The 111815-nt window shown below is 70.1% G+C and carries 102 protein-coding genes, 1 pseudogene and 2 riboswitches (1 of these 105 running past the window's edge); of the genes and pseudogenes, 42 read left to right on the top strand and 61 right to left on the bottom strand.

All coding sequences use genetic code 11. The features are described 5' to 3' along the window. Nucleotides 1-38 carry the final stretch of an SDR family oxidoreductase gene (locus G537_RS36450; protein WP_211230291.1) on the top strand. It extends 874 nt beyond the left edge of the window, so 38 of the gene's 912 nt are visible here — the last part of the coding sequence; its start codon lies beyond the left edge, outside the window; its stop codon occupies nt 36-38. A gap of 85 nt (nt 39-123) precedes the next feature. On the opposite strand, the gene G537_RS0104455 is transcribed toward G537_RS36450, so the two are convergent. Both G537_RS0104455 and G537_RS0104450 read right to left on the bottom strand, forming a co-directional pair. Continuing rightward, nucleotides 124-831: a 2-phosphosulfolactate phosphatase gene (locus tag G537_RS0104455; RefSeq protein ID WP_026869068.1), complete on the bottom strand. Its 708-nt coding sequence runs from the start codon at nt 829-831 to the stop codon at nt 124-126. 39 nt (nt 832-870) lie between these two features. Continuing rightward, nucleotides 871-1491 carry a TetR/AcrR family transcriptional regulator C-terminal domain-containing protein gene (locus G537_RS0104450; protein ID WP_026869067.1) on the bottom strand — a complete coding sequence of 207 codons (621 nt, stop codon included), beginning with the start codon at nt 1489-1491 and terminating at the stop codon, nt 871-873. A 229-nt stretch (nt 1492-1720) separates the two neighbouring features. On the opposite strand from G537_RS0104450, the gene G537_RS0104445 reads away from it, so the two are divergent. Continuing rightward, a complete protein-coding gene (locus G537_RS0104445; protein WP_051247883.1) occupies nt 1721-3136 on the top strand; it encodes a DHA2 family efflux MFS transporter permease subunit in 1416 nt (471 codons plus the stop codon). Here G537_RS0104445 and G537_RS0104440 read toward each other — a convergent pair. Then, entirely contained in the window at nt 3133-3861 is a 729-nt protein-coding gene (locus G537_RS0104440) for a tRNA-uridine aminocarboxypropyltransferase (RefSeq protein WP_026869065.1), read from the bottom strand. The two genes, G537_RS0104445 and G537_RS0104440, sit on opposite strands and share 4 nt — an antisense overlap. A 93-nt stretch (nt 3862-3954) precedes the next feature. On the opposite strand from G537_RS0104440, the gene G537_RS0104435 reads away from it, so the two are divergent. Then, nucleotides 3955-4593: an alpha/beta hydrolase gene (locus tag G537_RS0104435; protein ID WP_026869064.1), complete on the top strand. Its 639-nt coding sequence runs from the start codon at nt 3955-3957 to the stop codon at nt 4591-4593. On the opposite strand, the gene corA is transcribed toward G537_RS0104435, so the two are convergent. Next, nucleotides 4571-5542, bottom strand: a complete 972-nt coding sequence (corA, locus tag G537_RS0104430) for a magnesium/cobalt transporter CorA (protein ID WP_026869063.1) — start codon at nt 5540-5542, stop codon at nt 4571-4573. The genes G537_RS0104435 and corA overlap by 23 nt on opposite strands. A gap of 234 nt (nt 5543-5776) precedes the next feature. Here corA and G537_RS0104425 point away from each other — a divergent pair, with 234 nt between their 5' ends. Together G537_RS0104425 and G537_RS0104420 are read left to right on the top strand one after the other, a co-directional pair. Then, nucleotides 5777-6250 (top strand): hypothetical protein, encoded by a 474-nt coding sequence (locus tag G537_RS0104425; RefSeq protein ID WP_245578918.1) that lies wholly within the window; start codon nt 5777-5779, stop codon nt 6248-6250. Between the two features lie 20 nt (nt 6251-6270). Next, nucleotides 6271-6762 (top strand): hypothetical protein, encoded by a 492-nt coding sequence (locus G537_RS0104420; RefSeq protein ID WP_051247881.1) that lies wholly within the window; start codon nt 6271-6273, stop codon nt 6760-6762. A 13-nt stretch (nt 6763-6775) separates the two neighbouring features. Here the strand turns inward: G537_RS0104420 and G537_RS0104415 are convergent, their stop codons facing one another. Beyond that, nucleotides 6776-7165 (bottom strand): RidA family protein, encoded by a 390-nt coding sequence (locus G537_RS0104415; RefSeq protein ID WP_026869060.1) that lies wholly within the window; start codon nt 7163-7165, stop codon nt 6776-6778. A gap of 199 nt (nt 7166-7364) precedes the next feature. Here G537_RS0104415 and G537_RS0104410 point away from each other — a divergent pair, with 199 nt between their 5' ends. Then, nucleotides 7365-8711 carry an alpha/beta hydrolase family protein gene (locus G537_RS0104410; protein WP_155888498.1) on the top strand — a complete coding sequence of 449 codons (1347 nt, stop codon included), beginning with the start codon at nt 7365-7367 and terminating at the stop codon, nt 8709-8711. Between the two features lie 44 nt (nt 8712-8755). Here G537_RS0104410 and gcvPB read toward each other — a convergent pair whose 3' ends face one another. The 5 genes from gcvPB to G537_RS0104385 form a co-directional block, all read right to left on the bottom strand. Beyond that, nucleotides 8756-10282, bottom strand: coding sequence for an aminomethyl-transferring glycine dehydrogenase subunit GcvPB (gene gcvPB, locus G537_RS0104405; protein ID WP_051247877.1), 1527 nt, complete (start codon nt 10280-10282; stop codon nt 8756-8758). Beyond that, entirely contained in the window at nt 10282-11628 is a 1347-nt protein-coding gene (gene gcvPA / locus G537_RS0104400) for an aminomethyl-transferring glycine dehydrogenase subunit GcvPA (RefSeq protein WP_026869058.1), read from the bottom strand. Before gcvPA ends, gcvPB begins: the two co-directional genes overlap by 1 nt. Next, nucleotides 11628-12005 (bottom strand): glycine cleavage system protein GcvH, encoded by a 378-nt coding sequence (gene gcvH / locus G537_RS0104395; RefSeq protein ID WP_026869057.1) that lies wholly within the window; start codon nt 12003-12005, stop codon nt 11628-11630. Before gcvH ends, gcvPA begins: the two co-directional genes overlap by 1 nt. 21 nt (nt 12006-12026) lie before the next feature. Beyond that, on the bottom strand, nt 12027-13145 hold the full coding sequence (gcvT, locus tag G537_RS0104390) for a glycine cleavage system aminomethyltransferase GcvT (protein ID WP_026869056.1): 1119 nt from the start codon (nt 13143-13145) through the stop codon (nt 12027-12029). Nucleotides 13146-13200: 55 nt separating this feature from the next. Then, nucleotides 13201-13296: riboswitch (glycine riboswitch) on the bottom strand. 1 nt (nt 13297) lies between these two features. Next, a riboswitch (glycine riboswitch) is annotated at nt 13298-13397 on the bottom strand. Nucleotides 13398-13483: 86 nt separating this feature from the next. Next, on the bottom strand, nt 13484-14185 hold the full coding sequence (locus G537_RS0104385; protein WP_155888497.1) for a hypothetical protein: 702 nt from the start codon (nt 14183-14185) through the stop codon (nt 13484-13486). A 38-nt stretch (nt 14186-14223) separates the two neighbouring features. Between G537_RS0104385 and ispH the strand changes: the two genes are divergently transcribed. Together ispH and G537_RS0104375 are read left to right on the top strand one after the other, a co-directional pair. After that, the gene (gene ispH / locus G537_RS0104380) at nt 14224-15210 is read left to right on the top strand and encodes a 4-hydroxy-3-methylbut-2-enyl diphosphate reductase (protein WP_051247875.1); all 987 of its coding nucleotides are present in this window, start codon (nt 14224-14226) and stop codon (nt 15208-15210) included. Between the two features lie 4 nt (nt 15211-15214). Further along, nucleotides 15215-16279, top strand: a complete 1065-nt coding sequence (locus G537_RS0104375; protein ID WP_026869053.1) for a lysine-2,3-aminomutase-like protein — start codon at nt 15215-15217, stop codon at nt 16277-16279. A gap of 6 nt (nt 16280-16285) precedes the next feature. On the opposite strand, the gene G537_RS36445 is transcribed toward G537_RS0104375, so the two are convergent. Together G537_RS36445 and G537_RS0104365 are read right to left on the bottom strand one after the other, a co-directional pair. Continuing rightward, nucleotides 16286-19420 carry a multidrug efflux RND transporter permease subunit gene (locus G537_RS36445; protein WP_034850632.1) on the bottom strand — a complete coding sequence of 1045 codons (3135 nt, stop codon included), beginning with the start codon at nt 19418-19420 and terminating at the stop codon, nt 16286-16288. A 2-nt stretch (nt 19421-19422) separates the two neighbouring features. Next, nucleotides 19423-20583 (bottom strand): efflux RND transporter periplasmic adaptor subunit, encoded by a 1161-nt coding sequence (locus G537_RS0104365; RefSeq protein WP_026869052.1) that lies wholly within the window; start codon nt 20581-20583, stop codon nt 19423-19425. Between the two features lie 488 nt (nt 20584-21071). On the opposite strand from G537_RS0104365, the gene G537_RS0104360 reads away from it, so the two are divergent. The 4 genes from G537_RS0104360 (at nt 21072) to G537_RS0104345 (ending at nt 24085) form a co-directional block, all read left to right on the top strand. After that, the gene (locus G537_RS0104360) at nt 21072-21398 is read left to right on the top strand and encodes a hypothetical protein (protein ID WP_026869051.1); all 327 of its coding nucleotides are present in this window, start codon (nt 21072-21074) and stop codon (nt 21396-21398) included. 130 nt (nt 21399-21528) lie between these two features. Then, a complete protein-coding gene (locus G537_RS0104355; protein ID WP_026869050.1) occupies nt 21529-22494 on the top strand; it encodes a homoserine kinase in 966 nt (321 codons plus the stop codon). A gap of 35 nt (nt 22495-22529) precedes the next feature. Continuing rightward, nucleotides 22530-22994 (top strand): ribonuclease HI, encoded by a 465-nt coding sequence (rnhA, locus tag G537_RS0104350; protein ID WP_211230312.1) that lies wholly within the window; start codon nt 22530-22532, stop codon nt 22992-22994. Nucleotides 22995-23086: 92 nt separating this feature from the next. Continuing rightward, nucleotides 23087-24085: a saccharopine dehydrogenase NADP-binding domain-containing protein gene (locus G537_RS0104345; RefSeq protein ID WP_026869048.1), complete on the top strand. Its 999-nt coding sequence runs from the start codon at nt 23087-23089 to the stop codon at nt 24083-24085. 123 nt (nt 24086-24208) lie between these two features. Here G537_RS0104345 and G537_RS0104340 read toward each other — a convergent pair whose 3' ends face one another. Both G537_RS0104340 and G537_RS0104335 read right to left on the bottom strand, forming a co-directional pair. Then, nucleotides 24209-24691, bottom strand: a complete 483-nt coding sequence (locus tag G537_RS0104340) for a peroxiredoxin (protein WP_026869047.1) — start codon at nt 24689-24691, stop codon at nt 24209-24211. Between the two features lie 50 nt (nt 24692-24741). Next, complete coding sequence (locus G537_RS0104335; protein WP_026869046.1) at nt 24742-26862, bottom strand: protein-disulfide reductase DsbD family protein; 2121 nt, start codon at nt 26860-26862, stop codon at nt 24742-24744. A 115-nt stretch (nt 26863-26977) separates the two neighbouring features. Between G537_RS0104335 and G537_RS0104330 the strand changes: the two genes are divergently transcribed. Further along, nucleotides 26978-27574 carry a YqgE/AlgH family protein gene (locus G537_RS0104330; protein ID WP_051247874.1) on the top strand — a complete coding sequence of 199 codons (597 nt, stop codon included), beginning with the start codon at nt 26978-26980 and terminating at the stop codon, nt 27572-27574. Between the two features lie 32 nt (nt 27575-27606). Here G537_RS0104330 and G537_RS0104325 read toward each other — a convergent pair whose 3' ends face one another. Both G537_RS0104325 and leuC read right to left on the bottom strand, forming a co-directional pair. Continuing rightward, the gene (locus G537_RS0104325; protein ID WP_026869044.1) at nt 27607-28317 is read right to left on the bottom strand and encodes an SAM-dependent methyltransferase; all 711 of its coding nucleotides are present in this window, start codon (nt 28315-28317) and stop codon (nt 27607-27609) included. Nucleotides 28318-28443: 126 nt separating this feature from the next. After that, the gene (gene leuC / locus G537_RS0104320; protein ID WP_026869043.1) at nt 28444-29850 is read right to left on the bottom strand and encodes a 3-isopropylmalate dehydratase large subunit; all 1407 of its coding nucleotides are present in this window, start codon (nt 29848-29850) and stop codon (nt 28444-28446) included. 201 nt (nt 29851-30051) lie between these two features. On the opposite strand from leuC, the gene G537_RS0104315 reads away from it, so the two are divergent. Beyond that, nucleotides 30052-30501 (top strand): DUF2147 domain-containing protein, encoded by a 450-nt coding sequence (locus tag G537_RS0104315; RefSeq protein ID WP_026869042.1) that lies wholly within the window; start codon nt 30052-30054, stop codon nt 30499-30501. A 4-nt stretch (nt 30502-30505) separates the two neighbouring features. Here G537_RS0104315 and G537_RS0104310 read toward each other — a convergent pair whose 3' ends face one another. Then, nucleotides 30506-31189 (bottom strand): pyrimidine 5'-nucleotidase, encoded by a 684-nt coding sequence (locus G537_RS0104310; RefSeq protein WP_026869041.1) that lies wholly within the window; start codon nt 31187-31189, stop codon nt 30506-30508. A gap of 3 nt (nt 31190-31192) precedes the next feature. Beyond that, on the bottom strand, nt 31193-31792 hold the full coding sequence (locus G537_RS36440) for a septation protein A (protein ID WP_034850631.1): 600 nt from the start codon (nt 31790-31792) through the stop codon (nt 31193-31195). A 189-nt stretch (nt 31793-31981) separates the two neighbouring features. Between G537_RS36440 and G537_RS0104300 the strand changes: the two genes are divergently transcribed. Next, nucleotides 31982-33472, top strand: coding sequence for an MDR family MFS transporter (locus G537_RS0104300; protein ID WP_026869040.1), 1491 nt, complete (start codon nt 31982-31984; stop codon nt 33470-33472). A gap of 151 nt (nt 33473-33623) precedes the next feature. Here the strand turns inward: G537_RS0104300 and G537_RS0104295 are convergent, their stop codons facing one another. From G537_RS0104295 to G537_RS36435, 4 genes are all read right to left on the bottom strand, one after another. Next, the gene (locus G537_RS0104295) at nt 33624-34463 is read right to left on the bottom strand and encodes a carbohydrate ABC transporter permease (protein ID WP_026869039.1); all 840 of its coding nucleotides are present in this window, start codon (nt 34461-34463) and stop codon (nt 33624-33626) included. Nucleotides 34464-34472: 9 nt separating this feature from the next. Further along, the gene (locus G537_RS0104290) at nt 34473-35579 is read right to left on the bottom strand and encodes a carbohydrate ABC transporter permease (RefSeq protein ID WP_026869038.1); all 1107 of its coding nucleotides are present in this window, start codon (nt 35577-35579) and stop codon (nt 34473-34475) included. 66 nt (nt 35580-35645) lie between these two features. Further along, the gene (locus tag G537_RS0104285) at nt 35646-36923 is read right to left on the bottom strand and encodes an ABC transporter substrate-binding protein (RefSeq protein ID WP_026869037.1); all 1278 of its coding nucleotides are present in this window, start codon (nt 36921-36923) and stop codon (nt 35646-35648) included. Between the two features lie 125 nt (nt 36924-37048). After that, nucleotides 37049-38689, bottom strand: a complete 1641-nt coding sequence (locus tag G537_RS36435) for an alpha-glucosidase family protein (RefSeq protein ID WP_051247872.1) — start codon at nt 38687-38689, stop codon at nt 37049-37051. Between the two features lie 131 nt (nt 38690-38820). On the opposite strand from G537_RS36435, the gene G537_RS0104275 reads away from it, so the two are divergent. Continuing rightward, nucleotides 38821-39906: a LacI family DNA-binding transcriptional regulator gene (locus G537_RS0104275; RefSeq protein WP_026869036.1), complete on the top strand. Its 1086-nt coding sequence runs from the start codon at nt 38821-38823 to the stop codon at nt 39904-39906. Between the two features lie 25 nt (nt 39907-39931). Here G537_RS0104275 and G537_RS0104270 read toward each other — a convergent pair whose 3' ends face one another. Beyond that, the gene (locus G537_RS0104270) at nt 39932-41002 is read right to left on the bottom strand and encodes a glycosyltransferase family 4 protein (protein ID WP_026869035.1); all 1071 of its coding nucleotides are present in this window, start codon (nt 41000-41002) and stop codon (nt 39932-39934) included. 295 nt (nt 41003-41297) lie between these two features. On the opposite strand from G537_RS0104270, the gene G537_RS0104265 reads away from it, so the two are divergent. From G537_RS0104265 to G537_RS0104250, 4 genes are all read left to right on the top strand, one after another. Continuing rightward, complete coding sequence (locus G537_RS0104265) at nt 41298-43088, top strand: ABC transporter ATP-binding protein (RefSeq protein ID WP_245578917.1); 1791 nt, start codon at nt 41298-41300, stop codon at nt 43086-43088. Between the two features lie 79 nt (nt 43089-43167). Next, nucleotides 43168-44181, top strand: coding sequence for a D-cysteine desulfhydrase family protein (locus tag G537_RS0104260; protein WP_034850629.1), 1014 nt, complete (start codon nt 43168-43170; stop codon nt 44179-44181). After that, on the top strand, nt 44178-44762 hold the full coding sequence (locus G537_RS0104255; RefSeq protein ID WP_026869032.1) for a DNA-3-methyladenine glycosylase I: 585 nt from the start codon (nt 44178-44180) through the stop codon (nt 44760-44762). Before G537_RS0104260 ends, G537_RS0104255 begins: the two co-directional genes overlap by 4 nt. A gap of 191 nt (nt 44763-44953) precedes the next feature. Further along, the gene (locus tag G537_RS0104250; protein WP_051247869.1) at nt 44954-45841 is read left to right on the top strand and encodes a fatty acid desaturase; all 888 of its coding nucleotides are present in this window, start codon (nt 44954-44956) and stop codon (nt 45839-45841) included. Between the two features lie 110 nt (nt 45842-45951). Here the strand turns inward: G537_RS0104250 and G537_RS0104245 are convergent, their stop codons facing one another. After that, nucleotides 45952-46848 carry a LysR family transcriptional regulator gene (locus G537_RS0104245; protein WP_026869030.1) on the bottom strand — a complete coding sequence of 299 codons (897 nt, stop codon included), beginning with the start codon at nt 46846-46848 and terminating at the stop codon, nt 45952-45954. Nucleotides 46849-46952: 104 nt separating this feature from the next. Here G537_RS0104245 and G537_RS0104240 point away from each other — a divergent pair, with 104 nt between their 5' ends. Together G537_RS0104240 and G537_RS0104235 are read left to right on the top strand one after the other, a co-directional pair. After that, nucleotides 46953-47963: an aldo/keto reductase gene (locus G537_RS0104240; protein ID WP_026869029.1), complete on the top strand. Its 1011-nt coding sequence runs from the start codon at nt 46953-46955 to the stop codon at nt 47961-47963. Nucleotides 47964-48154: 191 nt separating this feature from the next. Further along, nucleotides 48155-48577, top strand: coding sequence for a group III truncated hemoglobin (locus tag G537_RS0104235; protein WP_026869028.1), 423 nt, complete (start codon nt 48155-48157; stop codon nt 48575-48577). A 142-nt stretch (nt 48578-48719) separates the two neighbouring features. On the opposite strand, the gene G537_RS0104230 is transcribed toward G537_RS0104235, so the two are convergent. The 6 genes from G537_RS0104230 to G537_RS0104205 form a co-directional block, all read right to left on the bottom strand. After that, entirely contained in the window at nt 48720-48965 is a 246-nt protein-coding gene (locus tag G537_RS0104230) for a hypothetical protein (RefSeq protein ID WP_026869027.1), read from the bottom strand. 98 nt (nt 48966-49063) lie between these two features. Beyond that, nucleotides 49064-49633: a hypothetical protein gene (locus G537_RS0104225; RefSeq protein WP_026869026.1), complete on the bottom strand. Its 570-nt coding sequence runs from the start codon at nt 49631-49633 to the stop codon at nt 49064-49066. Continuing rightward, nucleotides 49624-50259, bottom strand: a complete 636-nt coding sequence (locus G537_RS36430) for a lysophospholipid acyltransferase family protein (protein WP_034850628.1) — start codon at nt 50257-50259, stop codon at nt 49624-49626. Before G537_RS36430 ends, G537_RS0104225 begins: the two co-directional genes overlap by 10 nt. Before the next feature lie 166 nt (nt 50260-50425). Continuing rightward, nucleotides 50426-51373, bottom strand: coding sequence for a phosphatidate cytidylyltransferase (locus G537_RS0104215; protein WP_051247865.1), 948 nt, complete (start codon nt 51371-51373; stop codon nt 50426-50428). Then, entirely contained in the window at nt 51370-51978 is a 609-nt protein-coding gene (locus G537_RS0104210; RefSeq protein WP_026869024.1) for a CDP-alcohol phosphatidyltransferase family protein, read from the bottom strand. The genes G537_RS0104215 and G537_RS0104210 overlap by 4 nt, the downstream gene beginning before the upstream one ends. Before the next feature lie 64 nt (nt 51979-52042). After that, nucleotides 52043-52372: a YnfA family protein gene (locus G537_RS0104205; protein ID WP_026869023.1), complete on the bottom strand. Its 330-nt coding sequence runs from the start codon at nt 52370-52372 to the stop codon at nt 52043-52045. Nucleotides 52373-52472: 100 nt separating this feature from the next. Between G537_RS0104205 and G537_RS0104200 the strand changes: the two genes are divergently transcribed. Together G537_RS0104200 and G537_RS0104195 are read left to right on the top strand one after the other, a co-directional pair. Next, on the top strand, nt 52473-53159 hold the full coding sequence (locus G537_RS0104200) for a fumarylacetoacetate hydrolase family protein (protein ID WP_026869022.1): 687 nt from the start codon (nt 52473-52475) through the stop codon (nt 53157-53159). After that, complete coding sequence (locus G537_RS0104195) at nt 53159-53737, top strand: pyridoxamine 5'-phosphate oxidase family protein (protein WP_034850627.1); 579 nt, start codon at nt 53159-53161, stop codon at nt 53735-53737. Before G537_RS0104200 ends, G537_RS0104195 begins: the two co-directional genes overlap by 1 nt. Before the next feature lie 35 nt (nt 53738-53772). Here G537_RS0104195 and G537_RS36425 read toward each other — a convergent pair whose 3' ends face one another. Next, the gene (locus tag G537_RS36425) at nt 53773-54123 is read right to left on the bottom strand and encodes a DUF4112 domain-containing protein (RefSeq protein ID WP_245578916.1); all 351 of its coding nucleotides are present in this window, start codon (nt 54121-54123) and stop codon (nt 53773-53775) included. 109 nt (nt 54124-54232) lie between these two features. On the opposite strand from G537_RS36425, the gene G537_RS0104185 reads away from it, so the two are divergent. The 4 genes from G537_RS0104185 (at nt 54233) to G537_RS0104170 (ending at nt 56401) form a co-directional block, all read left to right on the top strand. Beyond that, nucleotides 54233-54919 (top strand): winged helix-turn-helix transcriptional regulator, encoded by a 687-nt coding sequence (locus G537_RS0104185; RefSeq protein WP_026869021.1) that lies wholly within the window; start codon nt 54233-54235, stop codon nt 54917-54919. Then, nucleotides 54916-55302 (top strand): DUF488 domain-containing protein, encoded by a 387-nt coding sequence (locus G537_RS0104180; RefSeq protein ID WP_026869020.1) that lies wholly within the window; start codon nt 54916-54918, stop codon nt 55300-55302. The genes G537_RS0104185 and G537_RS0104180 overlap by 4 nt, the downstream gene beginning before the upstream one ends. 80 nt (nt 55303-55382) lie before the next feature. Further along, nucleotides 55383-55979 (top strand): LysE family translocator, encoded by a 597-nt coding sequence (locus tag G537_RS0104175; protein ID WP_026869019.1) that lies wholly within the window; start codon nt 55383-55385, stop codon nt 55977-55979. Nucleotides 55980-56071: 92 nt separating this feature from the next. Further along, nucleotides 56072-56401: an NIPSNAP family protein gene (locus G537_RS0104170; RefSeq protein ID WP_026869018.1), complete on the top strand. Its 330-nt coding sequence runs from the start codon at nt 56072-56074 to the stop codon at nt 56399-56401. 12 nt (nt 56402-56413) lie between these two features. Here G537_RS0104170 and G537_RS41890 read toward each other — a convergent pair whose 3' ends face one another. Further along, nucleotides 56414-56920, bottom strand: a complete 507-nt coding sequence (locus G537_RS41890; RefSeq protein WP_051247864.1) for a hypothetical protein — start codon at nt 56918-56920, stop codon at nt 56414-56416. Between the two features lie 133 nt (nt 56921-57053). Further along, nucleotides 57054-58685: a PBSX family phage terminase large subunit gene (locus G537_RS36415; protein ID WP_051247862.1), complete on the bottom strand. Its 1632-nt coding sequence runs from the start codon at nt 58683-58685 to the stop codon at nt 57054-57056. Between the two features lie 178 nt (nt 58686-58863). Here G537_RS36415 and G537_RS0104155 point away from each other — a divergent pair, with 178 nt between their 5' ends. Together G537_RS0104155 and G537_RS43495 are read left to right on the top strand one after the other, a co-directional pair. Next, nucleotides 58864-59274: a hypothetical protein gene (locus G537_RS0104155; RefSeq protein WP_026869017.1), complete on the top strand. Its 411-nt coding sequence runs from the start codon at nt 58864-58866 to the stop codon at nt 59272-59274. Between the two features lie 717 nt (nt 59275-59991). Further along, a complete protein-coding gene (locus tag G537_RS43495; protein ID WP_051247860.1) occupies nt 59992-60978 on the top strand; it encodes a calcium-binding protein in 987 nt (328 codons plus the stop codon). A gap of 210 nt (nt 60979-61188) precedes the next feature. On the opposite strand, the gene G537_RS0104140 is transcribed toward G537_RS43495, so the two are convergent. The 4 genes from G537_RS0104140 to G537_RS36400 all read right to left on the bottom strand — a co-directional run bounded on the left by G537_RS0104140 (nt 61189) and on the right by G537_RS36400 (nt 63841). Continuing rightward, complete coding sequence (locus G537_RS0104140; protein ID WP_026869015.1) at nt 61189-62169, bottom strand: Tim44 domain-containing protein; 981 nt, start codon at nt 62167-62169, stop codon at nt 61189-61191. 187 nt (nt 62170-62356) lie between these two features. Next, nucleotides 62357-62587: a hypothetical protein gene (locus G537_RS36405; protein ID WP_034850623.1), complete on the bottom strand. Its 231-nt coding sequence runs from the start codon at nt 62585-62587 to the stop codon at nt 62357-62359. Between the two features lie 167 nt (nt 62588-62754). Further along, nucleotides 62755-63144: a VOC family protein gene (locus tag G537_RS0104130; RefSeq protein ID WP_026869014.1), complete on the bottom strand. Its 390-nt coding sequence runs from the start codon at nt 63142-63144 to the stop codon at nt 62755-62757. A gap of 217 nt (nt 63145-63361) precedes the next feature. Then, the gene (locus tag G537_RS36400; protein ID WP_211230290.1) at nt 63362-63841 is read right to left on the bottom strand and encodes a potassium channel family protein; all 480 of its coding nucleotides are present in this window, start codon (nt 63839-63841) and stop codon (nt 63362-63364) included. A 213-nt stretch (nt 63842-64054) separates the two neighbouring features. Here G537_RS36400 and G537_RS0104120 point away from each other — a divergent pair, with 213 nt between their 5' ends. The 3 genes from G537_RS0104120 to G537_RS43485 all read left to right on the top strand — a co-directional run bounded on the left by G537_RS0104120 (nt 64055) and on the right by G537_RS43485 (nt 68049). Further along, a complete protein-coding gene (locus G537_RS0104120) occupies nt 64055-65104 on the top strand; it encodes a helix-turn-helix domain-containing protein (RefSeq protein WP_081688585.1) in 1050 nt (349 codons plus the stop codon). Between the two features lie 122 nt (nt 65105-65226). Next, entirely contained in the window at nt 65227-67122 is a 1896-nt protein-coding gene (locus tag G537_RS43490; protein ID WP_155888496.1) for a hypothetical protein, read from the top strand. Nucleotides 67123-67131: 9 nt separating this feature from the next. After that, a complete protein-coding gene (locus tag G537_RS43485) occupies nt 67132-68049 on the top strand; it encodes a hypothetical protein (protein WP_155888495.1) in 918 nt (305 codons plus the stop codon). 450 nt (nt 68050-68499) lie between these two features. Here the strand turns inward: G537_RS43485 and G537_RS36395 are convergent. The 10 genes and pseudogenes from G537_RS36395 to G537_RS0104060 form a co-directional block, all read right to left on the bottom strand. Further along, a pseudogene (locus G537_RS36395) lies at nt 68500-68969 on the bottom strand (oligopeptide/dipeptide ABC transporter ATP-binding protein); the annotation flags it as partial. Further along, nucleotides 68963-69472 (bottom strand): hypothetical protein, encoded by a 510-nt coding sequence (locus G537_RS36390; protein WP_034850619.1) that lies wholly within the window; start codon nt 69470-69472, stop codon nt 68963-68965. The pseudogene G537_RS36395 and the gene G537_RS36390, both read right to left, overlap by 7 nt. A gap of 6 nt (nt 69473-69478) precedes the next feature. Then, complete coding sequence (locus tag G537_RS0104095; RefSeq protein WP_026869011.1) at nt 69479-70312, bottom strand: hypothetical protein; 834 nt, start codon at nt 70310-70312, stop codon at nt 69479-69481. 156 nt (nt 70313-70468) lie between these two features. After that, nucleotides 70469-71437, bottom strand: coding sequence for a peptide ABC transporter ATP-binding protein (locus tag G537_RS0104090; RefSeq protein WP_026869010.1), 969 nt, complete (start codon nt 71435-71437; stop codon nt 70469-70471). Continuing rightward, a complete protein-coding gene (locus G537_RS0104085) occupies nt 71434-72414 on the bottom strand; it encodes an ABC transporter ATP-binding protein (protein WP_026869009.1) in 981 nt (326 codons plus the stop codon). The genes G537_RS0104090 and G537_RS0104085 overlap by 4 nt, the downstream gene beginning before the upstream one ends. A 1-nt stretch (nt 72415) precedes the next feature. Continuing rightward, nucleotides 72416-73315: an ABC transporter permease subunit gene (locus G537_RS0104080; RefSeq protein WP_026869008.1), complete on the bottom strand. Its 900-nt coding sequence runs from the start codon at nt 73313-73315 to the stop codon at nt 72416-72418. 315 nt (nt 73316-73630) lie between these two features. Further along, entirely contained in the window at nt 73631-74641 is a 1011-nt protein-coding gene (locus G537_RS0104075; RefSeq protein ID WP_026869007.1) for an ABC transporter permease subunit, read from the bottom strand. Nucleotides 74642-74732: 91 nt separating this feature from the next. Further along, the gene (locus tag G537_RS0104070) at nt 74733-76331 is read right to left on the bottom strand and encodes an ABC transporter substrate-binding protein (RefSeq protein ID WP_026869006.1); all 1599 of its coding nucleotides are present in this window, start codon (nt 76329-76331) and stop codon (nt 74733-74735) included. Nucleotides 76332-76576: 245 nt separating this feature from the next. Next, nucleotides 76577-78175: an ABC transporter substrate-binding protein gene (locus tag G537_RS0104065; protein ID WP_026869005.1), complete on the bottom strand. Its 1599-nt coding sequence runs from the start codon at nt 78173-78175 to the stop codon at nt 76577-76579. 35 nt (nt 78176-78210) lie between these two features. Further along, entirely contained in the window at nt 78211-79806 is a 1596-nt protein-coding gene (locus tag G537_RS0104060) for an ABC transporter substrate-binding protein (protein WP_026869004.1), read from the bottom strand. 150 nt (nt 79807-79956) lie between these two features. Here G537_RS0104060 and G537_RS0104055 point away from each other — a divergent pair, with 150 nt between their 5' ends. Continuing rightward, the gene (locus G537_RS0104055; RefSeq protein ID WP_034850617.1) at nt 79957-80631 is read left to right on the top strand and encodes a TetR/AcrR family transcriptional regulator; all 675 of its coding nucleotides are present in this window, start codon (nt 79957-79959) and stop codon (nt 80629-80631) included. Here the strand turns inward: G537_RS0104055 and G537_RS0104050 are convergent. The 4 genes from G537_RS0104050 to mtnK all read right to left on the bottom strand — a co-directional run bounded on the left by G537_RS0104050 (nt 80609) and on the right by mtnK (nt 86109). Continuing rightward, the gene (locus G537_RS0104050; protein WP_211230289.1) at nt 80609-82210 is read right to left on the bottom strand and encodes a DHA2 family efflux MFS transporter permease subunit; all 1602 of its coding nucleotides are present in this window, start codon (nt 82208-82210) and stop codon (nt 80609-80611) included. The genes G537_RS0104055 and G537_RS0104050 overlap by 23 nt on opposite strands. Then, entirely contained in the window at nt 82207-83322 is a 1116-nt protein-coding gene (locus G537_RS36385; RefSeq protein WP_081688584.1) for an HlyD family secretion protein, read from the bottom strand. The genes G537_RS0104050 and G537_RS36385 overlap by 4 nt, the downstream gene beginning before the upstream one ends. 393 nt (nt 83323-83715) lie before the next feature. Then, entirely contained in the window at nt 83716-84813 is a 1098-nt protein-coding gene (gene mtnA / locus G537_RS0104040) for an S-methyl-5-thioribose-1-phosphate isomerase (protein WP_026869001.1), read from the bottom strand. Between the two features lie 3 nt (nt 84814-84816). Next, nucleotides 84817-86109 carry an S-methyl-5-thioribose kinase gene (gene mtnK, locus G537_RS0104035; protein WP_034850615.1) on the bottom strand — a complete coding sequence of 431 codons (1293 nt, stop codon included), beginning with the start codon at nt 86107-86109 and terminating at the stop codon, nt 84817-84819. 135 nt (nt 86110-86244) lie between these two features. Between mtnK and G537_RS0104030 the strand changes: the two genes are divergently transcribed. After that, nucleotides 86245-86631, top strand: coding sequence for a RidA family protein (locus tag G537_RS0104030; protein WP_026868999.1), 387 nt, complete (start codon nt 86245-86247; stop codon nt 86629-86631). A 2-nt stretch (nt 86632-86633) separates the two neighbouring features. On the opposite strand, the gene G537_RS36380 is transcribed toward G537_RS0104030, so the two are convergent. Then, nucleotides 86634-88001 carry an MFS transporter gene (locus G537_RS36380; RefSeq protein ID WP_034850613.1) on the bottom strand — a complete coding sequence of 456 codons (1368 nt, stop codon included), beginning with the start codon at nt 87999-88001 and terminating at the stop codon, nt 86634-86636. A gap of 81 nt (nt 88002-88082) precedes the next feature. Then, nucleotides 88083-88958, bottom strand: coding sequence for a phytanoyl-CoA dioxygenase family protein (locus G537_RS0104020; protein ID WP_026868998.1), 876 nt, complete (start codon nt 88956-88958; stop codon nt 88083-88085). 122 nt (nt 88959-89080) lie between these two features. Between G537_RS0104020 and G537_RS0104015 the strand changes: the two genes are divergently transcribed. Next, nucleotides 89081-90097, top strand: coding sequence for a LacI family DNA-binding transcriptional regulator (locus G537_RS0104015; protein ID WP_026868997.1), 1017 nt, complete (start codon nt 89081-89083; stop codon nt 90095-90097). 134 nt (nt 90098-90231) lie between these two features. On the opposite strand, the gene G537_RS0104010 is transcribed toward G537_RS0104015, so the two are convergent. Both G537_RS0104010 and G537_RS43480 read right to left on the bottom strand, forming a co-directional pair. Next, complete coding sequence (locus G537_RS0104010; RefSeq protein WP_026868996.1) at nt 90232-91254, bottom strand: Gfo/Idh/MocA family oxidoreductase; 1023 nt, start codon at nt 91252-91254, stop codon at nt 90232-90234. Then, the gene (locus G537_RS43480; RefSeq protein WP_211230288.1) at nt 91251-91391 is read right to left on the bottom strand and encodes a hypothetical protein; all 141 of its coding nucleotides are present in this window, start codon (nt 91389-91391) and stop codon (nt 91251-91253) included. Before G537_RS43480 ends, G537_RS0104010 begins: the two co-directional genes overlap by 4 nt. A 726-nt stretch (nt 91392-92117) precedes the next feature. Here G537_RS43480 and G537_RS36370 point away from each other — a divergent pair. After that, a complete protein-coding gene (locus tag G537_RS36370; RefSeq protein ID WP_051247853.1) occupies nt 92118-92624 on the top strand; it encodes a sigma-70 family RNA polymerase sigma factor in 507 nt (168 codons plus the stop codon). A 53-nt stretch (nt 92625-92677) separates the two neighbouring features. Here the strand turns inward: G537_RS36370 and G537_RS43475 are convergent, their stop codons facing one another. Together G537_RS43475 and G537_RS36365 are read right to left on the bottom strand one after the other, a co-directional pair. Then, nucleotides 92678-93199 (bottom strand): hypothetical protein, encoded by a 522-nt coding sequence (locus G537_RS43475; protein WP_155888494.1) that lies wholly within the window; start codon nt 93197-93199, stop codon nt 92678-92680. A 144-nt stretch (nt 93200-93343) separates the two neighbouring features. After that, nucleotides 93344-93877 (bottom strand): Ros/MucR family transcriptional regulator, encoded by a 534-nt coding sequence (locus G537_RS36365; RefSeq protein ID WP_051247851.1) that lies wholly within the window; start codon nt 93875-93877, stop codon nt 93344-93346. Between the two features lie 857 nt (nt 93878-94734). Between G537_RS36365 and G537_RS41885 the strand changes: the two genes are divergently transcribed. Beyond that, nucleotides 94735-95307 (top strand): MucR family transcriptional regulator, encoded by a 573-nt coding sequence (locus tag G537_RS41885; RefSeq protein ID WP_051247849.1) that lies wholly within the window; start codon nt 94735-94737, stop codon nt 95305-95307. A gap of 147 nt (nt 95308-95454) precedes the next feature. Here G537_RS41885 and G537_RS0103980 read toward each other — a convergent pair whose 3' ends face one another. Then, complete coding sequence (locus G537_RS0103980; RefSeq protein ID WP_026868994.1) at nt 95455-96612, bottom strand: hypothetical protein; 1158 nt, start codon at nt 96610-96612, stop codon at nt 95455-95457. A gap of 347 nt (nt 96613-96959) precedes the next feature. Here G537_RS0103980 and G537_RS0103975 point away from each other — a divergent pair, with 347 nt between their 5' ends. From G537_RS0103975 to G537_RS0103955, 4 genes are read left to right on the top strand one after another with little or no spacing between them, the layout of a single operon-like run. Continuing rightward, a complete protein-coding gene (locus G537_RS0103975; RefSeq protein ID WP_155888493.1) occupies nt 96960-98096 on the top strand; it encodes a polysaccharide pyruvyl transferase family protein in 1137 nt (378 codons plus the stop codon). A gap of 58 nt (nt 98097-98154) precedes the next feature. After that, on the top strand, nt 98155-100461 hold the full coding sequence (locus G537_RS36355) for a polysaccharide pyruvyl transferase family protein (protein ID WP_211230287.1): 2307 nt from the start codon (nt 98155-98157) through the stop codon (nt 100459-100461). Between the two features lie 5 nt (nt 100462-100466). Continuing rightward, nucleotides 100467-101765: a capsule biosynthesis protein gene (locus G537_RS36350; RefSeq protein WP_155888492.1), complete on the top strand. Its 1299-nt coding sequence runs from the start codon at nt 100467-100469 to the stop codon at nt 101763-101765. Then, nucleotides 101762-102550, top strand: a complete 789-nt coding sequence (locus G537_RS0103955; RefSeq protein WP_026868992.1) for an SDR family NAD(P)-dependent oxidoreductase — start codon at nt 101762-101764, stop codon at nt 102548-102550. Before G537_RS36350 ends, G537_RS0103955 begins: the two co-directional genes overlap by 4 nt. Here the strand turns inward: G537_RS0103955 and G537_RS36345 are convergent. From G537_RS36345 to G537_RS36335, 3 genes are all read right to left on the bottom strand, one after another. Continuing rightward, nucleotides 102504-103904, bottom strand: coding sequence for an aminotransferase class I/II-fold pyridoxal phosphate-dependent enzyme (locus G537_RS36345; protein ID WP_051247847.1), 1401 nt, complete (start codon nt 103902-103904; stop codon nt 102504-102506). The two genes, G537_RS0103955 and G537_RS36345, sit on opposite strands and share 47 nt — an antisense overlap. A gap of 6 nt (nt 103905-103910) precedes the next feature. Then, the gene (locus tag G537_RS45365) at nt 103911-111317 is read right to left on the bottom strand and encodes a type I polyketide synthase (RefSeq protein ID WP_064742072.1); all 7407 of its coding nucleotides are present in this window, start codon (nt 111315-111317) and stop codon (nt 103911-103913) included. A 162-nt stretch (nt 111318-111479) separates the two neighbouring features. After that, nucleotides 111480-111815: cupin domain-containing protein (locus tag G537_RS36335; RefSeq protein ID WP_034850608.1), on the bottom strand; the 336-nt coding region annotated here is incomplete at its 5' end.

Below are 111815 nucleotides of genomic sequence, written 5' to 3'. Positions count from 1 at the left end.
TCTTCCGCGACCTGCGCCGCCGCCGGATCATTCCGTGACAAGGCGCTTGCCGCCGCCTCGACGCCTCCCGGCTCGATGGTCAGGCGGGGTCGTGCGGCCGCCGTCCTTGAAGCTCTGCTCCTGTCAGCTGGCCTGGTACGCGCCACCGATCAGGAGAGGGGCGCACGAGCTCGCTTCCTGCTCGAGAGCAATGTCCACATCCTCGGAGAAGCCTGCATCCTCCAGCTCTCGACCGGAGACCGAAGTCCGGATCAGGCGCGGCAGATCGTCGGCGGCCGATCGGTACGCGTCCCGCGCCACTCGGGCCTCGGGCGAACAGGGCAGCGCCAGCGCATCGATGATGGCGCCGGCGCCGATCAGATCTTCGATCGCCGGCCGAAGGCTCCCGTCCGGCCATCGCTCGCCGGCGGGGATCACGCCGACGGCACCACCGCCGGCGAGGCTGCGCGCCGCCCGGGCGACGGCGGATGCGTTCCTCAGGCAACCCGCCAGGACCGGTGTGCCGCCGCCGGCCAGGGACAGCCGCGAGCCGTTGGGGGACGGCAGCATCAGCCTGGTCCCCCGGGGAATGGTCCGGAGGCTCGCCGGCGAGAGGCTGAACTGGCCGGCGGCCGCTCGCCTCGGCTGCGCCAGGATTGCGCCGGCCTGCTCGGCCGCCTGCTCCGCCGCGGCCCTGTCGCCGAGGGGGAACGGATGAATCGTCGCTCCCCTCGACACCGCCACGTCCACGGCGGTGGAAAACGACAGCACGTCGACGATGACCAGCACCGCAGCCTCGCTCCGCAGGGCTCCGATGCCGGCCAATCCCCATTCCGCAAGAACCTGCGGCATCTCTCGATCCTTCCCACCCACCACCCGGATCACCGGGTGCTACCGTGCCAGCTTCGCGGCGATGCCGTCGAGCAGCAGGCCGAGGCCGTGGTCGAACTCCGCATCCGGGTCGGCGTCGCGCACCGCCGCCATGCCTTCGGCGAGCAGCGGATAGCCGGCCAGCTCCGTGGCGGTCATCCGCTCGTCCTCGCGTTCGCCGGCGTCGGCGGCATCGGCCTGCTCCTCCAGCACCCAGCCCACCACATAGCGGCCGATCGCGATCTGGGCGCGCAGCGCCTCGGCCGGGCTGAGGCCCAGCGCGCACAGGGCGGCGGTCTCGGATTCGACCGCGGCGTACTCCGCCGGCTCCGGCCGGGTGCCGGCGTGCAGCCGGGCGCCGTCGCGCCGCGACAGCAGCGCCCGGCGGAACCGGCGCGCATCCTCCGCCACCCACTCCCGCCAGTCGGCGCCGGGCTCGACCGTCCGGCGCATCCCGGCCTCTTCCATCATCGCCGCGGCCATGGCGTCCAAGAGGGCGCGCTTGTTCTTGAAGTGCCAGTAGAGGGCCGGGGACTGCACGCCCAGCCGTTCGGCCAGGCGGCGGGTGCTCAAGCCGTCGATGCCGACCTCGTCCAGCAGGTCCAGCGCCGTCCGGATCACCGCGTCCCGCTGCAGCTTCATCGTCTGTTCCCCGGCCAGCCCGCTCTCCCCGCGTCACTGCGAGGAGCGGAGCGACGAAGCAATCCAGGGGCCGGAGCGAGCGGCCCTGGATTGCTTCGCTGCGCTCGCAATGACGGTGGGGGCATCTCGATTCCTATTCTCGTCGCGTCGGCACGTCGGCCGGTCCTTGACAGGCTAGCCGCGATCAGTTCCTTATCAGTGATAAATTTATCACCGATAAGGACTCGCCATGGCCTCCATCGCCCCGGCCACGGCCGCACCGCTGGAACGGATCCCGGCCGCGCTGTGGCGCCAGGCGGCGATCCTGGTGGTCGGCGGCTTCCTGTCGCGCCTCACCACCTCGATCGTGAACATCGGCCTGGTGCCGATGGGCGAGGGCTTCGGCGTGCCGCTCGACACCATGCAATGGGTGGCGACCGGCTATCTGCTGGCCCTGGCCGCCTCGATCCCGGTCAGCGCCTGGGCGGCGCGGCGGGTCGGTCCGACCCGGCTGTGGCTCGCCAGCCTCACCCTGTTCACCCTGGCCTCGACCGCCTGCGCCCTGGCAGCCACGGCCGGGCAGCTGATCGCGGCGCGGGTGCTGCTCGGCCTCTGCGGCGGCCTCCTGGTGCCGGTCGGGCAGATGCTGCTCGGCATGGCCGCGGGACCGGGACGGATGGGCCGGCTGATGGCCACGATGGGCGTCGTCGTGGTCCTGGCCCCGGCGATCGGGTCGACCGTCGGCAGCGCGCTGCTGGCCTGGCGCGGCTGGCCCTGGCTGTTCTGGATCAACGTGCCGCTCGGCCTCGCCGCCCTCCTGGCCGGCTGGCGCTGGCTGCCGCGGGTCGATGCGGGCGCCGCCGGCCGGCTGGACATCCCGGGCCTGGTGCTGCTGTCCCTGGGGCTGCCGCTGATGACCTGGGGCGTCTCCGCCATCGCCCAGTCCGGCGGCTTCGGCCCGGCCGCGGGCGGGGCGCTGCTGCTGGGCGTCGCGCTCGTCGCCGGCTTCGCCCTGCGGGCGCGGCGCGCCGAGGCGCCGCTGATCCGCATCCGCCTGCTGGGCCAGCGGGTGTTCGGCCCGGCCGGAGCAATCCTGTTCTGCGCCGGCTTCACCGTGTACGGGGCGCAGATCGTGCTGCCGCTCTACTACCTCCTGGTGCGGCACGAGACGGTGTTCATGACCGGGCTCCTGATCCTGCCGCAGGATCTCGGCATCGCTCTGGCCATGCCGTTGAGCGGCAGGCTGGCCGACCGGTTCGGCGGCGGCCGGCTGGTGGTGGCGGGCATCGCCCTGACCATGCTCGGCACCGTGCCGCTGGCCTTCCTCGCGGCGGACACCGGCTATGTCTGGCTGTCGCTCGTGCTGGCGGTCCGCGGCTTCGGCATGGTGCTGGCGGCGATGCCGGCGATGACCGTGGCCCTGGCCTCGCTGCCGCGCGAGCGGGTGCCGGACGGGGTGCCGCTGCTCAACATCCTCGACCGCACCGGCGCCTCGATCGGAACGGCGCTGGCGGTGGCGCTGTTCGGCCTGTTCCTGCCGGCCGGCCCGGCCGATGCCGTCGGCGCGCTGACCGCCTTCGGCGCCACCCATGCGGTGCTGGCGCTGGTCGCGGCGGCGCCGCTGCTGCCGGCGCTCGCCCTGCTGCGGGCGGAGCGGCGGGCCTAGCCGGACCGGGGCCGGCCGCGGCGCTGCTGCGGTCGGCGACGATCCGGCCGGGGCCGCGCCGGCTGGGTGGCGCGGTAGCGGTCGAGCATCCGGGCGAAGCTGGCGAGAAGGGCGGTCTCGATCTCCGGCCGCCCCTCCAGCCGGCTCAAGAGGAAGGCCGCGGATTCCAGCGTCGACAGCGCCTCACGCCGGGGCTCGCGCCGCAGCTTGCCGTAGAGAGACGGGCGCTGCGGCTTCAGCGCGATGCGCCGTCCCTTGAGCATCCAGGGGTTGCGCCACCACAGCGTCTTGGCCTGGCTCCAGGTGCCGTCCAGCACCACCACGCCCTCGATCTCGGCCAGCGCCGCCTCCTGCTCGGGCAGGGGGACGCCCTTCCGGTCCAGCACCACCAGCTCGCGCCCCGGCGGGAAGTCCTGCGGCCGCATCGAGCCGAGATACAGCACCGCCCAGCGCTTCGGGTCGGCCGGCCGGCCCAGCGCCGCGGCCAGGCTGGGCCAGGACAGACCAATCTTGAAGACGGCGTCGGTCAGGTGCAGGGCGGTCAGCCGGGCCGTGCCCAGCTCCTTCGCCTGCTCCTGCGGATGCTGCAGGATCAGGAGGCCGATCCGGTTCTCGATCGGCTCCACCGCGTCGCAGACGCACAGTGCCGCCGGCTTCAGACAGCGCGGGCACTCGGCGTCCGATGCCGCGGGCTCGATGTCGTCCGTGTCGAAGGGATCGGTCATGGGCGTGTTGAACCGCAGTCCCGGCTCGGTGGCAAGCCGGGATCGGTCGCGCGCCGGCCTCCGGCATGGCACACTGCCGGCAGGGGAGGAGCGATGACGACCGGTGCGACGCCGTTCCAGCACCTGTTCCGCCGCGGCGCCGCGGAGACGCCGCCGCTCCTGCTGCTGCACGGCAGCGGCCTGGACGAGCGGGTGATGACCGGCTTCGCCGCTGCGGTCGCCCCCGACGCGACCTGGATCGCGCCGCGCGGCCAGGTGTCGGTCGGCGAGGGCTGGGCCTTCTTCCGCCGCCACCCGGACCGCACGCTCGACACCGAGGATCTGGCGCTGCGGGCGGACCAGCTCTGCGGCTTCATCGCGGAGCTGGTGATGCGCCACGGGCTGGGGCGGCCGCCGGTCCTGGCCGGCTTCTCCAACGGCGCGATCATGGCGGCGGCGCTGCTGACGCTGCGGCCGGGCCTCGCCGCCGGAGCCATCCTGATGCGACCGAAGCCGCCCTGGCCGGAGCGCGCGTTCCCGCGCCTCGACGGGCTGCCGGTGCTGATCCTGGCGGGCGAGCGCGACAAGCGCCGCGACCGGGAGGATGCGCCGGTCCTGGCGCGGCAGCTGTCCGAGGCCGGCGCCGCCGTCACCGCCTGCCTCTTGCCGGCCGGGCACGGCGAGACCGAGGCGGACCGGATCTTCGCGGCGGACTGGCTGGCGCGGCTGGCTACAGCCAGCCCCAGCGCTTGAACCGCCAGTACAGGAAGCTGCAGAGGCCGACGATTGCACCGAGCACTACGAAATAGCCGTAGGGCAGGCGCAGCTCCGGCATGTTGTCGAAGTTCATGCCGTAGATGCCGGCGATGGCGGTCGGCACCGCCAGGATCGCGGCCCAGGCGGCGAATTTCCGCTGCACCTGGTTCTGGCGTGAGGATTCCAGCAGCAGGCCGGCCTCGAAGGTATGGGTGACGATCTCGCGCAGTGCATCGACATGGTCGCTCACCCGCTTCACATGGTCGGCGACATCGCGGAAATAGGGATGCATCGCCTCGTCGATGCAACCGACTTCGGTGTGCTCGAGCTGCTTGCACACCTCCGCCGTTGGGGTGACGGTGCGGCGGATCACCATCAGCTCGCGGCGCAGCGCGTGGATGCGCTCGATGTCGGCGGCGGTCAGCGGCACCTTCAGCACGTGCTGCTCCAGCGCCGTCACCTCGGTCTCGATCGCCTCCACCACCGGCGTGTAGTTGTCGACCACGAAATCGAGGATGGAATACAGCACGAAATCCTCGCCGTGCTTCAGCAGCGAGGGGGTGGCCTCCGCCCGCTCCCGCACCTTCGCGTAGGAGGAGGAGGGGCCGTGCCGCACCGAGATGACGTAGCCGGGGCCGACGAAGATGTGCGTCTCGCCGAACTCGGTCTCTTCCTTCACCCGATGCGCGGTGCGCAGCACCACGAACAGGGCGTCGCCATAGGTCTCCAGCTTCGGCCGCTGATGTGCCTTCAGCGCGTCCTCGATCGCCAGGGGGTGCAGTCCGAACTGCTGCGCCAGGTCCCGCAGTTCCACTTCCTCCGGCTCGCGGATGCCGATCCAGACGAAATGGCCGGGCTTCTCCGCCCAGCGCCGGCCCTCCGACAGGGCGATCTCGGCGACACGCTGTCCATTCGCATAGGCGGCGGCCGCAACCAGATGACCCAAGCTTCCCTCCGTCCATCGACGCGGCCGCACGATAGCACGGTGCCGGACCACCGCCAGCCAAGCCGCGATGCGCGATGCTACCGAAGTTGAATGTAATTGAGGTTCTGCCTTCATCGACATTTGTAACAAGTTGATGTTACGGTGATTCGCAATTCGGGCCGCCCCCCGAAGACCGCGGCCCAAGACGGTGCGATGCCCACCAGAACGTGCAGATTCTCTATTGCTGCTCTCCTTATGGTTTCGGCCTCGACGCTCGCCGGCTGCAGCTCCCTGCTGCATGAGGGAACAGCGGATCTTGCCGGCGTCGGCGGCGCGGCCGCGGCCACGGCGGTCACCGACAACGCGCTGGTGGCGACCGGCATCGGTCTCGGCGTCCGCTCCGCCGCCAGCGCCGGGCTGCAGTACGGCGAGCGCAAGGTGCATCAGGCCGAGCAGGACCGGATCGCCGCCGTCGCCGGCCCGCTGGCCATCGGCCAAGTGGCGCGCTGGGACATCGCGCACGACGTGCCGATCGAGGCCGACGCCCAGGGCGAGGTCACGGTCAGCCGGCTGATCGGCGCGCCGCCGCTCGCCTGCAAGGAGATCGTGTTCTCGGTCGAGGGCGAGAAGGACCGCGCCTTCTACGTCGCCGTCATTTGCCAGAACGGCGAGACCTGGAAATGGGCCTCGGCCGAGCCGGCCACGGAGCGGTGGGGTTCGCTGCAGTGAGGGGGCGGCGGCGCCGTCTCTTGCGGCTCCTGCGCCTGCTGCCCGTGCTGATGCCGCTCGCCGGCTGCAGCATGGTCGCGGATGTCAGCGGCATCGCCACCGGCGGCACGGTCGGAGCCATCACGGCCAATCCGGTGGTCGGCTACAGCGTCGGCATGGGCACTCGGGCCGCGGTCGCGGCGGGGGTGAAATCCGTGATGCGGGATCTGCACAAGGACGAGCAGGACGTGATCGCCGGCGTCGCCGGCCGGATGCAGCCGGGCGAGACCCAGCTGTGGCGGGTCGAGCACGACCTGCCCTTCGGCTATGCCGACGAGAACGGCGCGGTGCAGGTCACCCGGCTGATCGAGACGCCGCTCGCCACCTGCAAGGAGATCCTGGTCACGGTCGAGGAGGGCGAGGGCGCCAAGGCAACCCGCGGGATCTACATCGGCACCATCTGCCGCCAGGGCGAGACCTGGAAGTGGTCCTCGGCCGAGCCGGCGGTGGAGCGCTGGGGATATCTGCAGTAGCGCCGGACGCCGGTCACTCCCGCGGCATCGCCGCGACCATCTCGATCTCGACCCGGGCGCCGAGCGGCAGGGCGGCGACGCCGATGGTCGAGCGGGCCGGGTAGGGTGGCCGGAAATGGCGCTCATAGACCGCGTTCATGGCCGCGAAGTCGTCCATGTCGGTCAGGAACACGTTGACCTTCACCACCGCGTCGAAGGTCAGGTCCGCCGCCTTGAGCACATGGCTCAGATTGGCCAGGCACCGCTCGGTCTGGGCGGTGATGTCGCCCTCGACCAGGCGGCCAGTTGCGGGGTCGATCGGGGTCTGGCCGGAGAGGAAGAGGAGATCGCTGCGCCCCACCACGCCATGCGAATAGGGGCCGATGGCCTGCGCCTGAGAACTCGTCACGGCCTTGCGTGCCATCGTACCCCCATCTCGCCCCCTCAGGCGTGTGTTGCACCAGCTGGTGCGAGGCGATGATGCCGCGACGGTATGGCGGTTGGAAGACCGTTTTACGCTGGCGGTAAGATTTCACGGCGACGCCGGCCAGAAGCCTTTTCCGGATCCTCCGGCTGCGGTCCCGCTTGCCGGCCGTTGGCCTCATCCATAAGACTTTCTCCTTGTGTCCTCGCCGTCGGCTGAAGCCGGCGGGCGGGGCATCGATGCGGAAATCGGGGGCAACAATCGACGGGGCGTCGACAGCCGGGGAGGAACCCCGCGCGGCGATCTCGATCGGAGCGGGGAGAGTCACATCATGCACGGATTGCCGGCCGTTCCGGCCGGGATGTTGCGCGCCCTGGCGTCGCGGCCCAAGTCATCGGGCAGGGTCGCTTGGCGCCGCGCGCTGATCGCCGCGGCTGGGTTGCTGCTGGCTGCCTGCCAGACCAGCAGCCCGCAGATGGTCGCGATCGGCGGCAGCAACCAGCAACTGCCGGGCCTAGTGCGGCAGCCATTGCCGCTCGAGGTGACGATGCCGGACGGGGATAGGGAGACGCTCGAGGCCTTCGTCACGCGGCCCAGCGCGCCCGGCCGCTATCCGGTCGCGCTGATCACGCACGGCACGTCGGAGGGGGCCTACAATCGCGGTCTCACGGCCAACCGCTATTCCGGCACAGCCATCGACTTCGCGCGCCGCGGCTATGCCGCCGTCATGGTGCTGCGGCGGGGCTACGGCAATTCGACCGGGCGGGACCTGATCACCGGCACATCCTGCGACAATCCCCAGCACCAGCGTGCGGGAGAGATCGCCCGCACGGACCTGCTGGCGGCGCTGGACGCGGTGCGCCGCCAGCCCTGGGCATCGCCGGACAAGGCGGTTCTGCTCGGCTCCTCGACCGGCGGCTGGGCCGTGCTCGCGGCGGCCGCGACGAACCCGCCGGGCGTGCAGGCCGTGCTCGACTTCGCCGGCGGTCGCGGCGCCTCGTGGGTGAATGTCTGTGGCAAGGAGAGTCTGCTGGAGGCCGCGAGCGGCTTCGGGCAGACGGCGCGGACGCCGGTGCTGTGGATCTATGCCGAGAACGACAAGGAGTTTTCGCCGGCGCTGGCCCGGGAGATGTTCTCCCGATATCAGGCCGCCGGAGGCGCCGGGGAGTTGTTCGTGACCCCCGCCTCAGGCGACAACGGCCACTTCATCATGGCGTCGGCACCGCCGACCCTGTGGTGGCCGCGCGTCAGCGAGTTCCTTGCCGCCCGCGGGCTTCCCTCGACCGAGCTGGTCAAGGCCGAGACCGTGAAGCTGCCGGCGCCGCCCTCCCTGTCCGAGGACGGCCAGAAGAGCTTCACCCGCTATCTCGCCAGCTCGAGCTACGAGAAGGCCTTTGCCACCGACGGCAGCAAGTCCTGGGCCTGGAACTCGGGCTACCGCACGCAGCAGGAAGCGGCCGCCGCCGTCCTGTCCTATTGCCGCCAGCGCGCGCCGGGCTGCTTTCTCTATGCCGTCGGCGACCGGATCGTCGTGCCGGAGCCCTGACCGGAGCCAGTGGCGCCCCTCCGCGAGGACGGGCGCCACTGGCACTACTCCGCCGCCTGGGCCAGCGGGGCGTCGGGCGTCCAGCGCAGCACCGGCTTGCGGGCCGCGGCGGTCTCGTCCAGACGCCGGCGCGGAGCGTGGTAGGGCGCGCCCTTGAACCACTCCGCCTGTCCTGCCTTGGCCTTCTCGACCAGCGACCGCATGGTGCCGATGAACTGGTCCAGCGTCGCCTTGCTCTCGGTCTCGGTCGGCTCGATCAGCATGGCGCCGTGCACGACCAGCGGGAAGTACATGGTCATCGGGTGGAAGCCCTCGTCGATCATCGCCTTGGCGATGTCGAGCGTGGTCACGCCCGTGTCCTTCAGCGCCCGGTCGTCGAACAGCGCCTCGTGCATGCAGTAGCCGTTGTCGAAGGCCGGGGTCAGCACATCCTTGAGACGGGCCTGCACGTAGTTGGCGTTCAGCACCGCGTCGCTCGCCACCTGCCACAGCCCGTCGGCGCCGTGGCTCATCATGTAGGCGAGCGCGCGAACGAACATGCCCATCTGACCGTGGAACGCCTTCAGCCGGCCGAAGCTGTGCTCCGGCGCGCCGTCGCGGCCTTTGTGCTCGGCCACGCGGAAGCCGTTGGCATCATGCACCACGGCCGAGATCGGGGCGTAGGGCGCGAGCGCGGCCGACAGCACCACCGGGCCGGAGCCCGGGCCGCCGCCGCCATGCGGGGTGGAGAAGGTCTTGTGCAGGTTGATGTGCATGGCGTCGACGCCGAGGTCGCCCGGGCGCACCCGGCCGACGATGGCGTTGAAGTTGGCGCCGTCGCAGTAGAAGAAGGCGCCGGCCTCGTGCACCACCCGCGCGATCTCGACGATGTCGCGCTCGAACAGGCCGCAGGTGTTCGGGTTGGTCAGCATGATCGCCGCCACGTCCGGCCCCAGCTTGGCCTTCAGCGCGGCGAGGTCGACATGCCCGTCCGCCGTCGCCGGGATGGCGTCGACGGCGTAGCCGATCGCCGCCGCCGTCGCCGGATTGGTGCCATGCGCCGATTCCGGCACCAGCACGCGGGTGCGGTGGCCCTCGCCGCGGGCCTCCTGGGCGGCGCGGATCGCCATCATGCCGCACAGCTCGCCATGCGCGCCCGCGGCCGGGGACAGGGCCACGGCCGGCATGTTGGTCAGGGTCTTCAGCCAATGCGCCAGCGTGTCGATCAGCTCCAGCGCGCCCTGCACGGTCGAAACCGGCTGCAGCGGGTGGATGTCGGCGAAGCCCGGCAGCCGCGCCATCCGCTCGTTCAGCCGCGGATTGTGCTTCATGGTGCAGGAGCCGAGCGGGTAGAGGGCGGTGTCGATCGCCATGTTCATCCGCGACAGGCGGGTGTAGTGGCGCATCACCGTCGGCTCGGCCAGGCCGGGCAGGCCGACCCGGGCGCGCGGCTTGACCGACCCCAGCCGCAGCGTGTCGGTCGCGGGCTCCGGCAGGTCGACGCCGGACTGGCCGGGCGTGTCCTGCTCGAAGATCAGCTTCTCCTCGATGTCGAGGCCGCGGTTGCCGGTGAAGGTGTCAACCTGGGTCATCACAGCACCTCCGACAGGCCGGCGCAGAGCGCGTCGATATCGGCCTCGGTGTTGGTCTCGGTCGCCGCCACCAGCAGCAGGTCGGCGAAGGCCGGGCGGTTGGCGTAGATCCGGCTGACCGGCACGCCGCCCAGGATCCCGCGCTTGGCCAGCACGTCGATCACCGGCTCCGCCGGCTTCGGCAGCTTCACCGTGATCTCGTTGAAGAAGCTCTGGTTCAGCACCGCGACGCCGGGCACCTTGGCCAGCTTCTCCGCCAGGGTCACGGCCTTGGCGTGGTTGATCCGCGCCAGCCTGGTGAATCCGGCCTCGCCCAGGAGGGACAGGTGGATGGTGAAGGCCAGGGCGCAGAGGCCGCTGTTGGTGCAGATGTTGCTGGTCGCCTTCTCGCGCCGGATGTGCTGCTCCCGGGTCGACAGCGTCAGCACATAGCCGCGCTTGCCCTCGGCGTCGACGGTCTGGCCGCACAGCCGGCCCGGCATCTGGCGGAGGAACTTCTCGCGCGTCGCGAACAGGCCGACATAGGGGCCGCCGAAGTTCAGCGCATTGCCCAGCGACTGGCCCTCGCAGACCACGATGTCGGCGCCCATCTCGCCCGGCGGGGTGAGGAGGCCGAGCGACACCACCTCGGTCACCGCCACGACCAGAAGGGCGCCCTTGGCGTGGCAGGCCTCGGCCAGGGCCGACAGGTCGTGCACATGGCCGAACACCGACGGGTTCTGGACCACGACGCAGGAGGTCGTGTCGTCGATCCGGCCGGCCAGGTCCTCGACCCCATCCGGGTTGGGCACCGCCTCGTCCAGGGTGAAGCCCGTGAAGTCGGCATGGGTGCGGCAGACGTCGCGGTACTGCGGGTGCAACCCGCCGGAGATCACCGCACGGCTGCGCCGGGTGACCCGGTTCGCCATCATGATCGCCTCGGCGCAGGCGGTGGAGCCGTCATACATCGAGGCGTTGGCGACCTCCATCCCGGTCAGCAGGGCGACCTGGGTCTGGAACTCGAACAGGTACTGCAGCGTGCCCTGGGTGACCTCGGGCTGGTACGGCGTGTAGCTGGTCAGGAACTCGCCGCGCTGGATCAGGTAGTCGACGGTGGCGGGGACGTGGTGGCGATAGGCGCCGGCGCCGCAGAAGAACGGCACCGAGCCGGCCGGCACGTTCTTCGCCGCCATGGCGCCCAGGGCGCGCTCGACCTCCAGCTCGCCCTGGTGCGGCGGCAGCTCCTTCAAGGGGCCCGGCAGCCGCGCGCTCTGCGGCACGTCGCGGAACAGATCGTCGACCGAGCCGGCGCCGATCGCAGCGACCATCTCGCGGCGGTCGGCCTCGGTCAGGGGCAGGTAACGCATCAGTGCAGGCCCTCGACATAGGCGTCATAGGCGGCCTGGTCGAGCAGCGCGTCGACCGCGGCGGCGTCGGCCAGCTTGATCTTCATGAACCAGCCCTCGCCGGTTGGGTCGCTGTTGACCAGGGCCGGGCTGTCGACCAGCGCCTGGTTGACCGCGACCACCTCGCCGGCCACCGGGGCGTAGACCTCGCTCGCCGCCTTGACCGACTCGACCACCGCGGCCTCGCCGCCGGCGGTCAGCTGCTTGCCGATCTCGGGCAGCTCGACGAAGACGACGTCGCCCAGCTGCTCCTGCGCATAGGCGGTGATGCCGACCGTGGCCGTGTCGCCTTCGACGCGGATCCACTCATGGTCCTTGGTGTAGCGAAGCGTGCTCATGCTGCTGGCGTCCCTGTTCGATCAGCGGTGGAAGTTCGGGGCGACGAAGGGCACTGCGGCCACCACGGCCGGATGCGCCTTGTCGCGGATGAGGAGGGAGACGGGCGTGCCGGCGGCGGCGAAGCCGGCCTCGACATAGCCCATGGCGACCGGGCCGCCGACCGTCGGGCCGAAGCCGCCCGAGGTGACGCGGCCGATCTCGCGCCCGTCGGAGGAGAGGATGGGCGTGCCTTCCCGCGCCGGGGCGCGGCCTTCGGGCTTCAAGCCGACCCGCTTGCGCGCCGGGCCCTCGGCCAGCTGCTTCAGGATGCGGTCGGCGCCGGGGAAGCCGCCCTCGGCGCGGCGGCGCTTGCCGATGGTCCAGGACAGACCGGCCTCGACCGGGGTGGTCGTCGTGTCGATGTCGTGGCCGTAGAGGCACAGGCCGGCCTCCAGCCGCAGCGAATCGCGGGCGCCGAGGCCGATCGGGGCCACCTCCGGCTCCGACAGCAGGAAGCGGGCGATGCGCTCGGCCTCCTCGGCCGGAGCGGAGATCTCGAACCCGTCCTCGCCGGTGTAGCCGGACCGGCTGATCAGGCATTCGACCCGGTCGAGGGCGAAGGAGCCGGATTCCATGAAGGCCAGGTCGTCGGCGCCGAAGGCGTGGCGGGCCAGCACCTCCGCCGCTTTCGGGCCCTGCAGCGCGATCAGGGCACGGTCGTCGAGCCGGACCAGGCGGGCTCGGCCGGCCAGCTTCGTCGCGATATGCGCGAAATCGGCGTCCTTGCAGGCGGCGTTGACCACGAGGAACAGCAGCGTCGGATCGGGGCTGCGCGTGATCATCAGATCGTCGAGGATGCCGCCCTCGTCGTTCAGCAGCAGCGAATAGCGGATCCGGCCCGGCGCCAGCCCGGCGATATCGCCCGGGACCAGCGTCTCGATCAGCGCGGCGACATCCTCGCCCGGCTCGGCCTCCAGCCAGGCCTGGCCCATATGGCTGACGTCGAACAGCCCGGCCTCGGCCCTGGTGTGCAGATGCTCCTTGAGGATGCCGGCCGGGTACTGCACCGGCATCTCGTAGCCAGCGAAGGGGACCAGCTTGGCGCCGAGCTCGACATGCAGGTCGAAGAGCGGGGTACGCTGCAGGGGGGTATCGGTCACGGGTCCGGTCCTCTCGACAAAAGGTGGGCGTGCGAGGCCATCCTCGCGCGCCACCCCCTCTGTCTGGGACCTGAGAGAATCGCCGGGAACTCTGTCCGGCTTACCCCATCGGTGAGGCTGCGGCGCGCGCCGCTGCCTGCTCTCCAGAGTGCCTTACCCTGACGGTCCTTTGGCCTGAGAGTTTCCGGGGCGTTTGCTCCTTCGGCGCCGGTCCCGCGGTCATGCGGTTCCGGTCTCTCCCGCCAGGGTCGTAGGCCGTATCAATGCGCAGGCGGACACTCGTCCGTCGCGCCGAAAAAGTCAATCCGCGACGACTACGGGCCTGCTTCCGTCACTCGTCATTGCGGCGGGCCGCTCGTGCTCGGGTCGCGCGGGTCGGGCACCACCGGGGCGATGGTGCGGCGGCCGGCGGCCTGGGCGGCGGCGCCGGGCGTCCGCGGGTCGTTGCGATGCTTGTTGAACTCGAGCTGCTGCGGCGTCAGCTGGAAGCCGATCATGACCTTGTACGAGCCGCCCTCCGCCGGGCTGGAGACGGGGATCACCTGCTCCAGCGGCTCCTGGATGGTCTCGCGCGGGGTGACCTGCAGCCGCGGCACGGGGATCTTCACGTCGAAGTTGGCCTTGTTCAGGATCCGGTCCTGGGCGTCGGTGACGGCGACGAAGTACTGGACCGGGACGTCCTTCTCCAGCCAGGCGGCCGGGCCGCGCCAGGCGGTGAACTCGACATTGACGTTCATGGTCACGGCGTTGTCGCCATAGGTGCAGTCGCCCCGGGTGTTGGTGATCCGGGCCTCGACCAGCACATCCTTCGGGTTGGTGCTGTTGTTGCGCACCAGGTCATAGACCGCGGCATCCTGCGGAATGACGATCTGCGGGCAGCGCAGCCCGGCCTGCTGCGCCGCATTGTCGCCACCGCAGGCTGCTAGGCCGAGCAGCAGGAGGACGGAGCCCCCGGACCGGAGTCGCCCTGAGACGCCGTACCGCGCTTTTTTTGAGAGAGCACCTATATTAGGGTCGCGGCGCAACAGTTCGGCGGGCATCGCCCTCTCCTTCAACAACGGGTTCAGGACCATAGGAAATGGCACAGGCTGGCACAAGCGCAGGCGCGGGCACGCGGGACGCGCGGCCGCCCTTGACGGTGATGCTGGCCTCGCCGCGCGGGTTCTGCGCCGGCGTCGACCGCGCGATCCAGATCGTCGAGCGCGCGATCGAGAAGTACGGCGCCCCCGTTTATGTCCGGCACGAGATCGTGCACAACCGCTTCGTGGTCGAGGCGTTGGAGGCCAAGGGCGCGATCTTCGTCGAGGAGCTGGACGAGGTGCCGGACGATGCACCGGTCGTGTTCTCCGCCCATGGCGTGCCGAAATCGGTGCCGGCGGAAGCGGAGCGGCGCAAGCTGCTGTATCTCGACGCCACCTGCCCGCTGGTCAGCAAGGTGCACCGCGAGGCCGAACGGCACCACCGCACCGGCCACACCGTGATTCTGATCGGCCATGCCGGCCACCCGGAGGTGATCGGCACCATGGGCCAGCTGCCGCCGGGCGCGGTGCGGCTGGTCGAGTCGGTGGAGGATGTGGCGGCGCTGGAGGTCGAAGACCCTGACAACCTCGCCTTCGCCACCCAGACGACGCTGTCGCTCGACGACACGGTCGAGATCGTCGACGCGTTGAAGGCGAAGTTCCCCACCATCTCGGCGCCGAACAAGCAGGACATCTGCTACGCCACCACCAACCGGCAGGAGGCGATCAAGCTGATCGCCCCGCATTGCGACGCGGTGCTGGTGATCGGCGCCCCGAACTCCTCGAATTCCGTGCGGCTGGTCGAGGTGGCGCGCCGCGCCGGCTGCGCCAAGGCGATGCTGGTGCAGCGCGCCGCGGAGCTCGACTGGTCCTGGTTCGACGGCATCTCCACCCTCGGCATCACCGCCGGCGCTTCGGCGCCCGAGGTGCTGGTCGAGGAGGTGATGAAGGCGCTGCACGAGCGCTACGCCGTCACCATCCAGTCGGAGCCGGTGACTGTCGAGACCATCACCTTCAAGCTGCCGCGCGAGCTGAACGCGGTCTGAGATCATGCCGAGAGACGGACACCTCAGTCCGCAGCGCCTGCGGACCCCCGAGGCATTGGTCGAGGCGGGCCTGGCAGGCCCCGAGCGGCTCGACGAGCTGCGCGCCGTCGCGTCGCGCTACGCCGTCGCGGTCACCCCGGCGATGGCGGATCTGGTCGATCCGGCCGATCCGGCCGACCCGATCGCGCGCCAGTTCGTGCCCGGCGCGGCGGAGCTGGAGACGCGGCCGGAGGAGCTGGTCGACCCGATCGGTGACGGCGCGCACAGCCCGATCCCGGGCCTTGTCCACCGCTATCCGGACCGGGTGCTGCTGAAGCTGCTGCACGCCTGCCCGGTCTATTGCCGCTTCTGCTTCCGGCGCGAGATGGTCGGGCCGGGGGGCGAGGCGATGGGCGAGGCCGATCTCGCGGCCGCGATCGACTACATCCGCGCCCGGCCGCAGGTGTGGGAGGCGATCCTGACCGGCGGCGACCCGCTGATGCTGGCGCCGCGCCGCCTGGCCGAGGTGGTGGCCCGACTCGACGCCGTCCCGCATCTCGGCGTGGTCCGGCTGCACAGCCGGGTGCCGGTGGTGGAGCCGGAGCGGGTGACGCCGGAGCTGGTGGCGGGCCTCAAGGCGCAGGACAGCGCCGTCTGGCTCGCCATCCACAGCAACCATCCGCGCGAGCTGACGCCCGCGGCGCGGGACGCGATCCGGCGCCTGGCCGATGCCGGCGTGGCGCTGGTGTCCCAGACCGTGCTGCTGCGCGGCGTCAACGACGATCCGGCGGTGCTGGAGCAGCTGTTCCGCGACTTCGTGCGGCTGCGGATCAAGCCTTACTACCTGCATCATGGCGACCTCGCCCCCGGCACGGCGCAGTTCCGCACCGGGATCGAGGACGGGCGGCGGATCATGAAGGCGCTGCGCGGCCGGCTCTCGGGCCTGGCCCAGCCGACTTATGTCCTCGACATCCCCGGCGGCCGCGGCAAGGTGCCGATCGGGCCCGACTACCTCGCCGGCTCCGACGCCGAAGGCTGGACCGTCGAGGACCCGAACGGCGCCCGTCACGCCTATCCGCCGAAAGGGTGACGCGGCTCACTCCCCCGCCGACGGCGCGGCCTCGGCGGCCAGGTGCGGCGGCATCGCGCCGTCCTGCTTGCGGCGGCTGGCCAGCCACACCCTGAGCTTGTCGAGATACAGGTAGACGACCGGCGTCGTGTACAGGGTCAGGGCCTGGCTCAGCAGCAGGCCGCCGACCATGGCGTAGCCCAGCGGCTGCCGCAGCTCCGACCCGGTGCCGGAGCCCAGCATCAGCGGCAGCCCACCCAGCAGCGCCGCCATCGTCGTCATCATGATCGGGCGGAAGCGCAGCAGGCAGGCCTGGCGGATCGCCTCGAACGGCGTCAGCCCCTGGTCGCGCTCCGCCTGGATGGCGAAGTCGACCATCATGATGCCGTTCTTCTTGACGATGCCGATCAAGAGGATGACGCCGATCAGCGCGATGACGCTGAAGTCGAAGCCGAACAGCATCAGCATGACGAGGGCGCCGGCGCCGGCCGAGGGCAGGGTCGACAGGATCGTCAGCGGGTGGATGTAGCTCTCATACAGCACGCCGAGGATGATGTAGATGACGATCAGCGCGGCCGCGACCAGATAGGGCTCGCTGGCCAGCGAGGACTGGAAGGCCTGGGCGTTGCCCTGGAAGGTGCCGGTCAGCGAAGCCGGCACCCCCATCTCCCGCTCGGCCTGCTGGATCGCCGTCACCGTGTCGCCCAGCGCCACGCCCGGCGCCAGGTTGAAGCTCAGCGTCACCGCCGGGAACTGGCCCTGGTGGTTGATCGACAGGAAGGCGGTCGGCCGGGTGGTCCAGTGCGCCAGGGCGCTGATCGGCACCTGCTCCCCGGTCAGCGGCGACTTGATGTAGATCCGCTCGATCGCCGAGGGCTTGTCCTGCAGCTGGGGCAGCACCTCCATCACCACATGGTAGCTGTTCACCTGGGTGAAGTACTGCGCCACCTGGCGCTGGCCGAAGGCGTCGTAGAGGGTGTCGTCGATCAGCTGCGGCTGGATGCCGTAACGGGCGGCGGCGTCGCGGTCGATGTCCAGCGTCAGGGTGGTGCCGCCGGTCTGCTCGTCGGTGGCGACGTCGCGCAGCTGCGGCAGCGTCCGCAGCTTGTCGTAGACCTTGGGCGCCCACTGGTTCAGCTCGTCGATATTCGCGTCCTGCAGCGTGTACTGGTACAGCGTCCGGGTCGGCCGGCCGCCGATGTTGATGTCCTGGGCCGGCTGCAGGAACAGCGCCGCGCCTTCGACCTTGGCCAGAAGCGGCCGCAGCCGGTCGATGATTTCGCTGGCCGAGGCCTGGCGTTCGTCGCGCGGCTTCAGGGTGATGAACAGGCGGCCGTTGTTCAGCGTCTGCCCGCCGCCGGCGCCCAGCGCCATGGCGACGGTGGCGACATCCGGGTCGGCGGCGACGATCCTGCCCAGCTCCTCCTGCTTGCGGCTCATCTCGGCGAAGGAGATGTCCTGCGCCGCCTCCGAGGTGCCGAGGATCAGGCCGGTGTCCTGCTGCGGGAAGAAGCCCTTCGGGATGATGACGAAGAGGTAGGCGGTGACGGCGATGGTCGCGAGGAAGACCGCCAGCGTGACGCGGCGGTGCTTCAGCGCGACGTCGAGCGACCGGCGGTAGCCCGCCAGCAGCAGGTCGAAGCCCCGCTCCGACAGCCGGTAGAGGCGCCCGTGCCTGCCGGTGTCATGCTTCATGAACTTCGAGCACATCACCGGGGTCAGGGTCAGCGAGACGATCGCCGAGACCAGGATGGTCATCGTCACCGTGATGGCGAATTCGCGGAACACCCGGCCGACGATGCCGCCCATCAGCAGCAGCGGGATGAACACGGCGACCAGCGACAGGCTGATGGAGAAGATGGTGAAGCCGATCTCGCCGGCGCCTTTCAGCGCCGCCTGCACCGGCGACAGCCCCTCCTCGATGTGGCGGTGGATGTTCTCCAGCATGACGATGGCGTCGTCGACGACGAAACCGACCGCGATGCTGAGGCCCATCAGCGACAGGTTGTCCAGGCTGTAGCCGAACGCGTACATCAGCGCGAAGGTGCCGACCAGCGCCAGCGGCACGGTCACGCTCGGGATCGCCGTGGCCCAGAAGTTGCGCAGGAACACGAAGATCACCATCACCACCAGGGCGATGGTCAGCGCCAGCGTGAACTGCACGTCGGCGACCGAGGCGCGGATCGTGGTGGTGCGGTCGCTCAGGATGTCGACCTTGACCGCCGGCGGGATCGCCGCCTGCAGCTGCGGCAGCAGCGATTTGACATGGTCGACCACGTCGATGACGTTGGCGCCGGGCTGCTTGAACACGATCAGCAGCACGGCACGCCGGCCGCCGGCCCAGGCGGCCAGCTTGGTGTTCTCCGGCCCTTCCACCGCCTGGCCGATGTCGCGGACGCGCACCGGCGCGCCGTTCTTGTAGGCGATGATGACGTCGTTCCAGGGCTCCGCCTTCAGCTCCTGGTCGTTGTCGTAGATGGTGAAAGTCCGCGTCGCGCCGTCGATGCTGCCCTTTGGGCTGTCGGCGGTGGCGTCGGCGATGACGCCGCGCACATCCTCCAGCCCGATGCCCAGCGCCGCCAGCTTCTGCGGATCGACCTGCACCCGCACCGCCGGCTTCTGCTGGCCGCCGATGGTGACCTGGGCGACGCCCGGCACCTGACTGATGTTCTGGCTCAGCACGTTCTCGGCATAGTCGTCGACCGTGGTCAGCGGCAGCGTGTCGGAATGGGCCGCGATCACCAGGATCGGGGCGTCGGCCGGGTTGACCTTGCGGTAGGTCGGCGGCGACGGCAGGTCCTTCGGCAGCTGGCCGCCCGCGGCGTTGATCGCGGTCTGCACGTCCCCGGCCGCCGCGTCGATGTTGCGGTCGAGGTCGAACTGCAGGGTGATCGAGCTGTTGCCGAGCGTGCTGCTGGAGGTCATCTGCGACACGCCTGGGATCTCGGCGAACTGCCGTTCCAGCGGCGCCGTCACCGACGAGGCCATGGTGGTGGGGTCGGCGCCGGGCAGCTGGACCGAGACCTGGATGGTCGGGAAGTCGACCTGCGGCAGCGGCGCCACCGGCAGCAGCGGATAGGCGACGAGGCCGACCAGCAGCACCCCGGCCATGAGCAGCGAGGTGGCGATCGGCTTGCGGATGAAGGGGGCCGAGATGCTCATGGTCAGGCGCCCGGCTGGCTGGGGGTGGCGGCCTCGCGGGTCTGCACCCGGGTGCCCGGCTGCAGCCGGTACTGGCCGGCGGTGACGACGCTGGTGCCGGCGTCGAGGCCGGTCTCGACCACGGCGGTGCCGTCGGTGATCTGGCCGATGCCGACCGGCCGCAGCTCGACCGTGGCGTCCGGCTTCACCGCGTAGACATAGAGGCCGTCGGGCCCGCGCTGGATCGCGGTGGTGGGCACGGTGACCACATTCTGCTCGGTCCGCAGCAGCAGCCGGACGTCGACGAACTGGCCGGGCCACAGCTGGTTGCCCTTGTTCGGGAAGGTCGCCTTCAGCCGGATCGTGCCGGTGGCCTGGTCGATCTGGTTGTCGACCAGCTGCAGCATGCCCTGGTCCAGCGGCTTGTCGTCGCCGCGGGTGTCGGCGAAGACCGTGAGCGGGCCCTTGGCCATCGCTGCCTGGATGTCCGGCAGGTCCTCCTCCGGCAGGGTGAAGATCACCGAGATCGGATGCAGCTGGGTGATCACCACCAGGCCGCCGGTGTCGGTGGCGTGGATGATGTTGCCCTGGTCGACCAGGCGGATGCCGGTGCGGCCGTTCAGCGGCGAGGTGATGGTGGTGTAGCTCAGCTGCGTCGCGGCATTGTCGATCGCGGCCTGGTCGCCCTCGATCTGGGCCTGCAGCTGCGCGATCAGCGCCTTCTGCGTGTCGACGCTCTGCGCCGTCGCGTACTGGTGCAGGTTCTCGAAGCGCTGCAGGTCGAGCTGGGCGTTGGCCAGCTGCGCCTCGTCCTTGGCCTTGGTCGCCTTGGCCTGGTCCAGCGCCGCCTGGAACGGCCGCGGGTCGATCTGCGCCAGCGTCTGGCCGGCGGTGACATGCTGGCCTTCCTGGAAGGAGACCGTCTGCAGCTGACCGTCGACCCGGCTCTTCACCGTCACCGTGTTCAGCGCCTGGACGGTGCCGAGGCCGGTCAGATAGACGGGCACGTCGCTGCGCCGGGCCGCCGCGGCCTCGACCGGCACGGCGGGAGGCGGCGCGGCCGGGGGCGCGGCCGAGGCGGCAGCGCCGCGCAGCTCGCGGCCTGCCAGCACGGCGGCGCAGACCATCACGAGAGCGATCGGGGTGCCGATCCGCAGCACCGTCCGGCGGGCGACAAGGGGCATCTGTGTCTCTCCAGCGGGCAAACAAGAGAGGCTCGGGCGCCGCAGCCTGGATGACTGCGACGCCCGCGGATGGACGTTTCCTCCCGATTGCTCGGGCCGATCCGATGTGTGTCCCGAGGGGAAGGCGGGGCTGATCGTGGATCGGTGCCGGCGCGCCGATTGAATTCTTGCGCGTATGTCTCAGGATGTCTTTGCGGATTTTGAGTGGTCAATACTGGATTCGTATTGGGAGACAGGATGTCGCAGTATTGTGAAGTACAGAATTGGATGATTATTTTTTGAAGATGTTCCGCTGATTAAATCGCCGTAAGCGGAGTTCCGCCGGCGCCATTCCTGACCATGTGTTGCAGTGCGGAATCGCACGGTGCCACCGCGATCGCGGCGGACCTCAAATCGCCGACATTCCGCAGGACTCTCACGAAGACCACGCAATGTGATCCGGCATGTCGCGCTGAGGCGACGCCGGATACGGTCGAAGAGGAACAGTCATGGTTCTGCTCAGGCATCCCCGCCCCGCGGGGTTCGTGGCTCTGCTCATGCTCGGAACGGTTGCCGCCGGGCCGGCCTTCGCCCGCACGGGACTGCAGTCCGAGCACACTCCGCTCCCGCCGCAGATGGCGCAGGCGGATGCGTCCGATACTCAGGACTCGTCGGCGCCGTCCTTCGATCACGGCGAGAACGGCGCCGACCGCAACACGCATCCGGGCGAGATCGGGCCCGACCATGGAGAGCGTGGCCACGACCGCGGCGGAGGGTTCGGTGGCGGCCGTGGAGGCGACCACGGCGGCGGCCATGGCAGCGGGCGGGGGCGGTAGGCGGAAGCGGCCGACCTGATCGCCGGGACGCGGTCGCACCGGGGTGCCGGGCGCGGCCGCGTCTCTCCCTTCGACAAGCCGGCCCTTCCCGCTCTATGAAAGCGGGCGCTGCCGCTTCCACCGGGTGTCCATGGCCGTCTACACCGAAGTCACCGACGAGGATGTCGCCGCCTTCGTGGCGCAGTACGACATCGGCTCCGTCCTGTCGCTCAAGGGCATCGCCGAAGGGGTCGAGAACTCGAACTACCTGCTGGTGACCACGGCCGGGCCGCATATCCTCACCCTCTACGAGAAGCGGGTGGCCGAGGCCGACCTGCCCTTCTTCCTCGGGCTGATGCAGCATCTGGCGGCGCGCGGCATCGAATGCCCGCAGCCGGTCCCCGCCCGCGACGGGCAGGCGCTGCGCCGCCTCGCCGGCCGGCCGGCGGTGATCGTCACCTTCCTCGACGGGCTGTGGCCGAAGCGGATCCAGCCCTGGCATTGCCAGGCCCTCGGCCCGGCGCTGGCCCGGATGCACGAGGCCGGGGCCGATTTCCCGATGACGCGGCCGAACAACCTGTCGCTCGATGGCTGGCGCCGGCTGGTGGCGGATTGCGCCGACCGGGCCGACACCGTCGCGCCGGGCCTGGCCGAAGGCATCACCCGCGAGCTTGCTTTCCTCGAGGCGCATTGGCCGACCGACCTGCCGGTCGGGCTGATCCATGCCGACCTGTTCCCGGACAACGTGTTCTTCCGCGACGGCCGCCTGTCCGGGCTGATCGACTTCTACTTCGCCTGCACCGACATGCTGGCCTACGACCTGTCGATCTGCCTCAACGCCTGGTGCTTCGAGCCGGACGGCGCCTTCAACGTCACCAAGGCGCGGGCGCTCCTGTCCGGCTACCGGGCCGAGCGGCCGCTGTCACCGGCCGAGGTCGCGGCGCTGCCGATCCTGGCCCGCGGCAACGCACTGCGCTTCCTGCTGACCCGTCTGTACGACTGGCTGAACCACCCGCCGGGCGCCTTCGTCCGGCCGAAGGACCCGCTCGAATACTGGCGCAAGCTGCGCTTCCACCAGCAGGTCACGAGCGTGGCCGCCTATGGGATCGACCCGTGACCGACACCCCCGCGAAGAAGGTGGCGAAACCCGCCATGAAGCTGCCGAAGGTCGAGATCTTCACCGACGGCGCCTGCAGCGGCAATCCCGGCCCCGGCGGCTGGGGCGTGCTGCTGCGCATGGGCGAGATCGAGCGCGAGCTCTATGGCGGCGAGACGCTGACCACCAACAACCGGATGGAGCTGATGGCGGCGATCCAGGCGCTGGAGGCGATGAAGCGCCCGGTCGAGGCGGTGCTGACCACCGACAGCCAGTATGTCCGCAACGGCATCACCCAGTGGATCAGGAACTGGAAGTCCCGCGGCTGGGTCACCGCCGACCGCAAGCCGGTGAAGAATGTCGATCTGTGGCAGCGGCTCGACGCCGCCATGGCGCCGCACAAAGTGCGCTGGGAATGGACCCGCGGCCATGCCGGCCATGCCGAGAACGAGCGAGTCGACGAACTGGCCCGCCGCGGCCTCCGCGAATTCGGCCGCGGCCTGGCGCCAGCGGAGGCTTGACCCGGACCATCCTCTCTCCATATTACGAGTGGTAACTTACCATTCGTAACAACGCCGCCATGCCCTGCTGGCGGCTTGGGGAAGGGAAGGTCATGGTCCAGCGAGTCCTGATCGCCGGCGGTTACGGCGCGGTCGGCGGCACGGTCGCCCGGTATCTGCGCCGGCTGGGGCCGGATCTCGACATCATCCTGGCGGGGCGAACGCCGGAGTCCGGTGCGGCCCTGGCGAGCGAGATCGGGGCGAGGACGCTGCGGCTCGACGTCGCCGACCCGGCGGCGGCCCTGGCCGGTCTCGGTCCGGTCGACCTGATCGTGGCGGCGCTGCAGGACCGTGGCGATGCGCTGATCCACGCGGCCATGGCGCAGGGCGCGGCCCATATCGGCATCACCAAGGTGGTGGAGGAGACCGGCCCGGCGGTGTTCGCGGCGCTGCACGCGCCGCCGCGGCGGCCGATCGTGCTGGCGGGCCACTGGGCGGCCGGGGTGCTGATCCTCGTGGCGCGGCAGGCGATCGAGGACTTCGCCCGGGTCGACGCCGTCGCCACGGCCGCCCTCTACGATGCGGCGGACGCGGTCGGGCCGATGAGCGCCGCCGACGCCGCCTCCTTCTCCGGCCGCGCCCTGCTGCGCCGCGGCGGGCAATGGGGCTGGGTCGATGCGGGCGACCACGGCCGCGCCCTGCGCCTGGCCGAAGGGCATCAGGCGACGGTGCAGCCCCTGGCCGCGCTCGACGTGCCCAGCCTGGCGGCGATCACCGGCGCCCCCGACATCCGCTTCGATTTCGGCGAGGGCGACTCGATCGGCACCCGGGCCGGCGGCCGCGCCTCGCATGACGGCGTGATCGAGATCGAAGGGGGGCTGCGGTCGGGGCGGGCAGCCCGGCGGCGGATCCTGGTGTCGGACCCGAAGGGGGTGGACCATATGACCGCCCTGGGCACGCTGGTCGCCGCCGAGCGCGTCCTCGGCTTGGACGGCCTGCCGTTGCCGGCCGGCGGGCTGGCTCTGCCCGAGACCCTGGTCGCGCCGGAGGCGGCGATCGCGCGGTTCGAGCAGTTCGGCGTGCGGATCACGACCGAGACGGAGGCGGCGTAGAGGTCTGCCGGTCTCCTTTCGTGGATGCCCGGCTTGACCCAGGCATCCAGGAATATCGATACCAGCTCTGGCTGGCCCCTGGATCGCCGGGTCAAGCCCGGCGATGACAGCAGGGGAAAGCGGCTAGAGCGCCGCCAGGATGGCCTCGCCGCTCGACACCTCGAAGGCGCCCGGCTTCTCGACCGCGAGATGGGTGACGACGCCGTCCTTGGCGATCAGGGCGAAGCGCTGCGACCGGGTGCCCAGGCCGTAGCCCGACCCGTCCATCTCCAGCCCCAGCGCCTTGGTCAGGGTGGCGTTGCCGTCCGGCAGCATGAAGACGGTCTCGCCGACCTCGTTCCTGTCGGCCCAGGCCTTCATCACGAAGGGATCGTTCACCGCCAGGCAGACGATCTGGTCGACGCCCTTGGCCTTCAGCGCCTCGGCGTTGCCGGTGAAGCTCGGCAGGTGCTTGGCCGAGCAGGTCGGGGTGAAGGCGCCCGGCACCGCGAACAGGGCCACGGTCTTGCCCTTGAACAGGTCGTCGGTCTTGATCTCGGCCATGCCCTCCTTGCCGAGGTACTTCAGCGTGACCGACGGGATGCGGTCGCCAACCTTGATCGTCATGGGGTCCTCTCCGCCAGATTGTGTGAGGCCGGCCCGCAGCGGCCGGACGGTTACGAACTCGCGCCGCGCGCTTTGGCAAGGGCGTCCAGAACCGTCTCGGTGCTCAGCAGCTCCGGCAGCAGGATCCCGTCCGGCGCCCCCGGCCCGTACACGGCGTTGAACGGTATGCCGTAGCGGCCATGCGCCGCAAGGTAATCGGCGATGGCCTGGTCCGGATTGGTCCAGTCGGCCAGCATCGGCACCACTCCGGCCTCGCCCAGCACGGCCGCCACCGGGTCTCGGTCGATCACCAGCAGCTTGTTGACCTTGCAGGTCAGGCACCAGTCGGCGGTGACGTCGACGAACACCACCTTGCCCTCGCGCACCAGGCCGGGGATCGCGGCCCGCTCGAATCGGGTCCAGGGAATGGCCGAGGCGGCCTGCGGCGTCGCCGCGTCGGAGCGGTCGAAGCGCAGCGGCAGCAGCACCGCGGCCAGGGCCAGGCCGACGGCGGCCGCGGCGCCGATCCGGCGGACCGCCGTCCCGCCGCGCCGCCGCAGCCACAGGACCAGGCCGATCGCCACCAGGACGACCGCCACCGCCGCGGCCGCGGCCGGCGGCACCTGCACGGCGAGGATCGAGAGCAGCCACGCGGCCGTGCCGAACAGGGCGATGCCGAGCAGGGCCTTCAGCCAGACCATCCAGCGGCCGGGGCGCGGCAGCAGCCGGGCCAGGCCCGGCACCGCGGCGATCAACAGATAGGGCAGGGCCATGCCGAGGCCGAGCGCGGCGAAGATGGCGCCGATCTCGGCCGGGCCGCGCGACAGGGCGAAGCCCAGCGCGGTGCCGACGAAGGGGGCGGAGCAGGGGGTGGCCAGCAGCGTGGCGAAGGCGCCGGTCAGGAACGGGCCGGCGAGGCCGCTCTTCTCCGGCCGGCCGGTGCCGCTGGCCCGGGCCGCGGCGTCCATGGCGCGGCCGGGCAGCGTCACCTCGAACAGCCCCAGCAGGTTGCAGCCGAACAGGGTGACGATGACGGCCATCGCCGCCAGGAACACCGGCTCCTGGAACTGGATGCCCCAGCCGACCGATGCGCCGGCCGCCTTCAGTCCGATCGCCCCGGCCGCCAGCGCCAGGAAGGACACGACGATGCCGGCGGCGGTGGCCAGCAGGCCCAACCGCTGCCGCCGCGGCATCCGCCCGCCGGCCTCGACGCCCCCCAGCTTGACGATCGACAGCAGCTTCAGCGACAGCACGGGCAGCACGCAGGGCATCAGGTTCAGGATCAGCCCGCCCAGCAGGGCCACGCCCAGGATGCCCAGCCAGGCGCCGGCATCCGGCGCCATGGCGACCGCCGGCCCGACCGTCGCCTTCGCCTCGACGCTGCGCGGCCCGTCGACCAGGGTCAGGGTGACCGGGCTGCCGGCCAGCGCGGACGGCGGGTCGGCGGCCTGGATCCGGTCGATCTCGGCGACCAGCCGGCGGCCGCCCTCGCTGGTGGCGATGCGCGGTGCGGCGAAGGCGTCGCCCGGCGCGCCCTCGACGAAGATGTCGGGCGCCTCGAAGGGTTCGCGCGCCGTCGCCTCGACCCGCAGCCCCTTTTCGGTCGCCGCGACCGGGCCGATGGCGAGGCCGGCGGCACTGCCGTCGCCCGGCACGGCGTTGGCGTAGCGGTTGATCAGATTGGCCGAGTCCGGGTCGGGCGTCGCCGCCCCGGCCGGCAGGTCGAGGGTGAAGGAGAAACTGGCCGGGATGCAGATGTCGCTGCACACCAGCACGGTCGCGGCCAGGGACAGGTGCTGCGGCTGGCCGGCCTGCGCCACCGGCAGGGTCAGCGGGAACACCACCTCGGTCTCGTAGCCATAGGTCTCGAGGCCGAACAGCTGGAACCGGTGCGGCGCCGGATAGGCCAGCGTCGGGGTGCCGAGATTGTTCGAACCGCTCCAGTCCAGCGCCGGCGGCAGCCCGGCATCGCCGGGGGAGCGCCAATAGGTCTTCCAGTGCGAGTCCAGCCGGATGTGCAGCCCGGCCGGGATCTCCGCCAGCCCTCCGGTGCCGTCGACCGCCGTGACCAGCCGCGCCGACGCGCCCTTGGCTTCCTGCCACGGCGTGGCCGCGGCCTCGGCCGCGCCGGACCGGGCCAGGGCGGCGAGGCCGAGCGCTGCGGCGATCAGAACTGCGAACCCCCGGGTCATCGAATCTCCGGCACCATGAAACCGCCCTTCTTTGGCCTATATAGTCGTTCGAAACCAGATCGCCGCGAGTTAGCCTAGTGTCGCGGCTGGAGCGGAAGACGGAGCAGTGGTCGGGATGAGTCGGGCGAAATCCTCCTCGGGCGAAGGCGTGTCGGCGGGCGGAAGCTACCTCGCGGGGCAGCTCCTGATCGCGATGCCGACCTTGGTCGCGCCGCCCTTCGCCCGGACGGTAATCTATCTCTGCGCCCATAACGAGCAGGGGGCGATGGGACTCGTGGTCAACAAGCCGCTGTCGACCATCGATTTCCCGACCCTGCTCGACCAGCTCGGCATCCCGCATGGCGAGCTGCTGGGCAGCACCCGGGTCCAGTTCGGCGGGCCGGTCGAATCGGGCCGCGGCTTCGTGCTGCATACCACCGACTACCGGGCGGAGAAGACGGTGGTGGTCGGCCAGGTCGCCGTGACCTCGACGCTCGAGGTGCTGCAGGCGATCGCCAATGGCGAGGGGCCCCGGCAGCATCTGCTGGCGCTCGGCTATGCCGGGTGGAGCGCGGGCCAGCTCGACGCCGAGATCCAGGCCAATGGTTGGCTCACCGTCCCCTGCGATCCGGACATCCTGTTCGGCGAGGATCTGTCGGTGAAGTGGGAGCGGGCGATCGCCAAGCTCGGCATCGACCCTATGATGCTGTCGAGCGAAGCCGGCCACGCTTAGAGGCCATCCGCAAGCACACGGTGCGGCGGCGATCATACCCGCCGGACCAGCCAGGCCGCCCAGAACAGGCTGGAGAAGAAGCCGGTCGGCGGCCCGAAGCCGGTCTCGGCCAGAAGCTCGGCCACGGCCTCCTCGGAGGCCGGCGGGTCGGCGCCCTGCAGGATCCTGCCCAGCTTGGCCTGCACCTCCTCCGGCCCGGCGCCGTGCATCCGCCAGCGTTCGCCCCAGGCCGTCAGCAGCAGCGGCCGGCTGGCATAGGCGAAGCGGTTGCCGGCCAGGATCAGCGGCGCCCCCGGCTTCAGCCGGGCCGCGATCGATCCCAGAATGGCGCGCTTGGCCTCGTCGCCGGGCAGGTGGTGCAGCACGCCGATCAGCGTCGCCGCATCGAAGCGCCGCTCCGCCGGCAGGTCGTCGACGGTGCCGAGGCGGATCTCCGTCCGTTCCAGCAGGCCGGCCTCGCCCAGCCGGGCGACGGCGAGGTCCAGCATCGGCTGCGACGGATCGACCGCGACGAAGCGCCAGCCCGGCTCCAGGGTCCCGGCGGTGACGATCTCCCGCGCCCCACCGCCGGCACCGGCGACCAGGATCTCGGCCGTGCCGCCGGAACCCAGCGCCGCCGCCAGCATGCAGGCCGACAGCTCGTGGCAGGCGTCGTAGCCGGCCAGGGCGATGCGGCTCTGCACCTCGTATTCACCGGCGCGGGCCGGGTCGAACTTGCGCGCGGCATCGGCCGGTGCGGACATGGCGGGGGCTCCGGGCGAGGGCGAGCGACGGCGTAGGTTGGGTTCGCGACGCGAACCCAACGCGCACAGCTGGATATTGATGAAGCAGATGTTGGGTTCGCCCAAGGGCGAACCCAACCTACGCGGTCAGTTCAGCTCGCGGACGTCGGTCAGGTGGCCGGCGATCGCCGCCGCTGCGGCCATGGCCGGGCTGACCAGATGGGTGCGGCCGCCACGGCCCTGACGGCCCTCGAAGTTGCGGTTCGAGGTCGAGGCGCAGCGCTCGCCCGGCGACAGCTTGTCGGCGTTCATGGCGAGGCACATCGAGCAGCCGGGCTCGCGCCAGTCGAAGCCGGCCTCCTTGAACACCCGGTCCAGCCCCTCGGCCTCGGCCTGCTCCTTCACCAGGCCGGAGCCCGGGACGATCATGGCGTAGACCTTGTCGGCCACGCGCCGGCCGCGGGCGACGGCGGCGGCGGCGCGCAGGTCCTCGATCCGGCCATTGGTGCAGGAGCCGATGAAGACCTTGTCGACCGGCACCTCGCTCAGCCGCTGGCCGGGCTTCAGCCCCATATAGTCCAGGCTGCGGCGCCAGGCGCTGGCCTTGTTGGCGTCCGGCGCGGCGTCCGGGTCCGGCACCACGCCGGTGATCGGCGCCACGTCCTCCGGGCTGGTGCCCCAGGTGACCATCGGCGCGATGTCCCTGGCCTTCAGCACGATCTCGCGATCGTAGCGGGCGCCCTCGTCCGATGGCAGGGTGCGCCAGTATTCTACCGCCTGGTCCCAGGCCTCGCCCTTCGGCGCCATCGGCCGGCCCTTGAGATAGGCGAAGGTGGTCTCGTCCGGCGCGATCAGCCCGGCACGCGCACCGGCCTCGATCGACATGTTGCAGACCGTCATCCGGCCTTCCATCGACAAGGCGCGGATGGCGTCGCCGGCGTACTCGATGACATGGCCGGTGCCGCCGGCGGTGCCGATGGTGCCGATGATCGCCAGGATCATGTCCTTCGCGGTCACGCCGAGCGGCAGGTCGCCCTCGACCGTGATGCGCATGTTCTTGGCCGGCTTCTGCAGCAGCGTCTGGGTGGCCAGAACGTGCTCGACCTCGCTGGTGCCGATGCCGAAGGCCAGCGCGCCGAAGGCGCCATGGGTCGAGGTGTGGCTGTCGCCGCAGACGATGGTGGTGCCCGGCAGGGTGAAGCCCTGCTCCGGCCCGATGATGTGGACCACGCCCTGGCGGATATCGTTCATGGTGAAGATCGGCACGCCGAAATCGGCGGCGTTCTTCTCCAGCGTCTCGACCTGGATCCGGCTCTCCTCGTCGGCGATGCCCTTGCTGCGGTCCGAGGTCGGCACGTTGTGGTCCGGCACCGCCAGGGTGGCCTGCGGCTGGCGCACCTTGCGCCCGGCCATGCGCAGCCCCTCGAAGGCCTGCGGGCTCGTCACCTCGTGCACAAGGTGGCGGTCGATGTAGAGGATGCACGTCCCGTCATCCTGACGGTGGACGACATGGCTGTCCCAGATCTTGTCGAACAGTGTCCGCGGCGCGCTCATCTCTCACATCTCCTGGTCCGGCTCCGGTGCCGGCGGCTCCCTCTGGCCGATGCTGGACCATAGCGGAGGGCAAACCCAGGCAAAAGCTGGAATAATTTCAAAGTTGTCACCCTCGGCGCGGTGCAAATCGGGACGATGGACAGGAGTCCGGCCCGGCCGCATCCTCAAAGGAGAAGCAACAAGACCGAAACGGGAGTGCCCATGATCATCCGCAGCGCCGCCCTTCTCCTCGGCCTGGCCGTGGCTCTGGCCGCCCCGGCCGCCTCCGCCGCCGGCGGGATCAAGGGCTTCTGGCGCACCGGGGACGGCCGCTCGGTGATCGAGATCACTGACTGCACCAACGGCATCTGCGGCCTCATCGCCGGCCTGCCGCCGGACGCCCCGGCCACCGATATGAACAACCCGGACGAGAGCAAGCGCGGCCGGCCGCTGTGCAAGCTGGTCATGCTGTACAGCTTCACCCAGGTCTCCGACACGGAGTGGGAGGACGGCACGATCTACGACCCGAAGAGCGGCAACACCTACGACGCCGAGATGAGGCTGACCGGGCCGGCCACGCTGGACCTGCGCGGCTATGTCGGCATCAGCCTGCTCGGCCGCACCGACACCTGGACCCGCCAGCCGCCCGGCAGCTTCAAGCCCTGCGGGTAGGGCGTCAGACCGCCCGCCGGGCCGCCGCCACCGCGGCCAGCCATTCGGCGGCGTCGTCGACGGCAATGTCGATATGGCCGTCGCCGGGCTGCGGCTGGCCCCAGTCCGACGGCGTGCGCACCCAGACCGTGGTCATGCCGAGCTGATGGGCCGGCAGCAGGTTGCGGGCCATGTCCTCGACCATCACCGTCGCCTCCGGCGCCAGGCCGTAGCGGTCCAGCATCGTGCGGTAGGGGCCGGGGTCGGGCTTCGGTACGTAGCCGGCGGCGACGATGTCGAAGATGCCGTCGAACTGCGACGCCACGCCGAGCCGGGTCAGCACCCGCTCGGCATGGCGGACCGAGCCGTTGGTGAACACGATCTTGCGGCCCGGCAGGTCGGCCAGCGCCGCCGCCAGGGTCGGGCTGGGCCCGATCGCCGAGATGTCGATGTCGTGGACATATTCGAGGAACGGGCCGGGCTCGACCGCGCGCTCGTTCATCAGACCGCGCAGCGTGGTGCCGTATTCCCGGAACAGGCGCTTCTGCAGCGCCTTGGCCTCATCCTCCGGCAGGTCGTAATGCGACCGGATGTATTCGCCCATGCGCTGGTCGATCTGGGCGAACAGGTTGGTGCGGGCGGGGTACAGCGTGTTGTCGAGGTCGAACACCCAGTGCTCGACATGGTGCAGGGGATCGGCCGGCCGCATGGCTCAATCCACCGGCTTGACCTGGTGCCGCAGCAGCACCGGCATCTGCGCCATGGCGAAAGCCAGCGTCAGCGGCAGGATGCCGAACAGCTTGAAGCCGGCCCAGAACTCGGTCGAGAAGCTGCGCCAGACGATCTCGTTGATCACCGCCAGCACGACGAAGAACACCGCCCAGCGCCAGGTCAGGATGCGCCAGCCCTCGTCGGTCAGCTCGAACACCGTGCCCATCATCAGCTTCAGGAAGTTGCGGCCGGTGGCGAGGCCGGTGAACAGGATCGCCGCGAACAGCAGGTTCACCACCGTCGGCTTCAGCTTGATGAACAGGTCGTCCGCCAACCACAGCGTCAGCCCGCCGAAGATCAGCACGAAGACGCAGCCGACCATCGGCATGATCGGCCAGCGCCGCTCCAGCCGGATCGACAGCACCACCGCCACCACGGTCGCGACCATGAACACGGCCGTCGCAGGCATGATGCCGGCCGTCTGGTTGGCGATGAAGAACAGCAGCAGCGGCCCGGCCTCGAGCGCCAGGCGCAGGAACGGCGTCTTGTCGGCCCTGGTCTCGGCCGCCGCCTCGGCCCGGGTCTCGGTCTGGTCGATCATGGCCGCACCCTAGACCAAGTGCGGCGTCCGGGGAACGGGGATCGCCGGGATGGAATGCCGCGGCCCGCCCATGCCGGGCGACGATGGCAGCACTGCCGACAGCGCTCTTGTCCGGCGAGTCCCGCGGGCGAAGGTTAAGGATGCGGGGCGCTTCGCCGCCGCCGATCCTCGCATTCGGAACGTCGCACCATGTCCGTACCCAGTCAGGCGGCCGCCGCGCCGGCGCCGCTCGACCATGCCGCCGTCCGTTCGATCATCGTCGGGATCATGCTGGCGATGCTGCTGGCGGCGCTCGACCAGACCATCGTGGCGACGGCGCTGCCGACCATCGGGCAGGATCTCGGCGACGTCGAGCACCTGTCCTGGGTGGTCAGCGCCTATCTCCTGGCCGCCACCGCGGTGACCCCGCTCTACGGCAAGTTCAGCGACATCCACGGCCGGCGGGTCACGCTGCTGGTCAGCATCAGCGTCTTCATCATCGGCTCGGTCGCCTGCGCGCTGGCCCCGACCATGCTGGCGCTGATCCTGGCCCGGGCGCTGCAGGGCCTGGGCGGCGGCGGGCTGATCTCGCTGGCCCAGACCATCATCGCCGACGTGGTCTCGCCGAAGGAGCGCGGGCGCTACCAGGGCTACATCGCCAGCGTCTTCGTCACCTCCAGCGTCGTCGGGCCGGTGCTGGGCGGCATCTTCGCAGACCACCTGCACTGGTCGATGATCTTCTGGATCAACCTGCCGCTCGGCCTCGGCGCCTTCTGGATGGTCTGGGATGCGCTGCGCCGCCTGCCGCGGCACGAGCGCCGGCATAGGCTCGACGTGCTCGGCGCGGTGCTGATGGTCGGCGCCACCGTGGCGGCGATGCTGGCGCTGACCTGGGGCGGCGTCCGCTATCCCTGGGGTTCGGCCGAGGTGCTGGGGCTGTTCGGCGTCTCGGTGGTCCTCTGGGTGCTGTTCGCGATCCGGCTCCTGACCGCGGCCGAGCCGCTGATCCCGCTCGCGGTGATGGTCAACCCGGTGGTCGGCACCGGCACCGCCGCCGCCTTCTGCGTCATGGGCACCTTCATCGGTCTGTCGATCTACGTCCCGGTCTATCTCGAGGGCGTGGTCGGCCTCTCGGCCAGCAACTCTGGCCTGGCGCTGATGCCGCTGATGGCGGGCACCGTGACCGGCGCCAACATCGCCGGCCGCTTCATGGCGAAGATCCGCCACTACAAGCGCACGCCGCTGATCGGGCTGGTCCTCGCCGCGGCGGCGCTGGTGGGGCTCGCTTTGGACCCGTCCGGCCTGCCGTTGTGGCTGGTCGAGGTGCTGCTCGGCGTCGTCGGCCTCGGCCTCGGCACGGTGCTGCCGGTCACCACCATCTCGATCCAGAACGCGGTGGCGATGCACCAGCTCGGCACCGCGACGGGCTGCATGAACTTCTTCCGCTCGCTCGGCAGCGCCATCGTCGTCGCCGGCTTCGGCGCCATCGTGCTCGGTGCCATCGGCGGCGGCGGCCGGTCGCCGGAAAATCTCGGCGCGCTGACCCCGGCGATGCGCGACGGGCTGGTCGGGGCCTTCCACTGGCTGTTCCTGGCGGCCGCGATAGGCCTCGCCCTCGGCTTCCTCTGGCTGCTGCTGATGGAGGAACGGCCGCTGCGCGGCGGCGCCGCGGCCCATGCCAAGGAAGCTCTGGTGGAATGACCGGCGTCCCGCGCCGGATCGTCTCGGAGTTGAGGACGATTATCCTTTTATGAGGCAAGAGCGAAGCTTAGGATCCTAGCTTCCAAACCGACTTGCGTATCGCACCCCCGGCGCCGCCTCCTGGGCGCCGGGGCTTTTCTGTCCGGTCCTCTCAGCCCTTGACCGCGCCGGCGGTCAGGCCGGAGACGATGCGGCGCTGGAAGATCAGCACCAGCACGATCAGCGGCACGGTCACCACCACCGACGCCGCCATGATGTTGCCCCAGGGGATGTCGAACTGGGTGGCGCCGGAGATCAGGGCGATCGCCACCGGCACGGTCCGCACCTCGTTGGTCAGGGTGAAGGTCAGGGCGAACAGGAACTCGTTCCAGGCGGCGATGAAGGCCAGGAGGCCGGTGGTCACCAGCGCCGGGCCCAGCAGCGGCAGGAACACCCGCACCAGGATCTGCCAGGGCTTGGCGCCGTCGACGATCGCCGCCTCCTCCAGCTCGCGCGGCAGCTCGCGCATGAAGGTGGTCAGCACCCAGACCGAGAAGGGCAGGGTGAAGATCATGTAGCTGAGGATCAGCGAGCCGAGCTGGTTGTACAGCCCGGCCCAGCGCACCAGCTCGAACAGGCCGGTCAGCACCGCCACCTGCGGGAACATCGACACGGCGAGCGTCAGCATCAGGATGGTGCCGCGGCCGCGGAACCGCACCCGGCCCAGCGCATAGGCGGCGCTGACCGACAGGGCCAGGCAGATCAGCACCGTCGACCCGGCGACGATCAGCGAGTTGACGATGTTGGTCAGGAACGGCTGCTCGAGAAACACGCTGGCGTAGTTGTCGAGGGTCGGGGTGGGCGGCAGCAGCGCCGTGCCGAACAGCTGCTGGCCGCTCTTCAGCGACGACACGACCGCCCAGTAGAAGGGGAAGACCGTGTAGACGATGATCGCCACGACCAGGAGATAGAAGAAGGTGCGGCCGATGCTGCGTCGGGTGGCTCTGCTCATCGTCGCCTCCTACTTGTCGAAGCGCACGCGGCCCGCCACCATCCACAGGGCGGCGATCACGGCGATGATGACGAACAGCAGGGTCGAGGCGGCGGAGCCGAAGCCGACATTGCCGAAATCGATGCTCTGCTGGCGGGCGAAGACCGACATGCTCATGGTGTTGATGCTGTTGGAGGTCAGCACGTAGATCAGGTCGAAGACGCGCAGCGAATCCAGCGCCCGGAACAGGATCGCCACCATCAGCGCCGGCCAGATCAGCGGCAGGGTGATGCGGGTGAAGACCCGCCACGGCTTGACGCCGTCGACCTTCGCCGCCTCGTACACCTCGCTTGGCAGCATCTGCAGCGCGGCCAGGATCAGCAGGGTCATGAAAGGCGTGGTCTTCCACACGTCGACCGCGATCACCGAGGCCATGGAGAGGGCGGGGTCGGCGGTCCAGGCGATGCGGCTGGAGATCACGCCGAGCGACAGCAGCACCTCGTTGATGACGCCGTACTGGTCGTTCAGCATCCAGCCCCACATCTTGGCCGAAACGATGGTGGGGATGGCCCAGGGGATCAGCACCGCGGCCCGCAGCAGGCCGCGCCCCGGCAGATGGGCGTTCAGCGTCATCGCGATGACGAGGCCGAGGATGGTCTCGATCGAGACCGACACCACGGTGAACAGCACCGTGTTCCAGACCGACCGCCACCACACCGGGTCGACCAGCAGCCCCTGCCAGGAGAAGATGCCGCTGGTGTCGACGTCGTAGTCCACCGGCTTGTTCTGGTCGATGTCCCAGAACCGGCCCTCCTCCGGCTTCCACACCAGGTTGGCGCCGGTCGGGTCGTAGAAGACGTAGTAGCCGCCCAGGGACTCGTCCCAGTCGGCGCGGTTCGGGCCGTAGAACAGGTAGTTGTCGAAACCGACCAGATGGGTCGGCCGGTCGGCCTTCAGCGTCGCGTTGGTGAAGCTGAGGGCGACGGTCCGCACCAGCGGCCAGCCGGCGACCAGCGCCAGCACCAGCAGCATCGGGACCAGGAACATCCAGGCGGCGCGGATGCGCTGCCGGCTGAGCGCCGAGGCGTTGGACGCGGCACGGGCGGCGTGGACGGTGGTCGAGGTGGCGACGGTCATGGGGTCCTCCCCGGTTTCATCGACGTGCGGGAGGGACCGGCGGGCGGCACCCGCCGGCCCGCGCCGTCACCAGCGGCCGCCGCGGCTCAGCCGGTTCAGGTCCTTCTGCAGCTGCGCCAGGTTGGCGGCGCCGTCGCCCTGCTTCGACAGGGTGTTGTGGACCGCGTTCCAGAACAGGGTCGAGACCTCGTTGTAGCGCTCTCCGGTGATCGCCGAGGGGCGCGCGACCGCGCTCTCGAAGGCGCCCTTCAGCTGGGCGAAGAAGGGCTGGGCCTTCAGCACGTCCGGGTCCTCGTACAGCGCCGGGATCGTGGTCTGGAAGGTGGCGTCGATGGCGCGGCGCTTCTGCTCCTCCTTGCCGGTCAGGTAGAGGACGAGGTCGGCGGCCTCCTTCGGATGGGCCGAGTATTTCGACACGGCCAGGTTCCAGCCGCCGAGCGTCGCCGCGTGGCGGGCGCCCTCGCCGTCGCCCTTCGGCAGCGGGGCGGTGGCGATCTTGCCCTTGACCGGGCTGTCGGCGGAGTTGACCAGCGAATAGGCGTAGGGCCAGTTGCGCATGAAGGCGGCGTTGCCGGACTGGAACACGCCGCGGGCGTCCTCCTCCATGTAGTTCAGCACGCCGTCGGGGGCGATGGTGCCGATCCAGGAGGCCGCGGTGTCCAGCGCCTTGGCCGCCTGGGGATTGTTGACGGTGATCTTGCCGTCCTGGCCGACGATGGTGCCGCCGCCGAAGCCGACGATCCATTCCAGCGCGTTGCAGGTCAGGCCCTCATAGGCGCGGCCCTGGAAGACGAGGCCGAAGAAGCGGTCGTTGCCGGCCTGGCGCTCGCCCTCCTGAATGGTCTTGGCGGCTTCGGTCAGCTCGGCCCAGGTCTCGGGCACCTTGAGCTTGTATTTGTCCAGCAGGTCCTGGCGGTAGTACAGCAGGCCGGCATCGGTGAACCAGGGCATGGCCAGCAGCTGGCCGTTGCGGGTCAGCCCCTGGATGATGCTGGGGAAGTGCTGGTCGATCGTGGCCTGGTCGACATAGGGCTTCAGATCGATGAAGTGGCTGCCGATGATGGCGGGCCAGATGATGTCGATCTGGAAGACGTCGATGTCGCCGGACTGGGCGTTGAGGATCTGCTGATAGAGGGCGAGCTGGTCGGAGGTCGATTGCGGGGCGGCGACGACCTCGACCGTGTTGCCGGTCTTCTCCGCCCAGGCCTTGGCGCCCTGCTGGCACTGAGGCTGTTCGGCGCCGGCCGAGCCGCAGGAGATGGTGACCTTGACCCCCGCCGCCTGGGCGGCGCCGCCGGCCAGGGCCAGGGCGAAGGCGAGGGGAAGGATGGCGCTCCTCGACATGTCTCCTCCTTCTGCTTGTGGCAGCGGGAAGACCGGCGGTCCCCCGCGCTCGTCTTGGGGCAAAGGGTGACTCGCCAGGCCGGCCCTGGCGAGTCGAAACGAAATTATTCTTGAACCGAACGCGGTCAGGCCGCGCTTCGTTCCGGCTGCGCCGCCTCGGCCGCCAGGGCGCCGAAGAAGGCGGCATAGGGCGGCAGCGCCACCCGGCCGTTGTCCAGCCTGGCGCCCAGCCCCGGCGCGTCGGTCGGCGCGATCTCGGCCGGCGGCGCTGTCCAGATCCGGGTCTCGCCGGTCAGGTTGAACACGCAGAGGATGCGCTCGTCCTCCAGCCTCCGCTCGAAGGCCAGCACGCCGTCGGCGGTGTCGAGGAAGCGCAGCGACCCGGTGGCGAAGGCCGGGCGGGTGCGGCGCCAGCGCAGGAACTGGCGGGTGAAGGCCAGGGTGGAGTCGGGGTCGTGCGCCTGCGCGCTCACGGCCAGGCGGCGATGCGCGTCCGGGATCGGCAGCCAGGGCTCGGCGGAGGAGAAGCCGGCCTGCGGCGTCTCGGCCTCCCAGGGCATCGGGGTGCGGCAGCCGTCGCGGCCCTTGAACTCCGGCCAGAAGGTGATGCCGTAGGGGTCCTGCAGCCTCTCATAGGGCACCTCCGCCTCGGGCAGACCCAGCTCCTCGCCCTGATACAGGAAGGCGGTGCCGCGCAGCGAGGTCAGGAGTGCGATCAGCAGGCGCGCCAGCCGCGGGTCGGCCTCGGGCCCGCCCCAGCGCGACAGCACGCGCCGGACGTCGTGGTTGGAGAAGGCCCAGGACGGCCAGCCGTCCGTCGTCGCCTGCTCGAAGGCGGTCAGCGACGCCGCGATGTGGGCCGCGCTGAAATTGTCGTTCAGCAGGCTGAAATTATAGGCGGTGTGCAGGAGGTCGGCCTGGACGTATTCCGCGGTCCGGCCGATCGGGTCGTCGTCGCCGATCTCGGCCACCGCCATCTTGTCCGGATAGCGGTTCATCAGCGCGCGCATCCGGCGCAGGAACAGCATGTTCTCCGGCTGCGATTTGTCGTATTGGTGGAACTGCATGTAATAGGGGTTGTCCAGCCGCTCGTCCCCGGACAAGGTCCGGTCCGCCGGCTTGCCCGGATTGTCGCGCAGCAGCCGGTCGTGCATGTAGAAATTCGCGGTGTCCAGGCGGAAGCCGTCGGCGCCGCGCTGCAGCCAGAACTCCAGCACCGACAGCACGGCCTCCTGCACCTCGGGATTGTGCAGGTTCAGGTCGGGCTGCTGCACCAGGAAGTTGTGCATGTAGTACTGGCGCCGGCGGGTGTCCCACTGCCAGGCCGAGCCGCCGAAGATCGACAGCCAGTTGTTCGGCGGGTTGCCGTCCGGCTTCGGATTGGCCCAGATGAACCAGTCGGCCTTGGGGTTGTCGCGGCTGCTCCTGCTCTCGGCGAACCAGGGGTGCTGGTCGGAGGTGTGGCTGATCACTTGGTCGATGATGACCTTCAGGCCGAGGGCGTGCGCCTTCTCGACCAGCCGGTCGAAATCCTGGAGCGTGCCGAACATCGGGTCGACGTCGCGGTAATCCGACACGTCGTAGCCGAAATCCTTCATCGGCGACTTGAAGAAGGGCGAGATCCAGATCCCGTCGACGCCGAGATCGGCGATGTAGTCGAGCTTGGCGGTGATGCCGGCCAGATCGCCGATGCCGTCGCCATTGGTGTCCAGGAAGCTGCGCGGATAGATCTGGTACATCACCGCGCCGCGCCACCATTCGCGCATTCGTCCCCTCCGCATGTCCCCCTGCATCCCGAGCCGCGATTCGCCAGCCGCGCGATCGTCTGAATGCATTCAGTTGGTACGGTAGCGAGGCTTTCTTGATCGATCAAGAGGGAGTCCGCTAGTCTGCGTCCATGAGCGACGGATCGGAGAAGCGGCGGGGCACGCTGCTGGACATCGCGGCGGCGGTCGGCGTTTCGCGCACCACCGTCTCGAACGCCTTCAACCGGCCGGACCAGCTGTCGGCCGAGCTGCGCGAGCGGATCATGGCGACCGCCCGGGCGATGGGGGTGCACGGCCCCAACCCGGCGGCGCGGATGCTGCGCACCGGCCGGGCGGAGGCGATCGGCCTCTTGTTCCACGAGACCCTGCCCTTCGCCTTCGACGACCCGGCGGCGGTCGGCATGCTGCGCGGCGTCGCCAGCGCCTGCGAGAAGGCCCGCTCGGGCCTCCTGATCCTGCCGGCGGTGAAGAGCCCGGCCAGCCGCAGCGCGATCTACCGGGCCGCGGTCGACGGCTTCCTGGTCTACGGCTTCCTGAACGGGGCGGAGGCCTGGACGCCGCTGCTGCGGCGCGGCCTGCCGGTGGTCGCGATCGACAACCAGGTGCCGGGCGGCGTGCCCTTCGTCGGCATCGACGACCGCGGCGCCGCCCTGCGGATGGCGCAGCACGTGCTGGGCCTCGGCCATCGCCGCTTCGCGATCATCTCGCTGGAATCCGCGGTCGACGGCTATGTCGGGCCGCTCGACGCCGCCCGCCGGGCGAAGATGACCTTCCGCACCAGCGCCGACCGGCTGGACGGCTATATCGAGGCGATCGCCGCCGCCGGCATCGACCCGGCCTCGGTGCCGGTCGAGGAGCGGCCGGCCTCCAGCGAGACGCATGGCCGCGACGCCGCGCTCACGCTGCTGCGGCGGGACCCGCGGCCGACCGTGATCCTGGCGATGAGCGATCGGCTGGCGATCGGCGCGATCGAGGCGGCGCGCTCACTGGGCCTGAGGGTGCCGGAGGATGTCTCGGTCGCCGGCTTCGACGACATTCCGCGCGCGGCGCTGGTGCGGCCGGCGCTGACCACGATCCGCCAGCCGCTGTTCGACAAGGGCGCCACCGCCGCGCGGCTGCTGCTCGACGCCGTGGCCGACGGCGCCGCGCCGCCGGCCGGGCGGCACCTGCTGCCGACGGAGCTGGTGATCCGCGGCTCGACCCGCCCGCCGGGGTGAGGGCGGGCCGGCCGGGCGTCGCCCGTCAGTTCGCGACGGCGCGCAGCACGGCCGGGTGGGGCGCCGCGGCGGGCTGCAGCAGCCCCTCGTAGATCGCGAGATAGTCCTGGGCCATGCGGCGCGCGGTGAAGCGCTGGTCGAAGACCTCGCGGATGCGGGCGTTCGACAGCTCCGGCAGGCGCTGCACCGCCGCCACCGCGCCGATCTCGTCCTCGACGATGAAGCCGGTGACGCCCTCGTCGACGACCTCGGGGACGGAGCCGCGGTTGTAGGCCACGACCGGCGTGCCGCAGGCCATCGCCTCGATCATCACCAGCCCGAACGGCTCCGGCCAGTCGATCGGCACCAGGAGGCCGATGGCGCCGCTCAGGAAGCCCGACTTCTGCGAATCGTCGATCTCGCCGATGAAGTCGACATGGGGGCTCCTGGCCAGCAGCGGCTTGATCTCGGCGTCGAAATACTCCTGGTCGGCCTTGTCGACCTTGGCCGCGATCTTCAGCGGCAGGCCGCTCCTCGCCGCGATCTCGATCGCCCGGTCGACCCGCTTCTCCGGCGCGATGCGGCCGAGGAAGGCGAGATAGCCGCGCTCGGCCGGCACCGGCGACAGCAACTGCGCCGGCAGGCCGTGATGGACCGTGGCGATCCAGCCGGCCTTCGGCATCGGCCGGCGCTGGGCGTCCGAGATCGACACGATCGGGACGTGCTGGAACGTTTCGTAGATCGGGTGGAGCTCCGGCAGGTCGAGCCGGCCATGGAGCGTCGTCACGAACGGGGTGTCGCCGCGGCTGAACAGCGAGAACGGGAAATAGTCGAAATGGCAGTGGACGACGTCGAACTCGTCCGACCGCCGATAGACCTGCTCCAGCATGTGCATGTGCGGCGCGATCCAGTCGCGCACCGAGGCGTCGAGCCGCATGGCGCGCGGCCAGGAGGCCTCGAGACGGGCGGAGGTCACCGAATCGCCGCTGGCGAACAGCGTGACGTCGTGACCGAGGGCGACGAGCTCTTCCGTCAGGAAGGACACGACGCGTTCGGTGCCGCCGTAGAGCTTCGGCGGAACCGCTTCGAACAGCGGGGCGACCTGCGCGATTCGCATTAAGATGGAACTCCCTCCGCAGCTAGGGGTTTGTCTGACATCAGCGGCGGTGCTGCGGCGCAGCATTGCCGTGCTGCTCTTCTGGAGCATCCGGGACAACGGGCACTCGATCTGCACAGACAATCGGGAAGGGAAAAGGTTCCGACTCCGATCCGATAATGTTCTGTCGGATGTCCACAATCGAGGTGCAGTGCAACAGCGCTGTCATCTTGCCACCTTGCTAGGGCAGGACTCGCGCGGAGGGGAGAATGCGCCCGCCGCTGCGGTCAGAGACAACGCAGAGGATCTGATGGACATGACGGCGTCCACGCAGACGCGCCATCTGGAAGGCTTCCGGAACCGGCCGATCGGCTTCATCCTGCACTATGTGCGGCAGGAAGCCGCGCCGCATGCGGTGGTGATCGCCTCGGTGGTCGCCGCCGTGGCCTGCGCGATCGGGTCGCAATACGCGATCAAGCACCTGGTCGACGTGCTGGCCCTCGGCAATTCCGGGATGATCTGGCTGGCCTATGGTCTGCTGGTCGGCCTGATCCTGGCCGACAACATGCTGTGGCGCGTCGGCGGCTGGGTGGCCAGCCGCGCCTTCGTCGCGGTCACCGGCGCCGTCCGGCGCGACCTGTTCCGGCACCTGACCGGCCACGCTCCGAGCTATTTCGCGGACCGGCTGCCGGGCATGGTGGCGGGCCGCGTCTCCGCCACCTCGAACGCCATCTTCACCACCGAGAGCATGTTCTCCTGGAACGTGCTGCCGCCCGCTCTCTCCCTGGTCGGCTCGATCTGCGTCCTGGCCACGGTCGACCCGGCCATGGCCGCGGTGCTGGTCGCGGCCTCGGTGGCGCTCTCGATCTTCATCTACCGCCTGGCCAAGCGCGGCGGCCCGATCCACCGCGACTACGCCACCGAGGCCGCGAAGGTCGACGGCGAGCTGGTCGATGTGATCGGCAATATGGGGCTGGTGCGCCTGTTCGGCGCCACGTTCCGGGAGCAGGCGCGGCTCGCCGACCGCATCGGGGTCGAGCTGGCCGCCCGCCAGCGCAGCCTGCGCTACATGGAGCGGCTGCGGCTGATCCATGCGGCGATCACCGCCGTCCTGACCGCTGCCCTGCTCGGCTGGGCGCTGCTGCTGTGGCAGTGGGGGCGGGCGACACCCGGCGACATCGTGCTGGTCTGCTCGCTCGGCTTCGCCATCCTGCACGGCACCCGCGATCTCGCGGTGGCGCTGGTCGACCTGACCCAGCACATCGCCCGGCTGGCCGAAGCGATCTCGACCCTCCTGGTGCCGCACGACCTGCCCGACGCGCCGCATGCCGAGCCGCTGCCGGCGCCGCAGCACGGGGGCGGCGTGCCGATCGCCTTCGAGGGCGTCCGCTTCGCCTATCCCAAGCGGCCGCCGATCCTCGACGGCTTCGACCTCAGGATCGAGCCCGGGCAGCGGGTCGGCCTGGTCGGGCTGTCCGGCGCCGGCAAGTCGACGGTGCTGACGCTGGTGCAGCGCTTCTACGACATCGGGGCGGGCCGCATCCTGGTCGCCGGGCGCGACATCCGCGACCTGACCCAGGAGAGCCTGCGCCAGATCATCGGCGTGGTGCCGCAGGACATTTCGCTGTTCCACCGCAGCGTGCGCGAGAACATCCGCTACGGCCGTCCGGACGCGACCGACGCCGAGGTGCTGGCCGCGGCCGAGGCCGCCCATTGCCGCGAGTTCATCGAGGCGCTGCCGGAAGGCTTCGACACCGTGGTCGGCGACCGCGGCGTCAAGCTCTCGGGCGGCCAGCGGCAGCGCATCGCCATCGCCCGCGCCTTCCTCAAGAACGCGCCGGTGCTGCTGCTGGACGAGGCGACCTCGGCCCTCGACAGCGAATCCGAGCGGGCGGTGCAGGAGGCGTTGGACGACCTGATGCGCGGCCGCACCGTGATCGCGATCGCCCACCGCCTGTCGACGCTGCAGCGCTTCGACCGGATCGTGGTGATGGAGGCGGGCCGCGTCATCGACCAGGGCACCCCGGCCGCCCTGGCCGCCCGCCCCGGCGTCTACCGCACCCTGCTGCAGCGCCAGCTCGGCCATGCGGAGGCGCACGCCGCCTGAGCCCGGTTCGCACCGGCCGCCCCGGCGTGATATGCAGCCGGGGCGGTCGCCATGGCCGCGCCTCGGGGACGGACTGCCGATGCCATCGCTCGACCAGTTGCCGCGCATCCGCCTGCAGCACGCGCCGACGCCCTTGGAGCCGCTGCCGCGGCTGACCGAGGCGCTGGGCGGCCCGCAGCTCTGGGTCAAGCGCGACGACTGCACCGGCCTGGCCCTCGGCGGCAACAAGGCGCGGAAGCTGGAATTCCTGCTCGGCGAGGCGCTGGCCCAGGGGGCGGACACCATCGTCACCGCCGGCGGGCCGCAATCGAACCACGCCCGCCAGACCGCGGCCGCCGCGGCCCGGCTCGGCCTCCACTGCATCCTGGTGCTGACCGATGCCGTGCCCGGGCGCGACCCGGCCTATCACGCCAACGGCAACCTGCTGCTCGACGGGCTGTTCGGCGCCCGGATCGAGCTGCTGCCCGGCACCGCCGACGCCGATGCCGAGATGGCGCGCGTGGCCGAGCGCTGCCGGGCGGAAGGGCGCAGGCCCTATGTCGTCCCGATCGGCGGCTCCAACGCGCTCGGTCTGATGGGCTATGTCGACGCGGCGCGCGAGCTGATCGGGCAGGCGCGGCAGCAGGGCGTGGCCTTCACCCATGTCGCGCTGGCCAGCGGCAGCGGCGGCACCCAGGCCGGGCTCGCGCTCGGCCTCGCCCTCGGCGGCAGCGCGGCGCCGGCGGTCGGCTATTGCATCAGCCGGACGTCCGGGGAGCAGCGGCCGAAGGTCGCCGGGCTGCTGCAGGCCGGGGCCGACCTCCTCGGCATCCCGGCGCCGCTGTCGCCGGAGGATCTGGTGCTGGAGGACGGCGTGGTCGGCGACGGCTACGGCCTGCCGACGCCGGGGATGATCGAGGCGGTGCGGCTGGTCGCGGCGCAGGAAGGGCTGCTGCTCGACCCGGTCTACACCGGCAAGGCGATGGCCGGGCTGATCGCCGGCATCCGCTCCGGCCGCTACCGGCCCGACGACGTGGTGGTGTTCCTGCACACCGGCGGCGCCCCCGGCCTGTTCGGCTACCCCGACAGTTTCCCGGTCCGTCCCGGCGCATGACCGACCCGACCCTGCCGCGCTGCGCCTGGGCCCATGGCGGACCGGCGATGCTGGCCTATCACGACGAGGACTGGGGCTCGCCCGAGCGCGACGACCGCGCCCTGTTTGAGAATCTCAGCCTGCAGGGCACCCAGGCCGGCCTGTCCTGGCGCCTGGTGCTGGAACGGCGGGGGAACTACCGCCGCGCCTTCCACGGCTTCGACATCGTCCGGGTGGCGGCGATGACGGATGCGGAGATCGAGGCGCTGCTGGCCGATGCCGGGCTGATCCGCAACCGGGCCAAGCTGAACGCGGTGCGCACCAACGCCCGGGCGGCGCTCGCGGTGATCGAATCCGAGGGCGGCTTCGGCCGCTACCTCTGGTCCTTCGTCGACGGCCGGCCGCAGGTCAACCGCTGGCGCAGCCCGGCCGAGATGCCGGCGACCAGCGCGGTCTCCGACCGCATGAGCCGCGACATGAAGCGCCGCGGCTTCGTCTTCGTCGGCTCCACCGTCTGCTATTCGCTGATGCAGTCGGCCGGGCTGGTGAACGACCATATTGTGGGCTGCTTTCGGCATCCGGAGTTCGGAAAGGCTAGCTGAGAAGTTGAACTCCAATTCTACTGTCATTGCCGGGCTTGACCCGGCAATCCAGAAGGTGTCGACGCTCTCTGGATGCCCGGGTCAAGCCCGGGCATGACAGTTCAAATTGGAAACTATTGATTTAAAGCCTTTTGTCGTGGTCGGACACCACTCCCCTTGATCCCGTCCGCCGCTCGGCGCGAGGATAGGGCATGGCCGAGACCAGGGCATTGCCGCCGGCGGCGCTGAAGGCGCTGTCCCGGCGGTCCGACGTGCAGGGCCTGCGGGCGCTGGCCCGGCATCTCGCGCTGATCGCGGCCGGCGTCGCCCTGGTGCTGGCGGCGCAAGGCAGCCTCTGGGTGTGGCCGGCCATGGCGCTGCTCGGCGCCGCCGAGATCGCCCTGTTCAGCCCGCTGCACGAGACCACGCACCGCACGCCGTTCCGGTCGCCCTGGCTGAACCGCTTGGTCGGCTGGGTTGCCGGCTTCCTGCTGGTGCTGCCGCCGGAAGGCTTCCGGCTGTTCCACCTGGCGCATCACCGCCATACCCAGGATCCCGAGCGCGACCCGGAGCTGATCGGCGCCCCGCCGCTGACCCGCCGGCGCTATCTCCTGATCCTCACCGGCCTGCCCTATTGGTGGAGCCAGGCTGTCGGGCTGCTGCGCACCGCGGCGGGCCGGGACCGCTCGCCCTGGATTCCGGCGGCCGACCGCCCGCGGGTGATGGCCGAGGCGCGGATCTACCTGCCGCTCTATGCGGCGGTGCTGGCCGTCAGCCTCGCCGCCGGCAGCGCCCTGGCCCTGCTGCTCTGGGTCGGGCCGGTGATGATGGCGCAGCCGCTGCTGCGCTGGGTGCTGCTGGCCGAGCACTCCGGCTGCGTCCGCAGCGACGACCGCTGGGCCAACACCCGGACGACCCTGGCCGGGCTGGTGCTGCGCAGCCTGTTCTGGAACGCCAGCTACCACACCGAGCACCATCTGGCGCCCGGCGTGCCGTTCCACGCCCTGCCGCGGCTGCACGCGCTGGTCGCCAGCCGGCTGGAGGTCGTGTCGCCGGGCTATCCCGCGGCGCATGCGGAGATCCGGCGCGGCTTGGTGTGAGCGTTGTTTTCCGTCATTGCGAGCGCAGCGAAGCAATCCAGGGCGGCTCGAACTGGCCCCTGGATTGCTTCGTCGGCTTCGCCTCCTCGCAATGACGGCCCTCTTGGGGGTCACCCCCGTTCCGCCTTGATGAAGTCGACGAACGCCCGCAGCGGCGCCGGCATGTGGGTGCGGCTGGGGTAGTAGAGGTAGGGGCCGGAGAAGCTCTGCCACCACTCCTCCATCACCGGCGCCAGCGCGCCGCTGTCGAGATGCGGCCGCAGCACCTCCTCGAAGGAGCTGATCACCCCCAGCCCCGCGAGCGCGGCCGCCACCTCCATCTCGAGCGCATTGGCGACCAGGGGCCCGTCGGGGCTGATCCGGATGACCTGGCCGTCGCGCTCGAACTCCCAGCCGGCGATCCGGCCGCTGGCGAAGCGGTGGCGGATGCAGGCGTGGTCCAGCAGGTCCTTCGGGTGGCGCGGCCGCCCGCGCGCGGTAAGGTAGGACGGGGCGGCGGCGATCACGAAACGCTGGATCCGGGGGCCGATCGGCACGGCGATCATGTCGCGCTCCACCCGCTCCTCGTAGCGGATGCCGGCGTCGAAGCCCCCGGCCAGCACGTCGACGAAGCTGTCCTCCGCCGTCACCTCCAGCCGGATGCCGGGATGCGCCGCCAGGAACCGGGCCGCGATCGGCGGCAGCACATGACGGCCGACGATCACCGGCACGTTCAGCCGCAGCGTGCCGGTCGGGCTGTCGCGAAGGCTGTGCACGGCGTCGAGCGCGCCGGCGATCTCGCCCAGCGCCGGCGCCAGCCGTTCCAGCAGCCGCTCCCCGGCCTCGGTCGGCGTGACGCTGCGGGTGGTGCGGTTCAAGAGGCGCACGCCCAGCCGCGCCTCCAGCCGCCGCAGCGCGTCGCTGAGTGAGGAGGCGGAGACGCCGCGCAGCGCCGCGGCACCGCGGAAGCTGCGCGCGCGGGCGACGGCCACGAAGGCGTCGAGATCGGACAGGTCGGGGCTGCTCATCGTTCGGATTTCCGTACGGCTTGTTCGCCACTGGCCGGATTATCGCACGAACCGCTCCCCCTCATATTCCCCGTCGAAACCCTTCCTCCGCATCGGAGCCCACCATGCAGTACCACCCGCTCGGGGCCACCGGCCCGCAGGTCTCGGCCCTCGGTCTCGGCGCCATGGGCATGTCCCACGGCGTGTACGGCCCGGCCGACCGGGCCGAGAGCATCGCCACCCTGCACGCCGCGCTCGACGCCGGCATCACCCTGATCGACACCGGCGACTTCTACGGCTCGGGCCATAACGAGATGCTGATCGGCGAGGCGCTGCGGGCGAGTTCGAAGCGCGACGCCGCCGTCCTCAGCGTCAAGTTCGGGGGCTTGCGCGACCCGGCCGCCGGCTGGACCGGCTTCGACGCCCGGCCGGCGGCGGTGAAGAACTTCCTGGCCTATTCGCTGCAGCGGCTCGGCGTCGACCACATCGACATCTACCGCCCGGCCCGTCTCGACCCGGCGGTGCCGATCGAGGACACGGTCGGCGCCATCGCCGAGATGGTGCAGGCCGGCCATGTCCGCCACATCGGCCTGTCCGAGGTGGGACCGGAGACGATCCGCCGGGCCGCCGCGGTGCACCCGATCGTCGACCTGCAGATCGAATACTCGCTGGTCTCGCGCGGCATCGAGGACGGCATCCTGGCGACCTGCCGCGAGCTCGGCATCGGCATCACCGCCTATGGCGTGCTGTCGCGGGGCCTGATCAGCGGCCACTGGCGCAAGGGCGCCACGGACGCCGGGGACTTCCGCAGCCACAGCCCGCGCTTCCAGGAAGGCAATGTCGAGAGGAACCTTGCCTTGGTCGGGGCGCTGCGGGCGATCGCCGAGGCGAAGGGCGTGACCGTCGCCCAGATCGCCATCGCCTGGGTGGCGGCGCAGGGCCGGGACATCGTACCGCTGGTCGGCTCCCGCCGCCGCGACCAGCTGGCCGAGGCGCTCGGCGCGCTCGACGTCGTGCTGACGCCGGACGACCTGGCCCGGATCGAGCAGGCCGTGCCCAAGGGCGCCGCCGCCGGCGACCGCTATCCGGCGCATGGCATGGCCAGCCTGGACAGCGAAAGGCCGCTGCAGCGCTGAGGGCTGCCCCGGGGGCGTTCTTCGACTCCATCTCCGTCATTGCGAGCGTAGCGAAGCAATCCAGGGCCATTCGTTCCGTCCCCTGGATTGCTTCGTCGGCTTCGCCTCCTCGCAATGACGACCTGGGGTGACCCTTCGACCGCGGCGATCCGTCTCTGGTGTTGCGCACCGCAGCCAGGCCATATATCCGCATGGATATGACGGACGCCGACCCCATCGAGCCGATCGACGAGGCGATGATCAGGACCCTGGTCCACGCCTTCTACGGCCGCGTGCGCGAGGACGCGGTGCTCGGATCCATCTTCGCCGGCGTGATCGGCGCCGATTGGGGCCCGCACCTCGCCAAGATGTGCGATTTCTGGTCGTCGGTGATGCTGCGCAGCGCCCGCTACCAGGGGCGGCCGATGCAGGCTCATGCCGCGGTCGACGCGCTGCGGCCGGAGCATTTCGCCCATTGGCTGGAGCTGTTCCGCGCCACGGCGCGCGAGGTCTGCCCGCCGCGGGCGGCGGCGCGCTTCATCGAACGGGCGGAGAAGATCGCCGAGAGCCTGCGCCTCGGCGTGATGTTCCAACGGGGGATTCTGCCGGACGGCCCGGCACGCCGCGCGGGCTGAGGCCGGCGGCGGCAGAAACGACAACCGTCATGGCGAGCCCCGCAGGGGCGTGGCCATCCAGCGGCACCGGCCCCGTGGATGGCCACGGCGCTCCGCGCCTCGCCATGACGGTTCAAGTCATTGGACAGCCGGCCATACCGGCCTACCGCCGGGCGACGAATGCCGCGATCGCGAAGCCGGCGCCGACCACGGCCAGGCCGCCGGCCACGGTGACGATGGTGAGGGCGACGGAGAGGTCGCTGCCCGAGGGGCCGAACAGGGCCAGCAGGCTGGCGCCCAGCCCGGCCAGGGAGATGCCGCCGACGGTCAGCAGCGACTGCAGGTCGGACGGGGTCTTCGAAACCGCTGCGGCGCTCTTCGCGCGGCCTTCGGTGCGCGACAGGTCCATGACTCTCTCCAGTGGGGCCGGCTGAGCCGGGTCCCGCGGCTGCCGTCTGCATTATGTCAGATGTGTTGTCCCACAGATAGGGCGGCGGGGGCGCGGCGTCAGCCCCCGACCTTGGACCAGTAGCCCCCGTAGAATGCAGACCAGCCCAGCGCCGCCAGCAACAGCCGCACCCGGACCGGCTGAATCCGGCGGGGCAGGGCGGGCGTCAGCGCGTGCAGAGCCGCTCCGGCCGCAGCCAGTGCGACGAAACGCGGCAGCCGCACCAGCGGCGTCAGCAGCGCCAGCTCCCAGGCCGGGATGCCCAGGGCCGGCGCGCTGGCCGCGGCGATCTTGAAGGGGACGCCGGTCAGGCTGGCCAGGATCAGCACGCCGGCGAGGCCGGCGGCGGATCCGGCGCCGGCCATCAACCCCTGCAGCCGCTCGATCATGGCGGGCGAGATCGCGGGCACCGCCTCGACCATGGCCAGCGCGGTCTCCGGCGCATAGGTGGCGAAGACCGCCAGCGCGGCGCCGCCCACCGCCGCCCCGGCCGCGGCGGCGACGGCGGCGCGCAGCCCCGCCTGCCAGCCGCGGGCCAGGGCGATCAGCGACACCGGCACGTCCGGCACGACGAAGAACAGGCTGGCCTCGGCCACGCCCCAGAGGAAGGCGAGGAGGGTCAATCCCATTCCGGGAACCTCGTGCCCTCGATCAGCTTGGCCATCGCCCCTTCCAGCGCCTCGACAAAGGCGTCGGTGTCCTCCGGCCGGTCGGCCAGCGGCGGGCCGACAAAGGCGTCGCAGAAGAACGGCACCGGCAGGAAGGCGCCGCGCGGCAGCACCTTGCCCAGCCCGTGCAGATAGACCGGCACGATCGGCACCTGCGGCCGCCGCCGCGCCAGGTGGCAGATGCCCTTCTTGAAGCGCTGCAGCTTCTCCGGCTCGCCGCGCGACCCCTCCGGGAACAGGATCAGGATGCAGCCCTGGTCCAGCGCCTCGACGCAGCCGGTCAGCGGGTCCTCGCCGCGCTCCCGCGCATGGCGGTCGAAGGGCAGTATGCCCATGCAGTTCAGCGAGAACCAGGCCATCGCCCGGCTGCGCAGGAAATAATCGGCCGCCGCCACCGGCCGCACCTTGTGCAGGATCCGGCTCGGGAACAACGAGGTCAGGGCCACCGTGTCGGCATGGCTGTTGTGGTTGGCGACGATGATCGCAGGGCCGGTCATCGGCAGCCGCTCGGGGTTGCGCACATGCAGCCCCACGAACAGCAGCATCAGGGGCTTGGTCACAAGCCAGTGGAACAGCAGCCGCCACATGGCCGGGCCTACGCCACAGCACAAACGCCAGATCCCGTCATGGCGAGCCCCGCCCCAGAGTCCAAATGGGGGGCGTGGCCATCCAGGGCAGCTCGCACCGGCCCCTGGATGGCCACGGCGCTGCGCGCCTCGCCATGACGGTGTTGAGACGAAGGCTGGTGGTCGTTCATGAGTAATAGAAGTACCGCATGAAGTGGAAGAACAGCGGCGCGGCGAAGATCAGGCTGTCGATCCGGTCCAGGACGCCGCCATGGCCGGGGATCAGCGTGCCGGTGTCCTTGATGCCGATGTCGCGCTTGACCGCGGAGACCGTCAGGTCGCCGAAGAAGCCGCTGACCGCCATCAGCGCGCCGGCCGCCAAGGCTATGTGCAGCGACAGCGGCGCCAGCAGCGGCCCGATCAGCCCGGCGATCACCGTGGTGGTGACGAGGCCGCCGGCGAAGCCCTCCACCGTCTTGTTCGGGCTGACCGAAGGCGCGATCTTGTGCCGGCCGAAGATCCGGCCCCAGACATACTGCGCCACGTCGTTGCCCTGGGTCAGGATCAGCAGCAGCAGCAGAAGCCCGGCGCCGCCCGGCCCGGCTTGGCCCTCCTCCGGCAGCACGAACAGATAGGCGACATGGCCGATGGCGAAGACGCACAGCATCAGGCCCCAATGCAGCGTGCCCAGCGCGCGCAGGAAGCCGGTGACCTCGCCGCGCAGCACCATCATCGCCGGCACCACCATGAACAGGTAGACCGGCACCCAGATGATGAAGAAGCCGTACTGCTCCTCGGCGATCCACCACCATTGCGTCGGGATGGCCAGATAGGCGATCAGCAGCACCGCCCGGTCCGCCCGCCGCGTCGGCACCACCGACAGATACTCCTTCAGCGCCAGGTAGCTGACCACGGCCAGCACCACCAGCACCGCGATCGGGTTCAGCACCAGGGCGACGCCGCCGGCGATGACGATCACCCACCAGGACCGGATGCGCAGCTTCAGCTCGGTCCAGTCGCGCTGCGGCTGGCTGCGGCGCAGGAACAGGACGGCGGCCTCGGCCACCAGCAGCACGGCAATGAGGGCGCCGAGCGCCCAGGCGACGGCCGGGTTGACGGTCAAGTCGATGGTCATGCCCCGATCTCCGCCAGCGCCGCGCGGATGCGGTTCATGATGGTGAGGATCGAGAGCAGCAGCAGCGTCGCCAGCACCAGCGGCATCCACAGCGGCGGGGCCAGCATCTGGAAGAAGGCGGCGACGGCGAGGATGGAGAAGGCCAGCGCCCGGTCGGACTTGCCGAAGGGCCCGTCATAGCGCCGCCCGGCGCCGATGGTGCGCGCGGCGATGCCGGCGGCCTCGCCGATCATCGCCAGCAGCACGATCAGCACCACCAGCCAGGGCGGGGCCGGCAGCAGCAGTGCCAGCGGCAGGTAGAGGGCCGCGTCCGACACCATGTCGCCGACCTCGTTCAAGAGGGCGCCGAGCGGCGTGGGTTGGAAGAACTCGCGCGCGAGCATGCCGTCGACGGCGTTCAGCGCCATGCGCAGCAGCAGGAAGGGCGGGTACAGCAGCAGCAGCCAGGGCCGGCCGGTGGCGGCGACCACGAGGCCCAGCAGGACCGACAGGCCGGCCGCCGTCAGGGTCACGGCGTTGGCGCCGATGCCCCGTTCCGCCAGCCGGGCAGCGGCCGGCCGCAGCAGTGCCTGGAACCGCGGCTTGATGTCGTAGAGCGATGGCATGAACCCCCCGGTCCGCATCATGTCGGCGCAGCATGCCGATGCCATCGTGGCGGAAGCGGGGCGGTCACGCGGCGAGCCGGCGCCCGAACAGGATCACGCCCGCCCCGCCCAGGCACAAGGCCGCGCCGAGCAGGTCGAAGCGGTCCGGCCGGCTGCCCTCCACCGCCCAGAGCCAGAACAGCGAGGCGGCGATGTAGATGCCGCCATAGGCGGCGTAGGCCCGGCCGGCGAAGGCGGCGTCGACCCGGGTCAGGGCCAGGGCGAAGAGGATCAGGCTGGTCGTGCCCGGCAGCGTCCACCAGACGCTGCGGTCGAGCCGCAGCCAGGCCCAGAAGGCGAAGCAGCCGGCGATCTCGGCGAAGGCGGCGAGGATGAAGGCGAGAATCGAGCTCATGGGCGGCATGATGCTGCCGGGCGGGATCGGGATTTGACAAGCTCGGCCGGGCCGCGCAGCCTCGCCGCGGACCATCGCCTCCCTGAAGGACTGCTTTCCGATGTCGACCGTGATCACGCCGCCGCCGCAGACCCTCGTCCCGGTGCTCGGCAGCGACGCCACCTTTCCCGTCGGCCGCATCTTCTGCGTTGGCCGCAACTACGCCGCCCATGCCCGCGAGATGGGCCACGACCCGGATCGGGAGCCGCCCTTCTTCTTCGCCAAATGGGCCGATGCGGTGGTGCCGGGCGGCAGCGAGATTCCCTATCCGCCGGCGACCAAGGACCTGCATCACGAGATCGAGCTGGTGGTGGCGATCGGCGCCGGCGGCACCGACATCGCCGCGGAGCGCGCGCTCGGTCATGTCTGGGGCTACGGCGTCGGGCTCGACATGACCCGCCGCGACCTCCAGGCCGAGGCCAAGAAGACTGCCCGGCCCTGGACCATGGCCAAGTCCTTCGACCAGTCGGCGCCGCTGTCGCCCCTGCGTCCGGCGGCGGAGATCGGGCACCCGGCGAAGGGCGCGATCTGGCTGAAGGTCAATGGCGAGACCCGCCAGTCCGGCGACCTGGCCGACCAGATCTGGCCGGTGCCGGAGATCATCGCGCATCTGTCCCGCCTCGTGGCGCTGCGCCCCGGCGACCTGATCATGACCGGCACGCCGGACGGCGTCGGCCCGGTCAAGCCCGGCGACCGGCTGGAAGGCCATGTCGACGGCGTCGGCGACCTCGCGGTGACCTACCGCTGATGCCGGCGGACGACGACCTCGCCGCGGCGCTGGCCGACGCCTGGGACCGGCTCGATCGCGCCGCGGGCGCGCGCCGCCGCACCCTCGGCCGGGTCGCGCTCGCCACCCTCAACGGCCGGGGCGGGCCGGCGCTGCGCACGGTGATCCTGCGTTCGGTCGACCCGGCGGCGCGGCGGCTCGAGATCCACACCGATCTCCGCTCGGTGAAGGTGGCCGAGATCCGCGCCGACCCCGCCGCGGCGCTGCTGCTCTACGATCCGGGGGAAGAGGTGCAGGTGCGGGCCGAAGGCCGGGCGGAGATGCTGCCGCCCGGCCCGGAGCTCGACGCCGCCTGGACGGCGACGCCGGGCCCGGTCCGCGCCGCCTACCGGATGCCCGGCCCGCCCGGCACCCCGATCGCCGACCCGGCCCTGCCGCCGCCCTCGACGGGCTGGACGGAGGAGGGGCGGGAGAACTTCGCGGCGATCGTGCTGACGGTCGACCGCATCGACTGGGTCCGCCTCGTCCCCGGCGCCGACCGCCGTGCCGCGTTCGACTGGACCGGCGGCGGTCTGCAGGCGAGCTGGCTGATTCCCTGACGGTGATGACGCTCATCCCCAGGGATTGAGCACCGTCACGCCGGCACGGCCTGCCGCGCGAAATGCCGCCGCAGCAGCCGCGCGTTGCGGCGGTTGGCCTTGAGCCCGAGGTCGAGCAGGTCGCCCAGAACCGGGACGCTGCCGAGGGCGATGTCGAGCGCGACATTGCCGGCCATCATCGCCAGCACCCGGTTCGGCGCGCCGAGCCGCCGGGCCTGCAGGATCAGATAGGCGGAGGCGAGCCCGCCGGCGGCGTCGCCCAGCCCCGGCACCAGCCCGATCACGGAATCGAGGCCGAAGCGCCAGCCCAGCAGCGGCAGGCGCCAGCGCGAATCCAGCAGCGTGGCGAGGCGGTCCAGTCGGTCCAGTTCGGCGGCGTGGTCCAAGGCGGATCCCCGGATGGTCGGCCGGGATCAGATGGGGGCGCCGCCAGCGCTTGTCGAGCGGTCCGGATTCCGGACCGCCCGGGCCGGCGCGCCGTGCTAGCGTGTGGCCATGGCGGGATACGGTCAGTTCTGCGCGGTGGCGCGCGCCCATGAGGTGCTGGGCGGCCGCTGGACGCTGCTGGTGGTGCGCGAGCTGCTGTGCGGCAGCCGGCGCTTCAACGACATCCGCCGCGGCATCCCGCGGATCTCGCGCACCATGCTGTCGGAACGGCTGCAGGAGCTCGCCGCCATCGGCGCGGTCGAGCGTGTCGAGGGCGAACACGGCCCGGAATACGTCCTGACCGAGGCGGGGCGCGAGCTGGCGGGGCTGGTCGGCGCGCTCGGCAGCTGGGGCCAGCGCTGGCTGCCGCGGCGGGCGGAGGCGGAGGATCTCGACCTCGAGCCCGTGCTGGTCGACCTTCGGCGCCGCGTCGATTTCGGCGCGCTGCCGCGCGACCCGCTGGTGGTGCGCTTTGAGATCCGCGGCCACCGGCCCCGCTTCCTGCTGCTGACGCCGGCGGAGGCCTCGCTGTGCACGCACAATCCGGGCTTCCCCGAGCCGCTGCGCGTGCACGGGACGCTGCCCGCCCTGGTGGCGTGGTGGCGCGGCGATCGCGGTTTCGCCGGGGCGCAGCGTCTGGGCCTGGCGGTCGAGGGGCCGCGGGCGCTGGCCCGCGCCTTCCCGGGCTGGTTCCTCCGCTACCAGCTGGCCGGCATCGGGCCCGCGGTGCCCGCCTCGGCGGAGCTTGAAGCATGACGCTCAGGATCGTCCGGCTCGGCAGCCCGCGCCATCCGGGGGAGGGCACGCGGATCGGCACGGTGCGGCGCCTGCCGCGCGGCGTGCCGAAGGCGCGCTATGCCGCCGACGACTGGTTCGACGTCTGGTATCCGGAGCTCGCGCCCAGCCCCGAATTGCTGGCGCAGGGCAGGGCGGCGCGGACCGAGGCGGAATGGGCCGCCTTCGCCCGTGCCTTTCGGGCCGAGATGGACCGGCCGGCGCCGCGCCGCACCCTCGACCTGCTGGCCGCCCTGTCGCACGGCGCCGACTTCTCGCTCGGCTGCTACTGCGCAGAGGAGGGGCGCTGCCACCGCTCCGTGCTCCGCGCCCTGCTGCAGGAACGCGGCGCCGCCCTCGGCTGACGGTCCGGATTCCGGACCCCACGCGCACCCGCTCCCACGCCATCGTCGGCCTCCCGACGACGGATGACGGGAGCGGACCCATGCCCTTCGATGCGCTGCTGGCGCTGTGCCTCTACGCCTTCGTGACCTCGATCACGCCGGGGCCCAGCAACCTGATGCTGCTGGCCTCCGGCGCCAATTTCGGCCTGCGGCGCACCCTGCCGCAGGTGCTCGGCATCACCCTCGGCTTCACCGCGCTGCTGCTCGCCGTCGGCCTCGGGCTCGGCGCCGCGCTGGCCGCCTGGCCGGCGCTGCATGCCGGGCTGCAGGCCGCCGGCGCCGCCTGGCTCCTCTACCTCGCCTGGCGGATCGGCCGCTCGCGCTCGATCGGCCAGGGCGGCGCGGCCGGCGCGCGGCCGCTGACCGTCTGGGAATCGGCCGCCTTCCAATGGGTCAACCCGAAGGCCTGGGCGGTGGCGGTGACAACCATGGCGGTCTACGCCAGCCCGCAGGCGCCGTTCCTCTCGGCGCTGCTGGTCGCCGCCGCCTTCGCCCTGGTCAACCTGCCCAGCATCCTGGCCTGGGCCGGCTTCGGCACGGCGCTCCGGGGCTGGCTGGCCGATCCGGCCCGGCTGAGATGGTTCAACATCGCCATGGGCCTGCTGCTGGCGGCGACGCTGTGGCCGATGCTGGCGTGACCCGACGCTTCGACCGTCCTCGAAGCGTCGGCGCGCCCGCCCCGCCGCCGCATCGCCTAGGCTGACGGGACCGCAACCCAGGAGCCCGGCGAATGCTGACCTGCTTCATCCGCTACGAGATCGACCCCTATCGCGTCGACGCGTTCGAGCACTACGCCCGCAACTGGGGCCAGGCCATCCCGCGCTGCGGCGCCGACCTGATCGGCTACTACGCGCCGCATGAGGGGTCGGCGACCACCGCCTACGGCCTCTACAACATCGGCGATCTCGCCGCCTACGAGGCGTATCGGGCGCGGCTGCGCGACGACCCGCTCGGCCGCGAGAACTACGATTTCGCCCGGCGCGAACGCTTCATCCGGCGCGAGGACCGCATCTTCCTCCGCCTCGTCTCCGCGCCGCATGCGCCCCTGGCGACGCCGTAGCCGCGCTGCCTGTCACCCGGCGTCCGCCGGCGCCGGCCCGGCCCGGTGCGACCGGCGCACCGCCTCCGCCCGCGGCGTGATGGGGCATCCCTTCGCCGCCAGCATGTCGACCACCTCGGCCGCGGTGGCCAGGCTCGCCACGTTGCCGGCGAAGCTTCGCAGCGAAGTCCGGAACTCGATCACGACATTGACCGTCGCGACCGCGGTCCGGACGTCGACCGACGACACCTCGGAATAGGCGCTCCGCTCGGTCCGGACGACCTTGAACTCGATGCCGTCGGGATGCAGCCGCAGGCGCGGCCCGACATCGGAATGCGAGACCGCGATCCACGGGATCCCCCTGATGCCCCGGGACCCGGCGGCGAGGGGGATGTCGACGCTGCCGTCCGGGCCGGCGACCGGCCGGCGCGCCGCGACGCGCCGGATCTTGCCCCGGATCCCCGCGATCACCAGCCAGAAGGTGCCGGCGACCAGCAGGATGACGGCGCCGCCGAACAGCGCGGGGGCGATCTCCTGCATCCGGCCCTAGCTCCCGGCCGGGCGGACGAATCCGGCGGTGCGGCGTCGCATCGGCTCCCCCTTGCATGCGGCTCCGGGCATCCCCTCCTCTGTAGCAGGATGCCCCGCATCCGTCCGCAGGGGATCGGGGCCCTCACCCCACCCATTTCAGGCTGCTGTCGTAGCTGCCGTACTGCTTCCTCTGCCCCTCGAGAGCATAGCGCAGCGCGTCGATGGCGTGGTTCTCGCGGTCCTCCAGCTCGGGCAGGATCTCGCCGGTCTTCGGGTCGGTGCGCCAGCTGAACAGCGCCAGCTCGTCGATCAGGTGCCGGCAGCGCGGATGCACCAGGATGTCGCAGCTCTTCAGGAACTCGACGCCCTCCTTGACCGAGCCGCCGCCCTTCGCCGCCGGCCGCAGCCTGGGGAAGCCGTGCCGCTGCATGAAGCTGATCGTCTCCGGCCGGGCGCCGTCGGCGACGATCGGCCAGCGCCGCGCCTCCGGCACCGTGTCGAACAGCGCCGGGGTGCGGTCGATCTCGCAGCCGACGCGGTAGGCCTCGTGGTCGACATGCAGCGTCCGGCCCTTGAGGAAGCAGCGCACCAGCACCGTCGGGTCGCGGGCGAAGCCCCAGTCGGCGCCGAACAGGAACCGGGCGTCGGCCGGGGTCTCGAAGGCCTCCACCCGCCAGTTGCGGAACACCCGCGCCTCGCTGACCCGCCGGTACCCGCCCAGCCAGACATGCTGGTACTTGTCCGGGTCGCGCTCGCGGTCCCATTCCATCTCGGCCTGCAGCACCTTCGGGAAATGCGGGTTGGCCGACCAGTTGGCCTCGATCAGCACCGTGTCGGGCGGCGTCGGGCCGCCGCGGAACAGCTGGTCGACCGGATCGTCCGGCCGGGTCGGGTTCCAGGAGAACCACAGCTCCGACCTCGGCTTGCGGATGGTCGGGCGCAGCAGTTCCAGGCTCCGCTTCGACAGCGACTGGGCCTCCTCGACCCAGGCGATGTCGTAGCCTTCCAGCGATTTGATGCTCTCGGCCGTGTGGTTCTGCATGCCCTGGAAGATGATCCGGCCGCCGCCCGGCCCGAGGATCCGGTCGGCCTGGACGGTGAAGGCGGGACCCAGGCCCAGCGCCTGGATCTTGTCCTCGAGCAGGCGCTTGACCGACTGGTCGAGCGAGCGCTGCACCTCGCGGATGCACACCGCCCGCACAGGCGCCGCCTCGACGCAGCGCCGGACCAGCAGCTCGGCGAAGACATGCGACTTGCCCGACCCGCGCCCGCCATGGACGGCCTTGTAGCGCGAGGGCTCCAGCAGCTGCAGGAAGGCGGGCGCCAGGTCGGGCGGCGGCAGGGCGGGAAGGGGCGGCCCGGCCGCCCACGGCGCCGGCTCCTCCGGCGGTGCCGGCGGGTCCTGCGGCGCCGGCACCATGCCGGTCTCGTCCAGCCCCTGGTCGCGGCAGAACTGCCGGAACGCTGCGAGCATCGGCGGCAGATGGCCGAGGTCGCGCTCGGCGACGCCGCCCGGCAGGCGGCGAGCCTTGGCGATATCGCCCAGCCGCTGCACCACATGCGGCGACGGGGGCTGCCCCTCGGCCCGTAGCCGCGCCACATAACCGAAGCAGGCGGTCACGACCTGGGGCTTCGTGAGCAGGACAAAGCCGAGCTGCGCGGCGCTGCGCCTCGCGTAGCCGGCCTCCCGGGCCGCGCGGGCGGCGTTGCCGTGGTGGACGTAGCACCAGGCGAAATTGTCCCAGCGTTGCGGCAGTTGGATCGTATCGGCCATCCCGACCTCGCACGAAAAAACCCGCCGCGGCGGGGCCGGGCGGGCGCAACTGTCTGACGATGCCTGAACCATGCCACGCGACGCGGCGTCATGTCAAGAACAAAAAGCGAACATTCGGTTGTCGCGGAAGGCCGGGACGGGGTAGCATGGGCGCAAGGTGACGGCGGGGATGGTGGCGATGGCGACGGATGCGGATCTGCGGGAGAAGCTTCGGAAGATCGAGGCGCTGCATGCCGGCGCCGGGACGCCGGGGGAGCGGCTGGCGGCGGCGGCGGCGCTGGAGCGGATCCGGGCGCGGCTGCGGCAGCAGCAGGCCAGGGACCCGGCGGTGGAGATAAAGGTCTCGCTGGCCGACCAATGGTCGCGGCACCTGTTCGTGGCGCTGTGCCGGCGCTACGGGCTGAAGCCGTTCCGCTACCGGCGGCAGCGGCGGACGACGGTGATGGTGCGGGTGCCGCAGGGCTTCGTCGACCAGATCCTGTGGCCGGAGTTCCGCGAGCTGAATGCGGCGCTGACGCGCTATCTGAACGCGGTGACGGCGCGAATGATCCGGGACGAGATCCGCGCCGATGCGGCCCAGGTGCCCTAGATTGCCGAGCCGCTGCCGGCGGCGTGATCCGCCGCGGGACCGAACTCCGCCGAGGGGCCGCCGTCACGGCCATTCCCGCCGCCGCGATCCACTCCTTTGGAGTGGATCCCAGCGAGTGGTGCAAATCTGAAAAAAGGTGCCGGATCATCACCACCCATCGCCGGCGACGGGCTCCACCACCGGCAGGTCGCGGCCCGTGAACAGATAGGGCCAAGCCGAGTCCTCCCGAAAATCCATCAACAGAATCAGCGTCTTGCCCCGGATTGAGCCGCTCCGGCGGGGAGCGATCTCCGTACCTCCTTTGATGGATTCCGCGGCCCTCGGCATCATCCGAATTGACGAGGGCGGAGCGAAGCGCGCTTGGGCTTGCGGTCTGTCGAGGACGGCCTAGCCTATAACCCGAGGGCACTCGCATGCCCTTCGGTGGTGGAATTCCGAGTGGCTCTCCGGCGGCCGAGACCAGTTGGCCGCCTCGTCGTGGAACTCCCCGCAGGCAGCCTGCCGGCCGCGGGCCACGGACCGGAGCACGAAACTCACTCGACGGGCTGACGGGCCGACGTCCAAGCGCCCACGACAGAAGCGTTGTCCGCCAGCTTCGCGTGAGCGGCGCCACATGGCAGCCGGGCTGGCGCACGTCGATGCGCCGCGCAACGACCGCCGGCGTTCGCGCTCTCTCTACGTCCACCCAAGGAGGACTTCCGTCCAAGGAGGAAAACCATGCCTATCTTCGGTTCCGACGTCGCTGATGCCCTGACAGGCACGCCGCAAAGCGACCTCATCTTTGCGCTGGCGGGAAACGACAGCGTCTTTGCCCGCGGAGGAGACGACGTGGTCTTCGGCGGCAACGGCAATGATGACCTGAACGGCGAAGGCGGCGACGATCAGCTCTTCGGTGAAGCCGGCAGAGATAGCCTCCGCGGCGGCGCCGGCGACGATGACCTCAGCGGCGGCGGCGGCAACGATGCTCTTCGTGGCGAGGGTGGCGACGATCACCTCGCCGGTGATGCCGGCGACGATGACCTCAGGGGCGGCAATGGCCGGGATGTTCTCGACGGCGGTGCCGGCGCTGACGACCTCCGCGGCGAGGGCGGCAATGATCTGCTCCACGGCGGCGACGGCCGGGACACTCTCGACGGCGGCGGCGGCAATGACGATCTTCGCGGTGACGCCGGCAATGATGACCTCGGCGGCGGTGCCGGCAACGATCGCCTCGGCGGCGGCAACGGCAGCGATGATCTGCGCGGCGAAGGCGGCAACGATCATCTCTTCGGCGGTGCCGGCGACGATGACCTCAGCGGCGGCGCCGGCGACGACGCGATCTTCGGACAGGCCGGCAATGATGAGTTGATCGGCGGGGCGGGATTCGATCAGCTCGTCGGCGGCCGCGGCAACGATGATCTTCGCGGCGGTAACAGGGAAGACGACTTCACCTACATCATCGAGCCCGGCATCGGCGACAACAGGGATCGTGTTCTCGATTTCTCGAAACTCGAGGACGATCGCATATTCGTGGGATCGGCGGACTCGATTGCCACGGAGAACCGGGTCGACAACAATCCGGACAACAATGTCATCGACGCCTCCGACAACAACGTGGATCCCGTCGGCGACAACGGCCTGCGCCTCAACTTCGGTGGCGGGAACACCCTCACCGTCATCGGCGCCACCTCGCTGACGGTCGGTGACGACATCTTCTTCGTGTGAGTCATCCACCGGACGGCGCGCCGTCGACCCGTCGGTCGCGCCGATCGGCGGCCGGGCTCCGACCGCCGCGGGTTTCGCGCCGTCGTCCCGGCCGGCTCGGGCGCCTCATGTTTCCGAGCCGCGTCCATCCGCCTCGAAGCGGTGGCGCGATGAGGCGATCCCGGGGGGCGGGTATCGCTCCGATATCCGCCCTCCTCGGAAGCGTTCGCGTCAGGCGGCCGCCTGAACCGCCGACAGTTTCCAATCGGCGCGATGCTTCCGTGCGAAGGTCCACACCTCGACGGTCTCGGTCGGCCTGTCCGGGTCACCCTCGACGATCCGCCCGGTCTTCCGGTCGCGCGTGGCATCGACGCTCGAATACCGGACGGCGACGGTCGCATAGTCCGTATCGCCCTCGCGCCATGCTTCGGCCAGATCGCCTTGCAGCAGGCGGACGTCCGAAACCTCGTTCTTCACGCCGCGGGTCGCATTCCCGCCGAGCTCCTCGGCGAAGTACGACATGACCTCCGGAGTCGTGCGCGCGCGCAGGCCTGCGAAATCCTCCGCCCCGTAAGCGGCCTGGATCTCGCCGAGAAGGCGTTCGAAGGCGGCGAAGTCCGACTGGCCGAGGCCGACCCCGTCCCGCGGGGCACCCTGCGCGGCCCGCCCCGCCGGCCCGGAATACCCCGAACCCGCCGGCCGTGCGGCAGGATCGCCTGAGGCCTCCCGACGCATGGGAGACATCGACGGACCGGCAAAGGCCGGCCCGCGCTGGCGGCCGAAGAAGCGTCTGAACGCCATGACCGCCAGGACAACCAGTCCGACCTGCAGAACCAATCCGACCAGCCCGGCGGCACCGCCGATGCCGTGTCCCAGCAGCATGCCGATGAGGCCGCCAAGCGCCAGGCCGCCCAGAATGCCGCCGAAGCCGCCGAATCTCCCGGCTCCCGGGGCCTGGACGCCGGGCGCCTGCTGCGACGGGTTCGGCTGGGTCGCCTGCGTGCGCGGCGTCATGGTGCGGTCGATCGGCGCCGCGGTGCCGGGCGCGGTCGGGGTGGCGGGCGGCGCCTGGAACGTGCGCTCGCCGCGGCTGCCGAAGCCGCCCGAATTCGTGCGCCGGGCGTCGGCATGGTCGACGGCGACCAGGAGGACGCCCAGCCCGATGACGAGGCTCGCGACGATTCTGCCCGCGCGGCGGCTGAAGGTGTTCATCTCTCTTTCCGGTCGCATTCGGTTCTCGTTGCCTGTCCCATATGGGAGATCCCGACCGCGGATTTGAGGGGGGTGCCGACGGCGCGGGTGACCGCTCCGGGCCGACTCCGGCCCGGACGATACAACCTCCGCTCTCGGGAGGCACTCGCGGAAGCCTGGACCGGCCACGATCGGCATCCAGACCCCGTCACGGGATCGTCGAAGAACCTTCCCACAGCAACCACATCAGGCCGGCGAAGATCATGATCTGGAGGGCGATCACCGACGCGACCATCCACTTCAGCGTTGCCACGTCCGATTCCAGCTTCGCTGTGCGGGTGTCGACGCCAGCTGCCTCCTCTGCCGCGCGCCTGGCTGTGTCTTCCGGCACGTTGGCCGAGCGCAGCGCCTCGTAGAGGGCACCCATCATGAGCGCCATCGCGCCACCCGCTGTTTCCTCGCAGTCGTATCATATATGGTTCCGGTCGGATTGGGTCGCCAGGAGCGGAGCGCAGGCGATCCTCATGATCGTCCCCTCGGATCAAGTCCGAGGGTCCTCGCGATGGCGAGGAAGGGCGGGAGAGTCGATCCCGAAGGCCGCTGGTATCAGACGGCGACGAACTCGACCTTGATCCGGTCCGGATCCTCGAGGAAGAGCGCGTAGTCGTCGGTGCCGCCGTTGGCGAAGGGGTACCTGTCGTCGTAGAGGGTGGCGATGCCGTTCTCCCGGCAATAGTGCCGGAGCGTGTCGACGGCGTCCCTGCCGTTCACCTGGAACGCCAGATGGTTGAGGCCCACGCCGCACCGGTGATACGGCCGGGCCGCATGCCGTTCGGCGACCTGCACGAAGGTGAGGTAGGCGTCGCGCCCGTCGGCCAGCGTAAAGCCGCCATCCCAGCGGCCGCTTTCCCGATACCCGATCTGCGCCAGCAGCGCCGACCAGAAGGCGCGGGACACGTCCAGGTTCGAGACGTAGATCTCGATGTGATGAAGCATCAGGGCCATCCGGTGTCAGGGGGGCGCGGCCGTTTCCGGCCGCGCCCGCTGAGTGTGACCTGATTCTGATGGCGGTGCACGACGTCGAGTGGACATCCGCTGAAGCGCGCCGGCACCGCAATCCCGGAGCCGTCATGGCGAGCCCCGAAGGGGCGTGGCCATCCAGGCGGCACCGGCCCCCGGGGTGGCCGCACCGGCAGCGTTTCCTGGCGGTCTCTCAGTTGCGGGATGTCGCCGAAGGCCGCGCCGCCTCCCGGTCCTCGGCGGCGGCTTCCTTGGCCCGGATCGCGCTCAACGCCGATGCGACCAGCCCGGTCGGTATGGCGATGATGCCCAGCGCCACGAACAGCATGAACACGATGAACAGCCTGCCGATGGGCGTCACCGGATAGATGTCGCCGTAGCCGACGGTGGTCAGCGTTACGGCGGCCCACCACATCGCGTCGAGAACCGAGGCGAAGGCCTCGGGCTGGGCGTCGTGCTCGAACTGGTAGATGACCAGCGCGCAGACATAGAGGACGACAACCGCCGCCGCGCCGGAGCCACCGCCCCCTCGCTCCCGCCGGACGAGGGCGCCCGACGCCGGGCAGAGCCCGGCCGCCGGCCACGACGACCGGCTCATCCCGGCAAGCACGATCAAAGGCTGGTCCGGATCGAACGCCGTTACAGAACGACCACTCTCGATCTGCTGCTGCACGGGCCGTCTCTCTGATCACCGAAGAGCGCCGGCCTGCCGCCGGCTCGGCGCACACCCATCGCATCTGGAAAGCGTCTCCGCCTTAGGCGATGATCCCTTCGTCGGCCTGCCCGTTCTGGCCGCCTGACCTGACCGGCCCTGCCGGAGAGCGCGATCGCACCCGCGCCTCAGTTGAACCACTCGTGGGGACGCGGCCGAGGGGATGAATGAGCCATGCTCAAGCCACAGGCAGAAGAGAGCCCTCGAAAACGCGTGTGGACCACCGCCTCCGTTCCGCTCAAGGACCGCGACTCATATTGGCGCGAAGCCGTATGCCGATCCTACGGCGGACTCACGATCACCCGTTGGCTCAGTGACGGTCCGGTCCGGGGCAGGCTGGTGGCGGCGCCGTTTGCCGACGGCAGCGTGAGCGAATGCCAGCAGGGGGCGGTCACGCTGGTCCGCGACGCCCGCGATGTCGCCCGCACCGGCGGCGACCACTACAATCTGGTCCTGCAGCTGAAGGGGCATGGCCGCATGCGCCACGCCGGCCGCGATTGCCTCCGACAGCCGGGCGACATGACAGTGATGGACCCGCTGTCGCGCTACGAGGGGGCCTTCACCGACGATCTCCGCGTTCGCGTCTGGACCCTGCCGCGCCGCCTGCTTGGCCCTATGCTCACCGCCCCTGAAGATGCAGCGGGGACGCTGATCAGCGGACAGGCCGGTGTCGGCATTCTGCTCCGGACAATACTGCAATCGACATGGCCGGTCGTCGGTAGTCTCGACATCGATGAGCAGCGAGGGATTCAGGACACCCTATGCCGGCTCACGGCGCTGGCGCTCGGCGCCAGCCGGCAGACCCGCGAGACCAGCAAGGTCGCCTACCGCGAAGCGCTTCTTCAGCGAGCGCTGTGCTTGATCGAAGGGAATCTGAGCGATCCCGCGCTCACGGCCGAATGGGTCGCCAACCATCTCCACATCTCGCGGCGCAAGTTGGAGATCCTGTTCGAACATCGCGGGATCGGTGTGGCCGCCTGGATCGGCCGCCGTCGAATAGAGGAATGCCGCCGGCGATTGGAAGATCCGGCACAACGCCACCTCTCGATCGCCAGCATCGCCTTCCTCGCCGGATTCGCCGACCTGTCGACCTTCAACCGCCGCTTCAAGTCGCAGTACGGCGTCACGCCCCGCGACATCCGAGGGGGCACTGTACCGCTCGGAATTGGCGAGGAGTGTAACCTACGATCGGGTGCGGTATTATATTTTGCGGAGAATGCCTAGATTCCTTTCGCAGACTGCAAAGACGAGGATTTAATTCACCAGTAAGCTGTCTGGTATTCTTATTTGCTCGCCTTCAGCCTCAGAGTCCGCTTCGGCCTGCATTTTGTACGAGAGGTGCCGCCATGATGGACTATCGAACCCACTTTGCAGTTTTACAAACCTTCCGGCTGGCACTCGGCCAGGAGGTTCTGGCTGATGCGCAGATCGCGGAATTGCGTGATCAGCATGTCGCAACTCTCGATGAAGCGCCCGAAATGGCTCTTGTCGGATCAGTTATCGATCACCTTTTTGCCCATGCCTCGTCGGATGGAGCGGAACTGGCACTTCTGGAGCGCGCTGCAAAACTATGGCGCGAGGGTCTGAAGCTTTATGAAGGACTGGCAAAATTCCGGTCGAGCCTCGAATTGGTTTTAAACAATCCTGGCGATGAACGGGCTGTGGAGGTGCTAAACTCGGCTTCGGAAAGTTTCGCAAAGCTCGCTCGACGAGTGAAACAGCAAAGCCAACAGGTTGAAGCTCTCAGAAAGGAGGTCTCAAAACACCCGCACCTGCGCGCCCATTCGAGACAGGATGACAAACCAATCAGTGAATGGTCATGGGATAACTTACTTCTGGCGCGGCGCACCGAGGCCTTCGTGCGGGAGCTGTATAAGCTGGCAGACACTCCGGAGAAAAAGTCGTTCGCCCTGGGGGCGCTTTGCAGCTATGGAGCAAACGCGGGCGGATCCATGTATCTTGGCCAAGTTGTCGGCGGGCCAAGGCGCTCTCACCGCTTCAGAGACCGGTTAGCCCGAAATACCGTTGGCAGTTGGACCGCCCAACACTTTGGCAGGATTGTCGGCCAGTATAAGGGATCGTTTGGATTGGGTCATGACTCCAGTCAATCCAGCGTGCCGTTTCCTCCCTTGCGGATCATCGCCCGCCAACTGAAACGAGCAATGCCAAACGGGTTACCGGCAAGCATTCAGCAAATCATCCTATCGGCCCTTTCACGAACCTACGATGCAAATGAAGTGCCACCTCTGCCCGATCCAAAGCGGGGGTTTCAAAGGCTGCTAAGGCATCTGGAACTGCTGGATGCCTTCCCAATGCCGACAGAACCAGTAGCGCCACCAGATTCCATTGTTGCTCGGCTTTTTGGAGATCCTACAAAACCGTTTGTTCCCAGCATTCCTGAAACAACTGCGATGGCTGAGGCCGGTGTGCCACCTGGTGAGGGCGGCCATGTCCTGCCGCAAAACTTCGGCTCGGGCGGGGGTGGTTCCGCGCCGCCCGAAGAACCAGATTGGACGGAATCCAAGTGTGCGAAGTTCTGGAAAGCCATCTTTATCTTTCTTTTTTTTGTCGGCCCAGGGTGGAAAATTTGCGCCGCCATTTGGTCTGAAGGCAACAACCAGCGGTGTCCGATCTGGGATGAGATAACACAGAGCTGGGAAGAGGCTTTCTCGGATGGCGTGTTCGTGGAGGCCGAAGGAGAGTTTAGCAATCCCCTTACTGTCGACGACACCGGAATCCTGGCCCAAAACGAACAGGTCCTGCAGCTCGTCGGCGATCTCTACAACGTACAATCGATGATGTGGGAGGGTTTTCAGAAAGCTTCCGAGTTCCTGTCACTTTACGGGCTCATCTATCCCGACGCTTTCATTGATCGGTGGCGTTATAGTCAGTATGTCTCTATACCTTCAATAGCTCAGGGGCAATGGCCTCGCCTACCGGACAACGGGCGGCGGTTTGACGAATACCCGTTGACCGGAATCGAGCATCCTGCTGCGACGTTTATTCCATTTCCCGCTGGATCGTCACCGCTTGTGATTTTCACTGGACCCAGCGGGGCCGCCAATCGTTCCTCCCTCGCGATTTGCAAGTCGATGTGGGCTGCGCTTGCCAGCAATAGTACTGCGGGAACGAATCTCGATCTTGATGCGGATCGTGGATGGATGCATCCCTGCTGGAGGGCTGGCGGACCCATTACCGCTCAGCCGCTCAGCGTTGTTCCGCTTCAGTACAGTGAAATCTAGGAACTGGCCATGATAGAGGACAATACTTCTGTCATCGCCCGTAAAAAAAGGCGCCCGAATGAGCGCAAAGATGGGCAGCGGCCAAAGGACGAGCGTCGGCAGGATTCGCGACCGTTTCTTGTAATTCCTTATTGGAGCGAAGGGCCAACCAGTGATGGCGACAATGGCAGCATCCGACCGCTTCCGCCAGCCATTCAGCCAGGTGTGGTTTACTACGCCTGCCCATCTATCCAGACATCCCCTTATGTTCCCGGTCAACCCTTGACGGTGACAGTCGAGGTGGGCAACTTCGGAGGCGCAAACACTCCATCTCTAGCGCAAGTCACCGTATGGTGGTCGGAACCAACCACCGGATTTGTCATCGAACCCGGTAAGTTAATCGGCTTCCAATCAATTCCCGTGGAGCCTCGTCGTCGCTCTCCGAGTCGGCCGATGACAAAGGTCATTCCTTCTGATGCGCCTGACCATATATGCCTTCTGGCACGTGTTTCCCATCAATATGATCGGGCCGGTTCGGTCGCAGATCCGATCAACGACCGCCATTGGGCGCAACGAAATTTGTCGGTCGTTGCTGTAAAGGGGCAGCTCTCAGTTGAGCTCGACTTCTTCGCAGGCAATCCGCTCAAACACGCTGGCAACTTTGTGCTGGAGGTCCGCGAGCTCAGTCCCGAGCGTCTCAGGTTCCTGGGAGAGGAACTGCAGTGTAAGTCCGTGTCGAGTTTTGGCCACGCTCGTCTCGTCAAAAACGAACGAGAAGCAGACAATCAGATTGGCGTTGAACTTGAGCCAGCAGAGCGTCGTCGGGTTCAGTTGCAGGTCGAAATGGCGCAACCGCTAGCGAGAGGGCAGTTTTCTGCGGTCGAGATCATTCAGCGCCATGGGAAGATTTTGGTTGGTGCGCTCGCCGTAGCGATAGTTGGCGAGTAACGCCGGTGGACGCAATCCATAGTGAGAGCCGGTGTAGGGTTCGGCGCCGATCGCTGGCGTAGTCGGAGGCCGAGGGCCATATCATGACTCGGCGCCCTGAAAGCACGGTTCGCGCGCCTCGGCCGTCAACCGAACGTGCCGCCGACACGCCCGGTTGATCTCGAAATTGAAATTCGGTGACAGAAATTAGAAATTCGGTGACAGTGCTGTAGTGAAGTGCACCCCTTGGGTGAGATACGATAACCAAAGACGGTTCTCGGCGAGTGCGGCAGCGGCGGGGCGAGCCCAATGTATTTCGTCGCCATCCCCGACGAGTCGCCACCGGCCAGCGCCCGGCCCCGTCCTGATCTCCGCAGCCCGGAGCGTTTCACACCCCAACGCCCCTTGGGATTTGATTCAAAGGCAGCCAGTGAGAATGGAAGCTGAGCGACGATTGTATCTGTTCGGTTCTCACCCCACCTGCTCCGCATGATGGCAGGCCACCATGCGCCCATCCACCGGGCGCAGCTCCGGCGCACCGAATGGCACAGGTCGGTGGCGTAGGGGCAGCGGCGGTGGAAGGCGCAGCCGGGCGGCGGGGCGAGGGGGGAGGGCAGCTCGCCCTTCAGCACCACCCGCTCGGCCCGCTTCGCCGGGTCGACGAAGGGGGTCGAGGCCAGCAGCGCCTTGGTGTAGGGGTGGCGCGGATGGCGGAAGATCGCCGCCTTGGTGCCGTGCTCCACCGGCTGGCCCAGATACATCACCACCAGGTGGTCGGCGATGTGCTCCACCACCGACAGGCCGTGGCTGATGAACAGATAGGCCAGGCCGAACTCCTCCTGCAGGTCCATCAGCAGGTTCAGCACCTGGGCCTGGATCGAGACGTCCAGCGCCGAGACCGGCTCGTCCGCCACCACCACCTTCGGCCGCAGCATCAGCGCCCCACCTCATACCCGGCCGCCCGGCACGCCTCCCCGGATCTGGCATAGCCCGTCTGGTACGGGCTTTGGCGGATGCGCCCGGCCTCGCGGCCGCAGGGGGTGTAGCCGGCGGCCTCGGCCCGGGCCTGCAGGCGGTCCGCGGTCCAGACCCCGGCCGCGGCGGACGCGATCGCCAGCGCGAAGATCACGATCGCCGCCGCCCCCACGGCCCGCCGGCGGCGCCCGGAGGGCTGCCGCCGCCCCGCGGCCTGCCCCGGGAAGGACCCGGTCCAGGCCATCGCGGCATGGAGGGCCGGCAGGCACCATGCGAACAGCCCCGCCGCGCTTCGCCCGGTGGGCAAGGCGACGGCCTCCGCGCCGGCGTTCAGACCGGCATAGGCCTTCGTGACCTGCAGGACGACCGCGGCCACCAGCCCGATCGCGATCGCGTCCAGCACTCCGAAGAAGAGATGGCCGCGCCACGTCTTTGCGCGCAGCCAGGCCCCCGCCCCGTCGACGCCCATGCCGGGCTACCAGCGCGGCCAGCCGAAGCCGCCGCCGGGCAAGCGACCCTGGCCGATCCGGCCGAGAGCATCTTGCCGCGCACGTTCCGCCCCGCGGGCGATCCCGGCGGCGATCCGGCCGTCCAGCAGCGACTGATCCATCATCTCGCCCACCGCCACCAGGCCATCTTCCACCGCCCTGCCGGTCCGCTCCATCAGCTCGGCCAGCCTTTCGGAGACCCCGAGAGCATCGGCCGCGTACCCGAATGCCGCGCCGACGGCAAGCCCCACTGCAAGTGGGACCCCGATGGCGACGATCACGACAGTGCCGGAGACGAAGCTGGCGGCGAGAACGGCAGTGGCCGTCGCGATCAGCCCGATGCTCACATTCGTCACGACGGACGCGAGCATCCGGCTCAGAGTCTGCTTGTCCGAGACGAGGAACCGCAAGACCTCGATCGTCGTATAGGCGACGATGTTGAAGATCACGTTGCTTCGCATCGCCACGCCCAGAATCGGCTCGGAGATCCCGAAGCGAAGCATCAGCGGGTTGCGGGCGAGGTAGCGGGTACCCTGCAGAACCGTGCGCTGCCCCGGATAGCCCCGGAAGATCACATAGGTCTCGCCCGAGACCTCCCGGAAATAGTAGCTGCCGGTCACGCCCAACTCGCGCATGAGCGTGGCCGCGACCGTGGAATTCCGCAGCAGCGCCGTCAGGCCGGGAAGGTCGAGGACCTTCAGCGTCTCCCGCGAGAGCCCGTCATTCGTGTCGACGATCATCGCCGCCAGATCCCGAGCGCTCAGGATCACGATATTCTCTTCCCGATGCGGCGATCGGCTGTGCCTGCCCCAGCTGTCCACCTCGTGCTCTCCGATCCGGCGTCATCCGATGGCCAGAAGGCCCAAATGCCAGGATACTACGGCCGTCGTCGGATTTTGATCCTGATCGTCGGTTCGATCCGGGGCTGGTGGCCCAGCCGGCAATACCGGCCGATCCCGGGAAGGGGTTGCCGGCTACTACCCCACCTGCTCCGCATGATGGCACGCCACCATGCGCCCATCCACCGGGCGCAGCTCCGGGCGCACCGAGTGGCACAGGTCGGTGGCATACGGGCACCGGCGGTGGAAGGCGCAGCCGGGGGGCGGGGCGAGGGGGGAGGGCAGCTCGCCCTTCAGCACCACCCGCTCGGCCCGCTTCGCCGGGTCGACGAAGGGGGTCGAGGCCAGCAGCGCCTTGGTGTAGGGGTGGCGCGGATGGCGGAAGATCGCCGCCTTCGTCCCGTGCTCCACCGGCCGGCCCAGATACATCACCACCAAATCGTCGGCGATGTGCTCCACCACCGACAGGCCGTGGCTGATGAAGAGGTACGCCAGGCCGAACTCCTCCTGCAGGTCCATCAGCAGGTTCAGCACCTGGGCCTGGATCGAGACGTCGAGGGCCGAGACCGGCTCGTCCGCCACCACCACCTTCGGCCGCAGCATCAGCGCCCGGGCGATGGCGATGCGCTGGCGCTGCCCGCCCGAGAACATGTGCGGATAGCGGTCGTAATGCTCGGGGCGCAGGCCGACTTTGGCCAGCATCGCCTCGGCCGCCTGCCGCCGCTCCGGCGCCTTCATGGCGGTGTTGATCTTCAGCGGCTCCTCCAGGATCGCGCCCACCTTCTTGCGCGGGTTCAGCGATCCGTAGGGGTCCTGGAACACGATCTGCACCGCGCTGCGCAGGCGGCGGCGCTGCTCCTTGTCCGCCGTCGCCACCGGGATGCCGTCGATGGTCAGCTCGCCCTCGGTCGGCGGCTCGATCATCGTCACCACGCGGGCGAGGGTGGACTTGCCGCAGCCGCTCTCGCCCACCACCGCCAGGGTCTTGCCCGGCTCCAGCGTGAACGACATCTCGGTCAGGGCGCGCAGCGTCTGCGCCGCCTTGAAGGGCGAGGTCTTGACCTCGTAGAAGCGGCTCAGCTGCCGCGCTTCGACGACGGCGCTCACGAATGCGCCTCCTGCAGGGGGCTTAAGGGGTTGAAGCAGCGCGTCCGCCCGTCCAGGTCGGGCGTCAGCTCCGGGTGCTGGGCCCGGCAGCGGTCCAGCACGTTGCGGCAGCGCGGGTTGAACAGGCAGCCGGCCGGCCGGTCATAGGGGCCGGGCACCACGCCGGGGATGGTCGGCAGCCTTCGGTGGCCGGCGCTGCGCTCCGGCAACGCCTCCAGGAGGGCCCCGGTATAGGGGTGGCGCGGCCGGCCGAACAGCCCGTCGACGCGGCGCTCCTCCACCAGCTCGCCGGCATACATCACATTGACGCGCTGCGCCGTCTCGGCCACCACGCCCATGTCGTGGGTGATCAGGACGAGGGCCATGCCCTGGTCGCGCTGCAGCTGCACCAGCAGCTGCAGGATCTGCGCCTGGATGGTGACGTCCAGCGCCGTGGTCGGCTCGTCGGCGATCAGCAGCTTCGGCCGGCAGGCGATCGCCATGGCGATCATCACCCGCTGGTTCATGCCGCCCGACAGCTGGTGCGGGAAGGCGTCGATCCGGGTCTCCGGCGCCGGGATGCCCACCTGCGACAGCAGCTGGATGGTGCGCTCGCGCCGGGCGCGGCGGCTGCCGCCCTCATGCACCTTCAGCGCCTCCATGATCTGGAAGCCGACGGTGAAGCAGGGGTTCAGGCTGGTCATCGGCTCCTGGAAGATCATCGCCATGTCCTTGCCGATGATCCTGCGGCGCTGGCGCGGCGACATCTTCAGGAGGTCGTGGCCGTCGAAGCTGAGATGGTCGGCCGTGACCTTGCCGGGGAAGGCGACGAGGCCCATCAGCGCCAGCATGGTGACGGATTTGCCGGAGCCGCTCTCGCCGACGATGCCCAGGATCTCGCCGGAGTCGATCGACAGGTCGAGGCCGGAGACGGCGCGGAACAGTCCCTTTCCGGCCGGGAACTCGACCGTCAGGTTGCGGATGTCGAGGAGGGCCATGTCAGCGCTTCAGCTTCGGGTCCAGGGCGTCGCGCAGGCCGTCGCCCAGGAGGTTGAAGGCCAGCACCGTGATCAGGATGGCGAGGCCGGGGAAGGTCACCACCCACCAGGCGCGCTGCAGGAACTGCAGGGACGAGGCCAGCATCGTGCCCCATTCCGGCGTCGGCGGCTGGGCGCCGAGGCCGAGGAAGCCCAGCGCCGCGGCGTCGAGGATGGCGGTGGAGAAGCCCAGCGTCGCCTGCACGATCAGCGGCGCGACGCAGTTCGGCAGGATGGTCGCGAACATCAGCCTGAGGGTGCCGGCCCCGGCGACGCGCGAGGCGGTGACGTAGGGCCGGCGGATCTGGCTCAGCACCGCGGCGCGCATCAGCCGGGAGTAGTGCGGCAGGGTGACGACCGAGACCGCGATCATGGCGTTGACCAGGCCGGGGCCGAGGATGGCGACGACGACGATGGCCAAGAGCAGGCTGGGCAGCGCCAGCATGATGTCGAGGAGGCGCATGATCGCCGTGTCGAGCCACCCGCCGAAATAGCCGGCGGCCAGACCCAGCAGCAGGCCCATGGCCAGCGACAGCGTGACCACGATCATGCCGATCAGCATCGACAGCCGCGCGCCATAGATCAGGCGCGAGAGGATGTCGCGGCCGATATCGTCGGTGCCCAGCGGATAGGCCAGGCTGCCGCCCTCCTGCCAGAAGGGCGGCACCAGGAAGGCGGTGCGGTCCTGGTCGATCGGCGAATGCGGCGCGATGACGTCGGCGAAGATCGCCACCAGCAGCACCAGCGCGATCACCACCAGCCCGGCCAGGGCGCCCTTGTTGGCGCTGAAGGACCGCCAGAACTCCAGGAACGGTCCGGGCGGCTTCGACACCGCGGCCGGGGTCGGAGCGTAGGGGGTCATCACCGGGTCGCCGGCGATGAACGGCGCGTTGCCGCGGCCGGTGGGTTCGGGGCTGGCGGTCATCGGCTGGCTCCCGGCTCGAAACGGATCGAGCCTGTTCCTTCCTTGTCCCCCCTCCCCTTGCGGGAGGGGGGTAGGGGGAGGGGTCTGCGCGCGTCTGCGCGCGACGGGGTGAGATCGCATCCATCGGCCGGGGCTGTCAGCCACGGACCATTGCTGGCTCGGGGCTTCGACAACCCCCTCCCCCTGCCCCCCTCCCGCGAGGGGAGGGGGGACTCATCGGGGGACAGGCGGGAAACTTGAGCACTCATCGGCTTACTTCACGTGCCGGATGCGAGGGTCGAGCAGGCCGTAGGCCAGGTCGACCAGGAGGTTGACGCCGATCACCAGCGTGGCGACCAGCAGCACGCCGCCCTGCAGCGTCGGGTAGTCGCGGCGGTTGATCGCCTCGATCAGCCATTTGCCGACGCCGGGCCAGGCGAAGACGGTCTCGGTCAGGATGGCGCCGCCCAGAAGGGTGCCGACCTGCAGGCCGATCACGGTGACGACCGGGATCAAGGCGTTGCGCAGGGCGTGCAGCCCGATCACCCGCTTGACGCCCAGCCCCTTGGCACGGGCGGTGCGGATATAGTCCTCGCCCAGCACCTCGAGCATGGCCGACCGGGTCATGCGCGCGATCACGGCCAGCGGGATGGTGCCCAGCACGATGGTCGGCAGGATCAGGGCGCGCAGGGCGGAGACGAAGGCGCCCTTCTCGTCCGACAGCAGGCTGTCGATCAGCATGAAGCCGGTCTGCGGCTCGACATAGTACATGGCCGAGATCCGGCCGGAGACCGGGGTCCAGCCGAGGCCGACCGAGAAGATCAGGATCAGCAGCAGGCCCCACCAGAAGATCGGCATCGAATAGCCGACCAGGCTGGCGCCCATGATGCCGTGGTCGATCGGGGAGGATCGGTTGGTGGCGGCGATGATGCCGGCCGGCAGGCCGATGATGACGGCGAAGAGGATGGCGCAGAGGCCCAACTCCAGCGTCGCCGGGAACAGCTTCAGGAACTCGCCCAGCACCGGCCGGCGCGTGGTGGTCGAGGCGCCGAGGTCGCCCTGCAGCACCTCGCCGATATAGGACACGAACTGCACCGCGACCGGCCGGTCCAGGCCCATCTCGTGCATCAGCTCGGCATGGCGCTCGGGCGAGATGCCGCGTTCGCCGGCCCGCACCTGGATCGGGTCGCCGGGCACGGCCCGGATCAGGAAGAAGCTGAGGGCGGTGATCCCCAGGAAGGTGATCGCCGCCATGGCGAAGCGGGTCAGGATGAAACGCAGCATGGTGCCATCGGGTAACGGGTGCCGGGCCGGAAAAGACGCGGGCGGGAGAGCATCCCCCTGCTCCCCCGCCCGGCTCCCCCTTTACCCCGCTCTATTCGGTGATGTCGACGTCGCTGAAGTCGTGGCGGCCGAACGGGCTGACCTTGTAGCCCGAGACCTCCTTGCGGGTCGGCTCGTAGACCACCGAATGGGCGATCGGCAGCCACGGCGCCTGGTCGTGGAAGATCACCTGCGCCTGCTCGTACAGCTTGGTGCGCTCCGCCTGGTCCGAGATCGTCTTGGCCTTCTTGACGATCTCGTCATAGGGCTGGTGGCACCACTTCGCGATGTTCGAGCCGCCCGGCCGCGCCCCGTCGCAACCCAGGAGGTTGTACAGGAAGTTGTCCGGGTCGCCGTTGTCGCCGGTCCAGCCCAGCTGGCCCATCTGGTGGTCGCCTTCCTGCAGGCGCTTCCGATACTCGCCCCATTCGTAAGAAACGATCTTCGCCTTGATGCCGACCTTCTCCAGATCCGCCTGCATCATCTCGGCGATGCGTTGGGCGTTCGGGTTGTAGGGCCGCTGCACCGGCATCGCCCACAGGTCGGTCTCGAAGCCGTTCGGATGGCCGGCCTCGGCCAGCAGCTTCTTTGCCGCCTCCGGATCGTACGGATAGTCCTGGATGCTGTTGTTGTAGGACCAGATGGTCGGCGGGATCGGGTTCTTCGCCGCCTCGCCGGCGCCCTGGTACACGGCGTCGAGGATCGCCTTCTTGTTCACCGCCATGTTGACGGCACGGCGGACGCGCACGTCGTCGAACGGCTTCTTGGTGGTGTTGAAGGCGAGATAGCCGGTGTTCAGGCCGGGCTGGCTCAGCACGTTCAGCGCCGGGTCCTTCAGCATCGCCGGCACGTCGGCCGGGTTCGGATAGGGCATGACGTGGCACTCGCCGGCCTTCAGCTTGGCGGCGCGCACCGCGGCGTCCGGGGTGATGGCGAAGACCAGGTTGTCGATCTTCTCCTTGCCGCTCCAGGCCCCCTCGAAAGCCTTGTAGCGGATCAGCGCGTCCGGCTGGTACTGCACGAACTGGAAGGATCCGGTGCCGATCGGCACCTGGTCGACCTGCTCCGGCGTGCCGGCCTTCATCATCGCGTCGGCGTATTCCGCCGACAGAATCGAGGCGAACTCCATCGCCAGGTTGGCGATGAACGGCGCCTCGGGCTGGTTCAGGGTGAACTTGACGGTGTAGTCGTCGACCTTGTCGATCGACTTCAGCAGGGTGCCCATCCCCATGTCGCCGAAGTAGTCGTACTGGCCGCCGGACACCTTGTGGTAGGGGTGGTCCTCCTTCCACATCCGGTTGAAGGTGAACAGCACGTCATCGGCGTTGAAGTCGCGGGTCGGCGTGAACTTGTCGTTGGAATGCCACTTCACCCCCTTGCGGAGGTGGAAGGTGTAGACCGTGCCGTCGTCCGAGATGTCCCAGGACTCCGCCAGGCCGGGCTCGGTCTTGGTGGTGCCCTTGGTGAATTCGACCAGGTGGTCGTAGATCGGACCGGACGCGTCGAAGCTGGTGCCGGTGGTGTTGATCTGCGGGTTGAAGTTCTCCGGGCTGCCCTCGGAGCAATAGACCAGCGTCTTGGCATCGGCGGACGCCGCCGCCCCCGCGACGAGGACGAGCGCCATCGCCGTGGCGGACAGGAAGCGGGACATGAAACTCTCCCCTATGGTGGTCCTTCGGCCTGGGCTTGCCGCATAGCTGTATTGCCCAAACCGTGGGTTGCAGGGGATTACCGCAGGGGCCGGGGGTGATGTCAACTGGCCGAATATGTCCGGCAAATTGAATCGCTTCCCAATATAGGCTCGCGCTGATGCCGCCCTCCGGCGGATCGGAACTTGGGCGGGCCGAAAAGAAACGGACGGGAAAGCGGATCGCTGCTTTCCCGCCCGTTTGTTGCTTACTCCGCGATGTCGACGCCGCGGAAATCGTGCAGCCCGACCGGGATGATCTTGTAGCCCGAGACCTCCTTGCGGATCGGTTCATAGACCACCGAATGGGCGATCGGCAGCCACGGCGCCTGGTCGTGGAAGATCACCTGCGCCTGTTCGTACAGCTTGGCGCGCTCGGCCTGGTCGGCCGTGGCCTTGGCCTTCTGGATCAGCGTCTCGAAATCCTGGTTGCACCATTTCGCGATGTTGCTGCCGCCTTCGCGCGCCGCATCGCAGCCCAGGAGGTTGTTGAAGAAGTTGTCCGGGTCGCCGTTGTCGCCCGACCAGCCCATCTGCGCCATCTGGTGCTCGCCGGCCTGGGTACGCTTCCGATATTCGCCCCACTCGTACGAAACGATCTTGGTTTTGATGCCGATCTTGGCCAGGTCGGCCTGCATCAGCTCGGCGATGCGCTGGGCGTTCGGGTTGTAGGGCCGCTGCACCGGCATCGCCCACAGGTCGCTCTCGAAGCCGTCGGCATAGCCGGCCTCGGCCAGCAGCTTCTTCGCCGCCTCCGGGTCGTACTTATAGTCCTGGATGCTGTCGTTGTAGGACCAGATGGTCGGCGGGATCGGGTTCTTCGCCGCCTGGCCGGTGCCCTGGTACACCGCCTCCAGGATCGCCTGCTTGTTCACCGCCATGTCGATGGCTTGGCGCACGCGGACGTCGTCGAACGGCTTCTTGGTGACGTTGAAGGCCAGATAGCCGGTGTTGAGGCCGGGCTGGCTCAGCACGTTCAGGTTCGGGTCCTTCTGCATCGCCGGCAGGTCGGCCGGGTTCGGATAGGGCATGACGTGGCATTCGCCGGCCTGCAGCTTGGCGTAGCGCACCGCCGCGTCCGGGGTGATGGCGAAGACCAGGTTGTCGATCTTCTCGCGCCCGCTCCAGGCCTCGTCGAAGGCCTTGTAGCGGATCAGCGCGTCCGGCTGGTACTGCACGAAGCGGAACGGCCCGGTGCCGATCGGCACTTGGTCGACCTGCTCCGGCGTCCCCGCCTTCATCATCGCGTCGGCGTATTCGGCCGACAGGATCGAGGCGAAGTTCATCGCCAGGTTGGCGATGAAGGGCGCCTCCGGCTTCGTCAGAGTGAACTTGACGGTATGGTCGTTGACCTTGTCGATCGCCTTCAGCAGCGTGCGCATGCCCATGTCGCCGAAGTAGTCGTAGGAGCCGCCGGACACCTTGTGGTAGGGGCTGTCCTCCTTCCACATCCGGTTGAACGAGAACAGCACGTCGTCGGCGTTGAAGTCGCGCGTCGGGGTGAAATTCTCGTTGGAGTGGAACTTGACGCCCTTGCGCAGGTGGAAGGTGTAGACCGTGCCGTCGTCGGACACGTCCCAGGATTCGGCCAGCGCGGGGACCACCTTGGTGGTGCCCTTCTCGAAGGCCACCAGCCCGTCATAGACCGGCAGCGCCGCGTCGAAGCTGGTGCCGGTGGTGTTGATCTGCGGGTTGAAGTTCTCCGGGCTGCCTTCGGAGCAGTAGACCAGCGTCTTGGCTTCGGCCGACGCGGCCATCCCCGCGGCGAGGGCCAGCGCCATCGCCGTGGCGGACAGAAAGCGGGACATGGGGTTGTCTCCCTACGAATCGAGGTGTGGGCAGGCTACTCCCGGATGTCGACGCCGCGGAAGTCATGGATGCGCACCGGGGTGATGACGTAATTCAGCACCTCCTTGCGGATCGCCTGGTACTCCACGGAATGGGCGACTGGCAGCCAGGGCGCCTGGTCGTGGAAGATCACCTGCGCCTGCTCGTACAGCCTGGTCCGCTCGGCCTGGTCCGAGGTGACCTTCGCCTTCTGGATGAGCTCCTCGAAAGACCGGTCACACCACTTCGCAATATTTCCGCCGCCTTCCCGAGCGGCATCGCAGCCCAGCAGGTTGTTGAAGAAATTGTCCGGGTCGCCGTTGTCGCCGCCCCAGCCGAACTGCGCCATCTGGTGCTCGCCATCCTGCACGCGCTTTCGGTACTCCCCCCATTCGAACGAGACGATCCTCGCCTTGATCCCGACCTTGGCCAGATCTTCCTGGATCAGCTCGGCGATGCGCTGGGCGTTCGGGTTGTAGGGCCGCTGCACCGGCATGGCCCAGAGATCGGTCTCGAAGCCGTTCGGATAGCCGGCCTCTGCCAGCAGCGTCTTGGCGGCTTCCGGATCGTAGGGATAATCCTGGACGCTGTCGTTGTAGGACCAGATGGTCGGCGGGATCGGGTTCTTCGCCGCCTGGCCGGTGCCGCGGTAGACGGCGTCGAGGATCGCCTGCTTGTTCACCGCCATGTTGACGGCGCGGCGCACGCGAACGTCGTTGAACGGCTTCCTGGTGACGTTGAAGGCGACATAGCCGGTGTTCAGCCCGGGCTGGCCGATCACCGTCACCGCCGGGTCCTGCTGCATCGCCGCCAGATCGGCCGGGTTCGGCGACGGGATCACCTGGCACTCGTTCGCCTTCAGCTTGGCGTAGCGGACCGAGGCGTCCGGGGTGATGGCGAAGACCAGCGTGTCAATTTTCTCCTTGCCGCTCCAGGCCTCGTCGAAGGCCTTGTACCGGATCAGCGCGTCAGGCAGGTACTGGACGAAGCGGAACGGGCCGGTGCCGATCGGGATCTGGTCCACATCCTCCGGCGTGCCGACCTTCATCATCGCATCGGCATATTCCGCCGACAGGATCTGGGCGAAGTTCATCGCCATGTCGGCCAGGAACGGCGCCTCCGGCCGGGTCAGGGTGAAGCGGACGGTGTGGTCGTCGACCTTGTCGATCGCCTTCAGCAGCGCGGGCATGCCCATGTCGCCGAAGTAGTCGTAGGACCCGCCGGAGATCTTGTGATAGGGGCTGTCCGCCTTCCACATCCGGTTGAACGAGAACAGCACGTCATCGGCGTTGAAGTCGCGCGTCGGCGTGAAGTTCTCGTTCGAGTGGAACTTCACACCCTTCCGCAGATGGAAGGTGTAGACCGTGCCGTCGTCCGATACTTCCCAGGACTCGGCCAGGGCCGACACCACCTTGGTGCCGCCGCGCTCGAACGCCACCAGCCCGTCATAGACCGGCACCGAGGCGTCCAGGCTGGTGCCGGTGGTGTTGATCTGCGGGTTGAAGTTCTCCGGGCTGCCCTCGGAGCAGTAGACCAGCGTCTTGGCCTCGGCCGACGCGGCGCCGGCCGTCAGGCTGAGCGCCAGCGCCGTGGCGGTGAGGAAACGGGACATGAAGCTCTCCCTGTATGGCTGGTGATCGGCTTGAAGACGCGATCCGGTCGTCAAACGGTACGGTACCGTCTAAGCTGAGCGGAAGCTCTGCTCTTTTGCGCGCCCCCGCGAGCCTCGCCGTCGCGGCTCCGGGGCAAAGGGATGATCGCCATGACGGGATTTCGCCCGCCGATCGGGAAAGGGAAGGATGCGGCGGCCCCCCGTGCCGCGCGGCAGGAGGCCCGCCAGGAGGAGTTCCTGCGGGCGGCGACCGAGGTCTTCTTCACCTCCGGCTTCGCCGGGGCGAGCGTGGACGAGATCATCGCGAAGGTCGGCGGTTCGAAGCGCACCATCTACGCCTATTTCGGCAACAAGGAGCAACTGTTCGCGACGGTGGTGCGGGAGATCGTCCGCAACGCCATGGGGGCCCTGGCCGAGGCCGACTTCGCCCGGGCGGATCTCGAGGCCACGCTGCGGGAAGCCGGGCTGCGCTATCTCGGCGTCATCATGTCGCCCGAGGCGCTGCAGCTCTATCGCACGGTCGTGGGCGAAGGCAGCCGCTTTCCCGACCTCGCCAAGGTGTTCTTCGAGGCCGGGCCTGGCCGGACGAGCGCGAATCTCGCGCGCGTGCTGGAGGAGAAGGGAAGGGATTGGGGGATTCATGCCGGCGACCCGAAGCGGCTGGCCGAGCATTTCCTGGGAATGATCCGCGACGACCTTCATCTCCAGGTCGTGCTCGGGCTGCGGCCAGCCCCGACGCCCGCCGAAGCCCGGGCGGCCGTCGAGTCCGCGGTCCGGATGTTCGTGAATGGCGCTCGCGGAGCTAGTGCGGAGAGTGCTCTATGAGGCGGGCGAGGGTGAGCTTGGTCGCGACCAGAACCGGCGCCGCGACCAGGAACAGCAGCGCGATCGCCAGGAAGCATTCGTTGAACGACAGCGTCGCCACCTGCTGCACGAAAGCCTTCTGGATGACGGCGGTCGCCGCGGCGCCGGCTTCCTCGGCGGGATAGCCCCGCGCGGTCAGCAAGGCCGAAAGCGTCTCCTGCCGTTCGGCGAGCGCCGGGTTGCCCGGCGCGAGCTGCTCGGCCAGCACCGTGCGGTTCAGTGCGTTCTGGTGATCGAGATAGGTGGCGAGGCCGGCGACGCCGATCTGGCCGCCCATCTGGCGGCCGATGTTGAACAGCGCCACGCCCTGAGCCAGCACCTCCGGGCGCAGGTCGCGCAGCGTGCCCACGGTCAGCGAGACGAAAAGCAGGCCCAGGCCGAGGCCGCGCAGCACCAGGGCCGGCACCATGTCGGGCAGGCCGCTCTCGGAGGTGGAGCCCGACAGCATCCACATCGAGGTCATGAAGCAGATGATGCCGAAGGGAACCGGCTTGATCGGATCGAGCCCCTTGAACTGGATCAGCGCGCCCGCGGCGAGGAGACCGAAGCAGACCAGCGCGCCGCTCGGCAGGAGCAGCAGCCCGGCATAGGTCGGCGACAGGCCGAGAACGCCGGTCGCGAAGGCCGGGATGACGAAGGCGCTGCCGAACAGCGCGCCGCCGGCGACGAAGCTGACGATGAAGCCGAAGCTGAAATGCTCGTCGCGGAAGACGGCGGCGTCGATCAGCGCCCCGCGCTTCCGCGCCAGGGCCTGCCAGGCCAGGAATGCGGCGGCGGCGGCGAGCCCGGCGAGGCTGACATGCACGATCTCGGGTTCGTCGAACCAGTTGTAGCGGCTGCCCTCCTGCGTGACGTAGACGAAGGCGGTCATCGCCGTGCCCAGCAGCACGAGACCTGGCCAGTCCAGCCGGCCAGTCGCCTCCGGCCGGTCGCGGCGGTCAGGGGCGAGCAGCACGGCCGTCAGGCCGGCCAGGCCGAGCGGCACATTGGCCAGGAACATCCAGGACCAGGAGAGCGTGTCGACGGTCCAGCCCTGCAGGGCCGGGGACAGGGTTGTGGGCGCCGCGGTCGTGGCGAAGGCGAAGACGGCCTGGACCAGCCCCTGGCGGGACCGGGGGAAGACCCGGAACAGCAGCGCCTGGCCGGTGACGAGCAGGACGGCGCCGGCGACGCCCTGCGCGATCCGCCACGCCACCAGGACGCCGAGGCCGCCGGCCGCGGCGGCCCCGAGGGCGCCGGCGAGCAGCATCAGGATCGCGCCCGCCAGCAGCCGGCGCGGCGCCAGGCGTGATGTCAGCCACGCCGCCAGCGGAAAGGCGGTCAGCTTGGCGACCAGATAGGCGATGTTGACCCAGGCGACCTCGTCCTGGGTGGCGTGGAAGCCGCCCATGACATGGCCGCGGGTGACCACCAGGACGGTGCTGTTCACCGCATCCATCGCGGCCGCGACGGTCAGGACGCCGAGAAGCAGCCATGGCCGCGACGCCGGCAGTGCTGCGGGTCCGGCCGGCCACAGGGCGGGATCGGCCGCCGCGGTCACGACGCTTCGTCCGCCGTCCGGAAGATCGCGGCTCCGGTCCGGACGGGTCCGCTCTCGGAAGCCGCCGCCGTGCCCGGGCCGGAGCCCACCTCGACGGCGACGTCGACCGACAGGCCGGGCACGAGCCGGCCGAGCAGGCCGTGGCCGGCGGGGAGCGTGATCTTGACCGGCACGCGCTGGACGATCTTGACGAAGTTGCCGGTGGCGTTGTCGGGCGGCAGCAGGCTGAAGGCGGCGCCGCTCGCCGGCGCCAGGCTGTCCACCCGCCCCGTGATGACCGCATCCGAATAGCCGTCGACGCGGATCTCCGCCGGCTGGCCCACCGCCATGCGGGCGACCTGGGTCTCCTTGAAGTTGGCCACCACCCAGACGGCGTCGACCGGCACCACGGAGAGCAGGGCGGCGCCGGGCCGCACATACTCGCCCGGATGGACGCGGCGGTTCCCGACGACGCCGGCGACGGGCGCGCGGATCACCGTGTCCGACAGCGCGATCTCGGCCAGCTGCAGATTGGCGCGCGCCTCCGCCAGCCGGGCGGCGATCTGCCGGGCCTCGGAGCCGAGCACCGCCAGCTGCTCGCGCGCGGCTGCCGCGGCGGCCTCCGCCTGCGCCAGCGCGGCGCGGGCGCGTTCGGCATCGGCGGTGGCGGTGTCGTGGTTGCGCTGCGGCGTCCAGCCCTGGCCCACCAGGCGGGTCGCCCGTGCCAGCTCCCGGCGCGACAGCTCCATATCGGCCCGGCCGACATCGATCGCCGCCTCCGCCTCACGGATCTTCGCCAGCTGCAGGTCTTTCCGGCGGTCCAGATTCTCGGCGGCGGCTTCGGCCTGGGCGACGGCGGCCGCGGCGCGGTCCCGCTGGGCCCGATGATCCTCGTCCGCGATCCGCAGCAGCACGGCCCCGGCCTCGACCATCTGGTTGTCGTCGACCAGCACCTCGGCCACGTAGCCGGACACTTTGGGGCCGATTGCCGTGATGTCGGCGCGGACATAGGCGTTGTCGGTCCACTCCCTGGATCGGCCTTCGTCCCACCAGGCCCACCCCCAAGTGCCGCCCACGACGACGAGGGAGAGAAGAGCGGTCCCGGAGGCCACACGCTTGGCAATGCGCTTCATCGGCAGCTCCCGTCTCCTGTCCGCGGCCCACGCTGCATCACATAGGTACGATACCGTACCGTATACATTTTGGAGAGGTCAAGAGGCCGGCCGGAACGGGCTGCGCGGTGCCAGGCGCCGGCCTCCGCCACCGCCGTGACAAGGCTGGTCTCGCCGATGACGATCATCATGGCTCACCTCCCGCTTCCGGGCGCACGGCCGGCGCCCGGAAGCGGGAAGGATCGCGGATCCCCGACGGCCTCCGCCATTGTGCCGACCGGTGGTCCGGCACATCAAAGGACGAGCGAACCTCGCCTTTGGCACAGGTCGGCCTGCCGTGACGGCGGGCGTGATCGGGCACGGGTCGCCCGGGCGAAGGCCCGCCCGGACAGCGACCCGACGGCTGTGGGACCTTTACGCCGCCCGGTCGGGATACAGGGCGGCCAGACCTTCGCGGCTGGCCGGGCAGACGCCGCGTTCGGTGATCAGCCCGGTGACGTAGCGCGCCGGGGTGACGTCGAAGGCCCAGTTCGCGGCGGGGCTGCCCTCCGGCAGGATGTCGACCGTCTCGATCCGCCCGTCCGCGGTGCGGCCGGTGATGTGGCTCAGCTCGCGCGCGTCGCGCTGCTCGATCTCGATCTGGCGGATGCCGTCGGTCAGGGTCCAGTCGATCGTGGTGTACGGCAGGGCGACATAGAACGGCACGCCGTTGTCATGCGCCGCCAGCGCCTTCAGATAGGTGCCGATCTTGTTGCAGACGTCGCCGGTCGCGGTGGTGCGGTCGGTGCCGACGATGCACAGGTCGACCATGCCGTGCTGCATCAGATGGCCGCCGACATTGTCGGCGATCACGGTGTGCGGCACGCCGTGGCGGCCCAGCTCGAAGGCGGTGATGCTGGCGCCCTGGTTGCGCGGCCGGGTCTCGTCGACCCAGACATGCACCGGCACGCCGTTGTCATGGGCCAGGTAGATCGGCGCCAGGGCGGTGCCCCAGTCGACCGTGGCCAGCCAGCCGGCGTTGCAATGGGTCAGCACGTTCAGGCGGTCCGGCCGGCCCTTCCTCTCCCAGATCTCGCGGAACACGGCCAGGCCGTGCTCGCCGATGGCGCGGCAGGTGGCAACGTCGTCGTCGCAGATCTCGGCGGCGCGGCGATAGGCGGCCGCAGCGCGCTCCGCCGGCTTCAGCGGCGCCACCCGGCTGCGCAAATCGTCCAGCGCCCAGCGCAGGTTGACCGCGGTCGGGCGGGTGGCCAGGAGGCGGTCATAGGCCCCGGCCAGGGCGGCGTCGGACGGGTCGGCGCGCAGCGCCAGCGCCAGGCCGTAGGCGCCGGTGGCGCCGATCAGCGGCGCCCCGCGCACCTGCATGCTGCGGATGGCGTGGGCCGCCTGGTCCTCGGTCTCCAGCACCACCGTCTCGAAGCCGTGCGGCAGCTTGGTCTGGTCGATGATCACCACCCGCCAGCCATCCTCGGCCGGCCAGATGGTGCGATAGGAGCATCCGTCGATCTTCATGGCTCAACCCTCGCGGAAGACGGTCTCGGCCGCGTGGCGCAGATCGGCCGGGCCGGTGAAGCGGTCGCGCTCGACCAGGAAGGCGCGGGCCAGGCGCAACGCCTTGGTCTCGCAGGCGGCGCGCAGGTCCGGGTCGGCGATGGTCTCGAGGTCGGCGACATGGGCCAGCCCCAGGATGCGCCGGACCATCTTGGCGCCGGCGAAGCCGACCGTGTCGCGGAACAGCCGGGCCATGGTGGCCTTGCGATGGGCGTCCAGCGCCAGGGCGCCGTCGCCGTCGGCGAACAGGTCGCGGCTGAATGCGTCGCCCGTGTTCTCGGCCCGCCACAGCTCCAGGAATCTCTTCTCGAAGCCGGTCCAGATCGCCTCGGCCTGGACCAAGAGCCAGCTGCGGTAGGCGTCACGGTCGTCCGCCGTCGTCGCATGGCCTTCCTGGGCGAAATAGGCCAGGAAGAAATTGGCCAGCAGGGCGCCGACATCGAAGCCCATCGGGCCGTAGAAGGCGAATTCCGGGTCGATGGCGCGGCTGTCGGTCTCCGTCACCATGATCGACCCGGTGTGCAGGTCGCCATGCACCAGCGCCTCGGCCCGGGTCAGGAAGGCCCATTTCAGCTCCTGCACCGCCACCTTGGCGGCGGCATCGGCGCGGAACTCGGCGGCGATGCCGTCCAGTTGCGGCGAGGTCCAGCGGTTCAGCTCGGCGATCCGGTAGGGATCGGTGAAGACCAGGTCCTCGGTGATCCTGCACAGCGCCGTGTTGGCGCAGAACGGCGCCATCTTGGCCTTCTTCTCGGCGGCCGGGGCGTGCAGGTCCGAGGTCTTGAACAGCGTCTGGGCCAGGAACTCCGCCATATGCCCGGCGAGATGCGGATAACGCGTGCCGGCGATCAGCCCCTTGCGCAGGATGATGTGCGGCGTCAGCCACTCCATCACGATCAGCGCCATGGTCGCATCGAAATGGTGCAGCTTCGGCACCAGGCGCGGCACGTGCCGCGCCTGCTCGGACAGCGCGTGCCATTCGAACCAGGCGCGGTCCAGCGGCAGCGGCCAGCTGTCGCCGACCAGCCGGACATAAGGCAGGGCCTGCTTGACCACGAGACCGCCGGCCGATCCCCGGACGATGAACACCAGGTTCAGGTTGCCGTCGCCGACCTCGGTGACGTGCCAGCCGGCCGGGTCGCCGCCCAGCGCGTCGCGGATCGCGGGCAGGCCGGCGAGATAGGGGCGGATCGAGGCCTCGTCCAGCGGCCGGTAGTCCGGCCCGCCGGTCAGCCGGCTCTCCTGCGCCTCACTCATGTTCCAGCCTCCGCCACGTTCTTGCTCTTGAACGGGGCGGAGTGTCGGAAGCCGGCTCCCCTGCTGTCAAGCGCGGCCGATTGCCGGGCGACCCCGATCGATGCGATGCAAGGCATGCAAGCAAAAGGGGGAGTCATGCAGACCGTTCCGCACAACCCGACCAGCGGCATCTATCCGGCGACGCCCGACTACATCCATGCGCTGGAGGTGCGGCAGCCGAACCGGATCCTCTACATCGCCGGCACCATGGGTCTCGACGCCCAGGGCGTCCCCGGCACGACGCTGGAGCAGCAACTGGAGCTGATCTGGTCGAACATCCGCACCATCCTGGCCAGCGCCGACATGACGGTGCGCAACATCGTGCGGATCACCAGCTATCTGCGCGACCCGGCCTACGCCGAGGCCAACCAGGCCGCCCGCGTCGAGGCGCTCCAGGGCCATGTCGTGCCGACCACGGCCCTGGTGGCGCAAACGCTGTCGCCGGACTGGCTGGTCGAGATCGAGGTGATCGCCGCCGCCTGAGCCTAAGTCCGGACCGGGACCGCCTGCGCCCGCTCCGGCCGCCGCTCCTCCGCCGTCGAATAGTCGACCCTGAGGTCGCTCTCGCTGGTCTCCGGCCCCCACCACACGGCGGCGACGGTGATCAGCGACAGCAGGATGACGTAGAGCGCGACGCCCCAGGGCGCCCCGTCGAACCAGATCACCAGCATCGCCGACAGGGCCGGGGCGGGGCCGCCGGCCAGGATCGATCCCAGCTCCCGCGCGAAGGCGAAGCCGCTGAAGCGCAGCCGCGGCCCGAACAGCTCGGCGAAATAGGCCGCCTGCGGCCCGAACATCGCCCCGCCGCCAATGCCCATGATCAGCACGAAGGCCAGCAGGATGGCGGTGGTGTCGCCGGTGTTCAGCATCATGAAGAAGGGCACGGCGAAGACGGCGGAGAACAGCGCCCCGCCCATATAGACCGGCCGCCGCCCGACCTTGTCCGACAGCCAGCCGAAGAACAGGATGCCGAAGATCTCGGCGAAGTTGCCGCCGAACACGCCCAGCAGCGCCACGTCGCGCGGCAGGTGCAGGGTGTTGATGATGTAGCTGAGGCCGAAGACCGGGAACAGGTAACCCAGGCCGTTCTCGGCCATCCGCGCCCCGACCACGACGGCGAAGTTGCGCGGGTGGCGGCGCAGCGCGGCCAGGGCCGGCGCCCGGATCGGCGGCTGCCGCTCCTGCGTCTCGGCGAAGACCGGCGTCTCGTCGATCCGCATCCGGATGAACACGCCGAAGCCCAGCAGCAGCAGGCTGATCAGGAACGGGATGCGCCAGCCCCAGGCCAGCAGCTCCTCATGCGGCAGCAGGGTGACCAGCCCGAACACGCCGGCGGCCAGCAGGTTGCCGATGGTCACGCCCATCGGCGCGAAGCTGCCGAAGAAGCCGCGCCGCCCGTCCGGCGCGTATTCCACCGCCAGCAGCACCGCGCCGCCATATTCGGCGCCGGCCCCCAGCCCCTGCAGCAGACGCATCAGCACCAGCAGCAGCGGCGCCCACAGGCCGATCTGGTCATAGGTCGGCAGAAGGCCGATCAGGAAGGTGCTGCCGCCCACCATCAGGATGGTGATGACCAGCACCGGCTTGCGCCCCCAGCGGTCGCCGAGATGGCCGAACAAGAGGCCGCCGAAGGGCCGGGCCAGGAAGCCCACGCCGAAGGTCGCCAGCGACACCAGCATGCCGACATTGGGGTCGAATTTCGGGAAGAACAGCTCGCCGAACACCAGGGCGGCGGCGGTGCCGTAGATGAAGAAATCGTACCATTCCAGCGCCGAGCCCACGGCCGCGGCGAACATGACCCGGGTCAGCGGGCGCTTCGGCGCGCCCGCCCCCTGCGGGGGTGCATTTCCCATGTGGCGTCCTCTCCCTTGGTCCGGCTCGGGCCGGTTATTGATGGTTTGAGCCGCCCGGTCCCGTGCGGGACCGGGCTCTGCTCAAGCAGCGGTCTTGCGGTCCGCGAAATAGCGCGACTTGGCCGTGCTCTGGTTCTCGTAGATCGAGCCCTGGCGCGGCGCCGGCGGCAGCGGCATGCGCACCGGCACATCGGCCAGCCGCGGGGTGATGGTGGGCTCGCCGGCCACGATGCGGCTGTCGAAGGCCGCCAAGTCCGGCACGCCCATCAGCGGCCAGGCGTCGGCCGCGGCGAACTCGTACAGCAGCAGCGCGCGCGGCTTGTCTGAGGTGTTCTGGGCCGAGCCGTGCACGGCGCGGACATGGTGGAAGCTCATCGACCCGGCACGGCCGACCGCCGGCACCGCGCGGCTGAAGTCCAGGCCGCAGGTCTCCGGATCCATCGCCCCGCAGAAATAGCCGTCGGAATGATGGTCGTAGACCGGGCCCTGATGGGTTCCGGGCAGCACCAGCATCGCCCCGTTCTCGACCGTGCAGTCGTCCAGCATCACGCCGACGGCCAGGATGTCGTCATTGGTGTGCGGGTAGAAGGCCCAGTCCTGGTGCCATTCGACCGGCGACCCGAACTGCGGCGACTTCAGGTTGATCTTCGAGCCGTGCAGCCGGACGCCCGGCCCCAGCAGGCGCTGCAGGATCGCCACCAGCCGGGGCGACCGGGCGATGTCCCAGAACAGCGGGTGGTGCTTGTGCGGCGTCTTGATCCGGCGCACCCGCGGCGCCTCGGGCGTGTGCCCGGGCTCGAGGTCGTAGACATCGGTGTGCGCGGTGACCGCGCACGCCCCTTCGATGAACTCGGCCACCACCCGCCGGGCCTCGGCCAGCTGCGCCGCGTCCAGCACGTCCTCGACCACCACCACCCCGTCCCTTCGATACGCAGCGACCTCTTCGTCTTTGATCATGGCGTTTCTCCCTTGGGGGTTTGGTAGCGCTACCGTGGCAGAACGGTAGCGCTACCGCGAAGGGCCGTCAACGCCCGCGGCCGGCTTGCAAATCGCTGCGGCTTCGCTTCAAGGTCTGCGGCATGCGAGACGACACAGCAGCGAAACCGGGCCGAAAGCCGCGCATCGAGGATGTGGCAGCGCTGGCGGGCACCTCCCCGATGACGGTGTCGCGCGCCCTGCGCGGCGAGGGGAAGGTGACGCCGGAGACGCTGGCGCGGATCCAGGCCGCAGTCGAATCGCTGGGCTACGTCCCCAACCTGTCGGCCAGCAGCCTGGCCTCGCGCCGCAGCGGCATCCTGGCGGTGCTGGTGCCGACCATCGGCAACTCGGTCTTCTCCGAGACCGTGCGCGGCGTCGCCGACGCAGCGGAGGCGGCCGGGCTGCATCTGGTGATCGGCGACTACGCCTATTCCGAGGACAAGCGTCGCCAGCTGGTGCGCGCCCTGGTCGGCCGCCGGCCGGACGCCCTGGTGCTGGTCGGCGCCGTGCCGGACGAGGCGGTGCGGGCCCTGCTGCGCCAGCACGGCATCCCGGTGGTCGAGACCTGGGAGCTGTCGGAGGACCCGATCGACATGGCCGTCGGCTTCTCCAATTTCGCGGCCGGCGCGGAGGTGGCGCGGCATCTCGTCGAACGTGGCCGGCGGCGCTGCGCCTTCGTCGGCTCGGCCGAAAGCCGGGCCGCGGCGCGGCTGGCGGGCTTCACCGAGGCCCTCGTCGGCGCCGGTGCCGCCGCGCCCGAGACCGAGACCCCGGCCGACCTGTCGATCGAGGCCGGCCGGGTTTCGCTCGACCGTCTGCTGGCCCGCGCCCCGGATCTCGACGGCGTCTTCTTCGCCACCGACGTGATGGCGGTCGGCGGTCTGCTGGAATGCCAAAAGCGCGGCATCGCGGTCCCGGGGCAGATCGCCATCGTCGGCCTGGGCGATCTCGAGATCGGCCGACAGCTGCAGCCGGCCCTGACCACGATCCGGATCCCCGCCTACGAGATGGGCCGTCGCGCCGGCGACCTGATCCTGGCCCGGCTTGGGAAAGGCTCGGCGGAGGAGAGCCGGATCATCGACCTCGGCTTCTCCCTGGTCCGGCGCCAGTCGAGCTGAGCCGTCAGCGAGTCCAGGAATTCATCGTCATCGCGAGGAGCGAAGCGACGTGGCGATCCAGCGGCTCGATTTCTGGATGGCCACGCCCCTTCGGAGCTCGCCATGACGAAGGTAGGCGTGGGCCGCCGGTGCGCCTACCACTCCAGCCGGACGTTCCGCCCGGTGGCGGAGCTCTCGGTCGCGGCCTCGATCACCCGGATCACGTCGCGGCCGTCGCGCGGGTCGACCGGCGGCGGGGCGCCGTCGCGCACCGCGGCGACGAAGCCGTCATAGAAGGTGCCGTAGCGGCCGGGCGCGATCGCCAGCCGCTCGGGCTCCGGCCGGCCCGTCTCCTGCCCGATGGTCAGCCAGCCGGTCTCCGGCTCGGTCTGGACCGTGCCGGCGCGCAGATGGTCCTCCTGCGGGTCGATCTCCATCTTGCGGAAGGTGGCGCGGTCGCCCTGCACCACCAGCCGTGCCCCGGGCTCCGCCGCCAGGATTCGGCAGCGCAGCAGCGCCCGCACCGGGCCGAAGCCGAGGGTGAAGACCGCGTCGTCCACCGCCTCGGCGCCGGGGCGGATGGCGCGCAGCTCCGCCCGCACGACCTCCGGCCGGCCGAACAGCACCAGCGCCTGGTCGATCAGATGCGAGCCGAGGTCGTAATGCAGCCCCGATCCGGGCACCGCCTGCTCGCGCCAGCGCGCCCGCACCGTCGGCCGGAAGCGGTCGTAGTTGGATTCGAAGGACAGCACCCGGCCCAGCCGGCCCTCCGCGATCAGGCCCCGGAGCGCCAGGAAGTCGCCGTCCCAGCGCCGGTTGTGGAACACGGTCAGCACCCGCCGCCGCTCCGCCGCCAGCGCGATCAGATCGTCGGCTTCGGCGGCCGTGACCGTGACCGGCTTGTCGACCACGACATGCTTGCCGGCCTCCAGGGCCCGGCGCGCCACGGCGTGGTGACTGCCGCTCGGCGTCGCCACCACCACCGCCTCGACCGACGGGTCGGCCAGCAGGGCGTCGACGGTGACGATCGGCAGGCCGGGCGGCGCATCGGTCACGCTCTCCGGGTTGCGTACCGCCGCCGCGGCCAGCGCGGCGGCGGGGCAGGCGGCGATCAGGGGGGCGTGGAACACCCGCGCAGCCGGCCCGTAACCGATCAGTCCGATACGAACGGGCGTCATGCGATGCGCGCCTCGGCGCCGGGGCGCAACCGGGGCAGCAGCGGCGCGTCCTTCCAGGACACGCCTTCCTTCTGCAACTGCTCCTTCAGGGCGTCGAGGGCAGCCGCCTCGCCGCCGGAGGTCCACCAGTGCGTCACCTCGACCTCCTCCTCGGCCTGCGCGGCCGCGGAGGGGCATAGGCCGAAACGGTCGGAGTCGGAAGGCTCGCCGCCGTCGCCGTCAGATAGGTCTTGAGCATTCCCTGTGCCTTCTCCTGTTCGACGTCCACGCAAGGACGCGAGGCATTCTCCGCCGTCGAACGCGGCGGATCTCGATGGGGCCGGGCCCGAACCTCGACGTTCCAGCCGGACCAGGCGGTCCGGCGGCGCAATGTCTCCATAGGCCAGGCGGCCAGGGCTGCGGAAGCCGGAATTCTTTTGTTTGATGAATGTCGGGAGGCCGAAGCTCAATCGGCCGAAGGCCGATTTCGGAACAGCAGACGCATATGCGGTGGCGGGCGTGGCTTGCGGGCGGCCTGTCTCGGCTCGGCGGCGAACTATATTGTATAACAAATGATGTAATCGCCAGATCGGGTCAAATATTTTTCTCTTTATCAAATGTTAGGCTGGGCGAAGCGAAACGGCGATATGCAGTGAATCTGGCGCCAACGCCTGGGGCCGACAAGGCGGATATGATGAGTTTTCGGCGGAAGTTGGGCGGAACATCGGAAGTAGTTGGGCGTTCTATCGCCAGTTCACGCCGCACCGGCAATCGATCGTCCGATCATTGCGAAGCGTCCGGGAGATGAGGCCGCAGGCTTCGTTCCGGAGACAGAAGAGCTTTGCCTGCGCCGGCGACGGCTGAAGGGCAGGAAAGGGTGAAGGATGACGACGAGAATCAAGGGAGATCAGTCCGCCAGCTTCACTTCCCTCGTGTCGCCGAAACTGCCGGATCTCCGGCGGTATGCGGCATCGCTGACCCGTGATCCGGTGGACGCGGAGGATCTGGTGCAGGAGACGCTGATGCGCGCCTATTGCAAGTTCCACCTCTGGCAGCCCGGCACCAACCTGATGGCCTGGCTGGTGGTGATGATGCGCCGGATCTTCCTGTCGAAATTCGTCGGCCCGTCCCATCGTGCCGCGGTCCAGTTCCAGATCGAGGATTGCGACATCGCCGTTCCGGTCAACCAGGAGCAGAGGGTGGATATCGCCCGGATCCGGGATTCGTGGCCACGGCTCAGCCACGACCACCGCGAGGTGCTCGAGATGGTCGCGGTGGGCGGCGCCTCCTATGACGAGGCGGCCGACGCCCTCGGCGTTCCGGTCGGCACCATCCGCTCCCGTCTCGGCCGGGCGCGGCAGAGCCTGCGGCAGTTGAGCGGCGTCCACTGACGGGACCTGCCTCGATCATCGAAGAAGGGCGCCCTCGCGGCGCCCTTTCCGTGTCAGCCCTCCAGCAGCTCCGCCGGCAGCTCGCCGTGGCGCGCCAGGATCACAGGCTCGTCCATTGCGTCGATCTCCGCGCCCAGCCTCTGCCGGGTCAGGATGACGCCGTCGGCGCGGCCGCGGTCCAGCAGCCGTGCCGCGTGCGCCTCGGCCAAGCGGCGGCTGGCGAAACCCTGCTCCGGCAGGCGGCGCCATCCGCTTCGCCGCCGCTCGCGCCCCCGCGCGAAGCCGGTCACCACATACAGCGCGGCCTGCACCGGCGCCGCGTCCTCGGCCAGCGGCCGCTCATCGGCGGCGGGAGGCGGGCGGGACTCGGGCGCGGCCGCAGGGGGAGGAGGCGCCGGCGCCACAGCGGCGGAAACGGCCTCTGCGGCGGGGCAGGGCGCCTCCGGCAGCAGCAGCGGCTGGGTGGCGGTCGTTGTCGGTTTGGCCGGCTGGAGGGTGGATCGGGGTCGCGGCGGCGCAGCCGGCCTGATCTCGACCGGCCCGAGCGCGAAGGCCAGTTGCTGGATATGTCCCATGACGGTCCAGGTCGCGGTGACGGCTGGAACGAATATAGAACATAACGCCGCGCTGTCGAGTCCGAAGGCCTCGCCGCAGCCGGGCCCGGACCGGGCGCCCTTTCATTCCGGGATCGGCCGCATCCCGCAGCGGCCGATTCTGGGTTAGGGCTTGGTCTTCTTCTCGCTCGGGCGGGCGGCGCGCTGCCGGCCCGGCCGGCTGGTCCGGGACACGCGGGCGGGGCGGCCGGAGCCGAGGCCCTGCCGCTTGGCGTCGGCCGACTTCGCCTTGGTGTAGTTGGGCGCCGTCAGCGGATAGTCCGCCGGCAGGCCCCATTTCTCCCGGTACTGCTCCGGGCTCAGCCCATAGGTCGCCCGCAGCCAGCGCTTCATGGTCTTGAAGCGGCGCCCGTCCTCGAGGCAGACGATATAATCCGGAGTCACCGATTCCTCGATCGGCACCGCCGGGACCAGCGGCGCCGCCTCCTGGCCGGCCTCGGCCCCTTCGGCCGGGACGAGGGCGGCTTCCGCATGCTCGGCTTCGCCTTCGACGGCCGGGCCCTGCGTGGCGCTGAGGGTGGTGTAGACGTTGCGGATCAGGTCGAGAAGGCTCTCGCTGTCGAGCGTGTTGCGGGACACGTGGGCGACAACGATTTCTTTGGTGAACCTCAGGATCTCGGTTTCGCTTGGGCGGGCCATGACGCTCTTTCTTAGTTAGCGATCCGTCCGTCGGGCGAGGCGCGTTGTAAAATGCGGCCGCCGAAGGATTCGAATCGCCTCCCTCCACTGGATGGCAAAAAATCTAGTTTCAATTTTAGGATGTTTCGTACGATTTCCGCAAGACGATAACGCAATGCTGCATCGATCGGCGGCTGCGGCATAAACTGCAGGTCTCGGCACCGTAGAGCCGCCGATAAGCGCCTCCCGATCGTCTCCGATTCCTGAAGAGCGGCAACCCACGGGTTGCAGAGATCGCCTGAAATCGGCGGGTGATGCGGTGCCGCTCTGCCCCGTCGGGCCAGTCGAGGGCAGATCTCGGAAGCCTTTGTATCGAAATCTCGGCATATTTTTTCGATATTGGAGGTGACAAGCCTGCAGGCGGCTTCGGTCGGCGAGGGGGGTGAGATGGTTTCAGCCCTGCGGAACATCGGTTCGCCTCTTGCCCTCGGTTTGCCCGGAAGGCTTGGCTAAGCGAGTTAAACTTGAAATGGTCTTCGGCAATAGTTTTTAAGGATTAACCTGTCACACGCTTGCTGGTAGGCTGATCTCGCGATTCGGATCGTACAATATCCGAATATGCAATGGCGGGATGCAATCAACGACAGGAAGTCCAAGGGAGGGGGTTTCACCACGTCGGTCTGTCGGCCGAGCGTGGAATCACGGTTGGGCGGCGATGGCGCCTTCGCGGGCTCTCGCCAGCAGTGGTTCCGCCGTGTCGGGCCGGCATCAAAGCTGTGCGTCAGAAGGACGAAGGAATGCGTGTTGATCAGCTTGACGAAGCGAGCCGAAAGGCGAGCCGGGGCCAGACCGGGTCAGACGTCGAACTCCGCCAGTTCATGTCGCGCCACCGGGATTTCGCTGCGGAGATCGCCCGGGCCTTCCGGTCGCGCCAGCCCGCTTCGGCGCCGGACGATCCTCTGCTGATCGGCAGGATCCTGGCGACCTTCGGCGATCTCTCCGCCCCGTCGCGGCGCCCGGCCGGACGGAAGCGCCCCGTCGCGGCGCCGGTCCGGGTGCCGCCGGTGCCGCTGGCCGAGACCATCGGGCTCGGCTTCCTGGTGTGCCTGGAGGACGGCCGGATCTGCCGGGACCTCGGCCGCCACCTCGCCGAGGCGCATGGGCTCAGCCCGGCCGAGTACCGTCGGCGCTGGGGGCTGCCGGAGGCGTATCCGATGATGCCGCCGGCCTCGCATCAGGAGCGGATGGTCTGGCGCCGGCGGCTGGCGCCGCAGCCGGACGGCCCGATCACCCTGCGGCTGCAGGAGGAGAGCCGGAGGAGCGGGGCCGGACGGTCCCGGCACCGGCACCGCCGCGGCGCGCCGGCCGGGCTCAGGCTCGATGGGACGAAAGCCGGGGCCATCCCCGATCGCCGGTCGGAAGGGCCGCGGACCGACGGCTTCCGGCGCTGAGCGCCCGAAGCCCTAAGACTCTGCCTCGAAATTCGTTCCGGTGATCGGCTGGCGTGGTTTTCGGGAACCGGAGCGCAGCGGACACGACGTCCGTGAGCACCGGAAGCGCAGAAAGCCGCGTCAGACGGCCGCTGGGGCGAATTTCGCCTACTCCGCCCAGAAGATGTCGCTCAGCCCCTGCCCCCAGGGCGGGACGAGGCCGCCGTCCGGATCCTTGACGACATTGCTGTAGTCGTTGCACAGCGACATGTGCCAGGCATGGCTCTCGCCGGTCCGCGTGTCGGTCAGGACCCGGCCGTAATCGTCCTTGCTGCCGCTGTCCTCGATCGTCAGCCCTGGCACCGGGCTGGTGCGGAAGACATAGGGGCGGCTGCAGGTGTCGCGGGCGAACAGGGTGCGCCCCAGGGTGGCGGCCGCCTGCCGGTTGCGCGGATGCACCCAGTCGTCGCGGGCCCATTTCTCCCAGCGGGTCAGCCCGAACTCCTTGGTCCAGTAGGTGATCTCGACCTGGGGCGCCCGGCCCGGCCCGTCGCCGTCCTTGCTGGAGCCGGAGAAGCGCAGCGAGATCAGGCTGTCCAGCGTCCTGCCGTCCTTGTAGGTGAAGCGGTCGCGCATCCACATCGTGAAGGGGCGGGCGAAGCGCTTCGGGCAGCCGGCCTCCGGCTCCCGGCCGTCCTTGGCCGTGACCAGCTTGCTCTGGAACACCTCGAAGCCGCCCTGGCCCTCGGGCGGCAGCGTCGCCGGGCCGATCACCCAGCCGTAGCGGAACCGGCCCGAGGTGTCGGGCGCCCCGGCGCAGGACGGGGTCAGCCAGTAGGACAGGGCGACCGGGCTCCAGCTGCCCATGATGTAGCCCCAGCGCTCGTCGACCCACTGCACCGAGCCGCCCTCGCGCCCGGCGTCGAGCTTGCCGAAGCTGGGCGCGTCCGGGTCGGCGTCGGGGCAGCTGTGATCGACGCCGCGGTCGTAGAAGCTGACGATGCGGGTGACGCCGCGCTTCTCGATCGGGATGTTGTCCTTGGACACGGTGCCGAGGCGCTGCGGGCAGGGGCCGCCGGGGGCGCCGAAATTGTGCAGGTGATAGGGCACCGCCTCGCCGGCACGGATGTTGCGGCGGCGCGTGCAGTCGGCGTCGCCCGGCGCCAGCCCCGGCAGGATCCGGTCGTGCTGGTCGACGCAGACATCCATGATCATGAAGTCGATCAGCTTGTCGGATTCGGCCTGGGCCCGGGCCGGCGGCGGCGCCGCGGCCAGGCCGGCGGCCAGCGCCAGGGCGGCCGGAAGGAGCCGGAAACAGATCTGCATACGCTGCCTCGTGGTTGCGTGGTCGGGCTTGGCTCCCCCACGGTCAGCATCGCCGAAACCGTCTGGCCGGCGAGGTGGCCGGATGTCGCACGAGAAGTTTTCGAAGGTTTTGCGCGACGGAGCTTACGCGAATCGTCCGGCCGACCCTCGGAAAAGTCGATTTCACGTTTGCTCAGTGTATCACGTTGATCTGAAAAAGGAATTCATACCTTAACCTGAAGGTGCCTCGATCCCGACGCAACGCAAAAATCTGCTTCGCAATGCGATTTCGCACTGCAAAACGCATGACAGGGACGACGATTCCGGCTTAAAACCTTTGACGGCGAAACTGGAATCACGGGCGACTGATGGCTGTGCCGAGCAACGAGACCATTCGCGCTTTGGCCGCATCGGTCAGGCAGCGGGAGATCGTGCCGCTGACCTGGGTGGCCGCGACGCGCGAGCAGGACTACGTCAATCTCGGCGACGCCCTCAGCGCGGTGATGGTGTCGCTGCTGTCGGGGCTGCCGGTCGAGCATGTCGCGCATGAATCGCCGCGCCTGCGGATGGCCGCGGTCGGCACCATCGGCCACAGCCTGAAGGACGGCGAGGTCGTGGTCTGGGGCACCGGCAGCTCGCGCTGGCGCAACCCGTCCGCCCCGGCGGAGGAGCGCGTCGCGGTGGCGCCGCTGCCCGGCACGCGGCTGCACGTCACGGCGACGCGCGGGCCGGTGTCGCGCCGGATCCTGGGCGAGGAGAACGCCGTCGGCCCGGCGGTCTACGGCGATCCGGTCTGGCTGCTGCCGCAATTCTATCCCGGACCGCGCCGGAAGAAGTGGAAGCTCGGCGTCATCATCCACCTGGCCGATCTGCAGGACCGGTCCTTCGAGGTCCGGCCGAAACCCGAGCACATCCGCTACCAGGTGCCGGAGGAGCTGGCCGGCGACGTCAAGCTGATCCACACGGTGACGCCGATCAGCCTGGCCGGGATGCGGGCCCGGCTGGACGAGATCCTGGAATGCGAACGGATCGTGTCGACCAGCCTGCACGGCATGGTCTTCGCCGAAAGCTACGGCATTCCTTGCCTGTACTTCTCGCCCCGGGCGCCGCGCGGCCTGAGGATGGCCGAGCTCGATCCCGACGGCACGCTCGATCTCCGGATCGTCGACCTCTATCGCGGCCTGGGCCGCAGTTCCATCCCGGTCTACGGCCAGCCGCGCCGCGAGCGCACCGACTGGCCGGCGCTGATGGCGGCGATCGACAAGGCCTGGCAGCGGCCGGAGTTCGACACGGCGCCGCTGATGGAAGCCTTCCCGCTGGACCTGAACCCGCTGCGGCCACGGCGGGGCGAGACCGTGTTCGAGCACCCGGTGCTGCAGCGCCTGCCGCTGCAGCACCGGCCGCAGACGGTGATCCGGCCTGCCGCCGCGGAAAGCCGGGCGGCAGGCGGGCCGCTGCAGCGCATGGCGGCGCTGCTGCGGCGGCCCCTGACGGACCGGGCCTGATGCCGCAGCCCGGTCCGGCGACCCGAAACCGACCCTTTCGAAGTGGACGAGACGCATGATGAACAGCTTGTTGCGGGCCACGCGCGACGCGGGACAGATCCCGCTCTCCTGGGCCGGCTCGACCAAGGAGATGGACTACCTGAACTTCGGTGATGCGCTCAGTCCGGTCATGGTGGCCCTGCTGTCCGGCCTGGACATCGCCCGCGTCCCGACCCGGTCGAAATCGGCGCGTCTCGCGGCGGTCGGCACGATCGGCCATGGCTTCGAGGGCGGCGAGGTCTGGTTCTGGGGCACCGGCAGCTCGAACTGGAAGAACCCGTCGGCGCCCATGGCCGAACGGGTCCCGCTGACGCTGCCGCCGGACTCCGTGTTCCATGTGCCGGCCAGCCGCGGGCCGGTCTCGGCCAAGCTGCTCGGCGGCAAGCCGAAGGGCGGCGTCTACGGCGACCCGGTCTGGCTGCTGCCGCGCTTCTACAAGCCGAAGGTCGAGAAGAAGTGGGACCTCGGCGTCATCCTGCACCTGTCGGAGCTGGCGGACCGGTCCTTCGCCGAGGCGCGGCCGCGCGCCGACTACAAGCGCTTCGAGCTGCCACCCGAATTCGCCGACCGGGTGCATCTGATCAGCACGGTGACGCCGATCGGCATCGGCGGGCTCAAGGACAAGGTCGACGAGATCCTGGCCTGCAAGCGGATCGTGTCGACCAGCCTGCACGGCATGGTGATCGCCGAAAGCTACGGCATCCCCTGCCTGTACTTCTCGCCGCAGGGCGACGAACCCGGCCTGACCCTGACCGAGCTGGATCCGGAGGGGACCACGGATCTCCGGATCGTCGATCTCTACACCGGCATCGGCAAGCAGAAGATCTGGGCCTATTCCCAGCCGCGCGGGATCGCGACCGACTGGCAGGACGTGATCGACACCATCGACGACGTGTGGGAGCCGGTGTCGATCGACGAGGACGCGCTGATCAACGCCTTCCCGCTCGAGGTCAAGCCGCTGGCGGCGCCGGCCGGCAAGACGGTGTGGGACCATCCGGTGCTGACCGGCCTCGTGCTGCAGCATTCCGTGGACGAGTTGCGCCGCGAGGACCGCAAGCGCGTCGCCCTGGCCAGGGCCGGCACGGCCAAGGCCCCGGCCGCGGCTCCGGTCGCGAAGCCGGCCCCCGCCCTGAAGGTTGTTTCCGCCATGACCGTTTCCCCGCCTCCGGCGCCGGCCAAGCCCGCGGCGCCCGCCGCCTCCGCCCCGCCGATGACCGCAGGGTCCGCCGCCATCGCCAGGGCGCCTGAGCCTGTCGCCGAGCCCGCCCCGGCGCCGGCCCCGGTCGCCGCCCCGGCGGTGGCGAAGACCGACGCGGTGTCGCGCGACCGGATCGAGACCCTGCTGCGCTTCAATGCCAAGCGGCTGTCGATCCCGCTGTCCTGGGTCGCGACCACCAGCGAGCATCCGCACGCCAATCTCGGCGACGCGCTCAGCGCCGTCGTGGTCGCCGCCATCGCCGGGCTGCCGGTGCGCCGCGCCGCCTTCGACGACGCGTCCGAGCGGATGGTGGCGGTCGGCACCATCGGCCATGCCCAGAAGAACGGCGTGCTGCACTTCTGGGGCACGGGCATGGATGCGACGCTGAACCCGGTCGACCGCTCGATCCGGCAGTACATCCGGCCGCAGAACACCGAATTCGTGGTGCATGGCGTGCGCGGCCGCAAGACCGCGCAGGTGCTGCGCGGCCAGGGCATCAAGGTGCCCGACGTGTTCGGCGACCCGGTCTGGTTCCTGCCGCGGATCATGCCGATGAACCACGTCAAGAAGACGCATGAGCTCGGCGTGATCCTGCACATCTCCGAGCTCGCCGCGATGGATCCGGAGGCCGGGGTGAAGGAGGCGCTGAAGCGCTACAACATCCCGCCCAGCCTGGCGGGCTCGATCCGGCTGATCAACACCTACACCGCGCCGAAGGTCGACGCCTTCGCCGCCAAGGTGGAGGAGATCGTGTCGTGCAAGCGGATCATCTCGACCAGCCTGCACGGCATGGTGATCGCCGAGACCTACGGCATCCCCTGCGGCTGGTTCGGCACCTATGAGGGCGGTCGCCTGCTGCTCGACGTCGACGATCCGGAGAACCGGATCGACCACCGCATCCGCGACTTCTACTCCGGCGTCGGCAAGCCGGGCGTCATCGCCTTCTGCCGCGACCGCAGCCTGGAGACGCCGTGGGAGGACGTGATCACCTGGATCGACGAGACCTGGCAGCCGCTGCGCTATGACGGCCGCGACCTGTTCGAGGCCTTCCCGGTGGCGCAGGCGGTGTCCTTCGACGACAAGCTGTGGCCGGTGTCGGGCGACGTCTACGCCCGCATCCCGTTCTGAGGGTGGTGAGCGTGGACGGGCGGCCGCAACGCCCGTCCGCCGCCGCGCGCGGCGGCGCCTCGCCGCGCGTGGTCCTGTTCCTGCAGGGCCCCGCATCGCCGTTCCACCGGCGCCTGGCCGCGGCGCTGGAGGCGGGCGGCGCCCGCATCGTCAAGGTCAACATCTGCGGCGGCGACGCCGTGTTCTGGCGCCGCCCCGCCGTCGCCTTCCGCGGCCGACTGCCGGAATGGCACGGCTTCCTGGCCGACCTCATGGACGCCGAAGGGGTCTCCGACCTGGTGCTGTTCGGCGACTGCCGGCCGCACCACGTCGTGGCGGTGGAGCTGGCCCGCCGGCGCGGCCTCAGGCTGCACATGTTCGAGGAAGGCTATCTGCGCCCGGGCTGGATCACCTGCGAGCCCTGGGGCGTGAACGGCCATTCCGACCTGCCGCGCAGCCCGGCCACCATCCTGGCCATGGCCCAGCGGTTGGAGCCGCCGTCCGAGGCGGGGCCGGTGCCGTCCTATTTCCTGCACCGGGCGGTGTGGGACGTGCTGTGGACCGCCGGGCTGGTCGCGCTGATGCCGGCCTTCCCGCACTACCGGCACCACGCCCTCGACCACCCGCTGGTGGAATATGCCGGCTGGCTGGGCCGTTTCCTCCGCTCGCCCTGGGCCCGCCGGCAGGCGGAGCGGACGATGCTGCGCCTGCGGGACCAGGCGGGCCGCTACTGGCTGCATCCGCTGCAGCTGGACACCGATTTCCAGATCCGCACCCATTCCCGCTTCCGCGACACGCTGGAGGCCGCGGGCCTGATCATCGCCTCCTTCGCCCGCTGCGCCGACCGCGACAGCCGCCTGGTGGTGAAGCTGCACCCGCTCGACGTCCGCCCGCTCCTCAAGCGCCGGCGGATCGCGGAGCTGGCCGCGGCGCACGGCGTCGCCGACCGGGTCGACTTCATCGACGGCGGCGACCTGCAGCAGCTGGTCGACGGCGCCCGCGGCGTGGTCGTGGTCAACTCCACGGTCGGGCTGATCGCGATGGAGCGCGGCAAGCCGGTGAAGGCGCTCGGCGCCGCCGTGTTCGACCTGCCGGGCCTCGGCTTCCAGGGCGGGCTCGACCGCTTCTGGGCCGAGGGGCAGCCGCCGCGCCCCGACCTGCTGGAGGCGTTCCGCCGCGTCGTGGTGGCGCGCACCCAGATCCACGGCAGCTTCTTCTCGCTGCGGGGCATCGATCTCGCGGTCGACGGCGCCTGCCGCCGCATCCTCGACGGCACGGTCCGGCCGCTGCAGGATGCGGCCGTGCGGATCGGGGAGACGGCATGACGGCAGTGCCGAGAGGTGTGGTGGTGACCGGGGCGTCGCACGGGCTCGGCGCGGCGCTGGCCCGGCACTATGCGGTGCCGGGCGTGGCGTTGGCCCTGATCGGCCGCAACCCCGCGCGGCTGGCCGAGGTCGCCGAATCCTGCCGGCGCCGCGGCGCGATGGTGGAGACGGCCGAGATCGACGTGCGCGACGGGGCCCGGCTGGGCGACTTCCTGCGCGGCTTCGACGCCCGCCATCCGGTGGCGGTGGTGATCGCCAATGCCGGCGTCGAGGCCGGCCTGGCCCCGGGCCGCGGCTGCGAGCCGGAGGACTCGGTCACGGCGCAGCTGCGCATCAACCTCGAAGGCGCGATCGCGACGGTGTCGCCGCTGATCGAGCCGATGCGCCGCCGGCGGGACGGCCGCATCGTCCTGATCGCGTCGCTGGCGGCGCTGATGCCGCTGGCCGACCAGCCGGCCTATTCCGCCTCCAAGGCCGGGCTCGTCGCCTGGGGCGAGGCGCTGTTGGCCTGGCTGCGGCCGGAGGGGATCGGGGTGACCATCGTCTGCCCCGGCTTCATCGCCACCGGGATGAGCGACCGCTATCGCGGCCCGCGGCCGTTCCAGTGGAGCGCCGAGCGCGCGGCGAAGCACATCGCCGGCCGGGTCGCCCGCGGCCGCGCCTGGGTGGCGTTCCCCTGGCCGCTGGTCTGGCTGATCCGGCTGGGCCGGCTGGCGCCGCGCCCGATCCGCGCCGCCTTCATCGATCGCTTCCTGCGCTTCGAGATCGACGCGCACGCTCTTTAGACTCGGCGACGGCGCCCAGCTTCGCGGCCACCGGCGCCTCGTGCCGCAGCTGTTTGCGCTCCTCGGCGATGATGGCGACGGCCCGGTCGATCTGGTCGCGGTCGTGCTCGGAGGTGATGAAGCAGCGCAGCCGGGCCGATTTCTCCGGCACCGCCGGATGCACGATCGGCGAGGCGTTGACGCCGCGCTCGAGCAGCCGGTTCGACAGCAGCACCGCCTGCAGCGAATCGCCGAGGATGATCGGGATGATCGCATGGCCCTGGGCCAGGCCGGTGTCGAGGCCGGCGGCCCGGGCGCGCTCCAGGAAGTGGCGCGAATTGGCCTGCAGCCGGGCCACGCGCCCGTCCGTGTCGGCCATCATCAGCTCCAGCGCCGTCAGGGCCGCCATGGTCGCCGGTGCCGGCATGCCGACGCTGTAGACGAAGCCCGACGCCATCAGCTTCAGATACTCGACCAGCGTCCGCGACCCGGCGATGTAGCCGCCGCAGGAGGCCAGCGTCTTGGACATCGTGCCCATCCAGATATCGACCTGCCTCGGGTCGACGCCGGCGGCTTCGGCGACGCCGCGCCCGGTCGGGCCCAGCACGCCGAGGGCATGCGCCTCGTCGACCATCAGCCAAGCGCCGAAGCGCTGCTTGAGCTCCACCAGCCGGGGCAGATCGACGGTGTCGCCGTCCATCGAATACAGCCCCTCGACCACGATCAGCACGCGCTGCCAGCGGTCGCGCTCGGCGGTCAGGATCGATTCCAGCGTGTCCAGGTCGTTGTGCGGGAAGGCCCGCCGCTGCGCCCCGGACAGCTGGGCGCCGGTGATCACGCTGTTGTGGATCAGCGCGTCGTGCAGGATCAGGTCGGCCGGCCCGGTGATCTGGCCGATGGCGGCGACGTTGGTGGCGTGGCCGCTGACGAAGGCGACCGCGTCCTCGACGCCGTGCACCTCGGCCAGGCGGCGCTCCAGCGCCGTGTGGAACGGCCGCTCGCCGGCCACGAGGCGGCTGGCCGAGACCGAGGTGCCGAACTCGTCGATCGCCGCCTTCGCCGCCGCGGCCACGGCCGGGTGGCCGTTCAGCCCGAGATAGTCGTAGGAGGCGAAGTTGATCACCTCGCGCCCGGCGATCCGCGACACCGCCCCGGCCCGCTGCTCATGGATGCGGAAGAACGGGCTGGGGATGCCCAGCATGTCGGCCGCGGCGCGCTGCATCCGCAGCGCCTCGTAGCCGGGCAGGGTCTCGAAGGCGGTGTCGTACTGGCGCTGCGCCGGCGCCGCCGGCACCTCGACCGGCGCCGCGGCCTTGCCGCGCACGTCGTCGATCAGCGAGCGCAGCGCGGCGTTGGACAAACGGCCCTTACTCATCACAACTCATCCCAGAACCCGGCGGGTGGTCTTGGCCCGGTCGCGCACGGCCTCGCGCACCAGCACGGCGGTCTCCGTCTCGGGGTCGATCTCGACATGCTTGGCGATCAGCTGCACCTCCTCGGCCGGCAGCGCCTCGCCAGAGGCGGCCGGCGCGCCGCCGCGCAGCTTGGCGACGATGCGGCCGCTCAGCTCGTTCATGGTCAGGCCGGCACCGATCGACAGGAAGGGCAGGTCGATGCCGTAGCGGCTCTGCATCGCCGCATCCAGTTCGAGGCCCATCAGCGAATCCATTCCCAGCTCCGCGAAAGGACGGTCGGGGTCGATATCGGCCGGCGGCATGCGCAGGATCCGCCCGATCTCGGCCAGCATGGTCTGGGTCACGACCTGCTGCGCCTCGGCGTCGCTGCGCCCGGTGATCAGGGCGGCCAGGTCGACCTCGGCCTCCGCCGCCTCGGCCCGCCGGCCGTCGGCCATCGACGCCAGCCGCGGCGTGGCCAGGATCGGCAGCTCGCGCGTCGCCGCCTGCCAGTCGATCCGGGCGCAGGCGACCACGGCCTCCTCCGGCGCCTCCGCCGGCCGGGCCAGCAGCCGGCCCAGCTGCTCCAGCGCCTCGGCGGCCTTCAGCGAGGACCGGCCGATCCGCCGCTTCAGCGCGTCGCCCTTGGCGGTGTCGCGGGCCAGCACCCCGGCATCGGCGATCGCGCCCCAGGCCACGGCGAGGGCCGGCAGGCCCTGTCCCCGGCGGATGCGCGCCAGCGCCTCGAGATAGGCGTTGGCGGCGACGTAGTTGGCCTGGCCGGGATTGCCGATCAGGGTGGTGGCGGAGGAGAACAGCACGAAATAGTCCGGCGCGCGGGTGCGGCTGACCAGGTCGAGATGGATCGCGCCCTTGATCTTGGGCGCCAGCACCCGCTCGATCCGTTCCGCGTCGAGGTCGCGCAGCAGCCCGTCATCCAGCACCATCGCCGCATGGATGATGCCGCGCAGCGGGCCGTGCCGGCGTTCCAGCGATGCCAGCAGCTTCTCGCAGGCCGCCCGGTCGGTGACGTCCAGCCGTTCCGCCACGATGCTGATGCCCCGCGCCGCCAGCCGCTCGGCCTCGGCCGCCTCGGCCAGGCCTAGCGCGCCGCGGCGGGAGGCGACGACGATGGTCTTCGCCCCGTGCTCCGCCAGCCACAGCGCCGCGGCGAAGCCGAAGCCGCCGGTGCCGCCGGTGACCAGGTGGAAGCCGGTGTCCTGCGCCTGGAACCGGGCCTCCGCCGCCGGCGCCGCCGGGATCTCGCGCGGCGGCGTGATCACGATCTTGCCGATATGGCCGGCGCCCTGCATCAGGCGGAACGCCTCCTCCGCCTGGTCGGCCGGGAACACCCGGTGCGGCAGGGGGGTGAGGCGGCGCTGCGCGAACAGCCGGTCCAGGTCGCGCAGCAGGCGCTTGGTCAGGGCGGGCTGGGCGTTCAGCAGCTGGTCGGCGTCGACCCCGAAATAGGAGACGTTGCGGGCGAAGGCGCGCAGCCCCACCGCGGTGTCGGCGACGAAGTCGCGCTTGCCCAGCTCGATGAAGCGGCCGAAGGGCTTCAGCGCCCGCAGGCTGCGCCGCATGGCGTCGCCGGACAGCGAGTTCAGCACCACGTCGACCCCGCCCATCTTCCAGCGGATCTCGTCGGCGAAGGCCAGCGAGCGGGAATCCAGCACCAGGTCGGCGCCCAGCAGCTGCGCCAGGGCGCGCTTGTCCTCGTTGCCGGCGGTGGCGACCACGGTGGCGCCGCGCAGCTTGGCGATCTGCAGCGCCGCCAGGCCGACGCCGCCGGCGGCGCCGTGGATCAGCACGCTCTCGCCGCGGCCCAGCCGGGCCTGGTGCACCAGCGCGTACCAGGCGGTGATGAAGGCGACCGGCATGGTCGCCGCGGCCGCCAGGTCGATCCCGTCCGGCACCCGCATCGCCACCTGGGCCGGCACCGTGACATGGGTGGCGAAGGCGGCCGGGGCGAAGGCCATCACCCGGTCGCCCTCCTGCAGGCCGGTGACGGCTCCGCCGACGCGGCGGACGGTGCCGGCGCATTCGAAGCCCAGGGTCGGGCCGGCGAAGCCGTCCTCGAGATAGTCGTCCGGCAGCAGGCCCAGCGAGAACATCACGTCGCGGAAGTTCAGCCCGCTGGCCGCGACCTCGATCTCGATCTCGTCGGGCCTGGGCGCCCGGCGTTCGGCCGCGGTCCAACCGATCCGGCCCAGGCTGCCCGGAGCGGCCAGGGCGAGGCGGGCGGCGCGCTCCTCCGCCGACGCCTCCCGCGGCGCCGGCCGCGCCGGCTCCACCCGGCCGACGAAGATGCCGTCGCGGGCGATCTCGAATTCGGTCTCGGTTGTGGCCGACCCGATCAGCCGGGCCAGCGCCGCCGTGGCGGCGTCGTCCGCCATGGCCGGGGCCACCGTGGCGAAGCGGATGGCGGTGCCGGAATATTCGTTGGCCAGGGTGCGGCCGGCCGCGGCCAGCGCCTCGGCCAGGCTGCGGCCGCCATCGGCCTTGCCGTTCACCTTGCCGCAGCGGGCGACGAGCCACAGCGTGGCCTTCCCGGCCGGCAGGGCCTCGGCCTCCGCCCGCATCGCCAGGATGGCGCCGGTCAGGAAGGCGACCGGGTCGCGCGCCGCATCCAGCATCAGGGGCAGCAGCACCGTGTCGCCTTCCGCCGCGGCCGCCTCCCGATCGATGCGCACCTGGTGGCCGTCCCGGCGCAGCCGGTCGGCGAGATCGCCGATCAGCTCGGCATCGGTGCCGGCCGCGGGCGGGCGGATCAGGATCGACCGGGCGGGCGCCGCGAGAGCCTCGGCGTCGGTGACCGCCGGCCGGTCCCAGACCACCAGCTGCGCCGCCGCGGCGGGGGTGCCGGCGCGGTGCCGCGACGCCGGCCGGAAGCCGGCCTGCGCCAGCGGGCCGGCCAAGCTGTCCGGGGCCGCCGCGGCGCCGTCCTCCATGCCGTCGAGCAGCAGGGCGGTGACCACGTCGGGGATGGTGTCGATGGTGACGGCCGGGGCGCCGGGACGCAGCAGCCCGGCGATCTGCCGGCCCAGCGGCGCCGGGTCGCTCATGGGCATGGCGCCGGCCGACAGGGCGAGGTCGAACCGGCCGGGCGGGACGGCGGTCTGGTCGTCCAGGATCCGCAGGCCGGGCAGGCGTGGGGTGCGCGCGGCCAGGGCGGCCAGAGTCTTCGGCTCCGGCCCGGTCACCGCGACGGTCAGGGCGCCGCCGCGGATCAGCGGCAGCAGCAGCGGTACCAGGTCGCCCTCCGGGTCGACCAGCAGCAGCGCCGGCGGCGCCGTGCGGCCGGCGGCCAGGCGGCCGATCAGCTCCGCCGCCAGCGGCAGCAGCGGCGAGGCCGCGCGGGCATGCGCCTCGACGCCCTTGGAGAAGCGCAGCGGCTGCCCGGTCCGCAGCGCGGCGACCAGGTCGCGCGACAGCCGGGCGGCCATCACCGTCTCGGCGCCGCGCGCCGGATGGGCGGCCAGGATCGAGCGCAGGATCGCCGGCGGCGCCGGCAGGCGGGCGGCGGCCAGGTGCCAGGTGCCGTCCCTCTCCGTCGCCAGGCCGAATTCCGACAGGATCTTCAGCAGCGCCCGGAAGCGCGGCACCGTGGCGGCGGCCAGCCGCCCGTTGCGGCACAGGCGGTCGACGGTGAAGCGGGAGGATCCCGCCACCGCCCGCACCGCGCGATGCGCCATCGACCGCGCCCAGGCGGTCAGCAGCAGCCAGTCGTCGCCGGTCTCGTGCCGGTCGAGCAGCCCGGCCGCGGCCCGCTCGAGATCGGCCGCTGTGACGCCGGCGCCGCCCTCGTCCCAGGGCTGCCGGATCGACCGGTACAGCAGCTCGTCCCCGGCCGACAGGCGCAGCGCGCTGCGCTGGAAGCGGGCGCCGCGCAACTCGGCCACGACCGTGCCCGCCTCGTCCTCGAGCGCGATGTCGACCAGGATCGAGCGGGCGGTGGCGCGGCGCAGCTCCAGCCGGGCCCGGGCGGCAGGCGCGGAGGCATAGACCCGCAGGGCGGCGAAGCGGACCGGCAGGAAAGCGCCGCCGTCGCCGCCGCCGAGCCGGCCGTAGAGGGCGAACAGCCCGTGGAAGGCGGCGTCCAGCGCGGTCGGGTGCAAGGCGTGGGGCATGGTGTAGAGGCCGTTGTTCGCGACCTCCGGGGCCAGCTCGACCATGATCGCCCGGTCGTCGTCGGTGGCGATGGCCGCGGCGCGGCGGAAGCTGGGGCCGTAGTCCAGCCCGGCCGCCGCGGCCGCGGCGTAGATCGCTTCGGGATCGATCGCGCGCAGGGCCTCGCCGGCCTCGGCCTTGCCGCCCGCCGGGGCGGTGGCGACCGGGCTCGGGCTCACCCGGCCGCGGGCGTGCAGCGTCCACTCCTCCTCGGCCAGGCGCTGCCGGCTCAGGATCTCGAGAGCGCCGGTGCTCGGCGCCAGCCGCAGCCAGGTCTCGCGCGTCGTCGCCTCGGCGATCATCAGGGCCTGCAGGATGTCGAAATCCTCGACCTCGACCGCATCGACCCCGAACCATTGCCGGCCGGCGGCGGCCGCCATCTCCAGCAGCGCCGCGCCGGGCACCACCACCTCGCCCGCCACCTTGTGGTCGGCCAGGTAGGGCAGCAGGTCGGGGTCGAGCAGGCCGTGCCATTCCGAGGTGCCGTCGCCGAGGCGGGTGCCCAGCAGCGGATGCGCCGGCCGCGCCAGGGAGATGTCGATGCGCTCGGTGGTCGGGGCTTGGCGCAGGTCGCGGCGCTGCCAGGGATAATGGGGCAGGGGCTGGCGGCGCCCGGAGGGCCGGTCGCCGAACAGCGGCCGCCGGTCGACCGCGCCGCCGCGCAGCAGCACCTGCAGCACGATGCGCTCGACCGGGTCCTGCGTTTCCTCGACCGCCTGCTTTTCGGGCCGGTTGTCCAGCGTCGGCAGGATGGCGGCCTCGCGTTCCGCCGCCTTGGCGATGTCGCGCAGATGGCCGGTCAGCACCGGCCGGGGCCCGATCTCGACGAAGATCCCGGCGCCCAGCTCCAGCGCCGTCCGCGCCGCCGCGGCGAAATCGACCGGCTGGCGGATGTTGCGCCACCAGTACTCGGCGTCCAGCGCGTCGCCGGCCAGCACTCCGCCGGTGACGGCGGAGATGAACGGGATCCGGCCGTCGGCCGAGGCCACGTCGGCCAGCGCTGCGCGCAGCGGCGCCTCGATCGGCGCCGTCAGCGGCGAATGGAACGGGTAGTCGACCCCGACGCGCTGCGCCGCCACCCGGCGCTGCCGGGCCAGCTTCAGCAGCGCCTCGATCTGGTCCTTCGGGCCGGAGACGGTGACGCAGACCGGGCTGTTGACCGCGGCCACGACGGCGCCGTCGAGGCCGGCCTCGGCCAGCACCTGCTCGGCCTCGTCGCGCGACAGCATCAGCACCGCCATGGTGCCCAGGCCGCGCAGCTGCTCCTGGCAATGGCTGCGCCAATGGATGATGCGGATCGCCTGGTCCAGCGTCACCATGCCGGCGGCCAGCGCCGCCGCCACCTCACCGACGCTGTGGCCGATCACCATGGCCGGCACCAGCCCTTCCGCGGCCAGCGCCTCGGTCAGCGCGACCTGCACCGCGAACAGCAGCGGCTGGGCGGTGGAGGTGGCGTGCAGCCGCTCCTCCAGCGCCGGGTCCTGCAGCGCCTCGGCCAGCGACCAGCCGGCCAGGGCGGCGTAGCGCGCATCGACCTCGTGCAGGGCGTCGCGGAACGGGCGGCTGGCGCGATAGGCCCGCAGCCCCATGCCGGCGAATTGCGACCCGTTGCCGGAGAAGGCGAAGCAGACCGGGCCGGCCGCGCCGTCGCTGCGGGCCGACAGCACCTGCGCCGTCCGGTCGCCCTCGGCGAAGCGCCGCAGCTGGGCCGCGGTGTCGTCGCCGAGCGGCAGGGCGACGCGATGCGCCAGCAGCTCCCGCTCATGCGCGGCGTGGCGGGCGATCCGCGCCGGCGCCGCCTCCGGCCGTTCCAGCGCCTCGGCATAGCGCCCGGCCAGGCTTCGCAGCGCCTCCTCGCCATGGGCCGACAGCAGCAGGGCACGGGCGGGGGCCTCGGGCGTGGGGGGCGGCATCTCGTCCGGGCGCGGCGCCCGCAGCACCGCATGGGCGTTGGTGCCGCCGAAGCCGAAGGAGGAGACGCCGGCCATGATCGGGCCGCGGCCCGGGACCAGCGCGATCGCCCGCTGCGCCGGCACCAGGTTCAGGGCGTCGAACGGGATGTCCGGGTTGATGGCGTCGAGATGCAGCGTCGCCGGCAGCAGCCGGTGCTCGATAGCCAGGATCGCCTTGACCATGCCGGCCAAGCCCGAGGCCGGCTCGAGATGGCCGATATTCGACTTGACCGAGCCGACCGGCAGGGGCGCGTCCCGCCGCTGGCCCAGGGCGCGGCCGATCGCCTCGGCCTCGGCCGGATCGCCGACCCGGGTGCCGGTGCCGTGCGCCTCGACGAAGGCCAGGTCGTTCGGGTCGATGCCGGCCTCGCCGTAGACCCGCTCCAGCAGCCGGCGCTGGGCCTCGGTGGAGGGCAGGGACAGGCCGACGGTGCGGCCGTCGGAATTGACGCCGGTCGAGCCGATGATGACCCGCGGCGGGCGTCCGCGCGACAGGGCGGCGTCGAGGCGGCTCAGCACCAGCACGGCGCCGCCCTCGGACCGGACATAGCCGTCGGCGGATGCGGCGAAGGGGCGGCACAGCCCGGTCGGCGACAGCATGCCGGCGCGGGAGAAGCCGTAGAAGGCCTGCGGCGCGCCGAGGATGTTCACCCCGGCGACCACGGCGGTGTCGATCTCGCCCCGGGCCAGCGCCCGGACCGCCGCGTCGAGCGCCACCAGCGAGGAGGAGCAGGCGGTGTCGATGGTCAGGCTCGGGCCGTTCAGGTCGTAGATGTAGGAGATCCGGTTGGCGATGATCGAAGCGGTGTTGCCGGTCATGAAATGGGTGTCGATGCCGCTCGCATCGCCGACGATCCGGGTATAGGCGTCGACCGAGGAGGAGCCGACGAACACGCCGACCGGCTGGCCGGCGAGGGTGGAGGGCGGCAGGCCCGCATCCTCCAGCGCCTCCCACACCAGCTCCAGCAGCAGCCGCTGCTGCGGGTCCATCTGCTCGGCCTCCCGCGGCGCGATCCGGAAGGCGGCGGCGTCGAAGCCGTTCGGCGCCTCGATCAGCCCGGCGGACAGGGTGTAGCTGCGGCCGGGCTCGCCCCGGCGGGGATGGTAGAACCGCTCGACCGCCCAGCGGTCGCCGCCGATGGTGGAGACGCTGCAGCGTTCCTGGAGCAGCAGCGACCAGAACTCATCGAGGTCGGCCGCGCCGGGCAGGCGGCAGGCCATGCCGATCACCGCGATGGCCTGGTCCTGGGGTGTCGAAGAGCCTGCTGGCATGTCGGTTTTCTTTCAACAAGTCGGCATGGGCGGGCAGCGGAACGCAACGGCAACCACTCTACCGCAGGAATCGGATTACGAAACCTTCAATCGGCCGCCTGTTCCCAGGGATCATAGATTTTAAATCTGCAATCATCCGGGAACAGGCGTGCCGGAACGGAATCATCCGAACAGCAGCTCGTCGGCCTTTTCCAGGCGGACGACGTCGTCTTCGCCGAGATAGGGGCCGGTGCGGACTTCGATGAGTTCGAGGTCGATCTTGCCGGGGTTTTCGAGCTTATGGTCGGTGCCGATGGGGAGGTAGACGGCCTCGTTCTCGCGCAGGATGCGGGACTGGCCCTCCATGGTGACGCGGGCGGTGCCGGAGAGCACGACCCAGTGCTCGGAGCGGTGGTAGTGGCGCTGCAGGGCGATGGCCTGTCCGGGGTGGATGAGGACGCGCTTGACCTGGAAGCGGTCGCCGGCGTGCAGCGACTTGACGGTGCCCCAGGGGCGGTA

The organism is Inquilinus limosus DSM 16000 (assembly GCF_000423185.1).
Classification (GTDB): domain Bacteria; phylum Pseudomonadota; class Alphaproteobacteria; order DSM-16000; family Inquilinaceae; genus Inquilinus; species Inquilinus limosus.
This window is presented reverse-complemented; position numbering and strand designations above follow the sequence as displayed.

What these genes read in the sequence shown, in the direction of transcription:
- G537_RS0104455 (WP_026869068.1), bottom strand. Translation starts at nt 831, where the DNA reads ATGCCGCAGGTTCTTGCGGAATGGGGATTGGCCGGCATCGGAGCCCTG.
- G537_RS0104450 (WP_026869067.1), bottom strand. Translation starts at nt 1,491, where the DNA reads ATGAAGCTGCAGCGGGACGCGGTGATCCGGACGGCGCTGGACCTGCTG.
- G537_RS0104445 (WP_051247883.1), top strand. Translation starts at nt 1,721, where the DNA reads ATGGCCTCCATCGCCCCGGCCACGGCCGCACCGCTGGAACGGATCCCG.
- G537_RS0104440 (WP_026869065.1), bottom strand. Translation starts at nt 3,861, where the DNA reads ATGACCGATCCCTTCGACACGGACGACATCGAGCCCGCGGCATCGGAC.
- G537_RS0104435 (WP_026869064.1), top strand. Translation starts at nt 3,955, where the DNA reads ATGACGACCGGTGCGACGCCGTTCCAGCACCTGTTCCGCCGCGGCGCC.
- G537_RS0104425 (WP_245578918.1), top strand. Translation starts at nt 5,777, where the DNA reads ATGGTTTCGGCCTCGACGCTCGCCGGCTGCAGCTCCCTGCTGCATGAG.
- G537_RS0104415 (WP_026869060.1), bottom strand. Translation starts at nt 7,165, where the DNA reads ATGGCACGCAAGGCCGTGACGAGTTCTCAGGCGCAGGCCATCGGCCCC.
- gcvPB (WP_051247877.1), bottom strand. Translation starts at nt 10,282, where the DNA reads ATGACCCAGGTTGACACCTTCACCGGCAACCGCGGCCTCGACATCGAG.
- gcvPA (WP_026869058.1), bottom strand. Translation starts at nt 11,628, where the DNA reads ATGCGTTACCTGCCCCTGACCGAGGCCGACCGCCGCGAGATGGTCGCT.
- gcvH (WP_026869057.1), bottom strand. Translation starts at nt 12,005, where the DNA reads ATGAGCACGCTTCGCTACACCAAGGACCATGAGTGGATCCGCGTCGAA.
- G537_RS0104385 (WP_155888497.1), bottom strand. Translation starts at nt 14,185, where the DNA reads ATGCCCGCCGAACTGTTGCGCCGCGACCCTAATATAGGTGCTCTCTCA.
- ispH (WP_051247875.1), top strand. Translation starts at nt 14,224, where the DNA reads ATGGCACAGGCTGGCACAAGCGCAGGCGCGGGCACGCGGGACGCGCGG.
- G537_RS0104375 (WP_026869053.1), top strand. Translation starts at nt 15,215, where the DNA reads ATGCCGAGAGACGGACACCTCAGTCCGCAGCGCCTGCGGACCCCCGAG.
- G537_RS36445 (WP_034850632.1), bottom strand. Translation starts at nt 19,420, where the DNA reads ATGAGCATCTCGGCCCCCTTCATCCGCAAGCCGATCGCCACCTCGCTG.
- G537_RS0104365 (WP_026869052.1), bottom strand. Translation starts at nt 20,583, where the DNA reads ATGCCCCTTGTCGCCCGCCGGACGGTGCTGCGGATCGGCACCCCGATC.
- G537_RS0104360 (WP_026869051.1), top strand. Translation starts at nt 21,072, where the DNA reads ATGGTTCTGCTCAGGCATCCCCGCCCCGCGGGGTTCGTGGCTCTGCTC.
- G537_RS0104355 (WP_026869050.1), top strand. Translation starts at nt 21,529, where the DNA reads ATGGCCGTCTACACCGAAGTCACCGACGAGGATGTCGCCGCCTTCGTG.
- rnhA (WP_211230312.1), top strand. Translation starts at nt 22,530, where the DNA reads ATGAAGCTGCCGAAGGTCGAGATCTTCACCGACGGCGCCTGCAGCGGC.
- G537_RS0104345 (WP_026869048.1), top strand. Translation starts at nt 23,087, where the DNA reads ATGGTCCAGCGAGTCCTGATCGCCGGCGGTTACGGCGCGGTCGGCGGC.
- G537_RS0104340 (WP_026869047.1), bottom strand. Translation starts at nt 24,691, where the DNA reads ATGACGATCAAGGTTGGCGACCGCATCCCGTCGGTCACGCTGAAGTAC.
- G537_RS0104335 (WP_026869046.1), bottom strand. Translation starts at nt 26,862, where the DNA reads ATGACCCGGGGGTTCGCAGTTCTGATCGCCGCAGCGCTCGGCCTCGCC.
- G537_RS0104330 (WP_051247874.1), top strand. Translation starts at nt 26,978, where the DNA reads ATGAGTCGGGCGAAATCCTCCTCGGGCGAAGGCGTGTCGGCGGGCGGA.
- G537_RS0104325 (WP_026869044.1), bottom strand. Translation starts at nt 28,317, where the DNA reads ATGTCCGCACCGGCCGATGCCGCGCGCAAGTTCGACCCGGCCCGCGCC.
- leuC (WP_026869043.1), bottom strand. Translation starts at nt 29,850, where the DNA reads ATGAGCGCGCCGCGGACACTGTTCGACAAGATCTGGGACAGCCATGTC.
- G537_RS0104315 (WP_026869042.1), top strand. Translation starts at nt 30,052, where the DNA reads ATGATCATCCGCAGCGCCGCCCTTCTCCTCGGCCTGGCCGTGGCTCTG.
- G537_RS0104310 (WP_026869041.1), bottom strand. Translation starts at nt 31,189, where the DNA reads ATGCGGCCGGCCGATCCCCTGCACCATGTCGAGCACTGGGTGTTCGAC.
- G537_RS36440 (WP_034850631.1), bottom strand. Translation starts at nt 31,792, where the DNA reads ATGATCGACCAGACCGAGACCCGGGCCGAGGCGGCGGCCGAGACCAGG.
- G537_RS0104300 (WP_026869040.1), top strand. Translation starts at nt 31,982, where the DNA reads ATGTCCGTACCCAGTCAGGCGGCCGCCGCGCCGGCGCCGCTCGACCAT.
- G537_RS0104295 (WP_026869039.1), bottom strand. Translation starts at nt 34,463, where the DNA reads ATGAGCAGAGCCACCCGACGCAGCATCGGCCGCACCTTCTTCTATCTC.
- G537_RS0104290 (WP_026869038.1), bottom strand. Translation starts at nt 35,579, where the DNA reads ATGACCGTCGCCACCTCGACCACCGTCCACGCCGCCCGTGCCGCGTCC.
- G537_RS0104285 (WP_026869037.1), bottom strand. Translation starts at nt 36,923, where the DNA reads ATGTCGAGGAGCGCCATCCTTCCCCTCGCCTTCGCCCTGGCCCTGGCC.
- G537_RS36435 (WP_051247872.1), bottom strand. Translation starts at nt 38,689, where the DNA reads ATGCGCGAATGGTGGCGCGGCGCGGTGATGTACCAGATCTATCCGCGC.
- G537_RS0104275 (WP_026869036.1), top strand. Translation starts at nt 38,821, where the DNA reads ATGAGCGACGGATCGGAGAAGCGGCGGGGCACGCTGCTGGACATCGCG.
- G537_RS0104270 (WP_026869035.1), bottom strand. Translation starts at nt 41,002, where the DNA reads ATGCGAATCGCGCAGGTCGCCCCGCTGTTCGAAGCGGTTCCGCCGAAG.
- G537_RS0104265 (WP_245578917.1), top strand. Translation starts at nt 41,298, where the DNA reads ATGACGGCGTCCACGCAGACGCGCCATCTGGAAGGCTTCCGGAACCGG.
- G537_RS0104260 (WP_034850629.1), top strand. Translation starts at nt 43,168, where the DNA reads ATGCCATCGCTCGACCAGTTGCCGCGCATCCGCCTGCAGCACGCGCCG.
- G537_RS0104255 (WP_026869032.1), top strand. Translation starts at nt 44,178, where the DNA reads ATGACCGACCCGACCCTGCCGCGCTGCGCCTGGGCCCATGGCGGACCG.
- G537_RS0104250 (WP_051247869.1), top strand. Translation starts at nt 44,954, where the DNA reads ATGGCCGAGACCAGGGCATTGCCGCCGGCGGCGCTGAAGGCGCTGTCC.
- G537_RS0104245 (WP_026869030.1), bottom strand. Translation starts at nt 46,848, where the DNA reads ATGAGCAGCCCCGACCTGTCCGATCTCGACGCCTTCGTGGCCGTCGCC.
- G537_RS0104240 (WP_026869029.1), top strand. Translation starts at nt 46,953, where the DNA reads ATGCAGTACCACCCGCTCGGGGCCACCGGCCCGCAGGTCTCGGCCCTC.
- G537_RS0104235 (WP_026869028.1), top strand. Translation starts at nt 48,155, where the DNA reads ATGGATATGACGGACGCCGACCCCATCGAGCCGATCGACGAGGCGATG.
- G537_RS0104230 (WP_026869027.1), bottom strand. Translation starts at nt 48,965, where the DNA reads ATGGACCTGTCGCGCACCGAAGGCCGCGCGAAGAGCGCCGCAGCGGTT.
- G537_RS0104225 (WP_026869026.1), bottom strand. Translation starts at nt 49,633, where the DNA reads ATGGGATTGACCCTCCTCGCCTTCCTCTGGGGCGTGGCCGAGGCCAGC.
- G537_RS36430 (WP_034850628.1), bottom strand. Translation starts at nt 50,259, where the DNA reads ATGTGGCGGCTGCTGTTCCACTGGCTTGTGACCAAGCCCCTGATGCTG.
- G537_RS0104215 (WP_051247865.1), bottom strand. Translation starts at nt 51,373, where the DNA reads ATGACCATCGACTTGACCGTCAACCCGGCCGTCGCCTGGGCGCTCGGC.
- G537_RS0104210 (WP_026869024.1), bottom strand. Translation starts at nt 51,978, where the DNA reads ATGCCATCGCTCTACGACATCAAGCCGCGGTTCCAGGCACTGCTGCGG.
- G537_RS0104205 (WP_026869023.1), bottom strand. Translation starts at nt 52,372, where the DNA reads ATGAGCTCGATTCTCGCCTTCATCCTCGCCGCCTTCGCCGAGATCGCC.
- G537_RS0104200 (WP_026869022.1), top strand. Translation starts at nt 52,473, where the DNA reads ATGTCGACCGTGATCACGCCGCCGCCGCAGACCCTCGTCCCGGTGCTC.
- G537_RS0104195 (WP_034850627.1), top strand. Translation starts at nt 53,159, where the DNA reads ATGCCGGCGGACGACGACCTCGCCGCGGCGCTGGCCGACGCCTGGGAC.
- G537_RS0104185 (WP_026869021.1), top strand. Translation starts at nt 54,233, where the DNA reads ATGGCGGGATACGGTCAGTTCTGCGCGGTGGCGCGCGCCCATGAGGTG.
- G537_RS0104180 (WP_026869020.1), top strand. Translation starts at nt 54,916, where the DNA reads ATGACGCTCAGGATCGTCCGGCTCGGCAGCCCGCGCCATCCGGGGGAG.
- G537_RS0104175 (WP_026869019.1), top strand. Translation starts at nt 55,383, where the DNA reads ATGCCCTTCGATGCGCTGCTGGCGCTGTGCCTCTACGCCTTCGTGACC.
- G537_RS0104170 (WP_026869018.1), top strand. Translation starts at nt 56,072, where the DNA reads ATGCTGACCTGCTTCATCCGCTACGAGATCGACCCCTATCGCGTCGAC.
- G537_RS41890 (WP_051247864.1), bottom strand. Translation starts at nt 56,920, where the DNA reads ATGCAGGAGATCGCCCCCGCGCTGTTCGGCGGCGCCGTCATCCTGCTG.
- G537_RS36415 (WP_051247862.1), bottom strand. Translation starts at nt 58,685, where the DNA reads ATGGCCGATACGATCCAACTGCCGCAACGCTGGGACAATTTCGCCTGG.
- G537_RS0104155 (WP_026869017.1), top strand. Translation starts at nt 58,864, where the DNA reads ATGGCGACGGATGCGGATCTGCGGGAGAAGCTTCGGAAGATCGAGGCG.
- G537_RS43495 (WP_051247860.1), top strand. Translation starts at nt 59,992, where the DNA reads ATGCCTATCTTCGGTTCCGACGTCGCTGATGCCCTGACAGGCACGCCG.
- G537_RS0104140 (WP_026869015.1), bottom strand. Translation starts at nt 62,169, where the DNA reads ATGAACACCTTCAGCCGCCGCGCGGGCAGAATCGTCGCGAGCCTCGTC.
- G537_RS36405 (WP_034850623.1), bottom strand. Translation starts at nt 62,587, where the DNA reads ATGGCGCTCATGATGGGTGCCCTCTACGAGGCGCTGCGCTCGGCCAAC.
- G537_RS0104130 (WP_026869014.1), bottom strand. Translation starts at nt 63,144, where the DNA reads ATGCTTCATCACATCGAGATCTACGTCTCGAACCTGGACGTGTCCCGC.
- G537_RS0104120 (WP_081688585.1), top strand. Translation starts at nt 64,055, where the DNA reads ATGCTCAAGCCACAGGCAGAAGAGAGCCCTCGAAAACGCGTGTGGACC.
- G537_RS43490 (WP_155888496.1), top strand. Translation starts at nt 65,227, where the DNA reads ATGATGGACTATCGAACCCACTTTGCAGTTTTACAAACCTTCCGGCTG.
- G537_RS43485 (WP_155888495.1), top strand. Translation starts at nt 67,132, where the DNA reads ATGATAGAGGACAATACTTCTGTCATCGCCCGTAAAAAAAGGCGCCCG.
- G537_RS36390 (WP_034850619.1), bottom strand. Translation starts at nt 69,472, where the DNA reads ATGGGCGTCGACGGGGCGGGGGCCTGGCTGCGCGCAAAGACGTGGCGC.
- G537_RS0104085 (WP_026869009.1), bottom strand. Translation starts at nt 72,414, where the DNA reads ATGGCCCTCCTCGACATCCGCAACCTGACGGTCGAGTTCCCGGCCGGA.
- G537_RS0104080 (WP_026869008.1), bottom strand. Translation starts at nt 73,315, where the DNA reads ATGACCCCCTACGCTCCGACCCCGGCCGCGGTGTCGAAGCCGCCCGGA.
- G537_RS0104075 (WP_026869007.1), bottom strand. Translation starts at nt 74,641, where the DNA reads ATGCTGCGTTTCATCCTGACCCGCTTCGCCATGGCGGCGATCACCTTC.
- G537_RS0104070 (WP_026869006.1), bottom strand. Translation starts at nt 76,331, where the DNA reads ATGTCCCGCTTCCTGTCCGCCACGGCGATGGCGCTCGTCCTCGTCGCG.
- G537_RS0104065 (WP_026869005.1), bottom strand. Translation starts at nt 78,175, where the DNA reads ATGTCCCGCTTTCTGTCCGCCACGGCGATGGCGCTGGCCCTCGCCGCG.
- G537_RS0104060 (WP_026869004.1), bottom strand. Translation starts at nt 79,806, where the DNA reads ATGTCCCGTTTCCTCACCGCCACGGCGCTGGCGCTCAGCCTGACGGCC.
- G537_RS0104055 (WP_034850617.1), top strand. Translation starts at nt 79,957, where the DNA reads ATGACGGGATTTCGCCCGCCGATCGGGAAAGGGAAGGATGCGGCGGCC.
- G537_RS36385 (WP_081688584.1), bottom strand. Translation starts at nt 83,322, where the DNA reads ATGAAGCGCATTGCCAAGCGTGTGGCCTCCGGGACCGCTCTTCTCTCC.
- mtnA (WP_026869001.1), bottom strand. Translation starts at nt 84,813, where the DNA reads ATGAAGATCGACGGATGCTCCTATCGCACCATCTGGCCGGCCGAGGAT.
- mtnK (WP_034850615.1), bottom strand. Translation starts at nt 86,109, where the DNA reads ATGAGTGAGGCGCAGGAGAGCCGGCTGACCGGCGGGCCGGACTACCGG.
- G537_RS0104030 (WP_026868999.1), top strand. Translation starts at nt 86,245, where the DNA reads ATGCAGACCGTTCCGCACAACCCGACCAGCGGCATCTATCCGGCGACG.
- G537_RS36380 (WP_034850613.1), bottom strand. Translation starts at nt 88,001, where the DNA reads ATGGGAAATGCACCCCCGCAGGGGGCGGGCGCGCCGAAGCGCCCGCTG.
- G537_RS0104020 (WP_026868998.1), bottom strand. Translation starts at nt 88,958, where the DNA reads ATGATCAAAGACGAAGAGGTCGCTGCGTATCGAAGGGACGGGGTGGTG.
- G537_RS0104015 (WP_026868997.1), top strand. Translation starts at nt 89,081, where the DNA reads ATGCGAGACGACACAGCAGCGAAACCGGGCCGAAAGCCGCGCATCGAG.
- G537_RS0104010 (WP_026868996.1), bottom strand. Translation starts at nt 91,254, where the DNA reads ATGACGCCCGTTCGTATCGGACTGATCGGTTACGGGCCGGCTGCGCGG.
- G537_RS36370 (WP_051247853.1), top strand. Translation starts at nt 92,118, where the DNA reads ATGACGACGAGAATCAAGGGAGATCAGTCCGCCAGCTTCACTTCCCTC.
- G537_RS43475 (WP_155888494.1), bottom strand. Translation starts at nt 93,199, where the DNA reads ATGGGACATATCCAGCAACTGGCCTTCGCGCTCGGGCCGGTCGAGATC.
- G537_RS36365 (WP_051247851.1), bottom strand. Translation starts at nt 93,877, where the DNA reads ATGGCCCGCCCAAGCGAAACCGAGATCCTGAGGTTCACCAAAGAAATC.
- G537_RS41885 (WP_051247849.1), top strand. Translation starts at nt 94,735, where the DNA reads ATGTCGCGCCACCGGGATTTCGCTGCGGAGATCGCCCGGGCCTTCCGG.
- G537_RS0103980 (WP_026868994.1), bottom strand. Translation starts at nt 96,612, where the DNA reads ATGCAGATCTGTTTCCGGCTCCTTCCGGCCGCCCTGGCGCTGGCCGCC.
- G537_RS0103975 (WP_155888493.1), top strand. Translation starts at nt 96,960, where the DNA reads ATGGCTGTGCCGAGCAACGAGACCATTCGCGCTTTGGCCGCATCGGTC.
- G537_RS36355 (WP_211230287.1), top strand. Translation starts at nt 98,155, where the DNA reads ATGAACAGCTTGTTGCGGGCCACGCGCGACGCGGGACAGATCCCGCTC.
- G537_RS0103955 (WP_026868992.1), top strand. Translation starts at nt 101,762, where the DNA reads ATGACGGCAGTGCCGAGAGGTGTGGTGGTGACCGGGGCGTCGCACGGG.
- G537_RS36345 (WP_051247847.1), bottom strand. Translation starts at nt 103,904, where the DNA reads ATGAGTAAGGGCCGTTTGTCCAACGCCGCGCTGCGCTCGCTGATCGAC.
- G537_RS45365 (WP_064742072.1), bottom strand. Translation starts at nt 111,317, where the DNA reads ATGCCAGCAGGCTCTTCGACACCCCAGGACCAGGCCATCGCGGTGATC.